A 115,074-nucleotide genomic window follows, 5' to 3' on the forward strand; every position below is an offset into this window, starting at 1 on the left:
ACCCGGGGCGGCCAGGCCCTCAAGGGCGTCGCCTCGTTCACCGTGAACGCCCCGGCCGGCGGCGCGTCCAAGAAGGCGCGGGCCAGGGTGACGATCAGCGCCCCGGCCAAGGCGGCCCAGGGCCGTCCGATCAAGATTCAGGGCAAGGTCTACCGCGGCTCCAAGGCGTACCCGGGCAAGCGGCTGGAGGTCTACTTCAAGGCCAAGGGCGCCAAGGCGTACAAGCTGCTCGGCTTCGCCAAGAGCAGCGCCTCGGGCAGGTACGTCAAGACGTACCCCGCCCGCAAGGACGGCTACTTCCGCGTCAAGGTGCCGGGCACGGCCACGACCCGCAGCGCCCTGTCGCCGCAGGAGTTCGTGGACGTCCGCCCCTGAGGGCGCGCCCGTCGCCGGCCCTCGCAAGCCCGAGGACCGGCGACGGGCCGTCTGGGGGCCGGTCGGGGCGGTCCGAGGGCTTCTCCTCCGGCGATCGGCACGCGCCCGTGACGGCACACGGTCCCCGCGGAGACGCGAAAGGGGCGACCGGGAGGTCCCGGTCGCCCCTTGTCGTCGCGTGCGTCAGTCGCGGTCGTTGCTCACCGTGGTCTTCTGAACCTGCAGAAGGAACTCGGCGTTGGACTTGGTCTCCTTCATCTTCTCCAGGAGAAGCTCCAGAGCCTGCTGCATGTCCAGCGCGTGCAGGACGCGGCGGAGCTTCCAGACGATCTGGAGCTCCTCCTTGCCCATGAGGATCTCTTCCTTACGGGTGCCGGACGCGTCGACGTCCACCGCGGGGAAGATGCGCTTGTCGGCCAGGGAACGGTTGAGCTTGAGCTCCGCGTTGCCCGTGCCCTTGAACTCCTCGAAGATGACTTCGTCCATCTTGGACCCGGTCTCGACCAGGGCCGTGGCGAGGATCGTCAGCGAGCCGCCGTTCTCGATGTTGCGGGCGGCGCCGAAGAAGCGCTTGGGCGGGTAGAGCGCCGTGGAGTCGACACCACCGGACAGGATGCGGCCCGAGGCCGGCGCCGCGAGGTTGTAGGCGCGGCCCAGACGGGTGATCGAGTCGAGCAGGACGACCACGTCGTGGCCCAGCTCCACCAGGCGCTTGGCCCGCTCGATGGCGAGCTCGGCGACCGTGGTGTGGTCCTCGGCGGGACGGTCGAAGGTCGAGTGGATGACCTCGCCCTTGACCGACCGCTGCATGTCGGTGACCTCTTCGGGCCGCTCGTCCACGAGCACGACCATGAGGTGGCACTCGGGGTTGTTGCGGGTGATCGCGTTGGCGATCGACTGCAGCACCATCGTCTTGCCGGCCTTGGGCGGCGAGACGATGAGGCCGCGCTGGCCCTTGCCGATCGGGGAGACGAGGTCGATGATCCTCGTGGTGAGGATGTTCGGCTCGGTCTCCAGGCGCAGGCGCTCCTGCGGGTAGAGCGGCGTCAGCTTGTTGAAGTCGGGCCGGTTGCGGGCCTGCTCCGGGTCCATGCCGTTGACGGTGTCGAGGCGGACCAGGGCGTTGAACTTCTCGCGGCGCTCGCCCTCGCGCGGCTGCCGGACGGCGCCGGTGATGACGTCGCCCTTGCGCAGGCCGTTGCGGCGGATCTGCGCGATCGAGACGTAGACGTCGTTGCTGCCGGGCAGGTAGCCGCTGGTGCGCACGAACGCGTAGTTGTCGAGGATGTCGAGGATGCCGGCGATCGGGATGAGGACGTCGTCCTCGCCGATCGTGGGCTCGCCGCCGCCCTCGAAGCGGTCGCGGCCACGGCCGCGGTTGCGCTCCCTGAACCGGCCGCGACGACCGCGCCCGCCGCGCTCGTCGTCGTCGCCGCCACGCAGGTCACGGTCGCGCTGGTCGCCACGGTCACGCTGGTCACCGCGGTCGCCACGGTCGCCGCGCTGGTCGCGGCCACCGGCGTCGGCGGCTCGCTGGTCACGGCCGTCGCGGCCGTCACGGCCGTCGCGGACGTTGTCGCGACCGCCGTCACGGCCACCGTCGCGACCGCCGTCGCGGCTGCCGTCACGGCCGCCCTCACCGCGGTCGCCGCGGTCGCCGGCCGAGCGGTCGTTGCCGATGCGCTCGCCACGCTCGCGGCGCTCGCCGCGGCTGCGCCGCTCGCGGCGGCTCTCGCCGCGGTCGCCACGCGGGTCGCCCTGCGCCGTGTCACCGGACTGCGCGGGCTGCTCGACGACGGGCTCGGCCACGGCGGGAGCGGCGGCGGCCACCGGCTCGGCCGGGGCGGCGGCGGGCTCGGCGGCCTGCGGCGCGGCGTCGTCGGCGGGCTTGACGCGGGAACGTTCCCTGCGGGCCCGGGTGGGGCGCTCAGCCGCGGGGGCCGAGTCCGTCACGGCGGGCGCCTCGGCCACGGGAGCGGGCGCGCCCGCGCCCTCGGCGGAGCCGCCCTGCTTCTCCTGGATGGCCGCGATGAGCTGGCTCTTCCGCATGCGCCCGGTGCCGCTGATGCCCAGCTCGGCGGCCATCTTCTGCAGCTCGGGCAGCACCTTCGCGGACAGGCCGGTGCCGGAGCGACGCGCGCGAGGCTTCGCGGCACGGGAGGGGGTGTCGCCGGACGCCGGCTGCGCAGGCGAGCCTGATGCGTCGGAGAGGAGTTCGGTGGTGTCGCTCAACTAAAAGGTCCTTCCCAGGGGTCGGGCGCCGGTTTTGTTCTGCCGGGCGTCCCGGAGGTGCTTGCGATCCGGAGCAACAGACCGGGTCGGGGTGCACGTTGCGATCTTCGGCCGCCGCTGGGGACGGTCGCCACTCATCGGGAGAGGCTCGTCCAGGCAGCCACAGGCCGATGGCGCGTGGAAGACACCCCCCAGATTGCTGTCGCCAGCCAGATGTCGAGGTGATTCGAACGCGCAGATCCCCGTCGTCGCCGCCTCGCGTCGGGCCAACCGGGTGTGGGCCAACCGGAGGCGACGGGTTCCGGGGAGACAGCCGCGCTGCCCACGCCTCGCGACGTGAAGCATGATGCAGCGATGTGTGGCTGACAAGCACGCACCCAACAGAGGGGCATCTGGTGCGGCTATCAGCCTAACATCACCAGCGCACACGGCTATTCCCTGGAGGTCTAAAGAGGCATCAGCGTGTCTCGGGAAACTGAACGTTCGCACCGACCTGGTCGACGTCCATTTGCTGGATGTGCCAGTCATTACCCACTTCGGGCGCGATCAAATCCTGCGAATCCGGTGTCGAAAACGCAAGGACCGTGGGACCCGCGCCGGAGACGACAGCGGGCACTCCCGCCGCACGCAGCCGTTGTACCAGATCCGCGCTCCGGGGCATGGCAGGCGCGCGGTAGTGCTGGTGGAGCCGGTCTTCCGTCGCCGCCATGAGCAGGTCCCGATCGGGCCGCTGGGTCAGCGCGGCGATCAGCAACGCGGCCCTGCCGGCGTTGAAGGAGGCGTCCTTGTGGGGCACGTCCTTCGGAAGCAGCCCCCGCGCCTTCTCCGTGGCCAGCCGTGTCGCCGGGACGAGCACGACGGGACGCACCCGCGCGTCGAGGGTCAGCTTCACCATACGTGGTGCGCCGGACTGCTCCATCCACGCCACGGTCAGGCCGCCCGCCAGGCACGGGGCCACGTTGTCGGGGTGCCCCTCCATCTCGGTGGCCAGCGCGAACACCTTGTCGTCGCCGAACGCGGCGGCCGCGTCCGGCGAGGTGAGCGCGCGGGCGGCGAGGATGCCGGCGCAGATGGCCGCCGACGACGAGCCGAGGCCCCGGGCGTGCGGGATGCGGTTGAGGCAGTCGACCCGGATGCCGGCCGGCTGCGCGACCCCCATGCGGTCGAACGTGCGGCGCATGGTGGCGACGATGAGATGGCCCTCGCCGAGGTCGACCTCGCCCGCGCCCTCGCCGCGCACCGTCACCTCGACGCCGGGCCCGGCGGTCAGCTCCGCCTCCACCTCGTCGTGCAGGCCGACGGCCAGGCCGAGCGCGTCGAAGCCGGGGCCCAGGTTGGCCGACGTGGCCGGCACGCGGATCAGCACGCTACCCATCCGATCAGGTCTTCCTCTCCACACGCCGCGATCGCGGGCCGGGGTTCCGGCTCGCCCGTGTTGTGACGCGGGTCAGGCCAGGCCGAGGGCCGCGGCCGCCGCGTGGACGTCGATGGGCACCGTGACCGGCGCCGGGGCGCCGGAGATGGCCCAGTCGGGGTCCTTCAGGCCGTTGCCCGTGACCGTGCAGACGATTTGCTGCCCCGGCTCGACGAGCCCCGCGGCGTGCGCCTGGAGCAGGCCGGCGACGCTGGCCGCCGAGGCCAGCTCGACGAACACGCCCTCCTCCTGAGCCAGCAGCTTGTACGCGGCGGCGATCTGCCGGTCGGTGACCGACTGGATGTCGCCGCCGGACTCGTCGCGGGCGGCGGTGGCGAGGTCCCACGAGGCGGGGTTGCCGATGCGGATGGCGGTGGCGATCGTGTGCGGGTGGGCGACGGGCGCGCCGGTCACGATCGGCGCCGCGCCGCTCGCCTGGAAGCCGAACATCCGCGGCGCCTTCGACGACACGCCGTCGGCGAGGTACTCCTGGTAGCCCATCCAGTACGCGGAGATGTTGCCGGCGTTGCCGACCGGGATGCAGTGGATGTCGGGCGCGTCGCCGAGCGTGTCGACGATCTCGAACGCGGCCGTCTTCTGGCCCTGGAGCCGGAACGGGTTGACCGAGTTGACCAGCGCGATGGGGTAGCTGGAGGACAGCTTGCGGGTCATCTCCAGGCAGTCGTCGAACGACCCCTCGACCTGGAGCAGGGTGGCGCCGTGGACGAGCGCCTGGGCCAGCTTGCCCATGGCGATCTTGCCCCGGGGCACGAGCACGGCGCAGGTGAGCCCGGCGCGCACGGCGTAGGCGGCGGCCGAGGCCGAGGTGTTGCCGGTGGAGGCGCAGATGACCGCCTTGGCGCCCTCCTCGACGGCCTTGCTGATGGCCATGGTCATGCCACGGTCCTTGAAGCTGCCGGTCGGGTTGGCGCCCTCGACCTTGAGATACACGTCACAGCCGGTGAGGGCCGAGACGCGGTGCGCGGGCACCAGGGGCGTGCCGCCCTCCAGAAGCGTGACGACCGGCGTCTTCGTGGTGACCGGAAGACGCTCTCGGTACTCCTCGATGAGGCCACGCCACGACCTGCTCATGATGACTCCCTGCCTGCGGTGTTGCGCCCGAGTGTACGGGGTGCCGGGGTGCGCCGCCGACCGCCGTCCACAGGGCGGACCGGTCCCGAGGAGGTTCCGATGGGTGTCCCGCATTACAGGAAATTCTCAGCATCTCCCGATAAAGTCTCGGCCAGGGGGGTCACCGACATGAACGCGCGTCCTGCCATGACGCAGAACGACTTTTCTCCTTTGCAGCAGCCGGAGCTCGGCGCCTGGACGCCTGCCCGGTCCGTGAGCGTGGTGATTCCCGCGCACGGCGGGCCGCACCTGGACCTGACGCTGGCGGCGCTCGCCGCGCAGACGTACCCGGGCCACCTCATGGAGGTGCTGGTCGTGGACGACGGCAGCGAGCCGCCGATCCGCCTGCCGGAGATCCGCCCGGACAACACCCGCCTGGTCCCCGTGGAGACCGGCTGGGGCATCGCCAACGCGGTCAACACCGGGGCCAACGCCGCCGACGGCGAGATCATCCAGCGGCTCGACGCCGACATGGTGCCCTGCCGCGAGCACATCGAGGCGATGGCCCGCTGGCACCACCTCACCGACTACCTGGTCACGATCGGGATGAAGCGGTTCGTCGAGGTTCCGCCGCTCACCCCGGAGGAGGTCTTCCGGGCGCGTGACCTGGGAGACCTGTTCGACCTGGACAAGGCGGTCGCCAGCTCCACGGAGGCGACGATCGCCAAGACCGACGGGCTGCGCAAGAGCCGCAACCCGTACCACGTGTGCACCGGGCCGACGGTGGCCATGCCGCGCGAGGTCTTCCACGCCGTGGGCGGGCTCGACCCGACCGTGCTGCGCGGCGAGGACACCGAGTTCGCCTACCGGCTGGCCATGCACGGCGTCGTGTTCGTCCCCGACATGGAGGCGCGGGCCGTCCACCTGGGGCTGCCCGCCCAGCACCGCGACCGCGAGCGCGCGGTGCGGGCCGTCGGACCGTACCTCGCGCACCGCGTCCCGCTCCGCCGCGACCTGCGCAAGGACCGCGGGCGGCGGTGGCTGGTGCCGTACGTCGAGATCGTGCTGGACGTGACGGACACCTCCGAGGCCGTCGTACGGCAGGCGGTGTCGGCCGCGCTGGACGGCAAGCTCCAGGACGTGGTGGTGACGCTGGTGGGCCCCTGGTCGCTGCTGCGCGAGGGGCGGCGCTCGGTGCTCAGCGACCCGTGCTTCGAGCTGCGGCTGATGCGCGACCTGTTCGCGCACGACGACCGGATCAGGCTGATCGACGAGGCCGCGCCCACGCCCGCCCCGGCGCCGTTCCGCTACCGGGGGCCGGTGGACGTGCCGCTGCACCGCGCGACGCTGGAGCGCATGGTCGAGGACGTGCAGAAGGACCTCACCGGCGTGCTCGTCGTGGACCTGCCCGACGGGCGGGCGGCGCGGCTCGAACGCACCTCCGCGCTCGCCCGTGCGCTGCTGTTGAGCGAGCCGGGCGGCGACCTGGACGAGGTCATCGCGACCACGCACGGCGTGCGGCACGTGGCGCCGGACCGGTACTGGCCGCCGGCCGCCGCCTCTGCCCCGGGGTCCTCCGTGCCGGCCGCCGGGGCGGGGTCAGGGGTCGTGGAGGAGGCGCGAGCCGCCAAGCCTGCTGCCCCGGCCAAGCCCGTGCCGGCCGCGGTCCACGCGCCGGCCTCACCGGAGGGCGAGCGATCCCTGCTCGGCCGCCTGAAGTCCGCCCTCCGCTCGGGCTGACGTCCTCTCAGAGGGCCCGGGGCGAGGTACCCGGCTCGGACGCTGACGTCCTCTCAAAGGACCCCGGATGGGGGTCCCGCCGCTCTTCCGGAGCGTGCCGGGCCCGAGGAGGAAGGCCGGCGCCGGACCCCCAGAGGGCAGGACCGAGGGAGTCGGGTGCGGGCGCCCGAAGAGTCGGGCGCGCGCACCGAGGGCGCCCTGCGCAGGGGCGAGGGGTTCAGGCGCGTGGGCGTTTGCCGAGGGCGCGTTTGACCGTGGTGGACAGCAGCGCCCGCATGCCCTGCTGGGCGCGGTTGGCCGCGGCGAGCTGCCGGCGCAGGCCGCTGACCTCGCGGCGCAGCTCGACGGTGTTCTTGCGCCACCGGCCGGCCTCGTCGCGCCACTTGCCCACCTGACCGCGCAGCCGCTCGACCTCCTTGGTCAGCCGCGCGATCTCCGCCTGCGCCTCGGCGCGGGCGCGCAGGGCGCCGCGCCGGCCGGTGACAGTCGGGGGCTCGGTGGTGAAGGCGTAAGTCTCGCCCTCGACCCACGTCACGCCCGCCACCTCGTCCACCACGTCGTCGAGGTCCTCGCCGGGCCGCGCGACGACGCGGGCGCGGGCGAAGGCCGACGTGCGTTCGAGCCGGGCCGCGACCACCCCCTGGGACGACTCCTCCAGGAGCACGCTGACCAGGCCCAGCCCTTCGTCGCGGCACAGGTCGAGCAGCCGCGCGAGGCTGTCCTCGCCCGGCCGCCAGCCCGGCGGCAGGCGCAGCGTGAACGGCACGGCCGGGTCCACCTCGGCGGACCCCGCCAGCCGTACGCGGCCCTCGTGCCGGTAGTGGCCGTGGACGAGCACCAGGTCCAGCTCCGGATCGGTGAGCGGGGCGCGGTGCTCGCGCTCCAGCGACTCCCACGGCCCGGTGACGACGACCGACAGGTCGGGCACCGTGCCGGCGAGCAGGGCGTCCACCGTGGCGCGCACGCTCTCGTACCCGGCCGTGCCGTCGACCACGGCGGTGACGTACGGCACCTTCCACTGGCGGCCCGGATGGGAGCGCAACCATCGGTAGGAGGGGATGCGGTCGGCCACGAACGCGTGGCTGACCCGGTCGATGCTCGCCTTGTCGCGCATGCGCATGGTGGGCCCGAGGTGGTAGGCGCGGGCGCGCGGCTCGGGCACGAACACGGCGCCGGCCTGGGCCAGCCGGTAGCCCATCTCGGTGTCCTGGCCGAGCACCAGGTCGCCGTCCATCGGCCCGGCCGCCTCGATCAGCCGGGCCGCGACCGAGGTGGCGCCGCCGACGTGCAGGCTGAAGGGCCGTTGCGGGTTGTTCGTCAGGCCGTCGGTGCGCTCGACCAGCTCGATGATCCAGCCGTGCGGCTCGGCCGGCTCGAACGCCTTCTCCAGGTCGTCGGGCAGCTCGGCGGGCACGGCGGCGGCGGTGAAACGGATGTAGCCGGTCACGACGAGGTAGGGCGCGGCGTGGTGCCAGCGCATGTGGGCCTCGACGGCGCCCGGCATGAGCAGCACGTCGGAGTCGAGCCAGTGCACGACGTCGCCGCTCGCCTCGGCCAGCCCGGCGTTGCGGGCCGCGGCCCGGCCCGGGGTGTCGCAGGTGATCAGGCGCGTGTGGGGCGGCCGGTCGGCCGGCAGCCGCAGCGGGGGCGTGCTTCCGTTGTCGACGACCACGACCTCGGTGAGCTCCGCCGGGTAGGTCTGCCGGGCCAGGGCGGCCAGCGCCAGGTCGAGCTTGTCCTGGTTGTCGTACGCGGGGACGATCACGCTGACGCGCAGGCTCGGCGTGAAGTCCTCGGCCGGTCGCAGGACGCTGTAGTCGTTGCCGCGGACCCTCACGCCGCCTCCCTCGCTCACGCCGTCTCCCTCCCCGCTCACGCCGCCTCCACCCGCGCGTCCGTGTCGTGCTCCATGAGCAGGCTCGGCCGGAAGCCGCGCCACTGGCTGGTGGCCACCTTGAGGAAGTGGGCGAGCGGGAGCTGCCAGGTGTGCGCGCCGCTGAGCCCGCGCCGCAGCACGTAGCCGAGGCCGTGGGTGCGGTAGACGCTCGCGCCGGCCTCGGTGGCGGCCTTCAGGAAGAGCCGGTCGACGGCCCGGGGCTGCGCGGCGAACCCGCCGATGTCGCGGAAGTCGTCCCGGGAGACCAGGATCGTGCCGCCGGCCACGTGGTCGGACCACACCTCGCTCCGGTACGCGGCGCCGCTGGCGAACGCGCTGCGCCGGATCGTGGCCCGCAGCGGCTCCAGGTAGAAGAACTCGCCGGAGGTGCCGGTCACGTCGGCGCCGGAGTAGGTCAGGGCCATGACCAGGTCGGCGAGGTGATCTGGACCGTACCAGTCGTCGTCGTCCCACTTGGCCAGGTAGTGGCCGCCGGCCAGCGCCGCCGCCTCGTTGAGCACCGTGCCGAACGGCACCTCGGCGGGCAGTTCCTTCCAGGCGACGGGCAGCGGGAGGTCCTCGACCGCCCGGCGCACGCTCTCGTACGGCACCCCGTGCAGCCCCAGGACCACCTCGACCTCGGCCCCGCGCTGGCGGGCGATCTGGGCGAGCGCGCCGGGCACCAGCTCGGGCCGCTTGGTGGCCATGACGACGCTGACCGACGGCGTACCGGCGGGGCGGTGGGCCAGGCGGCGCAGCCGCACGCTGTGCTCCTCGCGCCGCAGGTCGGCCAGGCAGCGTACGGTGCCGTCGGGCTCGTGGGCGAGCCAGGAGCGGTCGGTGAGCAGGGCCGCGAGGGCGGCGGGCACCCAGGCGGGGGCGTCGGCGGCGGTGAGCGGGACCCCGGCGGCGGCCAGGCGCAGGACGTCGTCGAGCGGGACCGGGCCGTCGGGCCAGTCGAGCTCCAGGCCGCGCAGCGGGCGCAGGGCGGCGATGTCGGGTGGCTGCGTGCGCGTCGAGGCCGGCGGCGGCGCCGAGGTCTCGGGGGGCCGCCCGTCGGTCGCCCAGCCGGTGCCGTTCCAGCGGAGGCGGGTGAGCCCCTGATCCGGCGTGCGCGTGAATCCGCAGGGGGTGACGGACATGCGTGCGGTGCTCCTCGGCCGGGGGGACTCAGATCGGCGCCTACCTTACGCCCGTTTGACTGACGTTAAGGCAAGCGCCTCATGGGCGGCCGAGTGATCTCCCAGCTTGGAAAGGATCTTTCTCAGATTGTCTCCAGGAACTTATGGCAACGTAGTGTCGAGTGTTGATTAAGGTGTCAATAAAACCTGACGCCTGATTTGTCCATGTCGACGAAAGGTTTGCGCGGATGCTCTCGCCTCGCCGAATGGCAGCGGCCGCCGCGGTTCTCGGAGTCCTGGCCGTCGCCGCCCTCGCGCTGCTCGTCCTCGGCGGGCTCGTGAGCGTGGGCGCCGCGGCGGCGACGGCGGCGTTCCTGGTCGCCCTGTCCGCCCTGGCCCTCCTCGTGGTCGTCGTCCGCCGCCTCGACGGCAAGGCGCAGCGCATCGACCTGCGGGTCAAGCGGCACGAGAGCGAGCTGGCCAAGACCCTCACCGCGCTCAGGCGCATCGAGACGCGGCTCGACCGGCTGAGCGCCGCGGTGGAGCAGGCGTCCGCCCGGCGCGAGGAGGACCTGTCCGCGATCCTCGCCTCGCTCGGCGAGGACCGCGTGAACGCCATGGTCCGCGCCCGAGAGGTGGAGGAGCTGCGCGAGGAGGTCCGCGCGCTGGCCAAGGGGCCGGTATGAGCGAGGCGGCCGGTATGAGCCGGGCGGCACGTGTTCCCCGCGTCAGGCACAACGACTACGGCGTCCTGGAGCCCCCGGCACTCGGGACGTGGCGGCCGGAGCTGACCGTCTCGGTGGTGATCCCGGCCCGCGGCCGCCAGGAGGACCTGGAGCGCACCATCGCGTCGCTGGCCGCGCAGACGTACCCGGCCGAGCTGGTCGAGGTGGTCGTCGCCGACGACGGCAGCGAGCCGCCGCTCGACGTGCCGGGCGCGCGCGTGGTGCGGGTGACGGAGGGCTGGGGCCGGGGCGCGGCGCGGGAGACCGGCCGGCTGGCCGCCACCGGCGACGTGGTCCACTGGCTCGACGCGGACATGATCCTCGCTCCCGCGCACATCGAGGCGCACATGCGCTGGCACCACCTCATCGACCACGCCGTGGTGATCGGCGACACCCGGTTCGTGGACGCGCCGGGCGAGGAGGGCGTCCCGTCGGAGTACGCGCGCACGACCCTGGAGTCGACGCGCATGCTGAAGGACGCCGGCGCCGGGGCGTACCTGCTGCACACGGGCGCCTCCAGCTCCGTGCGCGCCGACCTGCTGCGCGCCGCGGGCGGCGTGGACACCGGGCTCAACATGGCCGAGGACACCGAGCTCGGCTACCGGCTCGCCCAGGCGGGCGCCGTCTTCGTCCCCGATCCGGAGGCCCGCGCCGAGCACGTCGGCCCGTCCACGGTCATGCGGCGCGAGAAGGACGTGCACCGGCACAACTGGTCGTACCTCGGCGACCTGGTGCCCGAGCTGCGCTGGCTGCGGGCGCATCCGCGCCGCCACTGGCGCGTGCCGTACGTGCGGGTCGTCGTGCCGGCGACCACGTACGAGGAGACGCGCGGCGCGGTGGACGCGGTCCTGGCGGGCACGCCCGCCGACACGGCCGTCACGATCACCGGCCCGTGGGGCGAGCTCACGGACGGGCGGCGCGACTGCCTGGACGAACCGCTGCTCGACGCCCGCCTCCTCACCCACCTCTACCGGTACGAGCCGCGCGTCTCCTTCTCCGAGGAGGAGCCGTCGTCCGCGGCACCCACCCCGTTCCTGCTGCGGCTGCCGCCCGGCTGGGCACCCGGCGCCGACACGATGGCCCGGCTGGTACGGCTGGCGGACGCCGACCTGCTCGGCCTCGTCTGCGTGGCCCTGGCCGAGTCGCCGCGAGGCGTGGTCGCGGCCCGGCTGGAACGCACCGCGGCCTTCGCCCGGGCGGCCCGCCTCAACGGCGCGGACGACGACCTGGTGGACGAGATGTTCGGGTCGCTGTGGGTGAGCGGGGCCGAGTACGGGCTCGTCCCGGTCGCCGAGGCCGAGTCGCCGGCCGGTGACGCCGCCAGGTGGCGGGCCGTGGCCGCCGAGCGGCTGGCGGAGGTCAAGAGCCTCAAGGCCGAGGTGGAGCGGCTGTCGGCCGAGGTGGAGCGCCTGTCGGCCGAGGCCGGCGCCGAGTCCGACGAGCAGGGGCGGCTGACCTCGCTCATCAGGCACCTGAGGAGCGCGGGATGATCGCGGAGCTGCTGGCGGAGATGCCGGGCGCCCGGGTCTTCCTCGCGGGGATCACCGCCGCCGACCTGCCCCGCACCGCGTCCGGAGAGGATCCGTCCGGGGAGGACGCCCCGGCGCGGCCGGTCGACCTCGACCGGGACCTGCTGGAGCCCCTGTCCGCCGCCGAGCAGGCGGCGGAGGTGCTGGTGCTCGCCCGCACACCAGCCGACCTGCGGCGCGCCGCCACCCTGCACAAGCTGCTGCCCGAGACGCGCCGCGTGGTCGTGGCCGTCCTGGACACCCCGCCGGCGCATCCGGCGCCCGTGCCCACGCCGACGCCCGCGCACCGCTGGCGCTCGCTGTCGGACCTGCGGGTCCACCGGCCCAAGGACCGGGTGTGGGTGGTGGACGCGCACTTCTCCGCGCCCACGCCCGCCGGCCGTACCGTGGCCGCGACCTCCCGCGCCTTCGCCGGGCACCGGCTCGACGTGATCGGCGCGCCCGCCGCGGCCATCGCGGGCGTCGGCGCCGCCGACTGGCGGCCCGGTGACCCCAACGCCACCCCCGCCGAGATCACCGGCCCCGTGCCGGAGCGGGTCGGCGCCCCGGGCGGCGACGTCGTCCTCCGCACCTCCGAGACCGCGCCCGCCGCGCCGCCCGAGGACGGCTCGCGCGGCTGGGCCGGCGACGAGCGGCCCGTCGAGCGGCCCATGGCGCGGGCCGCCACCTGGGAACGGCTCGGCCGTCCCGGCGGCGCCGCGCTGCCCCTCGCCGACCCGGACGTGCTCGCCGAGCCGTCCATGGTCCCGCCCGTCGACGAACGCCTGGTCAACCCGCAGGGCTTCGTCACCACCCCGTCACGCGGCATGGCCTCGCTGGAGGAGCGCGACGGCCGTTGGGCGGTGGTGCTCGACGGCAGGGCGGTGACGACGTTCGCCGAGTCGGGCGGCGTCACGGACGCCGACGTGGCCAGGCTCCGGCAGATCCGTGGCGTCGAGGTGGACTGGCGGCGCGCCCACAGCGGGCCCCTCGCCGCCGTGCGGGTGCTGGCCGGGCTCGCCGCGGCCGGGGTCCCGCTGGTCGCCGAGTCGGTGCCGCGCTGGGCGGGCGGGCTCGGCGACGACCTCGTCGCCCTGCTGACGAGCCGTCCCGACCTCTCCGACGACCTGCGGCGCGAGGAGCACAGCGTCCGGCTGCGCCGCCGGGCCCTGCGCACCCATGGCGTCGCGGCCCGCTGGGAGCAGCTCGGCGCGCCGCCGCCCGCGCCGCCGCTCACGTCCGTCCTGCTCGCCACCCGCCGCGCCGACATGGTCGGCTTCGCCCTGCGGCAGGCCGCCCGGCAGCGCGGCGCGCAGCTCGAAGTGGTGCTGGCCCTGCACGGCGTGCCCCGTGGCCATCCCGACGTGGCGGCGGCGATCGCCGCCCACGACGGGCCGCTGACCGTGTACGAGGCAGACGGGCGGGAGATCTTCGGCGAGGTGCTCAACCACGCCGCCGCCCGCGCCTCCGGCTCGTTCCTGCTCAAGATGGACGACGACGACTGGTACGGCCCCGACTTCCTGTCGGACCTGCTGCTCGCCCACTCCTACTCGGGGGCGCAGGTGGTGGGGACCGTGCCGGAGTTCGTCCACCTGGCCTCGATCGACGTGACCGTGCACCGCAGCCAGGTCACCGAGCAGATCACCAGCTTCGTGGCGGGCGGCACGATCCTCGTGGAGCGGTCGGCGTTCCAGGCCGTGGGCGGGTTCCGGCCGCTGCGCCGGTCGGTGGACACGCAGTTCCAGGAGGCGCTGCAGGCCGCCGGCGGACAGATCTACCGCACCCACGGCCTCGGCTACATCCTGCGCCGCGGGCCCGCGGCCAACCACACGTGGCAGGAGCCGATCGGCACGTTCCTGCAGCGCAACAAGCGGCAGTGGCGCGGGTTCCGCCCCAGCGCCCTCATGGAGCTCGACCGGAGCACCGCATCATGACCCGGACCCCCTCATGACCCGGAGCACCGCATCGTGACCCTCATCCCCCGCATCCGGCGGCAGGACTTCGGCGTGCTCACCCCGCCGCCCCTCGGCGGCTGGACGCCGAGCCTGACCGTGACCGTCGTCATCCCCGCCCACGACCGCCAGAGCACCCTCGACCTCACGCTCGCGGCGCTGTCGGCGCAGACGTACCCGGCCGGGCTGATGGACGTCGTCGTCGTGGACGACGGCAGCCCCGAGCCGCTGCGCCTGCCCGAGACCGTGCCCGGCGGCACCAAACTCATCTCCGGCCCGCCGGGCGGATGGGGACGGGCCTGGGCGCTCCAGGCCGGCCTCGACGCCGCCTCGGGCGAGGTCGTGCTGGTGCTGGACGCCGACATGGTGCCCCACCGCGCCCACGTGGAGGCCCAGCTCCGCTGGCACCACCTGGCCCCGTACCTGGTGGTGCTGGGCTGGATCGACTTCACCTCCGCTGAGCGGCTGCCCCGGCCCGAGGAGGTCCGCGCGGCCCTGCTGGCGGGCGAGGAGGAGGGCCTGTTCCCGCTCGCGCGGGAGCGTCACGACTGGGCAGAGAAGATCATCCACGACCACGACGGCCTGCGGGCCGCGCCCAGTTCGCTGGCCACGCGGATCCACGTCGGGGCGACGGCCTCCTACCCCGCCGGGCTGCTGCGCTCCATCGGCGGGCTGGACACCTCGCTCGTGCTGGCCGAGGACACCGAGCTCGGCTACCGGCTCACGCAGGCGGGCGCGGTCTTCGTCCCGGACCCGCTCGCGCGGGCCTGGCACGTCGGGCTGCCCACGGCCATGCGCGACTTCGCCGCGCTCAAGCGCTACAACGACCCGTACGTCGCCGACCGCGTGCCGTACCGGCGCTACCTGCGTACGGACCCGGGCCGGCAGTGGCGCGTGCCGTACGTGGACGCGTACGTGCCGTCCGGGACCTACGAGGACGTGCGGGCGAGCGTGGACGGGCTGCTCGGAGCGAGCCTGCCCGACATCCGGGTCACCGTGGCGGGCCCGTGGACGTCCTTGGACGAGGGGCGCCGGTCCCCGCTCCGCGACCCGGACCTCGACCTGCGGCTGATCCGGGCGCAGTTCGCGCACGACCCGCGGGTGCGCCTCGCCCCTCCCCCGGCCTGGCCCGCTCGCCCCTTCGCCTCCGGGGCCTCGGAGGGGTCGCCCGGGGCCGCGGAGGGGTCGCCGCCGGTCGTCCCGCCGTTCCGGCTGCTCGTGCCGCCCGGGTGGGTGCCGTCCCAGGACGCCGTGGAGCGGCTGGTGCAGCGGCTGGAGGAGACCGACGGCGGCGTCCTGTGCCTGGCGCTGGACGAGACCGAGGACGGCGTGGTGGTCGCCCGCCTGGAGCGGACGGCGGCCCTGTCGCGCGCCGCCCTGGTCGCCGAGCCCGGGGAGCACCTGGACGACGTCCTGGACGAGGTGTTCGGCCTGGAGTGGCTGGACGGCCGCGCGTGGGGCTTCGCGCGCCGCCCGGCGGTCTACCCGCCCCGCCGGCGCCCGGCGCCCGAGCACGTCGTCCAGCTCGCCCAGCGCGACAAGGAGATCCTCCTGCTGCGCAAGCGCGCGACCGCGCTCCGGGCCGAGCTGGCCGAGCAGCGCAGGCTGGCCGGCAAGGCGACCAGGGACGCGGCGCGCTGGCGGCAGAAGGCGGAGGAGTGGCGGCGCAAGGCCGTGACCCTGTCCCGCTCGCGGGAGCGCACGGTCCTGCGCCGTGCCGTGCGCCGCGTCCGCGGCCTCACCTCACCGGCGGACACCTGAGGCGCTCAGCTCGCCAGGTACGGATGAGCGGCCGGGGCGCGCAGACGCTCCTCCTGGAGACGGGTGATCCGCCAGACGACGGCGGCCGCCAGTCCGGCCGTGACGATCCACAGGCCGATGCTGACGAGATCGAACCTCGCTCCGGCCCGCAGCGACTCCAGGTCGTCCTTGAACAGCAGCCGCGCCGCCACGTGGGAGATCCAGGAGCTGACGAGCCAGGCGGCCCACCATCCCCGGACCAGGCCCGAGCGGGAGGCCACGGTCAGCGGCTGTTCTGCTGCGCCGGGCTTGGAGGCGTTCCAGATGTCGTCCACGATCTGCTTGGGGAACCACCAGCCGACGATCGGGACGAACCACCCGAAGACCAGCCACGGCTTGGCCCGCCGGTGCGGCCACGGGGCCAGCGCCTCGGCGTTCGCGCGGGCGCGGAACAGCCACACCAGGAACACGATGCCGCAGGTCACCATGGTGGCGAACTCCGCCAGACCCGACAGGCTGTAGAGCAGGTCGCCCCGATCGATCTCGGCGTCCTCGACCGCCTGGGGGTCGGCTATGAGCCGGTCGAGGAGGTCGAGGTAACCCAGGCCGATGAGGCCGGCCACGACTTCGACGAGCGCGTCGGCGGCCAGCAGGACGAGGACCGCGGTGCCCAGGCCGCGGATCGGGCGCACGGGCACGGGCGGCGGCGGGAAGTACATCGGCGAGGGCCCGGAGGGGCTCGCTGGATACACGGGTACTCCTGGGGGGTGCGGGAAGCGCCAGTATCGCCGCGTTCCGCCCCGTCGCGGCCGGCAGGAGAACGACCTGAAACACAGTCGTGATCAACAACCGGAACCGTCGGTGGCCCATGACAGTCTGAGCCAATGCCCTCAACGATCTCAGGCTTCGACGCGCGCACGGTCCGGGTGAACGGTCTCGACCTTCATGTGGCCTCGGGTGGAGAGGGGCCGCCGCTGCTGTTGCTGCACGGCTTCCCCCAGACCCACCTGGCCTGGCGGCACGTCGCTCCGGAGCTGGCGGACCGCTTCCGCGTCATCTGCCCCGACCTGCCCGGCTACGGGGGCAGCGCCAAGCCGGGGGACGGCCCCGAGCACTACGCCAAGCGCGTCACCGCGGCGACCATGGTGGCACTGATGCGAGAGCTCGGCCACGACCGGTTCAGCCTGGTCGGCCATGACCGCGGAGCGCTGGTCGCCTTCCGCGCCGCGCTGGACCACCCCGACGCCGTCGACCACCTCGGCGTGATCGACGTCATCCCCACCGTCGACATGTGGGACTCGCTGGCCGGCGTGGGCGGCGTGTTCGGTTTCCACCTGTATTTCCTCGCGCAGCCGAACGACCTGCCCGAACGGATGATCGGCGCCGACCCCGACACGTTCTTCGGCCACTTCCTCGACGCCTGGGCCGAGGCCGGCACGTTCGACGCCGAGGTCCGCGAGGCGTACCTCGCCGCGACACGCGACCCGGAGACGATCCACGCCATCTGCGACGACTACCGGGCCAGCGCCTTCGTCGACGCGGCCCACGACGGCGAGGACCGGCAGGCCGGCCGGCGCGTCAAGGCCCCCACCCTGGCGATCTGGCAGGACCCCGGCGACCTGGTGCTGCCGTTCGACCCCTCGGCGATCTGGCACGGCTGGGCGAGCGACGTCCGCACCCTGACGCTTCCCGGCGGGCACTTCCTGCCGGAGACCCGGCCGGACGCCGTCACCGCGGCGATCAGGAGCCTGATCGGCTGATCCCCGCGAGCAGCCGGACGAAGACCCGGCCGGTCGGCGCCGGTCCTTCAGCAGCCGTCGACCGAGCAGGCGAGGCCGCTCCCGAGGAGGTCGGCCTCCTTCGCCTCGGCGCTGTCCAGGGCCTCGCGCAGGGCGTCGGCCTTCGGCATGCCCTCGATCCGCGCGTCGCCGACCAGCAGCGTGGGGACGACGCTGATCCGGTGGGCCGCGGCCTCGGCGAGCGCGGCGGCGTGCGCCTCCGCGTAGGTGCCCCGTTCCAGGGCGGCGCGGTAGTCGGCGGCGGGAAGCCCGAGCTCGTCCGCGAGCCGTTCCAGGACGTCGAGGTCGCCGATGTCGGCGCCGTCCTCGAAGAAGGCGCGCAGGAGCCGGTCGTTGTAGGCGTCGGCCAGGCCGTGCTCCTTTGCGAACTGGTAGCCCTCGAAGGCCAGGCGGGTGTACGGCTGCGGCGAGACGTCGGGGAGCCGGATGTCCACGCCCATCCTCCTGGCCATGGGGTAGACCACCCGCGACCAGATGCCGCGCAGGTAGTCGCCCTCGGGACGGAGGGTGGGCGTGGGCTCCGGCCGCAGCTCGAAGGGCATCCACTCCACGGTGACGTCACGTCCCGCGACCGCCTCGGCGATCGGCTGCTTGGCCAGCAGGCAGAAGGGGCAGACGTAGTCGGACCAGATCTTCACGTGGACGGTCATGAGGACTCCTGTCGGCGGTCGAGCCAGGCGCGGAACGGCTCCCGCGCGTTCTCGACGGGAACGTGCAGGGGAGACAGCCGCCACTGCTCGACGGGGACGGCGAATATGTCGTAGGAGGAGACGTAGTCGAATCCGGCGGCGGCGGCCGCGTGCCGGTCGGCGGCGAAGACGACCCGGCCGACGCCCGACCACAGCGCCGTGACGTAGCACAGCGGGCAGGGCTCGCCCGAGGCGATCAGCGTCGTCCCCGCGAGGGCGTGGGGCCCGTGCCTGCGGGCGGCGTCGCGCAGGGCGACGATCTCGGCGTGGGCGGTGGGGTCCTGGTGGGCCCGGACCCGGTTGACGCCGGATCCGAGGACGGTGCCCGTACCGTCCACGACGAGTCCGGAGAACGGGATCCCGCCGGAGCGGACCTCGGCGACGGCCAGGGCGACGGCATCGGCGAGGCGTTCGGGCAGCCAGGCGGGTGAGGCGGTGTCCGGCATGGCGGATCAGACTCCTGCGGCGATCTTGAGGGGCACCACGCCGCCGCTGATCGCGGCGGTGAGCAGGCAGGTCAACGCCATGTGATCACTTCCTTTATATGCATGTATCTGCAAGCACTTTGCCGACGGACAGAAGCTTGCATGTACATGTATGCTCTTGTCAACCGCTTCCCGCGACAGGAGGAGGCCCCCATGGGCTCGACGACGTCCACCCCTGCCTCGGCCGCGCCACCGTCGGCCGTCTCCAGCGCGTGGAACCACGTCCTGCTGCTGCACGCCCGCGTGGAGAACACTCTCGCCGTCACCCTCCAGCGGCGGCACGGCATCGGCCTGTCGGAGTACCGCGCGCTCGGCCACCTGGCCGCCTCCCCCGCCGGTGAGCTGCGCATGCAGGAACTGGCCGACAAGCTCGGGCTCAACCAGAGCTCGGTCACCCGCCTGGTGGCGCGGCTGAACGCGGCGGACTTCACCTACCGGGACCTGTGCCCCGACGACAGACGCGGCGTCTACACCGTCATCACCGAGGCGGGCCGAGCACGCCACGCCGAGGCGAGTCTCACCTACGAGGCGACGCTCACGAGCGCGCTGGAGGAGGCCGGCCAGGCCGACCCACGGCTCACCGCGGCGCTCTCGGCGCTGGGATGGCCCGGCAGGTGACCTGGGGCGGCGGGCGGGCGACGGGACCTAGGTCCATCGGCGCAGCGACTGCTGGGCTTTGTGCCGATGCCGACGCGGCCGAGGTTCCCTAGGCTCTGGGCGTGACTTTCACTCCTGTTGAAGAGACTTCCCCCATCTACGAGGAGGCCGGACGATGAAGGCGGGAACCGCGGTCGTCCTCGGACCCGGCGGACCCGTCGGCACGGCGTGGCTGGCCGGACTCGCCGCGGGACTCCGGCGTGAAGGCGTGGACCTGGGAGCGGCCGACCTGATCGTGGGAACGTCGGCCGGCGCCATCGTGGGGGCGATCCTGGCCGTTGGCGGAGACCTGGAACGGCTCGCCGCGCTGCCCGCGCCGGCCGATCCCGGCGACGGCGCACGCCCCGCGCCACCGAGACCCGACCCGCGGAGACTCGCGGAGGTGTTCGCGACGCTCGGCGACACCGGGCTCGACCGGACCGAGGCCCTACGCCGCGTCGGCCGGCTCGCGCTCGCCGCCTCGACCGGCGACGAGGGCGCCGCCGTGGCCCGCATGCGGTCCGTGATCGGCTCCGCGGAATGGCCGGACCGGGCGCTCCGGATCCCGGCGGTGGACGCCGAGACGGGCGAGGCGGTGGTCTGGGACCGGCACGGCTCCGCGTCGCTGCCCGAGGCCGTGGCGGCCAGCACGGCGTTCCCCGCGACCGCGCCGCCGATCACCGTCGACGGGCGGCGCTACATCGACGGGGCTCTCCGGAACGGCACCAACCTCGACCTGGCCGCCGACGCGAGCCTGCTGATCGTGGCCGAGCCGATGGCGCACATGCACGGCACGAACGACGTCGCGGCGGAGGGAGTCGTGCGGCTGGTTCCGGACGCCGAGGCGATCGAGGCGTTCGGCCCGGACCTGAGCGACCGCGCCGCCTGGGCACCGGCCTATCAGGCGGGCCTCAGGCAGGCCCCGGACGCCGTCAAGACGTTGAGAGCGCACTCGGCGATCACGTGACCGGACCCCGAAAACCGACGTCAGGTCCCGCACGTCCGGGAGAACGCAGGGACCTCATGGAGGGGCTGCGCCTGTACTGACCGCCGGGGCCTTCCCACAGTCACAGTCCGTCAGCGGGCCCGCAGGGGCGCGAGGCCGTCGAAGACGACGGCGAGCATCCGGTCTCGCACCTCCTCCCCGAGGTGGGTGCGCGCAGAGGCTTGCGACGTGGCCACGAGCAGGGCGTACACCTCGGGCAGTTCGACGTCGTCCCGGACGGCGCCGGCGCGCTGGGCCTGCTGGAGCAGGACGCCGACCGCTCGGCGCAGTCCGGCTGACGCCTGGGCCGCGTCGCCGCCGTCGTCGCCACCGGCTTCGAGCAGGGCCTCCCCTATGGCGATCTTGCCGGGCGCGTCGGTGACGAGGTTGCGGAAGAAGCCGAAGAACGCCGTGCCCGGGTCCGTGGCGTCGAACAGCGATTCGGCCCGCTCGCGCAGGCGGTGGAAGCGCTGCGCGAGAACGGCTTCCAGCAACACCGCCTTGGTGGGGAAGTGACGGAAGACCGTGGCGATGCCGACGCCGGCCAGGCGGGCCACCTCCTCGGTGGACGCGGACCGGCCGCCCTTGCCGAAGACCTCTTCGGCGACGGTCAGGATCCGCTCGCGGTTGGTTCGCGCGTCAGCGCGGCGCGGCCCTCTGCCGCCCGTCTCTCGGTCCGTGCTCATCGCACCTTCACTCGCATGCCGCTATCCGAAGTCGCGACTCCGTATAATCGGAGTCCGCACTTCGGATAGTACGTGGAGAGTGACATGTCCCAGGTCCTCAGCCCCCGAGAGGTCTTCCTCGCGCTCGTGAACGGCGTCGCGGAGGGCCGCTGGAACGAGCTGCCCGAGCTGTACGCGGAGCAGACCCATGTCGAGCACCCGTTCCACCCGCTTCGCGCCGCCGCGCTCCGCACCCGCGACGAGCTGCGAGAACACTTCAGGCCGACCGGCGCCGGCCCCACGCTGCGGCGCCGGGCGACCAACATCACGATCCACGAGACGACCGACCCCGAGGTCATCGTCGCCGAGTTCGAGTACCAGGGAACCGTCGAGGAGACCGGGGAGCCCTTCACCATGCCCGGGATCTTCGTGCTCCGGGTACGCGACGGCGAGATCGTCAGCTCCCGCGACTACTTCGACCACGTCACAGCCGCCCGGGTCCGCGGGCAGTTCGACGCGCTCGTCGCAGCCGTGCGGGCGGACGGCAGCACTCCGGCCTAGCCAGGCCGACCGAGCCGTCCGCCTCCCGCGGGCGCGCAGCCCAGGCGGCGGTATCTGCCGGGGGCCATGCCGTACTCGCGTTTGAAGGCATTGGCGAAGGCGAACTCCGAGCCGTAGCCCACCGCGGCGGCGATCTCGCTCAGCGCGGCGTCGGAGTCGCGCAGCATGCGCGCGGCCGTGCCCAGCCGCCACCAGGTCAGATAGGTCAACGGCGGCTGCCCGACGAACTGGGCGAACCGGCGGGAGAACGCCGCGCGCGACAACCCGGCGCGGCGGCCGAGCGACTCCACGGTCCACGGGTGGGCGGGATCGCCGTGGATGCCGTCGAGCGCGGCGGCGACGGCCGGGTCGGCCAGCGCGGCGGCCCAGCCGCCGACCGTGCAGTGCTCCGTCGAGACGTCGAACCAGGCACGCAGGATGTACAGCAGCAGCATGTCCAGCAGCGCCGACACCACCATGTCGGCTCCCGGCCGCGGGTTCTCGATCTCCTTGCCGAGCAGCTCGACGGCGGCACGCAGCTCGGGGTTGTGCCCCAGCCGTGCCGGCAGGTGGATCATCTCGGGCAGCCCTCTGAGCAGCGGATGCGCCCGGCTGGAGTCGAGCCGGTAGCCGCCGCAGAGCGTCACCGTGACAGGCCCCGTGCCCTCCATGGAGGCCGAGGCGAACAGCTCGGCGTCGACATGGGGATCGCATTCGGGCGGCGCGATGGGACTGGTGAGCGAGTCGGCCAGCGCGTAGCCGTGCCCGTGGGGGAAGAACAGCACGTCGCCCGGCCCGACCGGGATCGGCTCGCCCTCCGGCGGTATCGCCCAGCACGAGCCCTGCAGGACCACCTGGAAACCCGCCGAGCCGGGCGCCGACGGGAACCGCTGCCCCCAGGGCGCGGCCCACGCGACACGCGCCGAGCGCGGCACTCCCATGCGCATGGAGGCGACCACGTCGCTCAGCACGTCCACAACGCGAGTCTAACGCGGGAGACGATCGCGTATGAATCACGGACACAAACGCATTGGCCGCCTCTTCCGGGACTTCTAAGGTCAATGCCATGACAAGAGTCCTGGTCAGCGGGGCGACCGGCACGATCGGCCGTCCCCTGGTGAACCACCTCGACGACGCGGGCGCCGACGTCCGCACGGTGACGAGGCAACTGACCGACCCGGTCGCGCTGCGGGCGGCGCTCGACGGTGTCGACGCGGTGTTCCTGCTGTGGCCGTTCGCCTCGGCCGAGGGCGCCCGCGAGGTGCTGGAACTGATCGGGGCCAGGCGGGTGGTCTACCTGTCCTCGGCCGCCGCCCGGCCGCACGAGGTCGAGATCGAGCGCCTGGTCGCCGGGACCGCCCGGGAGTGGACGGTGCTGCGCCCGCACGCGTTCGCGGCCAACAGCCTGCGGTGGGCCGAGCAGATCCGGGCGGGCGTCGTCCGGCAGCCGTACGGCGACGCGGTGTTCTCCCCCGTCCACGAGCGGGACGTCGCGGCCGTCGCGGCGCGCGCGCTGCTCGACGAGGGGCACCACGGCGCGGTCTACACGCTGACCGGCCCCCGGCCGCTGACCCAGCGGGAGCAGGCGCGGGCGATCGGCGCCGCGATCGGCCGGGAGGTGCGGTGGGAGGAGGAACCCCCGGAGGAGGCCAGGCTGCGGCTGCTCGGGCTGGGATGGCCCGAGCCGGCCGTGGACGGCATGCTGCGCGCTCTCGCCGAGCCCGGCCCGGCCACCGCGACCGTCGAGGAGGTCACCGGAGCGCCCGCGAGCACGTTCGAGACGTGGGCGAGCGAGCACGCCGCGGACTTCCTCGGCACCATGCGGGCCGCCCGCGTCCACGAGTACGGCGACGCCTCGGTCATCTCGCTGGAGGAGGTGCCGGTGCCGAGGCCCGGCCCGGGCGAGGTGCTCATCAGGGTGGCCGCGACGTCGTTCAACCCCTCGGAGGTCGGCCTGCGGATGGGCCTGCTGCACGACGTGCTCGGCGTCACGCTGCCGCACACGCTCGGCTGGGACGTCGCGGGCACCGTGGTCACCGGGGCGGGCGACCTCGCCCCCGGCGACCGGGTGATCGGGCTCATCGACGGGGCGGCGGCCGAGTACGCGGTCGCCAAGGCGAGCGTGCTGACCAGGGCGCCGGAGCGGATCCCGCTGGCGGACGCGGCCGCCGTGCCGGTGGCCGGACTCACCGCGTGGCAGGCGGTCTTCGAGCACGCCCGCATCGGCCCCGGCAGCCGGGTGCTCATCAACGGGGCCGGCGGCGGCGTCGGGCTGTTCGCCGTGCAACTGGCCAAGCACGCGGGCGCGTACGTGGTGGCGACCGCGAGCCCGCGCAGCGCCGCCGCCGTACGGGCGCTGGGCGCCGACGAGGTCGTGGACTACACCACCGCTCCCCTGCCGGGCGGCAACGACGTGTTGATCAACCTGGTGGCCGGCGTGCCCGACTCGGTGACGGTGCTGGCCGAGGAGTTCGTCTCGATCACCCAGCCGATCGAGCACCCGCGCGCCGTCCGGTTCGTGGCCCGCCACGACCCCGGCCGGCTGGCCGAGCTCGTGGCGCTGATCGACAAGGGCGTGGTGGACGTCACGGCGGAGGCGCGACCGCTGGAGGCCCTGGCGGACCTGCACCGGGCCGCCGAGCGCGGCGCGATCCGCGGAAAAGTCATCGTGAAGGTGGAGAAATGATCAGGATTGGCATCATCCTCGGCAGCACACGGCCGGGACGCAACGGCGAGGCCGTCGCGCGCTGGGTCCACGAGCACGCGGTCAAACGCGGCGACGCGCACTACGAGCTGGTCGACCTGAAGGACTTCGACCTGCCCCACCTGGACGAACCGCTTGCCGCGGCCACTGGCGTGTACGAGCACCCGCACACCCGGACGTGGTCCGACACCGTCGCCGGCCTCGACGGCTTCGTCTTCGTGACACCCGAGTACAACCACTCGATCAGCGGCGCGCTCAAGACCGCCATCGACTTCCTGTTCGCCGAGTGGCACGACAAGGCCGCGGGCGTGGTCGGATACGGCGTCAGCGGCGGGGTGCGCGCGGCCGAGCACCTGCGGCAGGTGCTCGGCCAGGTCAAGGTGGCCGACGTGCAGGCGGGCGTGGAACTGCTGATGCACGCCGACTTCGAGGGCTTCACCGTCTTCAAGCCCGCCGCGCACCAGGAGGACATGCTGGGCAGGCTGCTCGACCAGGTCGTCTCCTGGAGCACGGCGCTGCGACCGCTCAGAACGTGACTTCGCCGCTCGGCCATGGGAGCCGCAACGGAGTGTCGCAGCCGGCCGGCTTCGACGACTGCAGTCCTACGCTGGATCGCCACGCGCGCAGTAAGGTCCGGGTGTGGAGACGACACCCCCAGCACCCCGCGTCCTCGTGATCGGCCTCGACCCGTATCGGATCCCCGGCTCCTGGGACCCGAAGCCGGTGGCCGACGCGATCGAGGTCGGCATGGCACGCTTCGCCGAGCACGGCGTCGGCGTCGAGACCTGTCTGTTCGGCCTCGACGGCAGCGACGACGTGGAAACGCTCGTCAGCGATGCCCTGCGCGCGCGAGCTTGGGAATGCGTCGTCATCGGCGGCGGCGTGCGGAAGGCCGAGGACCTGCTTGAGTTGTTCGAGCAGGTCGTCAACCTCGTCCGACGACACGCTCCCGACGCGGCGATCGCGTTCAACAGCAACCCGACCGACACCTTCGAGGCGGCCGCCCGCTGGATCGGCGCTCCCGGGCCGGGCGGTTCCGGCTGACCAGGCCGGCGCCTGATGAGACGCCCGGGTTCGAGCCGGCGATGTCAGACCTTGGGCGTCTCATACGAGGAGACAGCTCCAAGATGTTCGCGGGCCTCTCTCACCTCCGGCACGTTCCGCCATTGAGCCGTTCCGCGCATGATCTCCTGAACGCGCTGATTCACCCGCGCGGATGAGACGAACGGCACTGCCCGGGTGAGCAACGTCATGCGATCAGCAGCAAGGCCCGGGTCGGCAGCTCCGATCGCCGTCTGTACCTGCCGACCGATGTACTGGGCACGGAAGAGCGGGGAGTACTCGCCGATCTCATCCGCCGCCCGCCGGAGAAGGGCGCCCGCCTCCTCGTAACGGCCGAGCCGGTTCAGGCCGATCGCGACATCTCCCACCGTGGCCGCCTGGGCGAACCGCGACAAGCCATCGACCTGCAACGCCCTTTCGAGGGTTTCTCTCGCCGCGTCGCCGTGCTCGGGTACGCGGGCCAGCGAGCGCCCCAATCGCATGGTGAGAGAGGCGACGCGACTGGCGGGAAGCTCGGGAACGGCCAGTCCTCGGCGGGCGTACATGATCGCCCTGGCGGTGTCGCCACGATAGAGGGCGACACGACTCAGGCTCTCGATGGCCCGCGCCTCCGCCTTGGCGTCCGCGGCCTTGCGAGCGAGTTCCAGGGCGAGCATCCCGGTACGCTCAGCATGCACCAGCTTCGCCGCGTCGTAGAGCACCAGCGTCACTTGGTACAGCAGTTCTGATACGGCCCGCTGAAGCCGGCGGCGAGAGATGTCTGGCACCGCACCTACGTGTGTGACATGGTTCAGAGCACGGGCTGCAAGAGGTATGCCGCCACATTCGTAGCGGTTTCGGGCAAGGCTCTCGGCAAGCTTGTCCACATAGTGAGGGTTCTGATAAGGATTCTTACTGGCAGACGGCACGAATACCAATGCGGCGGCTGTCAGGAATTCCCGGCGTTCCACGGGCTCCTCCGTTGCTGGAGACATCCGTACTTCCCAGCCGACGCGACCGAGCAACTCTATTGCTCGTCCCATTCGGGTGTCCCTGACGCCACTGGACACCTGACTGACCCATGCCTGAGACACGCCTAACTGTTGAGCAAGATCGGCTTGCGTCCATCCTCGCTGCGCCATGATCGCTTTGAGAGCGTCGGGGAGCGTGCGAATGTCCATGACATGAGCGTATAGCTGAGAGCAATCTCACCTCTATGACTCTATTGCTCTGAGCAATGCCCTTACTGGCGCAAGAAGAAACCCGCCGCGAACATGGCCCCGGTCGTAAGGCACACCGCACTCGGCGTGCAAAAAGTCGATGGAGGGCGACAATGGCAGCATCGGAGCTGCACAAGGACATCGCGCAGGCTCGTCCACGTGCCTCTCACACCGATCTGGACTCAGTAATGCGCCAAAAGAAAGCTCTCGAACGGCTAGGAGACCGCCTCGCCGGCATGGGCGTGAAGACAAGGGTGGTGTCGCGCGTTCGGCTCGTCCTGAGGTCGGGAAGCGGCACCCTCCGGGATCACATGCCGGGGATCCCGGACTACGAGCAGCCGGTTCTGGAGGTTTACGCCCCGAACCGGCACATGATCGCAAGTGCGGTCATCGGTCAACGATCCGGCTCCTACCTGGTCAGCATCCCTGCCCTTGACGATCAGCCGCAAGCGGTCAGAAGCGACGAGGCCAGTCTCAAGGCCATCAGCATCGAGATCATGCATGCCTGCCAGGCACTTCCCGGTGGGGCTTCCTCCGTGCCGGCCGCTGAGCGCACCGGCTGAAGCCCCGATGACTCTGACGGAACTCCTGGAGAAGTACGGCGACAAGTGGGAGTTCATGCCGCTGTACGTCGGCGTCGCGGCTTAGCGGAGGCACCACCTGACCTCCGTCGAACACCAGGCGGGTGGACGTTACTCGGTCGTCGGCTTCGACTGCGCCGACCTGGACGAGAAGCTCGCCAGGCAGGTCCGCATCGAGGAGGTCCGTTCCGCTTGAGCTGCGGTCCCATCCTCCCGGACGTGCGTGGGCAACGCTCGGGGGTGCAGGGGGCCGGGAGGCCCCCTGCCAAGGGGGTGTGGGGGAGCTGGGCTCCCCCACTGTCACAGCCCGAGCCCCGCGCGCGAAGCGCGGCCCTTGCGAGGACCTTGCTGTTGAGCCCCAGACCTGGAGCCCTCGATCCGGGGCCGGGCCTAGTCGTCGCCCTCGACGCGCATCACGCTGGCCACCGCGCGGACGATGTCGAGGTCGCGCAGCGCCTTCATCGTCGCCGTCAGCGCCGCGTCCGTCGCCCGGTGGGTGACGATGACGAGCTGCGCGTCGTCGCCGTGGCCCTCCTGGCGCACGGTCTGGATGGAGACGTCGTGGGCCGCGAACAGCTCCGCGACGCGCGCGAGCACGCCCGGCTTGTCGGCCACGTCGAGGGCCACGTGGCAGCGCGTGACCGTCTCGCCCATCGGGTGGACGCGCAGCGAGGCGTACGTGGACTCCTCCGGCCCGCGCGTGCCGGCCAGGCGGTTGCGGGCCACGGCCACCAGGTCGCCGAGCACGGCGGAGGCGGTCGGCGCGCCACCGGCGCCCTTGCCGTAGAACATGAGCTGCCCGGCCGACTCGGCCTCCACGAACACCGCGTTGTACGCCTCGCGCACCCCCGCCAGCGGGTGGGTCCGCGGGATCATCGCCGGGTGGACGCGCACGCCGACGGAACGGCCGTCGTCGGAGCGGGCGCAGATGGCCAGCAGCTTGATGACGTAGCCCATGGCCTTGGCCGAGGCGACGTCGGTGGCGGTGATCTCGGTGATGCCCTCGCGGTGCACGTCGGCGGCCGTGACGCGGCTGTGGAAGGCGAGCCCGGCCAGGATGGCGGCCTTGGCGGCGGCATCGAAGCCCTCGACGTCGGCCGTGGGGTCGGCCTCGGCGTAGCCGAGCGTCTGGGCCTCCTCCAGGGCGTCGGTGAAGGACGCGCCGGTGGAGTCCATCTTGTCGAGGATGTAGTTGGTGGTGCCGTTGACGATGCCGAGCACGCGCTGCACCCGGTCGCCGGCCAGCGACTCGCGCAGCGGGCGCAGCAGCGGGATGGCCCCGGCGACGCTGGCCTCGAAGTACAGGTCGCCGTTGCCGGCGCGGGCCGCCTCGTGCAGGGTGGCGCCGTCCTCGGCCAGCAGCGCCTTGTTGGCGGTGACCACGGACTTGCCGCGGTTGAGCGCCGCCACGATGAGCGAGCGGGCCGGCTCGATGCCGCCGATCACCTCGACGACGATGTCGATGTCGTCGCGGGTGACCAGCGCCTCGGCGTCGGTGGTGAGCAGTTCGGGGGCGACGTCCACGTCGCGCTTGCGGCCCAGGCGCCGCACGGCGACCCCGGCCAGCTCCAGCGGGGCGCCGACGCGGGCGGCCAGGTCGCCGTCCTGCTCGTCAAGCAGGCGGATGACCTGGGAGCCGACGACGCCGCAGCCCAGCAACGCGACTTTCAGCGGTTTCACAGCTGCCCCTTCGGCTTTCACAGCTGCCCCCTCAACAGGTCGTCCTCGGTCTCGCCCCGCACGATCACGCGGGCCGCGCCGTCGGCGACGGCGACCACGGCGGGCTTGGGCAGGTAGTTGTAGTTGCTGGCCAGCGAGCGGCAGTAGGCGCCGGTCGCGGCGACGGCCAGCAGGTCGCCCGGCGCGAGGTCGGACGGCAGGAAGCAGTCGCGGACGACGATGTCGCCGCTCTCGCAGTGCTTGCCGACGACGCGGCTGAGCATGGGCTCGGCCGTGCTCGCGCGGCTGGCGAGGGTGACCGTGTAGTCGGCGCCGTACAGGGCGGTGCGCACGTTGTCGCTCATGCCGCCGTCGACGCTCACGTACGTGCGCAGCCCCTCGACGTCCTTGACGGTGCCGACCTCGTAGAGGGTGACGCCGCCGGGGCCGACGATCGCGCGGCCCGGCTCGACCGTGAGGCGGGGCACGGGCAGGCCGGCGTCCTCGCACACCTTGGTGACGATCTCGCGCAGGCCGTCGGCGATCTCCTTGACGTCGGGCGCCTCGTCGTCCTCGACGTACGCGATGCCGTAGCCGCCGCCGAGGTCGAGCTCGGGCAGGACCACGCCGTGCTCGTCCTTGATCTGCACGAGCAGGCCGGCCAGGCGGCGGGCGGCCACCTCGAAGCCGGCCGTGTCGACGATCTGCGAGCCGATGTGCGAGTGCAGGCCGACGAGCTCCAGGGACGGCAGCGCGAGGATGCGGCGCACGGCCTCGGCGGCGGCGCCGGCGCTCAGCGACAGGCCGAACTTCTGGTCGTCGTGGGCCGTGGCGATGAACTCGTGGGTGTGGGCCTCGACGCCCGTGGTGACGCGGATCATCACCTTGGGCCGCTTGCCGTGCCGCTCGGCCAGGTGCCCGAGCCGGGCGATCTCCTCGTAGGAGTCGACCACGATACGGCCGACGCCCACCTCCAGGGCGCGGGTCAGCTCGGCGACGGACTTGTTGTTGCCGTGCATGGTGATGCGCTCGGGCGGGAAGCCCACGCTGAGCGCCACGGCCAGCTCGCCGCCGCTGGCCACGTCGAGGCCGAGGCCCTCGTCGTGCAGCCAGCGGACGATCTCCCTGCACAGGAACGCCTTGCCCGCGTAGTGGACGTCGGAGCCGGCGAACGCGGTGACGTAGTCGCGCATGCGCGCGCGCACGTCGTGCTCGTCCAGGACGAACAGCGGCGTGCCGTGCTCGCGGGCGAGGTCGCGGACGTCGACGTGACCGATCGTGAGCGTGCCGTCGGTCCGCCCGGACGTTCGCGGCCAGATCGCGGGGTTGATCCGGTTGAGGTCGGCGGGCGGGAGCGGCGGGCGCTCGTGCGGCAGCATCTCGGCGTGCCGGTCCCCTGCGGGATGGGCGAATCGACTCACCCGATCGAGGCTATCGGAACAGTCCAGCCCCCAGGACCGGCTGACCACGTATCGAGACGCGATCACCCCGCAGAAGCTAAATTTTTACGATTCTTCTTCATTTCGCCGGATATTTTGTGATCGCTCCAGAGGGATCCGGTCAGAGGCGGTCCGGGCCCGGCAGAACGTCCGCCACCGCCCGCGCCAGCCGCACGCGCGCCGTGTGCAGCGGCGCCGGCTCCTCGTCCCCCACCGGCAGGACCGGCGCCAGCTCGTACGCGTCGTGGTAGGCCATCGCCAGCCGCACCGCGTACGCCGACCACGCGCCTCCCATCCGGTCCCCCTTGGCCAGCCGCCCGGGCAGCTCGGCGAGGACCCGCAGCACCGCCCGGTCGCGCGGATCGCCGAGCAGCTCCGCCCGGAACCCCTCCTCCGGCACCCCGAGGTCGCGCGCCCGGCGCCGCACCGCCACGGCCCGCGCGTGCCCGTAACGCACGGCGAAGCCGGGGTTGTCCCAGGTGCGCGGGAAATCGGGCCACGGGTCGGGCAGGGACAGCGGCCCGACCGTCTCGACCAGCCGCCCGGGCACCTCGACGACGATCCGCAGGAACCCGTTCGGCCGCTCCTCCACGGCCGCCACCCCCTCGACGGCGCGCGCCCGCGCGGCCAGCCCGGCGGCGGGCACGCCCAGCCGGCGCGCGGCGGCCGACAGGTAGGCGGCCTCGCGCTCCCAGGTGCCCTCGGGGGCCGGCGCCTCCCCGAGCACCTCGGCCAGCCGCTGCTCAGGCGTCACGCCGCCAAGCCTAGGACGCTCAGATGAGCGCGTGCGGCTCCGCCGAGCCGTACTCGACCAGGTGGGCGGCGCCCAGCAGCCAGCGGTCCTCGTCGCGCACCCGTACGTACCCGAAACGGTCGGCCGAGAAGACCTTGACCCCGTCGGCGCGGCAGCGGCGCATGAGCACGTCGTCCCAGCCGTCGGTGAGGTCGGCGAAGCCGAGCTGGCGCAGGGTGTTGCGGCGGGCCAGCAGCGTGGCGCCGGCCACCTCCGGCAGGTACGTGTACTCGGCCTCGGGCTGCTTGAGCAGCGTGGCCTGCGGCTTGCGCAGGTGGGTGTAGTAGGCGGCCTTGCCGACGATGTCGGCCGTGCTGAACAGGAACGCGCGGCGCAGGTCGGCGAGGTAGTGCATGCCGTAGACGTCGCGCGGGTCCATGACGCCCACGAGGTCGGCCTCGCACAGGTCGAGGCCGCGGCCGAGCATGGCCCCCGCCGACAGCGACGGGTCGAGGTGGCGGAAGACGACCTCGACGTCGGGCACGACGTCGGCGGCGCGCTGCTCGGCCTCGGGCGGCCCGAACACGATGAGCTGGGCCGGCCGCACCGACTGCCGGGCGACCTGGGCGAGCGCGTGCTCCAGCAGGAAGCGGTCGAGGATCGGCAGCAGCAGCGAGACCTCCAGGGTGGCCCGGGCGCTGGGCAGGCCGATCCGCTCCAGCAGGTCGTCGATCCGCTCGGTCATGGTGCCGCCCTCGTAGGCGCGGCGCAGGGCGACGTGGGCGCGGCGGGTGTCGGCCGTGTCGCCGATGGGGGTGCCGCAGGCGGCGATCTCCGCGAGCCGCCACGGTGGGGTGCCGGGCGGGCAGTCGACGGCGGCCGGCCAGCGGTAGGAGGTGAGCACGTCGGGGTAGGCCAGGTGGCCGGGCAGGAGCTGCTCCAGGGTGAGCACCCGGTCGATGCGCCCGCCGGACAGCGGGATGGGGTTGTGCACCCGCGGCTGGACGCCGAAGGACAGGCGCGGCCAGCCGGTGGCGGGGTCGGCGCTGAAGCGGTGCTCGAACAGCGCGGCGGCGGCCCGGTAGGGGGCCACGTCGCCGCCCGTGTGCCAGAACACCGTGCGGATGCCCCGCTCGGCGCACCAGGCGAGCAGCGCCCGCAGGCCCTCGCCGGGCTCGCCGGTGATCTCCTCGGCCCACGGGCCGCCCTTGACCGACTCGACGACGAGCAGGTGCGGCACCTCCTGCGGGAGGACCCGGGCGAAGTCGCGCGGGGTGAAGCCGGTCGTCTGCCGCCACTCGTAGCGCAGCAGCGCCTCGGCGTGCGGGTCGGCGATCACCGCGGCGGTGAGGTGGGGGCGGGTGTTGGGGCCGGTCGGTATCCGGTACGGCTTGAGCTTGAAGGAGTGGCCGCCGAGCGTGCGGGTGGAGCTGGTGGCCTGGTAGGCGGCGCCGGGACGCTCGTCCTTGGCCCGCTGGACGGCGACCGGCCGGCGCTTGGGCGCGGTGGGCCGCTTGACCGGCTTGGCCGCGCCCTTGAGGCCCTTGGCGAGCAGGACGGGGTTGCTCTTGCCGCTCCTGATGGCGTCGCCGAGGCGGTTCCAGCGGGCGACCTTGATGGAGGACAGCTTCCAGTTGGCGACCTCGGCCTGGTAGCGCTGCTCGGCGAGGTCCTTGCGCAGCTTCTCGGCGGCGGCGCGCTCGTCCGCCAGCAGCTCCTCGGCCTCGGCCAGCCGGTCGGCCAGCGCCTTGGCCTCCGCGGCGCTCCGCTCGGCCTCGGCCAGGCGCGCCTGGGCCGCGTCGAGCAGCCGGGCCAGCTCGGCCGCGTGCTCCGCCTGGGCGATCGCGTCACGCAGCGCGCGCCTCGTGCTCTCCAGCTCAGTGCTCACCAGACCTCCGTTTGCCAGCCGGGCAAAGGATACTCTTCTGCGGAAGCGTCTCGAAGGGATGAGATCCGGTGCAGTTCAACGTGCGGCCCTACGTCTGCGGCGCTCTCGGCCGGATCGACCCCGTCGTGCTGGGCAAGCTCACGGGGGCCGGGCCGCGGGTGCGGCCGGCCCTGCAGGCGAACGGGGCCGCGCTGCTCAGCTCGGCGCCGCTGCCGCCGTACCACCGCGGTGAGGGCTCGTTCGCGTTCGCCTGGGGCGAGCGCAGGCCGTCCGGCGCCCCGGAGGGCGGCTGGATGGCGGTGGCGGAGACGTACGAGACGCCGGGCCTGATCGGCGCGGGCGAGCGGGTCACGCTGCACGCCGGGGCGCTCGGCCTGGTCGACGTCTACTACGTGCGGCTGGGCGAGGCCGTCTACTTCTCGTCGCTGATCCAGCCGCTGCTGGCGCTGGTGCCGGTGGAGATCGACTGGGCGGCGTGGGCGTCGATCATCCAGGTGACGTTCCCGCTGGGCGAGGCCACGCCGTTCGCGGGGATCAGCCGGCTGCCCGGGTCGGGCGCGCTGGTCTTCGACCAGGGGCGGCTGGCCACGGAGCGGCGGCTGCCGCGCTGGCTGCGCGGCGAGCCGTACGAGACGTGGATCAGCGCCGGCGAGCTGCTGGAGATCCTGCACGAGGTCTACAAGGACTACGAGGGCCGCAGGCTGCTCGTGCCGGTCAGCGGCGGCTACGACTCGCGGCTGCTGTGCGCGGTGGCCGTGGCGCGCGGCGCCGACGTGGAGTCGTGGACGACGAGCCCGGACGACGGCACCGACACCGACATCGCGTTCGCGCGGGCGATCACGCGGGAGCTGCGCGTCCCGCACCGGGTGATCACGCAGGACCCGGCCGCCTACCCCGGCGACGCCCGCGAGGTGGCGCGCCGGCTTGAGTACCTGACGCCGCACCACGCCTGGTACGCGCCGTTCGCCAAGGAGGTCCACGGGGCCGGGCGGACGCTGATCGACGGGCTGGCGGGCGGCCCGCTGCTGAAGAACTTCATGGTCAGCGGCGCCGCGCTGGAGGCCACGTCGCAGGCGGAGCGCTCGGCCGCGGTGCTGCGCTCGCTGAGCCTGGGCGAGCCGTCGCGGCCGTTCCTGTCGCAGCGGGCGCACGAGTGGATCGAGGAGACGGTCCGGGAGCAGTTCGCCGCCGCGACCTCGATGCTCCACGGGCACCGGGCCGAGCTGCCGCTGTCGGTGCTGCACACGCGCACCGTGCGCGGCATCGCGCGCTCGGCGGTCAATCTGGTGGGGCCCGAGGCGTCGTTCGCGGCCCCGTTCATCCATCCCGACTTCTTCGACGCGGCGCTGTCGGTGGGCGTGGCCCGCAAGGACCAGGGCCGCTTCTACCGGGAGCTGCTGCACGCGGCCAACCCGCGCGTGGCGGCGCTGCCGTCCACCAACGTGGTCAAGCAGCCGCTGCAGCGGGTCCCGCTGCGCTCCACGGCCGCCCCCGCGCGGGCCTACGCGCACCAGATGCTGCAGACGGTCGCCGAGCGGGTGCCGGCGCTGCTGTCGGAGGAGCTGCACGAGGTGGTGTGGGGCGGCCCCGACGCGCTCACGCGCTTCGGCGGGTGGAACGACCGGTTCTGGGTGCGCGGCCTGGTGCTGCTGGGCCTCTGGCTGAACGACTTCGAGAGCGATCTCGGCGAGCTGGCGCCACCTTTCTAGGCATCACGCTTTCCAGATGAACGCCCGGTAACAGGACGATTACATCTCGATCTCCAGGGGTAGAACGAGATCACAGCACAACCGGGTTCCGGAAAGCCAAGGGGCTGGTAGTGTTCGGCCCGTAAGCGCCGCACAAGCGGGCAGCGGATCACAAATCCGGGCCCGTCGAGGGCATGGGGTTCGCAGGGATGACGTCCCCAGGCGGCGCGGTCACCTACTGACAACGCCGGGGAACCGGTGACTCCGTCCTGCCCACATCTCCTTCTGTGAGCGACACATGATCAACGCATCCCCATCGCCGGAGCCGATCGCCGAGAACTTCGTCTCGGAGGATCCTCTCTGGTACAAGCGGGCGGTGTTCTACGAGGTTCTCGTCCGGGGGTTCAAGGACTCCAACGGCGACGGCACAGGCGACCTGCGCGGTCTCGTCGAGAAGCTGGACTATCTCGAATGGCTCGGCGTGGACTGCCTGTGGCTGCTCCCGCTGTACGAGTCGCCGTTGCGCGACGGCGGCTACGACATCTCGGACTACATGAAGATCCTCCCCGACTTCGGTGACCTGGGCGACTTCGTGCAGCTCATCGAGTCGGCCCACGAGCGTGGCCTGCGCATCATCACCGACCTGGTGATGAACCACACGAGCGATCGGCACCCGTGGTTCCAGGCGTCCCGGCACGACCCCGAGGGTCCCTACGGCGACTTCTACGTCTGGGCCGACGAGCCGACCGGCTTCCCCGACGCGCCGATCATCTTCATCGGGGCCGAGGAGTCCAACTGGACCTACGACCCGGTGCGCAAGCAGTACTACTGGCACCGCTTCTTCCACCACCAGCCGGACCTCAACTACGACAACCCGGCGGTGCAGGAGGCCATGCTGGAGGTGCTGAGGTTCTGGCTGGACCTCGGCATCGACGGCTTCCGCCTGGACGCCGTGCCGTACCTGTTCGAGCGCGAGGGCACCGCCTGCTCCGGCCTGCCGGAGACGCACGCGTACCTGAAGAAGGTGCGCGCCGAGGTCGACCGCCTCTACCCGGACCGGGTGCTGCTGGCCGAGGCCAACGGCTGGCCCGAGGACGTCGTCGAGTACTTCGGCGACCCCACCACGGGCGGCGACGAGTGCCACATGGCCTTCCACTTCCCGCTGATGCCGCGCATCTACATGGCGGTCAAGAAGCAGACGCGTGAGCCGATCTCCGAGATCATGTCGCGCACGCCGAAGCTGCCCGACAAGGCCCAGTGGGGCATCTTCCTCCGCAACCACGACGAGCTGACGCTCGAGACGGTGACGGAGGAGGAGCGCGACTACATGCACGCGGAGTACGCCAAGGACCCGCGCATGCGGGCCTACCTCGGCATCCGCCGCCGCCTCGCGCCGCTGCTCGACAACGACCGCGACCGCATCGAGCTGTTCACGGCGCTGCTGCTGAGCCTGCCGGGCTCGCCGGTCATGTACTACGGCGACGAGATCGGCATGGGCGACAACATCTGGCTGGAGGACCGCGACGCGGTCCGCACCCCGATGCAGTGGAGCCCCGACCGCAACGCCGGGTTCTCCACGGCCGACCCCGGCCGCCTCTACCTGCCCGCCGTCATGGACCCGATCTACGGCTACCAGGCGGTCAACGTCGAGGCCCAGCAGCGCAACCCCAGCTCGCTGCTGCACTTCACGCGCACGATGCTGGAGATCCGCCGCGACCACCCGGTGTTCGGCACCGGCTCCTACACCGAGATGTGGTCGTCCAACACGTGCGTGCTCACGTTCGTCCGCGAGGAGGGCGAGGACGTGATGCTGTGCGTGAACAACCTGTCGAAGTTCCCCCAGCCGGTGGAGCTCGACCTGCGCCGCTTCGCCGGGCTGACCCCGGTGGAGGCGCGGGGCGGGGTGCCGTTCCCCGTGATCGGCGAGAGCCCGTACACGCTCACCCTGCCGGGCCACGGCTTCTACTGGTTCGCATTGAAGTAAACCGCGCGGCGTAGGAGGGGACAGGTGCCGGTCACCGTGTGGCGACCGGCACCTGCGCGCGTGCGGCCCGCCGGGCGGGGATGAGCGCCACCGCGAGCGAGGCCCCCACCGCCATGAGCACGGCCAGGATCATGGTCAGCGCCGACGGGGAACGGCCGATCCCGGCCCCCACTCCGCTCGTGTGCCCCTGCAGGTCGATCAGGCCCGTCACCATCGACACCCCGGCCGCCGCGCCCACGGCGACGCCCACGACGACGAGCAGGCCGGTGCCCGTGACGAGCGTGGCCATGACCTGCCGGGGCGTCAGCCCCATGGCCTTGAGCACGGCCAGGTCGAAGGCGTGGTCGCGCAGGCCCAGCGCGCTGGCCGTCAGCAGGTTGGCCAGGCCGATCAGCGCGAGCACGACGATCAGGGCCACGATCACCACCCGGATCACCGAGAGCCGGTCGGCCGGGTTGACCACCCGCTGCACGTCGAGGCTCTCCCCCGACGCGGCCAGCAGCCGGGCCCGCACCTCGCCCGGGTCGGCGCCGGGGCGCAGCGCCAGCGCGTAGTACTCCGGCGGCACCGCGTCCTTGGCGGCCAGGCTGTCGAGACCCACCGACAGCACCTCGCCGTCGAGGTCGGGCTCGACCGCGCGGCCGACGATGCGCACGATGAGCGGCGAGCCGCCCACGGTGAGCCGCACGCGGTCGCCGATCCGCGCGCCCAGCAGGTCGAGCAGACCCTGCCCGGCCAGGGCCTCGCCGGGCCTGGCGAACATGCGTCCCTCGACCACGGGGAACGGGTACGGCGCGGTGGTGCTGCCGAGCGCCCGCACCCGCACGGAGCGGGCCTCGCCGGGCGCCAGGGCGTTGACGTCGGTGCCCGGGTAGACGGCGCACACGCCGGGGTCACGGGCCGCGATGCGCTCGGCCTGCGACGACTCCAGCTTGCCGGGGCGTACGTACAGGGAGGCGTGCTGGCCGACCTGCTCCGGATGGCTGAGGAAGTTGTCGAGCGTGGACCACACGCCCAGCCCGATCGTGATCATCATCATCGGCACGGCCAGCCCGAACGCGGTCAGGAACGCCGGCAGCCGCCGGGTGAAGGCGTCGCGGGTGCCGAGGACCAGGGCGGGCGGCAGCCGTACGAGCAGGGCCAGGCGGGCCAGGCGCGACAGGTGGCCGCGCGGCGGGGCGGCCGGGACGTCGGGGATGGGCGGCGTGCGCCCGCCGCGCCAGGCAGGCAGCCCCACGGCGGCCAGCACGACGAGCGCGGTGCCGCCGACGATGGCCAGCACCGGGACGGGGGCGACGGACGTGGCGCCGAGCACGGCGACGGTGCCCGCCCACCCGGCCACGGCGCCGAGCGCGATGCCGAGCAGGGCGAGCGCCCCGTGCTCGGCGAGCAGCAGCAGCGTCACCTGGCCGCTGGTGAAGCCCATGGACTTGAGCGTCGCCAGGTCGCGGAGCTGGCCGAGCACCCGGCCGCCGGCCGCGTTGGCCAGGGCGAGCGCGGCGGCGACCATGCCGACCACGCCGAACAGCGCGAGCAGCGTGCCGAGCAGCCGGTTGTCGAGCTCCATGGCCGCCCGCACCTCGCGCCAGGTGTAGACGCGCTGGAGCTGGTCCTCCAGCGTGACGACGACGCGCTGCGAGACGATCTGCGCCGCCTCCGGGTCGGACAGGCGCAGCCCGGTCACCCACTCGCTGCGGCCGAGCATCGGCTCGATCCGGTCGAGCATGGACGGCAGCACCCAGGCCAGGCCGGGCGTCCACTGGGGGTAGAAGCCCTGGTCGGCTGAGTCGGCGATGCCGCGTACGTACAGGGTGTGGCGCTCGCCGCTGAGCGCGATGACCGTGAACGACGAGCCGGGCCGCAGGCGCAGCGCGGTCGCGAACGAGCGCTCGACCACGACGCCGTCGAGCTGGGACGCGTCGAGCCACCTGCCCTCGGTGACGACGGGCCGGGCGACCTGCGGGGCCTGCGAGGGCAGCGCGCGCAGCCCCGCGGGCTCCTTCTTGCCGCCGAGCGCGACGGTGACGGGCGCCGACCGGTAGGGCCCGGCGACGCTGGTGACGCCGTCGATGGCGCCGATCTCGTCCGGCGGGCGGTCCCTGGTGTAGAGCCACACGTGGGCGCCGTTGGTCTGGGCGAACAGGCTGCGCCACGGGTTGGTGCCGTCCTCCAGGAGGGTGACGGCGGCGATGAGGGCGGCCACGATGCCGGCCACGAGCAGCACGGTCAGGACCGCCTGGCCCTTCCTGGCCCGCAGGTCGGCCGCGATCCACCGCGTCCCGGCCCGGACCGTGCTCATACCGGTGCTCATACCGGGGCTCATGCCGGCGCTCATCGGGCGCGCCTCCGGCTGCTCGGCGCGGGCTTGCAGGTGCTCATCTCAGGTCGATGACCTCGCGCGCGGTGCCGGTGCGCCGGCGCGCGATGCGGCCGTCGTCCACGATCTGCCCGTCGAACAGCGACACCAGGCGGTCGGCCAGGCTCGCCACCCGGGCGTCGTGGGTCACCATGACGATGGTCTGGCCCTGCTTGTGGACCTCGCCGAGCAGGCGCAGCACGTCGCGGGTGTTGCGGCTGTCGAGGTTGCCCGTGGGCTCGTCGGCCAGCAGCACGCTGGGCTTGTTGGCCAGCGCGCGGGCGAGGGCGACCCGCTGCTGCTCGCCGCCGGAGAGCTGGGCGGGCGCGGCGTCGGCCCGGTCGCCCAGGTTGAGCGCGGCCAGCAGGCTCTCGCGCCGCTCGCGGGCCTCCTTGGGCGAGATCCCGGCCAGCAGCGCGGGCAGCTCGACGTTGTCGGCCACGGTCATGTTGGCCACGAGGTTGAAGAACTGGAAGACGAAGCCGACCTTCTCGCGGCGCAGCAGCGCCCAGGCGCTCTCCGACAGCGTGTCGACGCGCTTGCCGTCGAGCCAGATCTCGCCGCTGGTGCGGGTGTCGAGCCCGCCGAGCATGTGGACGAGCGTGGACTTGCCGGAGCCGGAGGGGCCCATGATGGCGACGAACTCGCCCTCCTCCACCTCCAGGTCGACGCCCCGGACGGCCGGCACCGGCAGGGCGCCGCCGGAGTAGATCTTCACCAGGTTGACCGCCTTGAGGACGGCGGCGCTCATGCGAGGTCCTCCTGGCAGCGCTCCAGCCAGTCGAGGTCGGCCTGCAGGTGCAGCATGGCGCCCTCGATGAGGAGCCCGGCCACCCGGTCGCGGGGGTCGGTGCGGGAGAGGAGGTCGTTCAGGTCGGCCATGAGGGAAAGATAGTGCCGCCGCTGGCGGCTGATGAGAGCCATGCGGTCGGCGATGCCGGTGAGGGGCGCGAGGACGAGCTTCATGAAGAACTCGTCGCGCACGCGCGGCCCCTCGGTGGGCTCCTCGACCCACGCCACCAGCGAGTCGCGGCCCTTGGCGGTCAGGTAGTAGACCTTCTTGTTCGGCCGGTTGGACTGCTCGACGTCGACGGCCCTGACCAGGCCGTCCTTCTCCAGCCTGCCGAGCGTGACGTATATCTGGCCGATGTTGGGGGAAGGGTAGGCGGACCCGAAGGTCTGCTCCAGTGCCTGCTTCAGCTCGTAGCCGTGCGCCGGCTCCTTCGCCAGCAGGGCCAGCAGGTGAGGCCGCACGCCTCACCCCCCTTCCCCGTTACGTGAGCGTTACGTGCCCATCCGTTGACCTCCACATTACTCATATGCATAACATGAATGCATCTACCTAACACGTATGTAATCCCGAGAAACGTGGAGGTAACAGGGTGCTTCGCCCCGTTCCGATCGTGCTGGCCCTCTTGTTGGCGGCCGGTTGCGCCGGGACGGGCGACGAGGGCGGTGGCGACACCGGGACCGGCGGCACGGGTCCCATCACGTTCGCCACCGGGCGCGACACCACGGCGTACCTGCAACCCCTGCTGGATCGCTGGAACCAGGCCCACCCGGCCGAGAAGGTGACGCTGCTCGAACTGCCCGAGGCCGCCGACGAGCAGCGCGCTCAGATGGTGGCCAACCTCCAGGCCCGCAGCAGCCGGTACGACGTGCTCGGACTGGATGTGGTGTGGACCGCGGAGTTCGCGGACAACGGCTGGATCATCCCCCTGGAGCGCGGGCTCTTCCCGCTCGACAGGTTCCTGCCGACGGCCGTCGAGACCGCGGTCTACAAAGACAAGCTCTGGGCGGTCCCGTACACGACCAACGCGGGGCTTCTCTACTACCGCACCGACCTCGTGAAGAAGCCGCCCAGAACCTGGGCGGAGCTCCGCGAGCAGGCGCAAGCAGTCACGAAAAAGCATGACATCGAGGGTTACGCCGGGCAGTTCCTCGCCTACGAGGGGCTGACCGTCAACTTCACCGAGGCCGTGCAGTCCGCGGGCGGGCAGGTCGTCAGCCCCGACGGCACGAAGGTGACGCTCGACCCGGCCAAGGCGAGCACCGCGCTGGAGTTCCTCCAGCGGGGGCTGCGCGAGGGCTGGATCCCCAAGGAGTCGCTCACCTACAAGGAGGAGGAGACCCGCCTGGCCTTCCAGGAGGGCAGGCTCGCCTTCGCCCGCAACTGGCCGCACGCCTACGGCCCGGCCATCGGGCGGCTCGGCGGCAAGGTCGGCGTCACGCGGCTGCCCGGGCTGGACGGTCCCGGCTCCAGCACGCTCGGCGGCGCCAACCTGGCCGTCAGCGCCTCCTCCAAGCACCAGCAGACAGCGCAGGAGTTCATCCGGTACTTCACGGGCCTGGACAACGAGCGCCGGGTCCTCACCGAGGGGTCCTTCCCGCCGGTGTGGACCGAGCTGTACGACGATCCCGAGCTGATCAGGCGCTTCCCGTACCTGCCCGTGCTCAAGGAGAGCATCCTCGCCGCCAAGCTCCGGCCGGCGAGTCCCACCTACAACCAGCTGAGCCTGGTGATCGCCAGTTCGGTCGCCAAGGCCATCAGCCCTCCCTTCACCGAGTCCGCCGACGACGTCGCGGCCTCGATGAGATCCGAACTCGAAGAGATCATCAGAACCCAGTGAGGAAGTCATGGCAAAAGCCAGCGCAGCAGTCATCCTGGCCGGGCTCGCGGTAGCCGTCGCCGCCTGCGGCAACGCGCCGACGACGAGCGAGCCCGCGGCCTCCAGCTCCGCGTCGGCTAGCACGGGTGGCGGCGGCAAGACCCTCGAAGGCGTCAAGCTCGAGGTGGCCGCCAAGTGGACCGGTGACGAGCAGAAGAACTTCGAGCAGGTGCTCAAGGCCTTCACCGAGAAGACCGGCGCCAAGGTCACCTACGCCTCCACCGGTGAGGACACCGGTGCCTACCTCGGCCCGCGCCTCCAGGGCGGCAGCCCGCCCGACGTGGCCATCCTCCCGCAGCCCGGCCTGGTCCAGCAGTACGCCAAGCAGGGCGCGCTCAAGCCGCTGACCGACGCGGTGACCAAGGAGATCGACACCAACTACACCCCGTACTGGAAGGAGCTCGGCTCCGCCGACGGCAAGGTGTACGGCGTGCTGATCAAGGCGGCGCACAAGTCGCTGGTCTGGTACCGCACGCAGGCGTTCCAGGACGCCGGCATCCAGGAGCCGGCCACCTGGGACGACCTGATGAAGGCCGCGCAGACCATCGCCGACTCCGGCACCGCGCCGTTCTCCCTCTGCGGCGCGTCGGCCTGGACCCTGACCGACCTGTTCGAGAACATCTACCTCTCGACGGCCGGCCCCGAGAAGTACGACCAGCTCTCCAAGCACGAGATCCCGTGGACCGACCCCAGCGTGGCCACCGCGCTGGAGAAGATCGCGCAGATCGCCGGCAAGCAGGAGTTCATGGTCGACGGCACGTCCGGCACCATGCAGACCGACTTCCCGACCTGCGCCAACAAGGTCTTCGCCAACAAGAAGTCCGCGATGGTGATCGAGGCCGACTTCGTGGCCACCTCCGTCGCCCAGGCCAAGGCCAAGGTCGGCGAGGACGCCAAGGCCATCCCGTTCCCGAAGGCCGGCGACACCGCCCCGGTCATCCTCGGCGGCGACGTCGCGGTCGCGATGAAGGACTCCCCCGGCGCCATGGCGCTGCTGGAGTTCCTGGCCTCCAAGGAGGGCGGCGAGATCTGGGCCAAGCTGCCCGGCTACCTGTCGCCCAACAAGAACGTCTCCCCCGACAACTACCCCGACGCGCTGACCAAGCAGCTCGGCCAGACGATCGTCTCGGCCGGTGACGCCGTCCGCTACGACATGTCCGACCTGGCGCCGAGCGCGTTCGGCGGCACCGACGGCAAGGGCGAGTGGAAGATCCTGCAGGACTTCCTGCGCAAGCCCACGGACATCAAGGGCGCGCAGGCCGCGCTGGAGGCAGAGGCCAAGAAGGCCTGGAAGTAAAGAGGTAAGGCCGTGACCGAACGGTTGGACGGCCCGGCCCCGGCGGTGCCGCGCGAGGAGGAGACCTCGCGCGGCGGCGCATCAGGACCGGCTGACACCCCCAGCACCAAGCTACGCCTCGGCCCCTCCCCGGCGGTCGCCATCGCCTTCCTCCTCCCGGCGGCCCTGCTGCTGGGCGTCTGGGTGGTCTACCCGATCGTCTACTCCCTGTTCCGCAGCCTCTTCGACGCCTCGGGCACGGGGTTCGTGGGGCTGGGGAACTACGCCACGATCTTCACCGACGGCAACATGCTCACCACGATCAGGAACAACCTGATCTGGGTGGTCGTGGCGCCGATCGTGGTCACCACGCTCGGGCTGATCTTCGCGGTGCTCACCGAGCGGATCCGGTGGGCGACGGCGTTCAAGCTCATCGTGTTCATGCCCATGGCGGTCTCGCTCATGGCCGCCGGCGTGATCTTCCGCCTGGTGTACGACGAGGCCCCGGACAAGGGCGTGGCCAACGCCATCCTCACCACCGTGCACGACACGTTCTCCTCCTCGCAGGGCTACCCGGAGGCGCGTCCCCGCGAGGGCGCCCAGTCGGCGGTGGCGGCGCAGAACGGCGGAGTCGTCACCAAGCAGGCCGTACAGGCCGGCCAGCCCGTGCTGGTCCCGATCGTGGGCGTCAAGCCCGCGGTCATGCCGAAGAACGCCCAGCCCGCCAAGGCGCCCACGGGCGGCGGCGGCCTGGCCGGCACGGTGTGGTTCGACTTCACCCCCGGCGGCGGAGGCGCGCCGAACCAGGTCGACTCGGGCGAGAAGGGCCTGCCCGGCATGACGGTCGAGGCGGTCAAGGACGGCCAGGTGGCCGGCACCGCCACGACGGCCGAGGACGGCTCGTTCCGCTTCGAGGGACTGCCCGCCGGCTCGTACGTGGTGCGGCTGCCGCAGTCGAACTTCAAGGCCGCCTACAACGGCCTGACCTGGCTCGGGCCGACGCTCATCACACCGGCGATCATCGGCGCGTTCGTGTGGGTGTGGGCCGGCTTCGCGATGGTGCTGATCGCGGCGGGCCTGGCGGCCATCCCGCGGGACGCGCTGGAGGCGGCCCGCATCGACGGAGCGACGGAGTGGCAGGTGTTCCGGCGGATCACGATTCCGCTGCTGTCGCCGGTGCTGCTGGTCGTCTTCGTCACCATGATCATCAATACCCTGAAGGTCTTCGACCTCGTCTTCATCATCGCGCCGTCCTCGGTCCAGCCGCAGGCGAACGTGGTCGCGCTGGAGATGTGGCGGGTGGCCTTCGGCGGCGGCAACAACCAGGGGCTCGGCAGCGCGCTGGCGATCTTCCTGCTCATTCTGGTCCTGCCTTTCATGATCATGAACATCCGCAGGTTCAGGAGGGAGAACGCATGACGACCGCGACAGCCACGGCCGCTCCCGCCGGCCTGCAGACGGGCGCGCCGCGCAGGGGCCTGGCCAGCAAGATCGTGGACCGTGTCGGCAGCGGCGTGGTCCAGGTCCTCATGGTGCTGCTCGGCGTGTTCTGGCTGGTGCCCACGATCGGCCTGTTCGTCGTCTCGCTGCGCACGGTGGACGTCAACAACGCCGAGGGCTGGTGGACGGTCTTCACCAAGCCGGCCGAGCTGACCATCAAGAACTACAGCGACCTGCTGGCCAGCGGCTTCACCTCGTCGTTCTGGAACACCGTGGCGATCACGGTGCCGACCACCATCCTGGTGATCGGCATCGCGGCCATGGCGGCCTACGCGTTCGCGTGGATGGAGTTCAAGGGCCGCGACTCGCTGTTCCTCGTCGTGGTCGGGCTGCTGATCGTGCCGATCCAGATCGCGCTGATCCCGATCGCCGCCATGTACGGCGGCATGGGGATCTTCGGCTCGATCCCCGGCGTGGTGCTGTTCCACACGGCGTTCGGCCTGCCGTTCGCGATCTTCCTGCTCCGCAACTTCTTCGTCGGCATCCCGGCCTCGCTGCTGGAGGCGGCCCGGATGGACGGCGCGCCGGAGTGGAAGATCTTCGTCTCGGTGGTGTTCCCGCTGGGCAAGCCGGCGATCGCGTCGCTGGGCATCTTCCAGTTCCTGTGGGTGTGGAACGACATGCTCATCGCGCTGGTCTTCGCCAACCCCGAGAACCAGCCGATGACCAAGGCCCTCCAGTCGCAGATGCGGCAGTTCGGATCGAACATCGACATCCTGTCCTCCGGGGCGTTCCTGTCGCTGATCATCCCGCTGATCCTGTTCTTCGCGTTCCAGCGGTACTTCGTCCAGGGCATGATGGCCGGCTCCGTCAAGTAGCCGGTCCTCCGTAAGCGGGCGCTCGCATCTCACAGGGGCTGCGGGCGCCCGCTCCGTCGTGCTCTGTGATCATTCCGGTACGGCCTGAGCGCCCGATTCGGGCACGGGCCGCACCAGACCTGGATAGGCTGATCGGCCATGGCAGGTCGTCCCCTGAACGAAGTCGTCGAAGCCGGATGGGCCCGAGCACTGGAGCCCGTCGCCGAGCGGATCGCCCACATGGGCGAGTTCCTGCGCAACGAGATCAACGAAGGCCGGCAGTACCTCCCCTCCGGAGCCAACGTCCTGCGTGCCTTCAGCCAGCCCTTCGACGAGGTCAAGGTGCTGATCGTCGGGCAGGACCCCTACCCCACCCCCGGGCACCCCATCGGGCTGTCCTTCTCCGTCGCCCCCGACGTGCGGCCCATCCCGGGCAGTCTGCTCAACATCTACAAGGAGATGGAGTCCGACCTGGGGCTCCCGCGTCCCGCGAACGGCGACCTGACCCCGTGGGCCGACCAGGGCGTCCTGCTGCTCAACAGGGTGCTCACCGTGATGCCCGGCAAGCCCGCCTCCCACCGTGGCAAGGGCTGGGAGGAGGTCACCGAGCAGGCCATCCGCGCCCTCGTGGCCCGCGACAAGCCGATGGTCGCGATCCTGTGGGGCCGCGACGCCCGCAACCTCGCGCCCATGCTCGGCCAGGTGCCGCGCATCGAGTCGGCCCACCCGTCGCCGCTGTCGGCGCGCAACGGTTTCTTCGGGTCGCGGCCGTTCAGCCGGGCCAACGAGCTGCTCATCCAGCAAGGCGCGACCCCGGTCGAGTGGAAGCTGCCCTAGCATCGTCGCCATGAGCGATAACGAGAAATTCCTGCGTCTCACGGTCGAGCTGACCGTCGAGGTGCTCGACGTCAACGCGTTGCAGGCCGCCGCGCTCGCCGAGATCCGGCACCCGGACGCCGACCTGTCCGACGAGGAACGGGCCGAGCAGGCCGAGCTGGTCTCCTCCGACGAGACCGGCGCCTCGGCGCTGCAGTGGCTCATCGAGCCCGACCACGTGCTCCAGCTCGTGGACCACATCGACGAGATCGAGCCCCGCGAGGCCATGCTGGGTGTCGAGCCGTCCGAAGCGCCCGAGGACGACGAGGACGACGAGGAGCATGCGCACGCCTGACGTCGGGAGCCGGTCACGGCGCTGAGGCGCGCCGTGACCGGCCGTCAGGCCGGCCAGAGGTCCGGCGGCCGTCAGGCCGGCGAAGAGTCCGGGCACGGGTCCGTCCGTGCCCGCCCGCACGAGAGGGCACGCTGTGATCGTCGCATTCTCCATCACCCCGCTGGGCGTCGGCGAAGGCGTCGCCGAGCCGGTGGCGCGCGCCGTCAAGGTGGTCAGGGAGAGCGGGCTGCCGAACCGCACGGACGCCATGTTCACCACGATCGAGGGCGAGTGGGACGAGGTGATGGCCGTCGTCAAGCGCGCCGTGGACGCCGTGGCGGAGGTCGCGCCCCGGGTCAGCCTCGTCCTGAAGGCCGACCTGCGCGAGGGCGTCACGGACGGGATGACGAGCAAGCTCGAATCCCTGGAACGCCACCTCTCCTAGCCCCTTCCCGGGGGTCCTCTCCCTGAGAGTCCGCGTGCCCGCACCGTGGGCACGCCCCCATCGTCTTGTCCGACGTACGGAACCCGGACCGCAAACGCGATATGTCTTGACCTCTCTCAAAACGCGACATATCGTGTCTCTCGCGACGCGAACGCGATATGACGCGTCCTTCGATCTTCCTCGCGTACCCCCTGAGAGGTGGACATGAAGCACGAGCGAGTGCCCGTCCTGATCGTCGGCGGCGGCTACGCCGGGCTGAGCGCGGCCATGCTGCTCGCGTGGCGGCAGATCCCCGTCATGCTCGTCGAACGGCATCCCGGCACCTCGATCCAGCCCAAGGCGTTCGGCGTCAGCCCGCGAGCCGTCGAGCTGCTGCGCCCCGTGCCCGGCGTCGAGCACGCCCTCGGCCAGATCTGGGAGGGCATCGGCGACGGCATGCGCATCGCCATCGCCCCCAGCCTCAGCGCCCCGAACCCCCACATGATCATGGAGGACCAGGGGCTGGACTTCCTCGCCGAGCTCACCCCCGCGATCCAGGTGGGCGCCCCGCAGGCCGAGATCGAGCGCGTGCTGCGCGGCAAGGCCGAGGAGCTGGGCGCCGACCTGCGCTTCTCCACCGAGCTGGTCACGCTCGACCAGGACGGCGAGGGCGTGACGGCGGTCATCCGCTCGGACGGTGTCGACAGCATGGTCCGGGCCGACTACGTGGTGGCCGCCGACGGCTACCGCAGCCCGCTGCGCCAGGCGCTCGGCATCCCCACCACGGGCAAGGGACCGCTCGGGCACATGTTCTCGATCATGTTCGACGCGGACCTGAGCGGGCTCGTCCGCGAGCGCGAGGTCACGCTGTGGTACCTGCAGAACGACGTGTTCACCGGCGTGATCGTCACCGGCACCGGCGTCGGCGCGCACGTCGTGGGCGTCAACTACGACCCGGACAAGGGCGAGAGCGCGGCCGACTTCACCCCCGAGCGGTGCGTGGAGCTGGTGCGCGTCGCCACCGGCGTGCCGGACCTCGACGTGCGGATCCTGGACACGGCCTCCTTCACGCTGGCGCACATCCTGGCCGAGCGGTACCGGCACGGCCGGGTGTTCCTGGCCGGCGACGCGGCCCACACCATGCCCCCCACGGGCGGGCAGGGCGGCAGCACCGCGCTGCAGGACGGCTGCGACATCGCCTGGCGGCTCTGGCTCGTCCTCACCGGCCAGGCCGGGCCCGGCTTCCTCGACACGTACGACGCGGAGCGCCGCCCCATCGGCACCCTGACCGCCGACGCGCAGCTCGCCAACCTCGGGGTGCGGATGCCGCCCGCCCAGCGCGTCGACTACCCGGAGCCGCTGGAGGACTACGTCCCCGCCCTGCTCGGCTACCGCTACCACTCCACGGCCGTCGTGGCGGAGCCTGGCGACGACGGCTCGCTGCTGGAGGACCCGCGCGTGCCCACCGGCCGGCCCGGCGGCCGGGCCCCGCACGTCGTCCTCGACTGGGACGGGCAGCGGATCTCCACGATCGACCTGTTCGCGTCGGGGTTCGTGCTGCTGGCCGGGCCGAAGGGGCTGGCCTGGACCGACGCCGGACGCCGGGTGCAGGAGCAGCTCGGGATCCAGCTCACGCGGATCAGGGTGGGCGACGAGCTGACGGACGTGGAGGGGGTCTTCGGCAAGAGGTACGGCGTGGGCGAGGGCGGCGCCGTACTGGTGCGGCCCGACGGATACGTGGCCTGGCGCTCCCCGGAGCCGGACCCCGCGCCGGCGGCCACGCTGGAGCGCGTCCTACGCCAGATCCTCAGCCGCTGACCAGCCTCCTCCAGCGACCACCACGCCGGAGCACGCCCTACACCAGATCCTCAGCCGCTGACGGGCCTTCCTCTGGTGGCTTCGCGCGCTCCGGCCATGCCGGGGGGACGTGTCGTGCCCGTGGGCCGCGCGTCCGCGCCGCGATGGGCCGGCGGCTCGCGCCCGCGCCACCGACCCATCGCGCGATCCCCCACGACCGATCGTCGTCGCTTGCCCGATCTGTGCGGGAATCCGGCCCAAGCAGATAGTTCGTGAGCCCGATTGCCGCGGCGAGGTGTCTCATCCCTGAGAACGTAGAGAACATCTGGCTCAGGGATATAGTCCAGATCCATGGAGGATGAGTGGTCCAGATGGGGACTGGATCTCCACGTCCATCTCCGGACCGGCACGGGCCACGGCCTACGGGCGGGGCTCGAACACGCCCTGCGTGACGCCGTGCGGAGCGGCCGGCTCCGCTCGGGCACCCGGCTGCCGTCGTCGCGGGCGCTCGCCCGCGACCTCGGGGTCGCCCGCGGCACCGTCACCCAGGCCCTCGACCAGCTCGTCGCCGAGGGATACCTGGAGTCGAGGCCGCGCTCGGGCATCCGCGTCGCTCCCCAGCCCGCCGCGCCGCCCGCGGAGACCGCGCCCCCGTCGCACGCCACCCTGCGGCCCGTACGGGGGATCGACCTGCGCTCCGGCTTCCCCGACCTGGCCGCGTTCCCGCGACGGGAGTGGCTCGCCGCCACCCGGCACGTCATGCAGACCGTGCCCAACAGCGCGTTCGGCTACCGGGAGCGAGCGGGCGCCGTCGAGCTGCGGCAGGCGCTGGCCGAGTACCTCGGCCGGGCCCGTGGCGTCAGCACCACGCCCGACCACATCGTGGTGTGCGCGGGCTACGCCCATGCGCTGCGCCTGGTGTGTCAGGTCCTCCGCCATCACGGCGGCTCCACTGGGGCGCTCGCCTTCGAGGACCCCACCGAACCCGACCACCCGGCGCTCGTCGAACAACTGGGGCACCGGACGCGGCGCATCCCCGTCGACCGGGACGGGCTGATCGTCGAGCGGCTCACGGACGAGAGCGCCGTCGTCGTCACCCCCGCCCACCAGTACCCGCTCGGGGTCACGCTGAGCCCGGCCCGGCGCGTCGAGCTGGTGTCCTGGGCCAGGCGGACCGGCGCGTTCATCGTGGAGGACGACTACGACGGCGAGTTCCGTTACGATCGCCAGCCCGTCGGCGCGCTCCAGGGCATGGCGCCCGACCGGGTCATCTACGCCGGGACCGCCAGCAAGACCATCGCACCCGGCCTGCGCCTGGCCTGGCTCGTCCTGCCCAGCGGCCTGCTCGCCGCGCTGCGGGAGGCGACGCGCTGGGACGAGTCCTCGGTCAACGTCATCGACCAGCTCGTGCTCGCGCGCCTCGTCCGGACGGGCGAACTCGACCGGCACGTGCGCCGCTGCCGAGCCCGCTACCGCCGGCGACGCGACCTGCTCGGCGAGGCCGTCACCCGCGATCTGCCGCACGGACGTCTGTCCGGCGTCGCCGCCGGCCTGCACGCCGTCCTCCGCCTCCCCGCCGGGTCGGACCACGAGGTCCGGCTGCTCGGCCACCTGGCCGCACGTGGCATCCACGTCGAAGGCATCTCGCCCTTCTACCACCGGCCGGAGCAGGCGCCGCTCGCCATCGTCATCGGCTACGCGACCCCAGCCGAACACGCCTACGGCAGCGCCCTCGACGCGCTCGTCGCCGCCCTGCGGGACCGCATGCCGACGACCGGTCTTCAGCCGAGCTCGGGATGAGGGACATTGCGGCCGGGACGAACCAGCAAGAGAACGCGGTCAGCCAAGGTGGGGATGAGGGACATGGCAGTCAGGACGAATCAGCAAGGGGAAGGCCCCACATGCCGGCGACCGCACTTCAACCCAGGTCGGGATGAGGGACGTAGCAGTCGGGACGGATCAGCGAGAGAGCTGCGTCGTCGGCCATGAACGTGTCCAGGTCGCCGATCCTCCACCCGGCCTCGACCAGTGGCGTCACGAGCGGGTGCACTCCCGGCACGGCGATCCTGGCCACCTGCGGCGTGCTCCCGGCGGCGCTCGCCCGGACCGTCGCGGCGAGCGCCCCGAGCACCGCCTCCACGCAGTCTCGTGGCGTCACGCCACCGGCCGGGCCGATCACGACGTCGCGCCCACTCACGACGTCACCGCCACCCACGACGTCACCCCCATTCACGATGTCGCCGCGACCTACGACGTCGCCGTCGCTCATGACGCCATCGCCACCACTCACGCCATCGCCTCCCCCCACCCGGACGAAGGCATATCCCTGACCAGTCGTGTACAGGGTGACGCCCGGCGTGGCCGCGTACCAGGCGAGCGTGCCCCTCCGCGCCCCTCCCCCGGCGTGCGCGTCGAGCTCCGCCACATCCTCCGGGCCCGCCTCCCGCACCGGCGGGCCGGGCAGTGCTGAGGCGGGGCCGGTCAGGTAGAGCAGCGGGCACCAGGGACGCAGCCCGTACCGGATGTACAGGCTCATGGCGCGGGGGTCCGAGGACGCGAACGTGACCTTCGGCCCGCCCCCTCCCATCAGCTCCGCGAGGAGACCGCGCCCCACCCCGGACGACTGGTGCTCGGGCAGCACGAACAGGTCGCCCAGGTGCGTGACGGCGCCACGGCGCAGCGTGCCGCCGAAACCCCGCGCCTGCCCGTTCGCCGTGGGGGCGAGGACGAGCCTGCCGAAGGCCCGCTCGGCGTCGAGGAAATCACGGGCCGAGGACCAGCCCCGCAGCAGCCCGAACCGCTCGGCCACCGCCCGCACAGCGGGCATGTCGCCCTCTTCCGCGCCCCGCACCACACCCTCTGCCATGTCCTCCCCATACCTTCTCGGCGACTCACACCATCATCGGGCAGGTACGCGGCGGCGCGGCCCCGCCGGAAGCCGCGGAAAGCTCCGGCAGGAAGCAGAACGGGATCAGAAGAGGCGGAGTTGACCGGTGCGCTGTGCGCGCGCCTCGCCCACCTTCAGCATCCCGGCCGCCGCGACCAGCAACAACGCGGACAGCCCCGCGAGCCACACCAGAGGCAGGGCCAGGTCGGCGATCCCCTGCCCGTCGAGGAGCGCGCCGCGCACCACCACGAGGCTTCCGGTCAGCGGCAGCACCGAGCCCGCCGCCCGCAGCCACCCCGGCAGCGCGAACGTCGGCAGCCGCACCCCGCTCGCGAACCACATCGGGTCGTCCAGCAACGTGTACAGGAACGCGGCGTCCCTGGAGAAGATCAGCAGGCTGTTGAGGAAGGCGCCCCACGCGACGGCGGGCACCAGCATGGCCAGGAAGACGACCGCGTACATCCCCGGATGCGCCACGTTCACCACGTCGAGCATGGTGAACATGGCCGCCGAGAAGCAGGCGAACAGCCAGGCGTTCTGCACCAGCGCGCCGAACCCGTTGGCGACGACGACCGCCAACCGGCTGGCCGGCGCCAGGAACAGCAGCTCCAGCGTGCCGTTCTGGCGTTCCATCGAGAAATGCCAGGCGGACTGGACGAGCGAGAAGAAGAACGTGAAGCCGAGCGTCCCGGTGGCGAGGAACGCGAGCAGGGGCTCGGGGTCGGCCGCGAGCGGCCACCGGGTGGCGATGCCCGGCGTCGCCGCCAGCGGGTGCAGCGTGTAGTAGGTCTGGATCAGGGTCAGCAGCGGCCAGACCAGCATGGAGAACACCACCAGCTTGCTGCCGAAGATCTGGCGGTGCTGCTTGAGCGCCTCCGCCCGGAAGACCTTCGCCGCATGCCGCACCGCATCCCGGACGGTACGTCCCGCTGCGTCCCCCTTCACGCCTCTTCCGGCATATCCGGCCATTGGCCCCACCATGTCCTCCGTGCCGCCCTTCCAGCCACGAGCCACCGCCCCTCCGGCGCCCTTCCGGTCACGAGCCACCGCCTCGCCGGCGCCCTTCCCACCACCGATCACCGCCCCCTCCCCGCCGCCGTCATGCACGCCACCCTCCTCCACGCCGCTCTCCTCCATGCAGTCGTCTCCCTGCCGTCCTCCTCCGCGCGGTCGTCTCCATGCCGCCCTGCTCCACGCCGCCCCTGACTGGTCCCGCCGCCTCCGCACGGCGGGCACCGTGCCGAGACGCCGCAGGCGCGGCGGAGGCGTACGCCTGCGGGCGTGGGTGCACAGCGTGGACCACCGGAGCGCCCAACACACGCCGCAGCCGAATCCGGGCACTGTCAGCCCCTCCCCCGGACCGACGTCCGGCCGGGTGGGGATTCATCGGGCCACCTGCCACGGCACGATCAGGCATGGCGAGAGCGCCCAGAACACGGCGTCGCCGTGCCCGGGCAGGCCGCCCGGTCCGTGCCCGGAGATTTCGTACGGCAGGCGATCCATCGGGTGCCGCCGCCCGGACCATCGCCGTCCGGCCGCACCGTCGCCCCGCTGCGGCAGCCGCCTCACGCGACCACCGCCATGGACCGGTCGCTCAACGCGAGGATCGCGTCCTCCAGTGACGGCTCGGCGATCTCCAGGCCGGAGGGTTCGCCGCCCGCGGCGATGACCGCTTTCGTCAGGGCCCCCGCGACGTCCCCCGGATGGCTCAGCTCGATCACCGCGCCGGTCCGGATCACGTCGCCCGCGCCTCCGTCGGTCAGGACCCGACCGGCAATACCTCCGCCCAACCCGGCCCCCTCAACCGCAGCAGGACCGGACCCGGCTCCCCGCCTCTCAACCGAGCTGGGTACGGACCCGGCTGTCTGCCTCTCAACCGAGTCAGGTACAGACCCGGCTCTCTGCCTCTCGACCACACCCGGGCCGGACCTGGCTCCCCGCCTCTCGACCGCACCGCCACCGGACTCGGCCAACGGGATGATCCGTACCCGGTCGTCGAACGCGAGGGCGGCGGCCTCCACCTCGGGCGTCAGCTCGGACACCGTGATCCGCACCCGGCGGTGGCAGCCGGTCTGGGCCATCAGCTCGCCGGGCGAGCCCTCGGCCAGGTGACGGCCGTCGCCGATCACGTACACGTGCTCGCAGAGCTGCTCCACCTCGGCCAGGTAGTGGCTCGTGAGCAGCACCCCCTTGCCGCGCTCGGCCAGCTCGGCCACCACCTTGCGCAGGTCGCGGGCGATCGGCGCGTCCAGGCCGAGGGTGGGCTCGTCGAGGAGGAGGTAGTCGGGGTCGTTGATGAGACCGCGGGCGATCGACAGGCGCTGCGTCATGCCGCGCGAGTACTGCTCCACCCGGGTGCCCGCGGCGGCGGTCAGCCCCACGAGCTCCAGCAGCTCACCGATGCGGGACTTGAGCACCTTGCCGGGGATGTCGTAGAGCTGGCCGAAGTACCACAGGTTCTCGCGGCCGGTCATCCGCGCGTAGACCATGCGCTCGCCGCCCGCGATCAGGTTGATCCTCCGGCGTACGGTGTGCGGGGTGTTCCCCGGGTCGAGCCCGCCCACGGTGACGGTGCCGGAGGTCGGCCGCAGGAGGGTGGCCAGGATCTTGATGGTGGTGGTCTTGCCGGCGCCGTTCAGGCCGAGCAGCCCGGTGACGCGTCCGCGGGGGATGGTGAGGCTCAGGTCCTCGACGGCCACCTTGCCGCCGAACTCCTTGCGCAGGTGCTTGGTCTCGATCATCTAGTAGCTCCTTTCCATGGCCCTGCGCTCCGCCCAGGGCATCGCGAGCAGTCCGGCGGCGGTGTAGGCGAGGCTGACGAGCACGGTCACGCCGAGGCGGTCGAGCGGCAGGCCCGCGCCGCCGGTGAAGACGCCGCGGATCACGTCCATGGCCGGGGTCACCGGCACCAGTTCGCCGAGCCACCGGAACGCCTCGGGCAGGTAGTCCCTGGGGAACGTGAAGCCGGACAGGATGGCGATGGCGGAGAACACGGTGTTCTGGGTGATGTGCGCCTCGCCGGCGACGATCATCACGTCGCTCAGCACCACGGACATCCCGAACACGGCCAGGGTCAGCCCCGCCAGGGCCAGCACGGCGTCCAGCACGCCCGTCGCCGCCGGCCGTACCCCGAGCAGCATGGCGAACCCCAGCAGGACGGCCACCTCGACGGCTACGGCCGTGAAGGCGAACATCGCGAAGCCGAGCAGGTACGGCAGGCGGCGCGCGGGAGCCACGACCAGGGCTCCCAGAGTGCCCTCGCGCTGCTCCTGGATCATCGCCTTGCCGGTCCAGAGGATGCCGTGGACCACGAACATGTACGCCGCGGCGCCCACGGCGACGTAGCCGAGGTAGTCGGCGGTGCCCGCCTTACCGGCGAACTCGGCGGACACCTGGTCGCCGCCGATGGCCCGTAAGCCGAGGTAGGCCAGGCCCATCGTGAATGCGCCGACCAAGAGCGTGCCGACGAAGTACGACCACGGGTAGGCCCGCCTGGTCACCAGCCACGACCGCCTCAAGGTCGCCCATGCCACCGTCATCTTGTAAGTCTCCTTTGGGAACTGACTTGGTTTCTATCAGAGACTCACTCGGGGGTAAAGTCGGGGAATGGTCAGGGAACTGCGCACGCAGGACACCCACTGCTCCATCGCCCAGGCGGCGGCGGTCGTCGGCGACTGGTGGAGCCTGCTCATCGTCCGCGAGGTGGCCCGCGGTCATCGCCGCTTCGACGAGCTGCTCGGAGAGCTCGGCATCTCCCGAAAGGTGCTGACCGAACGGCTCAGACACCTGGTGGACCACGGCGTCCTCACCCGGGAGCCGTACCAGACGGGGCCGGTGCGGCACGAGTACGTGCTGACCGACGCGGGCTGGGCGCTGACGCCGGTGCTGATCACGATGCAGGACTGGGCGGATCGCTGGCTGCAGGGGGACGGGTCGCTGACGGGTTCGGCCGACCCGGAGGGGGTGGAGGCGTCCCGCGTCCACGCCCTGCTGTCCACCCGCCTGCCGTGGCCGCTGACCCTGCCGGTCACACTTGCCGCAGGAGGAGGCACCCCGACGCACACCTCTCCCGGGGCAGCCCTGACGGCTGAGGAGTCTCCCCGTGGAGCCACGGTGACTCAGAAGTCTCTCTCCGGCGTCGCGACGGCTCAGGAGTCCCTCCCCGGCGCCGTGGCGGCTCAGGAGTCCCTCCCCGGCGCTGTGGCGGCTCAGGAGTCCCTCCCCGGCGCCGTGGCGGCTCAGGAGGCCCTCCCCGGCGTCGCGGCGACTCGGGAGGCCCCTCGTGGAATCTCGACGGCTCAGGAACCTCCCTACGCAACCACGGCGGCTCAGCAAGCGATCCTCGGAGAGGCGGGGCGGCTCGACGTCGTGGCGGACGCGCCGGCCACCGTCATCTTCGTCTACCCGGCGACCGGCATGCCGGCTCCCCTGCCGCCCGGCTGGGGGCAGGTGCCGGGCGCGGCGGGGTGCACGCTGGAGAACCGGCTCTTCAGGGACCGCATGCCGGAGTTCGCCGCGCACGGCGTCGCCGTTCACGGGGTGAGCACGCAGCGCCCCGACGAGCAGGCCGCCTTCGCCACCGCCGAGGGCATTCCGTTTCCGCTGTTCTCGGACATGGATCTGCGGTTCGCGGCGGCGCTCCGGCTGCCCACCTTCCGGGCCGGCCATGCCCTTCGGCTCAAGCGGGCGATCCTCGTGGTGGACCGTCACCGGGTGGTGCGCCATACGATCTTCCCGGTGCTGGACATCCCCAAGGCCGTGGAGGAGTCCTTGGTGATCGCCACGTCCATCGCGGCGGATCGCTGAGGCGGCTGGTGCATGGGGTGCTGGGCCCTCCTGCCGGAACCTGGTCTGTGTTGGGCCCTCAGGGCGGGCGACTGCGTTCGGCGAGCCGGTGAACGGGCGTCGCGGGCGGGTCAGGCCGCGAGTGGGTACGGTGCGGGACCGGGGCGGGGTGGGCTCGCCTCCTGAGTGGCGCAGAGCCAGTCGTTCAGCGAGCCGGTGAAGCCCGAAGGCGGGCCCACCTTGAGGCAGGTCGCCTGTCCTGTGCCCGAGACCGGGGCGACCTTGAGGCGGCGGACGCTTCCCGGTCTGCCCATGACGGGAGGCTCCGTCTCGCAGGGGGTCAGGCGCACGTCGAACGACGGCCCGGCGAGGGCGGACGAGGTCGCGGACCGCGAGGCGGTGACGACGGAGGCGCCTCCTGCGGTCCACGGGGCTTCGCGGTGTGCCGGGGTCGCCGCCGGGTCGATCGGCTCGGGCGGTTCGGGCGGTTCGCCCCACGGCGTGGGGTCGCCTGGCGGGCGGATGTGCAGGTGGTCGTCGATCAGGCGGACGTCGGCCCTCGGGTGTGTCGCGAGGAACGCCAGGTGGTCGGCCAGCAGATGACGGGCCACCGTACGGAGGAGGTTCGTCGCGCACAGCGTGTGGGCGCAGGCGGCACCGTCGATGGTGATCTCCGGCAGCGCGAAGCGGCGCAGCCCTCGCGAGGTGACCCGCAGGCAGTCGCACGCCGCCGTGTCGGCCGGGTCCCACGGCGGGCAGGTGGCGTCGTCGTGGACCTGGACGTCCCAGCCCAGCCAGTCGTCGGCGAGCCGGAAGACGACGGGCTCGTCTGGGCACCGGTCACAGCTCGGCACCGTCGCCCCCGTCAGCGGGTCGATGACCAGGCCGCCGCACTGCCGGGCCAGGGCGCGGGCCGTCGCGCGGGCGACCTGGGCGCTGCCCGGGAGCTGATGCGGGGGCGCGGTCGAGGAGACGACGAGGTGTTGTCTTGCACGGCGCAGGAGGCGGCGTTCGTCGTGGTGCAGGAATCGGCATCCGTCGCCGTCGTGGTGGGAGATCCAGCGTTCGGTGTGGTCCTGGATCCGGCGCTCGTCAGGGTATGGGCTCCGCCGCTCGTCAGGATATGGGGTCCGCCGCTCGTCAGGGTATGGGGTCCGCCGCTCGTCGTGGCGAGGGGTCCAGCGATCGTCAGCATGTGGGGTTCGGTGCTCGGCGGGGTGCGGCGTCCCGTGCTCGTGCTGGGGGAGGGTGGTCCCGCGCTCGTGCTGAGGGAGGGGGTGAGGGGTGCGGTGGTGCGGGGCGGGAGGTTCGGCGTCGCCGGGGATGCGTCGTCCGGCGTAGGCAGCACTCCGGGGATGGGGCGTGGCTGGTGACCATGCCGGGGCTCTGTGCGGCGGAGGGGTCGGGCGCCGGGGCGCTCTGCTCCCCGATGGTGTGGTGACGCCTCGCCATGGGGTCGGGTAGTGGGTGACCTCCAGGCCGGGCGTGCCGTAGGCGGTCATGGCGGCCTTGCGGTACGGCTTGGCGACCCGCCACGGCACCAGGTCGGGGACCGGGCGCGGCAGGCGCTCGACGGCGACGACGAAACGGCTCGTCAGAGTCGCGGGCAGCGGCAGGGGGATCTTCATGAGGGCCTCCGGGGTGGGTGAGGCCCTCAGCTTGGCGAAGGGGCGAGAGGAGCGAGGTCGCCGAGCGTGGTTCTGTGGATGGTGGAGGCTTCTCTGCCCGGGGCCTGTGGAAATCAGGCCCCGGGCAGGGAGAATCCAGGAGCCCCGGTCAGACGTCCGGGCCCTGGGTGGCGCGGCAGATGGCGAGGCTCTGGGGTGGCAGCCGCAGCCCGTCCGGGCCCGCCGCCACGTTGTCGTCCGCCGCCAGCAGGACCGTGCCCACCCGCACCGGCAGCGTCACCGGCTCCCCGCTGAAGTTCACGGCCACGCACACCGCCTCCCCCCGGGACAGCTCCACCGACTCGCCGCGCCACATGACGAGCCAGTCGCCGCCCTCCCGGTCGTACGTCACCCGCACCCGGTCGAAGCGCGGGTCCGACAGCTCGGGCAGCGCCTTGCGCAGCGCGATCAGGTCGCGGTACCAGCACAGCAGCGACCAGTGCGCCTCCTCCTTCAGCTCCCCCCAGTCGAGCTTGGCGTTCAGGAACGTCTGCTCGTCCGACGGGTTGGGCGCCTCCCACGCGTACCCGAACCCGTCGAACTCCTTCTCCCTGCGCCCGCCCTCCGTGTCGCGCAGTTCCGGCTCCACGTGGTCGGAGAAGAACGGGAACGGCGTGCGCGCCCCCCACTCCTCCCCCATGAACAGCATGGGCGTGAACGGCGAGGTCAGCAGCAGGCCCGCCCCCAGCTTGAGCGCGGCCATGGGCAGCCGGTCGCCCGCCGGGCGGTTGCCGACCTGGTCGTGGTTCTGGACGCAGGCCACGAGCCGGTGGCCGGGCACCCCCGTGTACGGGCTGCCGTGCGCGCGTTCCCGGAACGTCGACCAGCCCCCGTCGTGGAAGACCCCCCGCGTCAGGACCTTGGCCAGGGCCTCCAGGCCGGCGAAGTCCTCGTAGTAGCCGTGGGTCTCGCCGCTGACCGCCGTGTGCAGGGCGTGGTGGACGTCGTCGTTCCACTGCGCGGTCATGCCGAGGCCGCCGGCGTCGAGCGAGCGGACCATGCGCGGGTCGTTGAGGTCGGACTCGGCGATGAGCGACAGCGGCCGGCCGACGGCGCAGGCCAGCGCGTCCACCTCGGCCGACAGCTCGGCCAGCAGGTGCGTGGCCCGCTTGTCGTGCAGGGCGTGGACGGCGTCGAGGCGCAGGCCGTCGATGTGGTAGTCGCGCAGCCACTGCAACGCGTTCTCGATGAAGTAGCGGCGCACCTCGTCGGAGCCGGGCCCGTCGAGGTTGACCGCCTCGCCCCAGTAGCTCCCGGCGAAGCCGCCGAAGTACGGGCCGAACGGGTGCAGGAAGTTCCCGGACGGTCCCAGGTGGTTGTAGACGACGTCGAGGATGACCCCGATGCCCTCCCGGTGGCAGGCGTCGACGAACGACTTGAGCCCGTCGGGCCCGCCGTACGTCTCGTTGACCGCGTACAGGTCGACCCCGTCGTACCCCCAGTTGCGCCCGCCCGGCACCGGCGCGACCGGCATGATCTCCACGAAGTCGACGCACAGCTCCGACAGGTGGCCGAGCCGCTCGATGGCCGCCTCGAACGTCCCCTCCTGCGTGAACGTGCCGACGTGCAGCTCGTAGATGACCGATCCGCGCAGGTCGCGGCCGGTCCACCGCTCGTCGGACCAGGTGAAGTGGCCGTGGTCGTAGACGGCGCTCGGGCCGAAGATGCCGTCGGGCTGCCGGCGCGAGCGCGGGTCGGGGTACGGCCCGCCGCCGTCCACCACGTACGCGTACCGTGTCCCGTGGCCGGCGTCCGGCACGTCGGCGCTCCACCAGCCGCCCGGCCGCTGCTCCATGGGACGCCGGCCGCCGAGGACGTCGACCTCGACAGCCGTGGCCTTCGGTGCCCAGACCTCAAAGATCATGTCTCTCCAGAAGTGCGACGGGATACCGGTTGAGCAGGTGCGCGAGGGGGACGCGGCCCGTGTGGACCGAGCCGGTGAGCAGGTCGCGCCAGGATCCGGCGGGCAGCGTCAGCGAGGTGGCGCCCCAGCCGCCGCGCCGTTCCAGGCCCACCGGGAGGCGGGTGGCGACCGCGACGGCCCGCGCCCGGCCCTCGTCGCCCGGGACGCCGGGGCCGCCCTCCGCCGCGGGGCCGCCCGTCGTGACCGCGCCGCCGGTGACCGGGCCGGCGAACGCGCCGCCGCCCCGCGCGAAGGCGATCACGTGCTCGGCGGCCTCGCCGTCGGCCGCGAGCGGCGTGTACGCGGCCTCGGCGCCGAGCCGGCGGCGCAGCCGGAGCGCCTGCGTGGTGACCAGCAGTTTCGCCGCGTCCCACTCGGAGGCGGGGGTGCGCGGGTAGCTCACGGGCCGCCGGTTGTCCGGGTCCACCAGCGAGAAGTCGGTCGTCTCGTTGCCCTGGTAGACGTCGGGGACGCCGGGCATCATGAGCTGCACCAGCTTGGCGCCCAGCGAGTTGGACATCGCGTGGCGGTCGATCCGCTCGGTGAACTCCCCGACCGGCAGCTTCACGGCCGCCTCGGCGAAGTCGCGCAGCCGCTGCTCGTAGGCCGGGTCGGGGTTGACCCACGAGATCGCGGTCTTGGCCTCGCGGGCGGCCTTGAGCAGGTAGCCGGCGAAGCGCTCGGCGGAGATGGGCCAGGAGGCCATGAGGTTCTGCCAGGCCAGGTAGTCGAGGTGCGGGTCGTGGGAGACCGCCGACGACCAGGCGGTGACGGCCTCCTTCCACTCGGCGGGCAGCTCGGACAGCACCGACAGGCGGGCGCGCACGTCCTCCGACCGCTTGGTGTCGTGCGTGGACAGCGTCGTCATCGCGTGGGGCCGCATGTCGGCGCAGTACGCGTGGAACTCCTCGACCGGGGTCCCGAACACGTCCGGCTCGCCGCCCACCTCGTTCAGGCACGACAGCGGGAACCACCGGTACAGCGCCGTGTCCTCGACGCCCTTGGCCATGACCGGGCCGCACGCCTGCTGGAAGCGGGTGACGACCTCGGGCGGGCCGTACAGGACCTCGTGGGCGAGCCGCCGCGCGGCGGGAGAGCAGGCCGCGGCGGCCGTCTCGACGATCTCGGCCGACTCGGGCGGCACCGGCTCCCCCGGCACGACGTAGGCCCGGTAGACCGGCATCGCGGCCAGCAGCTCGGCCACGGTCTCCGGCTCGGCGCCGGTCGCCGCGGCCAGGCGCCTGACCTCGGCGCCGAAGAACAGGTCCAGCACCTCGCCCTTGGAGCGCGCCACCACCTCCGCGTAGTCGGCGGGCTGCCCGGTCAGGCGCGTGAACAGCTCCAGCAGCGGCTGCCTGCCCGCCGGGTCCACGAACAGGCCGTTGACGCGGTTGAGCACCTCGTAGCCGGTGGTGCCGTCGCACGGCCAGTCGTCCGGCAGCCGCTCGTGCCCGATGAGGATCTTCTCCACGACGGTCCACGTGTCGCCGGTCCTGGCGCGCAGCCGTTCGAGATAGCCGCGGGGATCGGCGAGCCCGTCGGGGTGGTCGATGCGCAGCCCGTCGACCAGCCCCTCGTCGAGCAGCCAGAAGATCACCTCGTGGGTGGCGAAGAACACCTCCGGGTCCTCGACGCGCAGCCCGATCAGGGTGGAGACGTCGAAGAAGCGCCGGTAGCCGGGCCCCTCGCGCCAGTCGACCAGCCGGTAGTGGCCGGGGTGGGGGAACTCGTGCTCGTGGTAGCGCAGCACGTCGCCGTCCACGACGGGCTCGACGTCGTCGCCCAGGACCGGGAGCGCCACCTTCCCGTCGTCGTCCCACTCGATGTCGAACCAGCGCGCGTACGGCGAGGCGGTGCCGTCGCGCAGCACCGACCAGAACGCGGCGTTGGTGGTGTTCATGTGGTTGGGCACGATGTCCACGACGATGCCCAGGTCGTGGGCGGCGAGCCGCTCGGCCATCTCCCGGAAGCCCTTGGCGCCGCCGAACTCCTCGCGGATGCGCGAGTGGTCGGTGACGTCGTAACCGTGCAGCGAGCCGGGCGTCGCCTGCAGGATCGGCGACAGGTAGACGTGGGTGACCCCCAGGTCGCGCAGGTAGCCGGCGATCTCCGCCACCTGGGCGAACCCGAAGTCGGGGGTGAGCTGGACGCGGTAGGTCGACAGGGGCCTAGACACGGCGCAGCACCCTCACGCTGCGGCCGGGGACGTCCACGCTCTCACCGGCCCGGCAGACCCGGATGTCCAGGCTGATCGGCATCGCCGTGTCGATCTCGGTCTGCCACATCTCTCCGTAGTCCTTGGGGATCGTGAACCTGATGGGTTCGTGGTGGGCGTTGAACAGCAGCAGGAACGAGTCGTCGCGGATGGGCCGGCCGCGCCGGTCGGGCTCGGTGATGGCGTCGCCGTTGAGGAACACGGCCAGCGACTTGGCGTATCCGACGTTCCAGTCGGCGTCGGTCATCTCCTCCCCGGCCGGGGTGAGCCAGGCGATGTCGCTCAGACCGCGCACCGGACGGCCGTAGAAGAACCTCCTGCGCCGGAACACCGGGTGCTTCTTGCGCAGCGCGGCCAGGCTCTGCGTGAACTCCAGCAGCAGCCAGTTCTCCCGCACGTCGGACCAGTCGACCCAGGTCAGCTCGTTGTCCTGGCAGTAGCCGTTGTTGTTGCCCCGCTGGGTGCGGCCCAGCTCGTCGCCGTGCGAGAGCATCGGCACGCCCTGCGACAGGAACAGCGTGGTCAGGAAGTTGCGCTTCTGCTGCTCGCGCAGCGACTCGACGGACAGGTCGGCCGGGCCTTCGGCGCCGCAGTTCCAGGACCGGTTGTCGTCGCTGCCGTCGCGGTTGCCCTCCTTGTTGGCCTCGTTGTGCTTGTGGTTGTACGAGACGAGGTCCTGGAGGGTGAAGCCGTCGTGGCAGGTGACGAAGTTGATGGAGGCGGCGGGGCGGCGGCTGTCGTCCTGGTAGAGGTCGCTGGAGCCGGTGAGCCGGGAGCCGAACTCGGGCAGCGTCGCCGGCTGCCCGCGCCACAGGTCGCGGATGGTGTCGCGGTAGCGGCCGTTCCACTCGGTCCAGCGCGAGGGGAAGTTGCCCACCTGGTAGCCGCCGGGTCCGACGTCCCAGGGCTCGGCGATGAGCTTGACCTGCGAGAGCACCGGGTCCTGCTGCACCAGGTCGAAGAAGGCGCTCAGCCGGTCCACCTCGTGCAGCTCGCGCGCCAGCGTGGAGGCGAGGTCGAAGCGGAAGCCGTCGACGTGCATCTCCGTCACCCAGTAGCGGAGCGAGTCCATGATCATCTGGAGGACGTGCGGCGAGCGCATGAGCAGGCTGTTGCCGGTGCCCGTGGTGTCCATGTAGTAGCGGGGGTCGCCGTCCACGAGCCGGTAGTAGTTCGGGTTGTCGATGCCCTTGAACCCCAGCGTGGGCCCCAGGTGGTTGCCCTCGGCCGTGTGGTTGTAGACGACGTCCAGGATGACCTCGATGCCCGCCTCGTGCAGGGCGCGCACCATGGCCTTGAACTCCAGGACCTGCCCGCCGCGCTGCCCCTGGCTGGAGTAGCGGTTGTGCGGGGCGAAGAAGCCGATCGAGTTGTAGCCCCAGTAGTTCGCCAGCCCGCGCTCCTCCAGGACGTGGTCGGTGACGAACTGGTGCACCGGCATCAGCTCGATGGCCGTCACGCCGAGCTTGGTCAGGTGGTCCAGGATCTCGGGGTGTCCCAGGGCCGCGTACGTGCCGCGCAGGTGCTCGGGGATCTTCGGGTGCCGGACGGTGAGCCCGCGCACGTGCGCCTCGTAGATCACGGTGTCGTGGTACGGCGTGGCGGGCGGCCGGTCGTGGCCCCACCCGAAGAACGGGTTGATCACGATGGAGCGCGGCATGTACGGGGCGGAGTCCATGTCGTTGCGCGAGTCGGGCTGGCCGAACCGGTAGCCGTACACCGCCTCGTTCCACTTCACGTCGCCCTCGATGGCCATCGCGTACGGGTCGAGCAGCAGCTTGTTCGGGTTGCACCGCAGCCCCTTGGCCGGGTCGTACGGGCCGTGCACGCGGTAGCCGTAACGCTGGCCCGGGTTCACCCCGGGCAGGTAGCCGTGCCAGATGAAACCGTCCACCTCCGGCAGCGCCACGCGGGTCTCCTGCCCCTGCTCGTCGAACAGGCACAGCTCCACCTTGTCGGCGGCCTCGGTGTAGAGCGAGAAGTTGGTGCCCGCGCCGTCGTAGGTGGCCCCGAGCGGATAGGGGTCTCCCGGCCAGACTTCGATCATCAAGGCTCCCTTACGACTCTTCCCCATGTTGCGTTCCCCCGCCCTGCCGAACAAGCACCGCCGGACAAGCACCGCCGGACCGGCGTCACCTGTCAGGCGTGGTCCTCCCCCACGGACGGATCAGGTCCTTCCCCCAGATCGCGGCCTTAGCCCGCCGCCGGGCACCGGTTTGGCCCCGCTCTCACCAGCCGATTCGCGCGAGGTATGCGCGCCGCGTTTGACCTCGTGCTCCCGGGTCACGTAGGCGTTCCATGGGTGGATTCAAGAAGTTCCTCTTACGGGGCAACATCGTGGAGCTGGCCGTCGCGGTGATCGTGGGCGCCACGTTCAGCGGGCTCGTGCAGGCGCTGGTCGCCGATCTCATCACCCCGCTGATCGGCGCCGTGACCGGCGGCCGGCAGCCCGACTTCGCCGACCTCTCCTTCACGGTCAACGGCAGCCAGTTCAAGTACGGCGACTTCCTCAATCACCTCATCAGCTTCCTCATCATCGCGGCCGTCGTGTACTGGCTGGTGGTCCTGCCCATGACCCGGCTGGTCACCCTGTTGGAGGGACACAAGGAGGCGACGACCAAGCAGTGCCCGGAGTGCCTGAGCGACATCCCGGCCGAGGCGCGCCGCTGCGCGCACTGCACGGTCACGCTGGTGCCCGACTCCGAGAAGCCCTCGATCGCCGACCCGCGGTAGCCGCCGGAGTCTGGGAAGAACATCCCCGGCATTGGGCGAGGCTTGGGGCGAACAGGGCACAGATCGGGGCACAGGGGGGCGGAAGTCACCGAGGTGCCCCGTACGCATGGGCTGTGGGGTTTTGGCAGGTTGTGGGCTTCAAGGGTGCCGCCGGTTGGGCAAGATGGGCGGGTGAGCGTTGAGTTGATGGTCTGGGACGAGCCCGTGCCGATCTCCAGGGATGAGGCGCGGGCCGCGTACCTGGCCGCGAAGAAGGGCAGGCCGGTCCAGGGCGAGCTGCCGCAGGTGGCCAAGGAGCTGCCGGGGCTCGTCACGGTGTTCCCCGGGCACGTGCTGGTGACGATGGAACTGGAGTCGATGGACGAGCTGTCCGGCCAGGTGTTCGCCATCGCCCGGGCCCACGGGCTGGTCTGCTACGACCCGCAGCGCGACCTCGTCCACAACGTGGGGCCGCTGGGCGTGTACCAGGGCATGCAGCTCCACACCGGAGACGGCATGATCGTCCACGATCCCGACCTGGGGCTGGTGCACGACGTGCTGGCCACCCTGTCGGCGCAGAACCCGTTCGCGGCGCTCGTGACGTTCGGGCACCACTTCATCCAGGTCTCACCGGCCGAGCCGGCCGCGGAGTCCTCCGCCTACGAGGTGGAGTACAAGGAGGGCCACATGGTGCGGACGCTGATGCCGCGCCTGGACGACGTGCGCCAGGCCTTCCACGAGTACGCCACCGGCGACCGGTCCTTCCTCGCCCGGCACGACTGGTCGTGAGGGTGGCAGGATCGGCGGGATGAGGACCCATTACCCGCCCATCGAGCCCTACGACTCCGGCCACCTCGACGTGGGCGACGGCAACGAGATCTACTGGGAGGTCGTCGGCAACCCGGACGGCAAGCCCGCGGTCATGCTGCACGGCGGCCCCGGCGGCGGTTGCAGCGCCAAGCACCGCCGGCAGTGGAACCCCGACCTGTACAAGGTGGTGCTGTTCGACCAGCGCAACTGCGGGCGCAGCCGTCCCCACGCGAGCGATCCCGCCACGTCGCTGGAGCACAACACCACGTGGCACCTCGTCGCCGACATGGAACGCCTGCGCGAGCACCTCGGCATCGAGGCGTGGCAGGTGTTCGGCGGGTCGTGGGGCAGCGCGCTCGCCCTGGCGTACGCCCAGACCCACCCGGAACGGACGACCGAGCTGGTGCTGCGCGGCATCTTCACGCTGCGGCCCCAGGAGCTGCGCTGGTTCTACCAGGAGGGCGCCTCCTACCTGTTCCCCGACCGGTGGGAGACGTACCTGGCGCCGATCCCCGAGGAGGAGCGGGGCGACCTCATGGCCGCCTTCCGCCGCCGCCTGGAGGGCGACGACCCGGAGCAGCGGCTGGCGGCGGCGCAGGCATGGGCGCAGTGGGAGGGGTCCACGATCACGCTGCTGCCGGACGAGCAGCTCGTCGCGGAGTTCGGCGAGGAGCGCATGGCGGTGGCCTTCTCCCGGATCGAGAACCACTACTTCCACCATCTGGGCTGGTTCGAGCCCGAGCAGCTCATCCGCGACGTCGGCAAGATCCGCCACATCCCGGCGGTCATCGTGCAGGGCCGCTACGACGCCTGCACGCCCATGGCCACGGCCTGGGACCTGCACCGGGCCTGGCCCGAGGCGGAGTTCCACGTGGTGGCGGACGCGGGGCACGCCGCCACCGAGCCGGGCATCGTGGACCGGCTCATCGCGGCGACAGACGGCTTCGCGCGAGGCGTACCATCGGCGTGACCGCGCCGACCAGCAGCAGCGTGCACAGCGGCGCCAGCGTCACCCCGATGAGGTAGCCCGCCGCCACGTCGTGCGGGTAGTGGACGCCGACGAACACGCGTGAGAACGCCATGACCGCCGCCAGCGGCAGCACCACCCAGGCGAGGGCGCGCCAGGCCAGCACGAGCGCGCCCGCGGCCCCGGCGGCGATCACGGAGTGGTTGCTGGGGAACGACCAGTCGTCCGGCGGCGGGCACGCGGCGATCGTCGCGATCCCGCCCCGGCACGGCCGGTCCTCCCTGACGACGGTCTTGAGCACCTCGCTGAAGACGTACGCGCACACCACGCCGGCCGGTCCGGCGATCGCGATCGCGAGGTCGCGCGCGGGCCCGTTGCGGGCCCGCCACCAGCACAGGACGAACAGCACCGCGAACAGGAACAGGCCGGCGTCGGTGCCGACCTCGGCGAGGCCGTGCAGCCATCCGGGGGTGCTGAGAGCGAAGTCGACGATGTCGCGGTACACACGTGTCCAATCGGTGAACGAGCAGTGACACGACCTTACGGAAGATCACCGGTGTTCGCGTCGGACTCCCGGCCGATTCCCGGGTGCCGCCCTCGGCCGATCGGCCGACCCACCCGCTGAAGATGAGCGGCAGGGCGGCGGAGCTTTAGGAGGCGGCGCGCCGAACGGGCGGCGTAGGGCGAGTTCGGGCCGGGTAGGGGGGCATGCGTGATCGGAGAGCACGTGATCGTCGGCTACACCGCCGACGCCGGAGGACGTGACGCTCTCGCCCTCGGGGCCGCGATCAGGCGGGTCACCGGCGGCGAGCTGACCGTGGCGACGGTCTACCCGCCCGGCAGTCCCGGCGAGGCCGTGGAGGCGCAGGCGAACCTGGCGCACGCCGCCGAGGAGCTGGACGGCCAGCCCGCCGAGTACATCACCTACGAGAGCAGGGGCGTGGGCCGCGGGCTGTCGGTCCTGGCCAGCCGCATCCGGGCCGACCTCATCGTGGCCGGTTCGGCGGACGGGGGGCAGCGGGGGCGCATCGGGATCGGCTCCACCTCGGACCACCTGCTGCACCTGTCGCCGGAGGCGGTGATGCTGGCGCCCGCCGGCTACCGCCCGCCGGAGGAGGCGGGCCGGCTGACGCTGGCCTACGTCCACCGGCCGCAGTGCGACGCCGCCGTCGAGCGGGTGGCGCAGACGGCGCTGCGGCTGGGCGTGCCGCTGCGGCTCATCACGCTCGACCTGCGCACGGACGATCCCGGCCGGCTCCGCGACGACCTGGCCCTCGCCGTACGGCTGGCGTGGGAGGCCACCGGCATCGAGGCCGAGGCGGAGGTCGCGGAGGGGCACGACGTGGCCGAGGCGCTGGCGACGCTGGAGTGGGCGCCGGGCGAGCTGCTGGTGTGCGCGGCGAGCGAGGACGCGCAGCCGCACCGGGTCTTCCTCGGGGAGCTGGCCATGAAGGTGCTGCGGGCGGCGCCGTGCCCGGTCACCGTGCTGCCCCGCGGCTTCGACTGACCGTCCGTCACCGGACGCGGCCCGCGGCTTCGACTGACCGTCCGTCACTGGACGCGGCCCGCGGCTTCGACTGAACGGATCACCGCAGGACGCGGCCCGCGCCCGCCGTGAACGCGGGCCGCGTCCGGGTGAGGCCGGGGTCAGGCGTTCGCGCGCCGCCTCCTCATCGCCGCCTCGTACAGCTCCAGATAGCGCTCGGCCATGACCGCGGGCGTGAAGCGGCGGGCCGCCTCCGCGCGGCACTCCTCCGGGTCGATCTCGTCCACCCGCAGCACGTACTCGGCCAGTTCCTCCTCGGTGTCGGCGAGCCATCCGGTGCGGCCGTGGTCGATGAGCTCGGCCAGGCAGCCCCGCCGCAGCCCCACGACGGGCACGCCGAGCGCCAGCGCCTCGACCACGGCGGTGCCGCCCGGCTCGTCCCACTGGACGGGGAACAGCGCGGCCCGCGCCGAGCCGTACAGCTCGTCGCGCCGCCGCCCCTCGACGGTCCCCACCCAGCGGACCAGGTCGCCGTCGAGGTAGGGGGCGACCGCCTCCAGGTGGTAGCGCACGTCCGGGTGGCCGTGCAGCGGGTGGTACGGGTCCTGGGCGACGGCGTCCAGCTCGGCCGCCGTGCCTAGGCCGCTGACCGGACCGGCGAGCACGAGCGGCAGGCCGAGCTTCTGGCAGACGCGGGCCGCGAGGTGCTGTCCCTTGAGCCGGCAGATCCGCCCCAGGACCACCAGGTGCTCGCCGCGTTCGGCCCGGGGGGCGGCCCCGGCGAGCGGGGTGGCCAGGTGGATCGCGCCGAGCGCCGCCGAGCGCAGGGCGGCCGGCGCGAGGCGGAGCTGCGACTCCGACACGCCGTTGACCGCGATCGAGCCCGGGAAGGCGCCGTAGAACGCGGCGTGCTTGCGCAGGTCCCAGTGCAGGGTGTGCAGCACGGGCGGCCCGCCGAGCGCGGAGAGCACGGCCGGGCCGACCACCTCCAGGTGGTCGTGGACGAGGTCCACGTCGTCGCGGCGCCGCACCTCGCGCGCCACCATCGCCTGGTGGGCGTGCGCGATGCCCATGACCTGGTTGTACGGCTTCTGCAGCTCCGCGAACTGGCCGGCGTCGTAGACGCTGACCAGCTCGTCCACCTCCAGCGTGCTCGACCCGACGGAGGCGAGGACGACCCGCACCCCGCGCTCGCGCAGCGCGGGCACGAGCGTGGCCACGACGTTCTCGATGCCGCCGTAGCCGGGGGGCGGCACCGGTAACCACGGGCCGGTGTTCATCAGCACGTTCATGCGACGTCCTCCTCGGCGAGCAGCGAGGCGAGCGGGGGCCGCTCGGCCACGACGACGTTCATGAGCGATGCCTGCCCGTCCAGCCCGAACTGCAGGAGCGTGCGGGCCGGGGGCTGGGCGGCCATGACCCGCCCCTGGCGTTCGAGCCGGGTCCAGGCGGTGTGCAGGATCTGCCCGGCCATGCGGCCGAGCGCGGCGGTGGACTGGTGCGAGTGGACGCGCACGCCCAGGTCGACCTGGGCCATGGCGTCGAGGCCGGCCAGTTCCAGCAGGTCCACGAGGAGCCCCAGCTCGACGCCGTACTCGGTGACGAACGGGACCTGCTCCAGGACCTCGCGCCGGCCGGCGTACTCGCCGCCGAGCGGCTGGTGGAACCCGGCCAGCTCGGGCCAGAACATGTTGAGGATCGGCCGCGCCACCAGCTCGGTGACCCGTCCGCCGCCTCCCCGCAGCCTCACCCCGTCGGCTCCGATGAACGGCCGCTCGTAGGCGCCCTTGACGAACTGGATGCCGGGGTCGGTCAGCAGCGGCCCGAGGAGGCCGGTGACGAAGTGCGCGCCGAAGTCGCGCAGGTCGGCGTCGACGAAGACCACGATGTCCCCGCTGGAGGCCGCCAGTCCCTTCCAGAGGGCCTCGCCCTTTCCGGACAGGGGCGGCAGGTGGGAGAGCACCGCGTTCTGCGCCACGACGCGGGCTCCCGCCGCGGCGGCCCGCTCGGCCGTCGCGTCGGTGGAGTTGGAGTCGACCACGAGGATCTCGTCCACGAGCGGGGTTCGCTCGACGAGTTCGCGGCGGATCACGGTGACGATGTCGCCGACTGTCGGCTCCTCGTCGCGCGCCGGCAGGACGACGCTGACCGTGGTCGTTCCCTTGGCGAGGAGCAGGGCGTCGGGGGCCCACTCGGCCGCGGTGCTCGAGTGGGGACCGTACCATTCCCGAGCCCTGGCCAAGGCCCGCAGATCTGTCTCCATGCACTCAGCCCCGTTCTGTTTAGGGGGTCACGGTCGCGCATATGTTCCCTATTGCCGGGAGTTTGAACGTGTTGTTTGATTTTGCGTAAAAGTGGGATATGCGAGATGTGTCCTCAATCACCCGTGTAGGCATCATAGGTGCCGGAAATGTCGCCGCGCGTCACGCGGACGTGCTGTCAGGTTTTCCCGACGTGGTGATCACCGGAATCGCCGACGTCGATCCTCAGAAGGCCGAGGCGCTCGCGGCGCGTCATGGAGTCCCGGCTTTTGACGGCCACGCCGGGCTGCTGGAGGCGGGCGGGCTCGACGCCGTATACGTCTGTGTGCCCCCATTCGCGCACGGTAAGCCGGAGCAAGATGTCCTGTCGTGCAATCTCCCGATTTTTGTCGAAAAACCCCTCGCACTCGACCTGGAGACCGCGGAAAACATCGCGTCCGAAATTCGACGGCGCGGCCTGCCCTCGGCGGTCGGCCATCACTGGCGCTACCTGGACGTTCTCGACCGAGCCCGGGACGTGCTTGCCGACCGGCCGGTACGGCTGGCGCTCGGCCACTGGCTCGACAAGGTGCCCCCGGTCGGCTGGTGGCTGGACCCGGCCCGCTCGGGCGGCCAGGTCGTCGAGCAGGCGGTCCACGTCCTCGACCTGGCCCGAGTCCTGGTCGGCGAGGTCGCCATGGTCCACTCCGTGCCCGCCGCCGGTGACGGCCCCGCCGACGGCGAGGTGGACCGGGCCGTGGCCGCCGTGCTGCGCTTCGCCGGCGGCGCCACGGGCACGCTGGCCACGACGAGCCTGCTGCGCCACAAACACCGGGCCGGCCTGGAGGTGTACGCCGACGGCGTCGCCCTGGAGCTGACCGAGACCTCGCTGACCGTCGACGGAACCGAGGTGGTCGAGGACGCGGGCCGGGCGAAGACGCTGGTCGACCGGGCCTTCATCGACGCCGTGCGCGGCGGGGACGGGGACGTGCGGGTGCCGTACGACGAGGCGCTGCGCACCCACCGGCTGGCGCTCGCGCTGGCCCGGTCGGCGACGCTGGGACGGCCGGTGACGCTCGATGGCTGACCTCCGAAAGGACGCGACGGCGCGCTCGACGGCCGACCCGCGAAAGGACGCGACGGCGTGCAGCCGCGTGCTCTGCGTGGCGGCGCCCGGCGAGGTCACCCTGGTCGAGGAGGAGCTGCCCGCGGTGCCCGAGGGCGGCTTCCGGGTCGAGACCGTCTACAGCGGGATCTCCGCCGGCACCGAGCTGACCTACGTCAAGGGCACCAACCCCTACCTGACCGCCTCGTGGGACCGGACGCTCGGCCTGTTCCGGCCGGGCGCCCCGGCGCTCGCCTATCCCGTGCGCGGCATCGGGTACATGCAGGTCGGCCGGGTGGCCGAGACCCGCACCGGGGCCGTGCGCGAGGGCGCGCTGGTGGCCATGGCCTACGGCCACCGCACCGGCTACGTGGCCGACCCGCTGGCGGACCGCTTCGTGGAGCTGCCGGCCGGCCTCGACCCGGTGCTCGGCGTCTACGTCGCCCACATGGGGCCGATCTGCGCCAACGGGCTGCTGCACGCCGCCGCCGACCTGCACGGACCGGCCGTGCGCGACCTGGGGGACGGCGTGCGCGGGCGGCGGGTGGCCGTCGTCGGGGCGGGGGTGGTGGGGCTGCTGACGGCCGCGTTCGCGCTGGAGCACGGCGCGGCGGAGGTGGTGGTGGCCGACGAGACGCCCGAGCGGCTGCGGATCGCCGAGGCGCTGGGCGCCCGCCCGCTGGAGGTGGACGCGGGCGACGGCGACGGCGACCCTGCGGTGGAGTTGAAGCGCCGCTGGCGGCACGGCCCCGACGACCGGGGCGCCGACGTGGTGTTCCAGTGCCGCGGGCAGGCCAGGGCGCTCGCGCTGGCCCTGCGGATGCTGCGCCCGCAGGGCACGGTCGTGGACCTCGCCTTCTACACCCGGGGGGCGGACGAGGTGCGGCTCGGCGAGGAGTTCCACCACAACGGGCTGTCGCTGCGGTGCGCGCAGATCGGCCGGGTGCCGCGCGGGCTCGCCCACGCCTGGGACCGGGAACGGCTGTCGTACGAGACGGTCGCCCTGCTCGGTCGGCGTGGCGCGGCGTTACGCGAGCACCTCGTCACCGAGGTCGCCGCCTTCGCCGAGGCGCCGCGCCTCCTCGCGGATCTGGCCGCCCGCCGGCGCCATGCCGTCCAGGCCGTCCTCCGCGGCGACGTCGAGGATGAGGGCGGCTGACCAGCTGAAGTCGTGGCAGCCGTGCCCCTCCAGCGTGAACGGGTCGAAGTACTCGCGGAACCCGGCCGCGGTGACGGCCCTGACCATGCCCTCGGCCAGCGGCGCGGCCAGGTCGGGCCGGCGCCGCCGCAGGCCCCGCCAGATCAGCCAGGTGAGGTTGATCCAGGCGGGGCCGCGCCAGTAGCGCACCGGGTCGAACTCGGGCGCGGCCGGGGCGAAGCTGGGCACGATGCCGTCCTTGACCCCGAACCGGTCGAGGCCGGTGCCGATCAGCTCGTTGACCAGCTCGCGCGGCAGGCCGGGCAGCATGAGCGGGGTCAGCCCGGCGGCGCTGTTGGAGCGCACGAGGCAGCCGGTGAGCACGTCGCGGGCGTGGAAGAGGCCGTCGTCGTAGAGGTGCTCGGCCATCGCGGAGGTGACGGCCGCGGCCTCCCTGGCGTGCGGCTCGGGGTCGAGCCCGATGACCCGCGCGATCCGTCCCAGCGCCACCTCGGCCACGCCGTACGCGGTGTTGAACAGCGGATCCTCCACCCGGAAGGCGTCGGAGCGGCGGTAACCGGTGTCGCGGTAGGCGCGGGCGAGCGAGGTGTAGCGCGCGTAGTCGCGGTCGGTGGGCCGCTCCTCCACGCTGACGTGGGTGGTGTCGCGGCGCACGAACGCGGACGGCTCGGGCTCGACGACGGCCAGCGGCACGTCCCAGGCCGGGCTGTTGTCCATGCCCGACTCCCAGGGGTGCACGATCGAGATCAGCCCCTCGGGCGAGCGCCGGGCCGCGCGCAGGAACTCCTGCTGGGCGACCAGGCGCGGGTAGATCCGCCGCAGGAAGGCCGGGTCGGGCTCGGCCAGGTGGACGCGCCAGGCGGCCAGCGCGTGGACCGGCGGCTGCACGATGCCCGAGGTCCTGACCCCGGACGGGGCGCTGACCTGCCAGAACTCCGGCCCGGGGAAGTAGGCCCCCTCGGGCACCGCCGGGTTGAACACGATGTGCGGCACCCGGCCGTCGCGCCACTGCGCGCCGAACAGCGTCAGCAGCTCCGACCGGGCCCGGCGCGGCGACCACCGGGCGTTGCCGATCGCGATGAACGCGGAGTCCCAGCTCCACTGGTGCGGGTAGAGGGTGCGGGAGGGGACCGTGTAGCTGCCGTCCCAGTTGGCGACGAGCACGCGGACGGCGTCGCGGAGGATCATAGGAATTTCCTGATGAAGGAGGCGGTCTGGGGAAGGACGATCTCCGGCTCGCCCCGGAGGCGGCATTCCAGCGCGAGGTAGCCGTCGTAACCGGCGGCGTCGAGGGCCGCGAGCTGCGCCGCCCAGTCCAGGTGGCCGGTGCCGGGCTGGTTGCGGTTGGACTCGCTGACCTGCATGTGCGCGAGGTAGGGGGCTGCCTCCAGGATCGAGCGGCAGGGATCGTCCTCCTCGATGTTCATGTGGTACGTGTCGCCTGCCACCCGGATCGTGTCCATGGAACAGTACGACACCGCCTCGGCCAGCGTGTTCACCATGTGGTTCTCGTAGCGGTTGAGCGGCTCCAGCATGATGAGCACGCCGTTGCGCTGGGCGTGCTCGCCGAGCGTGGTCAGCGCCTCGGCCAGCACCTCGCGGTCCTCGTCGGGGCCGCGGGGCGGCTCGAACGGCGGCAGCCGCCGCGAGAACTGCCCCCAGGAGGCGGGGGTCATCACGCCGATGCCGCCCAGCTCGGCGATCACGGTGAGCTGCGACCTGAGCTGCTGGATGGCGTCCTTGCGCAGAACCGGGTCGAAGTCGCCGATGAAGTGCGGCATGTCCACGCACACGGTCGGCATCACGACGCCGTCGGCGAGGGCCCGCTTGAGCTCGGTGAGACGGGTGGCGAAGTGGAAGTCGCCCTTGCCGCGCAGCTCGATGGCGTCGAAGCCGGCGTCGAGGGCGAAGGCGAACTTCTCCTGCAGGGTGCGGCCGGGCAGAAGCTGCTCCTGGACGGAAAGCTGCACTGTCTCACTCCTCGAATCGGAAGACGAGCTGGAGGACGTCCGCCGGCCGGTGGTCGAGCAGCTCGTAGGCCGCGGCGGCGTCGCCGGCCGGGACCACGTGGCTGACCAGGCCGAGCACGCCCACCTCGGCCCGGTGGACGAGCTCCATGAACGTGCGCTGGAGCCGCTCGACGTCCCAGCGGTGCGACAGCCAGGAGGCGACGCCGCCGATCTGCGAGGAGACGAGCTGCACCTGGTTGTGGTGGAACTCCTCGCCGAGCCGCAGGCCGGTCGCGTCGCCCTGGTAGAAGCCGGCGGCGACGACCCGGCCGCCCCGGCGCACGGTCCGGATGGCCTCGTGCAGGCCCAGGTGGCTGCCGCTCAGCTCGATGGCGGCGTCGGCGCCCTCGATGCGCTTGCGGACCAGCTCGGCGACCGAGCCGGCGCGCACGTCGAAGGTCTCGGCGGCGCCGAAGGCGCGGGCCAGCTCCAGCCGGGCGGGGATGGCGTCGGCCGCGACGACCCGGGCGCCGCTGAGCACGGCCAGCCGGGTGGCGAGCAGGCCGATGACGCCCTGCCCGAAGACGGCGAGCTGGTCGCCGAGGTGGACGTCGGCGGCGTGGACGGCGTTGAGCGCGATGGCGCCGACGCGGGCGAACACGCCGGTCAAGGGGTCGGCGGTGGGGGGCAGCACGTGACCGGCCAGCCGCTCGGCGGGCACGACGGCCTCGGCCCGGTGGCCCCAGATGCCCCACACGAGGCTGCCGACGGGCGGGTCGGTGACGTCGGGCGCGGCCTCGACCACCTCGCCGACCTCCTGGTAGCCCCAGCCCGTGAGCGGATAGGCGTGGGTGCGGCCGTCGACGAAGAGCCGCCGCCCGACGTCCCAGCGGCGGGTGAGGTACGGGTTGGTACCGCGGTAGGCGGTGAGTTCGGTACCGGCCGAAACCCCGGAGTAGAGCGTGCGGACCCGGACCGAGCCCGGGTCGAGAGCGGCGGGCGGCTCGGAGCCGACAAGGACACGGCCCGGCCCTTCAAACGTGATGACGCGCATTCCCCCACGCTTACGATTATTGATCAAACGAAAGTCAAGGATTTAGTGCGAACATGCAGACCATAGTTGAGCGGATAGCACTCTTAAGTCTAGGACTTCGTTCGGAGGTAAGAATGAAATTGGGTTTCCTGACCGCCTGTCTTGCCGAGCTCGATCTCGTGGATGTCGCCCGGTGGGCCGTCGAGCACGGTTACGAGGCGCTCGAAGTCGCCGGATGGCCGTCGACGGATACCCGAAATCACATCAGAGTGGACCGTTTCGACGAAGCCGAATGCGAGCGGGTCGGGCGAATCTTCGCAGAGACCGGACTCATCCTTTCCTCGATCGCCTATTACGAGAACAATCTGCACCCTCGCGCAGGGGCGGAGGTGAACGCCCACGTGCGCCGGTGCGTGGACGCCGCCGCGGCGCTCGGCTGCCCCACGGTGGGCACGTTCGTCGGCCGCGACCCCGGCCTGTCGGTCCGCGACAACCTCGAACGCGCCGAGGGCGTCTTCCGCCCGCTCGTCGCCTACGCCCGCGACCACGGCGTGGACCTGGTCATCGAGAACTGCCTGATGAAGAGCTGGCATCCCGACGGCTACCCGGGCAACCTGGCCTACTCCCCCGAGCTGTGGGAGTGGATGTTCACGCTCGGGCTGCGACTCAACTACGACCCCTCGCACCTGGTGGCGCTCGGCATCGACCCGGTCGCGGCGGCCATGCCGTACGTGTCGCAGATCGCGCACGTGCAGGCCAAGGACGTCGAGCTGCTGCCGGGCACCATCAACCGCTTCGGCTACTACGGCCCGATCAGCGGCGAGAAGGGCTGGTACCGCTTCCGGGTGCCGGGGCTCGGGCAGATCCAGTGGGGCGAGGTGGTCGGCGCGCTGCGCCGGGGCGGCTACGACGGGGCGGTCTCGGTCGAGCACGAGGACCCCGAATGGACCGGCAGCACGGAGAGGGTACAGAGCGGTCTCGGTATCGCCTACCGAACGTTGCGTCACCTCGTGCGGGGGTAAGGGCGGCATATCCCCGTGGACGAGGAGCGCGCCATGCCGAAGAGCACCACCGCCGTCCTCTGTGTCACCCTGATGGCCGCGGCCACGCTGACCGCGTGCGGCGGCGGGAACGAGAGGGCGGCCAACGAGATCACCGTCTGGACCGAGGAGAACCTCCCCGACCGGATGGCCGTGCAGCAGCGGATCGCCGCCGACTTCACCAAGAAGACCGGGATCAAGGTGAAGCTGGTCGGAGTGGCCGAGGACCAGTTCAGCCAGATCGTCACCTCGGCGGCGGCGGCCGGCAAGCTGCCCGACGTCATCGGGGCCCTCCCGCTGGCGTCGGTACGCGAGCTGGAGGCCGACGACCTGCTCGACACCGAGACCCCGGCCAAGGTCGTCGACCAGCTCGGCCGCGGCTCGTTCTCGCCGCGCGCGCTCGACCTCGACAGCTCCGGCGGGAAGCTGCTGGCCGTGCCCAGCGACGGCTGGGCCCAGCTCGTCCTCTACCGGAAAGACCTGTTCGACAAGGCGGGCCTGGCGCCGCCCGACACGTACGAGGCGCTGGAGGCGGCGGCGCGCAAGCTCAACACCGGCGGCGTCGCCGGCATCACGCTGGCCATCGCGCCCAAGGACTCCTTCACCGCGCAGAGCTTCGAGCACGTGGCCCTGGCCAACGGCTGCCAGCTCGTGGACGCCTCCGGCAACGTCACGCTGGACTCGCCGCAGTGCGTGAAGGCGTTCGGCTTCTACGCCGGGCTGGTCAAGAACTACTCGGTCAAGGGCAAGCAGGACGTCGACTCGACCCGCGCCACCTACTTCGCCGGCAAGGCGGCCATGGTCATCTGGTCGTCGTTCATCCTCGACGAGCTGGCCGGGCTGCGCAAGGACGCGCTGCCGAGCTGCCCGCGGTGCAAGGACGACCCGGGGTGGCTGGCGAAGAACACGGGCGTCGTCACGGCCCTGAAGGGCCCGGACGGCAGCGCGCCCGCGCAGTACGGCGAGATCGTCTCGTGGGTCGTCACCCGCGACGCGGCCAAGGACGCCGCCGCCAAGTTCGTCGCGTACGCCATGAACGAGGGCTACGAGCGGTGGATCGGGATGGCGCCGGAGGGCAAGTTCCCCACGCGCAAGAGCTACGCCGCCGCCTGGAACAAGCTGCCCGCCGGCGTCGACACCAAGAAGCCGCTGGCCGAGGTCTACCCGCCCGCGGTGCTGGACGCGCTGCGCTCCGGCCCCGACAGCTTCGCCCGCTGGGGCGTCACGCAGGGCCAGGGCAAGCTGGTGGGCGCCACGATGGGCGAGCTGCCGGTGCCTAAGGCGCTCAGCCAGGTCGTGGACGGCTCGCTGACGCCCGAGCAGGCCGCCGCCCAGGCCAAGAAGGACGTCGAGACCATCAAGCGCGGGATCCGCCAGTGAGCCTCACCCTGCAAAAACAGGAGGGGCGGGCCGGGCTGGCGTTGATCTCGCCCACCCTCGTCATCACCCTGGTCGTGGTCGTGCTGCCGCTCCTGTGGGCCGTCATGCTGGCCTTCCAGAACGTGCGGCTCATCAACATCCGCAGCAAGGGCCTGTTCGGCGGCTACACGCTGGAGAACTTCCGGTACGTGCTCTCCGAGCCGGGCTTCTGGCCGGCGCTGGTCAACACGCTCATCTACACGGTGGCCGGCACGGCGCTGTCCATCGCGGTCGGGCTGGTCGCCGCGCTGGCGCTGCGCGAGCGCTTCAAGGGGCGCACGCTGGTGCGGGCCTCCATCCTCATCCCGTACGTGGCGCCGGTCGTGGCCGTCGCCTTCCTGTGGGAGACGATGCTGAACCCCCAGTACGGCATCGTGAACACCTGGCTCAGCCAGCCGATCGCCTTCCTCAGCCAGGCCAAGGGCACCTTCCTCGGGATGGAGGTGCCGGTGGCGTTGCTGACGGTCATCGCGTTCGAGGCGTGGCGGTACTTCCCGTTCGCGTTCCTGTTCATCCTGGCCCGGCTCCAGGCCCTGCCCGCCGACCTGGAGGAGGCGGCCGTGGTGGACGGGGCGACGCCCACCCAGCGCTTCCGGTACGTGATCATGCCGCAGCTCTGGCGGATCGTCGCGCTGCTGGCCGTGCTGCGCTTCGTGTTCACCTTCACCAAGTTCGACGACGTCTACCTGCTGACCGGCGGCGGGGCCGGGACCGAGGTGGTCAGCGTGCGCGTCTACAACTTCCTGACCTCGCGCGACGACATCGGCGCCGCCGCGGCGCAGGCGATCGTCCTCGCCGTCGTGCTGGTCGTCTTCCTGGCCCTCTACCTCAGGTTCTTCGCGGGAGGCGAACGTGAGCAGAACCGCTGAGCCGGCGCTGGCCGCCGGCGGGGGCGAGCGGCCCGCGAGCGCGCGCCGCGGGCGGCCGATGAGCAGGGACCGGGTGGAGCGGGCCGCGCTGCGCGTGCTCAAGCCGCTGGTGATCGCCGTGTTCGTGGCCGTCACCGCGTTCCCGTTCCTCTACATGGTCATGCTGTCGGTGCGCGACATCCAGGAGCTCATCCTCGACCCCGGCTCCCTGTGGCCGCGCCGGCTGACCCTCGACACCTACGCCGACGTGCTGGACCGGCAGGGATTCCTGACGTTCATGCGCAACAGCGCGATCGTGGCCGTGGCGTCCGTGGTGGTGACGCTGCTGATCTCGATCCCCGGCGCGTACGCGGTGGCCCGGCTGCGCTTCTTCGGGCACCGGCAGGTCCACTTCCTGTTCCTGTCCGTCTACCTCTTCCCGGCGATCGTGCTGGCCATCCCGCTCTTCGTGCTGTTCACGATGATGGGGCTGCGCGGGTCGCTGCTCGGGCTCATCCTCGTTTACATCGCGCAGACCGTGCCGGTCACGGTATACATGCTCCGCAACTACTTCGAGACCGTGCCGCGTAGCGTGGAGGAGGCGGCCGCCATCGACGGCTGCACGCGCCTGTCGACCATCTGGCGGGTCGTGCTGCCGCTGTCGAAGCCCGCGCTCATGGCGACCGGCCTCTACGTGTTCATGATCGCCTGGAACGAGTTCCTGTTCGCCCTGCTCTTCCTCGTCGAGAGGCGGGAGAGCTGGACGGTCTCCCTGGGGCTCTCCCAGCTCGCGGGCAGCATCGAGATCCCGACCACGGTGCTCATGGCCGGGTCGGTGGTCCTGACGCTGCCCATCGTGATCGTGTTCTTCGCCAGCGAGCGCCTGCTCACCGAGGGCCTCACGGCGGGAGCGGAGAAGGGGTAGACGATGCTGACGGCAGGGCACATCCTCCAGCTCATCCGTGATGGGTCCTGCCGCACCCGCAAGGAGCTCATCGAGTACACCGGCCTGTCCCGCTCCACGATCACCGACCGGGTCGACCGGCTGATCGAGGCCGGCTACATCCACGAGTCCGGCGTGGCCAGCTCCGGGGGCGGCCGGCCGCCCTCGGTGCTCGATCTCGACGCGGGCAAGCGCCTGGTGCTCGTGGCCGACCTAGGCGCCGGCCACGCGCACGTCGCGCTGACCGACCTCGCCGCCCGGCCGCTGGCCGAGGAGCACACCGAGATGCGCATCGACCGCGGGCCCGACGCCGTCCTGACCTGGGTGCGGCAGGCGTTCCAGCGGCTGCTCGACCGCACGGGCATGCCGCGCGAGCGGGTGTGCGGCATCGGCGTGGACCTGCCCGGCTCGGTGGACCACGACACCGGGCGGCTGGCGCGCTCGTTCGTCATGCCCGGCTGGGACGACCATCCCATCGGCGCGAGCCTCAGCTCGGCGTTCGGCGTGCCGGTGCTCGTGGAGAACGACGCCAACGCGATGGCGCTCGGCGAGTGGTGGTCGTCGTGGCGGCACACCCGGGCGCTGCTGCTCGTCAAGGTCTCCACCGGCATCGGCACCGGCGTGGTGCTGGACGGCGGCGTCTACCGGGGCGCCGAGGACGCCGCCGGCAACCTGGGCCACGTACGGCTGCGCGAGAGCGACGGCCGGGTCTGCACGTGCGGCTCGCGCGGCTGCGTCGCCTCGCTGGCCAGCGGCCACGCGCTGGCCACCGACTTAGGGGTGGAGACCAGCCGCGACGTGGTGCGCCTCGTCCAGGCCGGCGACCCGGCGGCCATCGCCCACGCCCAGGAGGCGGGCCGCACGCTCGGCGTCCTGCTGGCGACCGCGGTGAGCCTGCTCAACCCGGGCGTCCTGGTGCTGGCCGGCGACATGGCCGAGACCGGGGAGCACTACCTGACCGGCATCCGGGAGAGCGTCTACCGGCGCAGCCTGCCGTACACGACGCGCAACCTGCGGATCGTGACCAGCACGCTGGGGCGGCGGGCCGGGATCGTGGGCACGGCGGTGATCGTCATGGAGCACGTGCTCAGCCCGGAGGCGGTGGACGCGGCGCTCGCCGCACCGGCCGGCCGCTCCCGCACCGGCACGTGATCTTTCAGCCCGCCAGGGCGCGGGCGAGGCGGGCGCGGGCGGTCACGAGGGAGGGGCCGTACCAGGTCAGGTCGCGCCCGCTGACCAGCGCGCAGCGCAGGCCGGGGAAGCACTCGGGGCCGTCGCCGGCGTGGAAGGCGTACGGCTCGTCGGGCAGCACCACCAGGTCGGGCGCGCGGGCGGTCAGCTCTGCGAGCGGCACCTTGGGGTAGCGCTCGGCGTGGCCCGCGTACAGGTTGTCCACGCCGAGCCGGCGCAGCACGTCGCCGGTGAACGTGTCGCGTCCGACCACCATCCACGGCCGCCGCCAGATGGGGACGACCGCCGTGCGCCGCGGCCCCTCCTCCGGCTTCCGCCAGACCTCGCGCGCCTCGTCCAGCCACGCGGGCGGCTCGGCGCGGCACGCCTCGGTGAACATCCGCTCCAGGGAGGCGAACGCCTGGTCCAGGGTCTCGATCCGGGTGACCCAGACGGCCAGGCCGGCCGCGCGCAGGGCGGCGAGGTCGGGCTCGCGGTTCTCCTCGGCGTTGGCCAGCACCACGTCGGGGCGCAGACTCCTGATGACGTCGAGGTCGGGGTTCTTGGTGCCGCGCACGCGCGTGACGTCCAGGCCGGCGGGATGCGAGCACCAGTCGGTGGCGCCGACCAGCGCGCCGGGCACGGTGGCCGCCACGGACTCGGTGAGCGACGGCACGAGGGACACGATCCGGGTCACGCTCTCGGGCACCCGCACGGCCGCCCCGGTGTCGTCGCGCACGCCCGCCTCCGTCATCGCCGTCTCCCTGCCACCACCCCATCCTGCCCTGTCCGGGTGACCTGAGCCCTGACCGAAAATGAGTGAAATACCGTGAATTCTGGGCCGAATGTGCGCGGGTCCTCCACAAGCCCCATAACGAATCCGTAGAATCCCCCATAAAGATCATTACTTCTTGATCGGGGGACCTCCGGTTGGAGCGAGAACCGCTGGGCTTCGACCCGAACACGCCCAACGTCGCCCGGCTGTACGACTACTACCTCGGGGGCAAGGACCACTTCCCGGCCGACCGTGAGGCCGCCGAGAAGATCCTCGCCGTCGCGCCCGAGGTGCGTCTCGCCGCGCGGGCCAACCGGGCGTTCCTGGGCCGGGCCGTCCGCTTCCTGGCGCGGGCCGGGGTGACGCAGTTCCTCGACATCGGCACGGGATTACCCACCCAGGGCAACGTGCACGAGGTCGCCCGCGAGGCCGCGCCGGGGGCGCGCGTGGTCTACGTGGACCGTGATCCCGTCGTGCTCGTCCACGCCCGCGCGCTGCTGGCCGACGACGCCAACACCGTCGTCGTCGAGGGCGACGTGCGCGACCCCGTCGGCATCCTGAAGAACCCCGACGTGACCGGGCTGCTCGACTTCAGCAAGCCCGTCGCCGTCCTGCTCGTCGCGGTGATGCACTTCGTGTCCGAGGACGAGGGCCCGGAGGAGATCATCGGGACGCTGCGCGAGGTGATGGCACCCGGCAGCCACCTCGTCATGTCGCACGGCACCAGCGACGCCCGGCCCGACGCCGTGAGCAAGGGCGTCGAGGTCTACCGGAGCGCGACCTCGCCGCTGACCCTGCGCAGCCGTGAGCGCGTCAGGGAGCTGTTCGCCGGGTTCGACCTGGTCGAGCCGGGCATGGTGTGGCTGCCGCAGTGGCGGCCCGACCAGACCGACCTGATCGACTTCGCCGCCGAGGACCCGCAGTCGTCGCTCATCGTGTGCGGGGTCGGCCGCAAGAGCTAGCGGGCCGCCGCCGGGGGCGCCGGGCACAGCCGGGCGCCCCGACAGGTCCGCGCCGACAGGTCCGGCCCGACAGGTCCGCGCCGGCGCGACGCCCCGGCGCGGACCCCGCGAGCGGTTACTTCAGGGCCGCGAGGGCGGCCTCGTAGTCGGGCTCCTGGGTGATCTCCGGGACCAGCTCGGAGTGGATCACCTTGTTGTCGCCGTCGAGCACGACCACCGCGCGGGCGGCGAGCCCGGCCAGCGGCCCCGACTCCTGCGCGACGCCGTACTCGGTGAGGAACTCACGGCCCCGCATGAGCGACAGCATGACCACGTTGTCGATGCCCTCGGCGCCGCAGAAGCGCTGCTGCGCGAAGGGCAGGTCGGCCGACACGCACAGCACCACGGCCTGCGGGTGCTCGGCGGCGACCTGGTTGAAGCGGCGTACCGAGGCGGCGCACACGCCGGTGTCGACGCTCGGGAAGATGTTGAGCACCTTGACCGAGGAGCCGAACGACTCCAGCGTGACGTCGCTCAGGTCCTTGCCCACCAGGCTGAACTTCGGCGCCTCGGCGCCCGGCTGCGGGAACGTGCCGCCCACCGTGACCGGGTTGCCCTTGAACGAGATCTCGGACATGAGAAAACCTCCTGTTAGCTGTGGTCCCCGGTGGCGATCCTATCGGCGGGCCGAGCGGTCGCCCCGGGGCAGCCCAGGGTGTCGTCACACGTTGCGCCGGTACTGACCGCCCGCCTCGAACAGGGCCTCGGTGATCTGGCCCAGCGAGCACACGCGCGCGGCGTCCATCAGCACCTCGAAGGCGTTCGAGCGGGACATGGCCGCCTCGCGCAGGCGGGCCAGCGCGGCGGGCGCCTCGGTCCGGTGCCGCTCGTGGAAGGAGTCGAGCCGGTCGAGCTGCGAGCGCTTCTCCTCCTCGGTGCCCCGGGCCAGCTCCAGCTTCCGCTCGTGCGGCTCGTCGCCGCGCGGGTTGCGGAAGGTGTTGACGCCGATGATCGGCAGCGAGCCGTCGTGCTTGCGCATCTCGTACAGCATCGACTCGTCCTGGATGCGCCCGCGCTGGTAGCCCGTCTCCATGGCGCCCAGCACGCCGCCCCGGTCCGACAACCGCTCGAACTCGCCGAGCACGGCCTCCTCGACCAGGTCCGTCAGCTCCTCGATGATGAACGAGCCCTGCAGCGGGTTCTCGTTGCGGGCCAGGCCCCACTCGCGGTTGATGATGAGCTGGATGGCCATGGCCCGGCGCACCGAGTCGGCCGAGGGGGTGGTGACCGCCTCGTCGAAGGCGTTGGTGTGCAGGCTGTTGCAGTTGTCGTAGATCGCGATCAGCGCCTGCAGCGTGGTGCGGATGTCGTTGAAGTCCATCTCCTGGGCGTGCAGCGACCGGCCCGAGGTCTGGATGTGGTACTTGAGCTTCTGTGAGCGCTCGGCGGCGCCGTACCGCTCGCGCATCGCGACCGCCCAGACGCGCCGGGCCACCCGCCCGAGCACGCTGTACTCGGGGTCCATGCCGTTGGAGAAGAAGAACGACAGGTTGGGGGCGAAGTCGTCGATGTCCATGCCGCGCGCGAGGTACGCCTCGACGTAGGTGAAGCCGTTGGCGAGCGTGAAGGCGAGCTGGCTGATCGGATTGGCCCCGGCCTCGGCGATGTGGTAGCCGGAGATCGACACCGAGTAGAAGTTGCGCACGCCGTTGGCGATGAACCACTCCTGGATGTCGGCCATCATCCGCAGCGAGAACTCGGTGGAGAAGATACAGGTGTTCTGCCCCTGGTCCTCCTTGAGGATGTCGGCCTGGACCGTGCCCCTGACCGTGGCCAGCGTGCGGGCGCGCAGGTCGCGGGCCTCCGCCTCGGACGGCTCGCGGCCCTGCTCGGCCCGGAACCGGTCGAGGGCCTGGTCGACGGCCGCGTTGAGGTAGAAGGCCAGGATGGTGGGCGCGGGCCCGTTGATGGTCATCGACACGGACGTGTTGGGCGCCGCCAGGTCGAAGCCGTCGTAGAGGGCCTTCATGTCGTCGAGCGTCGCGATCGACACCCCTGAGGTGCCGACCTTTCCGTAGATGTCGGGGCGCAGGTCGGGGTCGTGGCCGTACAGCGTGACCGAGTCGAACGCGGTGGACAGCCGCGTCGCGGGCTGGCCCTCCGAGAGCAGCTTGAAGCGGCGGTTGGTGCGGAACGGGTCGCCCTCCCCCGCGAACATCCGGGTGGGGTCCTCGTCGTCGCGCTTGAACGCGAACACGCCGGCCGTGAACGGGAAGCGGCCCGGCAGGTTCTCCGAGCGCAGGAACCGCAGCAGGTCGCCGTGGTCGCTGTAGCGGGGCAGCGCCACCCTGGGGATGCGGTTGCCGGACAGCGTCTCGCGCCACAGCGGCGTGTGGATCTCCCGGTCGCGCACGCGGACCACCAGCTCGTCGGCGGTGTACTGCTCGCGCGTGGCGGGCCAGGAGTCGAGCAGCGCCCGGCTCTCCTCCGACAGCTCCCGCTCGGCCCGCTCCTCCAGGCCGGCCAGCCGCTCCTCGCCCCCCTCGCCCGCCCCGTCGCGCGCGAGGAGCGCGCGCACGGCGGCGACCTGCTGGCGGCGGCGGGCCGCCTCCGCCTGGGCGAGCGTCTCGGCGTGGTAGGCGCGGACGGTCTCGGCGATCTCCGCCAGGTAGCGCACCCGCGCGGGCGGGACGATGGCCTCGGACGTCTCGGAGGTGCGGCCGCGCACCGGCGCCAGCAGCCCCGGCCCGGCGGGCAGGCCCTTGTCCACGAGCAGTCCCTTGAGATGCTGGTAGAGGGCCGTCACCCCGGCGTCGTTGTAGCGGGCGGCGATCGTGCCGAACACCGGCATGTCGTCGGGCGCGACGCCGAACGCCTCCCGGTTGCGCACGAGCTGCCGGCGCACGTCGCGCAGGGCGTCCTCGGCCCCGCGCCGCTCGTACTTGTTGATCACCACGGCCTCGGCGAAGTCGAGCATGTCGATCTTCTCCAGCTGGGAGGCCGCGCCGAACTCCGGGGTCATGACGTAGATCGGCACGTCCACGTGCGGCACGATCCCGGCGTCGCCCTGGCCGATGCCGGGCGTCTCCACGATCACCAGGTCGTAGCCGGCGGCGCGGCAGGCGGCGACCACGTCGTCGAGGCAGGCGGGCACCTCGTTGGGCGCGCCGCGGGTGGCCAGCGAGCGGAAGTAGGTCTGGGGGCCGAGGCTGTTCATGCGGATGCGGTCGCCGAGCAGCGCGCCGCCCCCGCGCCGGCGGGTGGGGTCGATGGCGATGACGGCGATGCGCAGCTTGTCGTCGTTGTCCACGCGCAGGCGCCGGACCAGCTCGTCGGTGAGCGAGGACTTGCCGGAGCCGCCGGTGCCGGTGATGCCGAGCACGGGGGCGCGCAGGCCGCCGAGCACCTCGGCGTCACCGGGCGCGGGCGACTCGCCCGGGACGGGCGCGGACGACCCGCCCAGGACAGGCACGGGCGACCCGCCCGGCGCCGAATCGCCGCCCGCGCGGGACCCGCCGACGGCGCGCAGCCGGTCGAGCAGCTCGGCCGGGGCGCGGCCGGACTCGATCAGGGTGATCGCGCGGGCCAGCGCGGCCTGGTCGCCCGAGACCACGGCCTCCGCCGACGGCGGGTCGCCCAGCTCGACGTCGCACTCCTCGACGAGCTTGTTGATCATCCCGGGCAGGCCGAGGCGCTGGCCGTCCTCGGGCGAGAAGATCCGGCTGACGCCCCGGGAGTGCAGCAGCTCGATCTCCTCCGGCACGATGACGCCGCCGCCACCGCCGTACACCTTGACGTGCCCCGCGCCGCGCTCGCGCAGCAGCTCCACCAGGTAGGTGAAGAACTCGACGTGGCCGCCCTGGTAGGAGCTGACCGCGACGCCCTGGACGTCCTCCTGGATGGCGGCGGTGACGATCTCGTCGACCGACCGGTTGTGCCCCAGGTGGACGACCTCGGCGCCCTGCGACTGGAGGATGCGGCGCATGATGTTGATCGCGGCGTCATGGCCGTCGAACAGCGCGGCTGCCGTCACGAAGCGGACGGGATGGACCGGTACGTGCACGCCTGATCACTCCTCTTTGAGCGGCCTACCCTCAAGATACTAGGACGTCCTACTATTTCCTGTCGCCTGCCGGGTAGAGGTCGGTCATGCGCGCACTCACCTTGCGGCCGGACACCCGTGGGTCGCTCCGCGTCGAGGACGTCCCCGATCCCGAGCCGGGGCCCGGCGAGCTGCTCGTCCAGGGCCTGGCCCTGGGCATCTGCGGCACGGACCGGGAGCTGGCCTCCGGTGAGTACGGCTTCTGGCGGGGCGAGCAGGACTGCATGGTCCTCGGCCACGAGTCGCTCGGCCGCGTGCTCCGCGCGCCCGAGGGGTCCTCCTTCTCCCCCGGCGACCTGGTCGTCGGCGTGGTGCGCCGGCCCGACCCGGTGCCGTGCCCGGCCTGCGCCCGCGGCGAGTTCGACATGTGCCGCAACGGCCGCTACACCGAGCGCGGCATCAAGGCGCTCGACGGCTACGGCAGCGAGCTGTGGACCGTGGAGGAGGACTACGCCGTGCGCATCGACCCGCGGCTGGAGCGGGTCGGGATGCTGATGGAGCCGACCTCGGTCGTGGCCAAGGCGTGGGAGCACATCGAGCGGATCGGGGCGCGGTCCTGGTTCGAGCCGCGTACGGCGCTCGTCGTCGGCGCCGGGCCGATCGGCCTGCTGGCCGCCCTGCTCGCCAGGCAGCGCGGGCTGGAGGTGCACGTCATCGACCGCGCCACCGAAGGGCTCAAGAGGGACCTCGTGCGCTCGCTCGGCGCGGTCTTCCACTCCGGCAGCTCCCTGGAGCCGGTGCGCGACCTGCGCCCGGACATCATCGTCGAGGCCACGGGGGCGGACACGATGGTCCGCGACGCGATGCTGGCGAGCGGCTCGGCCGGCATCGTGTGCCTGACCGGCGTGTCACCCGCCGGCAAGGTGCTGGACGCGGACGTGGGGCGCATCAACCGGGACATGGTGCTGGAGAACGACGTGGTGTTCGGCTCCGTCAACGCCAACCTGCGCCACTTCCGCGCCGCGGGCGAGGCGCTGGCCGCGGCCGACTGCGCCTGGCTGGAACGGCTGATCACCAGGCGGCTGCCGCTGGAGCGGGCGCTGGAGGCGTTCGACAAGCCGGGCGACGACGTCAAGCTGGTCATCGACCTGACCGGCTGACCGGCGCGCCCGCCCGCGTCAGCGTCCCCGCTCGTACGGGCGGCGGCGGGAGGCCGGGGGCTGCTCGCCGGGAGGTCCGCCGATGACCACGGGGACCCGGTCGCCGCCGGTGTCGCGCTCATGGCCGTCCCAGGCGGGATCGTCGCGGTCTGATGCGGGTTCGGGGTCGTCCCAGGCGGGTTCGGGGTCGGACCAGGCGGGGTCGTCCTCGGTCCACGACACGCCGTGGTCGCGGCGCGCCGGCGCGTTCCAGGGCCAGGCGAGGCGGCGATGGATGCCGCGGCGGCGTCCGGCGAAGCGTAAGGAGAGCGCGATCGTCGTCAGCACCATGACGGCGAGCAGGGCGTGGGGTGTGCCCAGCACGTCGAACACCGACCCCTGGGGCTCACCCGCCCGGGGCGCCGGCGCGAACGGGTGGTCGGTGGAGCGGATCTCGCTCAGCGTGGCGTTGGCCTTGACCAGGCGCGGCAGGCCGTACCCGACGACCTTGTCGGTATCGCGGACCTTGCGCTTGAGCCACACGCGGTCGACGTTCGCCTCGATCGTGTGGATCCTGCCGCCGGAGACGCTCTCGACGATGCCGACGTGGTCGATGCCCTGGTAGCTCTTGCCGCCCTTCCAGTCGAAGAAGACCAGCGCTCCCGGCTCGGGCTTGGACGACCACGCGCCCTGCTTGATGAACCACGCGGCGTGGGACGGCGTCCAGGCGAAGCTGCCGACGTAGTCCGTGATGCCGGCCCGGTCCGCCGCCCAGGCGATGAACATGTCGCACCAGGGCGCGTCCCGGTACTGGGTGTCCTGGACGCGCTCGGCGTACCAGTGGCCGAACTTGGTCTGCTGGCCGCCCTTCTCCCGGTAGCCGATCTCCTTACGGACCTGTTTCAGCAGAGCTTCCGCGATGGGGTCCAGCGCGACTCCTCCCAGAAAATCCGGACGATCACGATGTACGGTAATCGCCGCGCGCCGAGCGCGGGCCGCGCACCGGGAAAGTGACGAGCTCTGGGAAGAAAAAGGACTCCTGTGGCGGAAGTGACGCGGCTCCTGGAAGTGAGCCCGCTACGCCCCCGCGCCCACGCGCCACACCTGCTCGTCGCCCGTGCCCGGAGCCACCACGTCGGCGACGATCACGGTCACGTTGTCCGGCGAGCCGCCCTCGTTGGCCAGGTCGATGAGGCGCTGCATGGCCATCGCCGGGTCGGGATGCGTGGTGAGCACCTCGTGCAGCATCTCGGGACCGAGCACGGCCGTGAGGCCGTCGGAGCACAGCAGGTAGCGGTCGTCGGGCTCGGCCTCGCGCAGCGCCATGTCGGGCTCGGCCCGGCCCTCGCTGCCGAGCACCCGCAGCACCATGGAACGCCGGGGGTGCACGGCGGCCTGATCCTCCGTTATCCGCCCTTCGTCCACCATCGACTGCACAAGTGTGTGATCCTTGGTCATCTGGTAAAGAGCACCATCGCGAAGCAGGTATCCGCGGGAGTCACCGAGATGAGCCAGGGCGAACCGGTAACCGTCCCAGAGCATGGCGGTCACCGTGGTCCCCATGCCCCTGCGCGCCGGGTCGATCTCCGCCAGCTCGACCAGCCGGCGCGCCGCCTCGTGCACGGCGCCCTCAAGGGCGGCCTCCAGGTCGGAGCCGGTCTCCGGAAGCGTGGCATCCAGCTCGCGCATGACGGCGATCGCCGCCGAGCTCGCGAGCTCGCCGGCCGCGTGGCCGCCCATCCCGTCAGCCACCACGAGCAGCCGACCGCTCGCGTAGCCGGAATCCTCGTTCTGCTCCCTGCGGCGCCCCACATCTGATCCGGCGGCATAGCGGATGTTGTGCTTCATACCTAGCAGTAAATCATTGGTTGAAAGACTTCACAAGCAGATGCGCTGAAGACTCTTGTGAACTACTGTGGTCGCATGAGCCACGACCCGACCGTGAACGCCGGGGACATCGCCCGGCTCGCGGGGGTCGGGCGTGCCGCGGTGAGCAACTGGCGACGCCGCCACGACGACTTCCCCCATCCCGTGGGTGGAACCGCCAACCAGCCGCTTTTCTCACTGCGGCAGGTCGAGGCGTGGCTGCGGCGCTATGGGAAGTCCTACCAGGTATCCCTGGGAGATCGTGTGTGGCAGCGCCTGAAAGCCGCCGGAGATCTACGCCTGGGTGACCTTGTGGCCGAGGCGGGTGAGTTTCTTTCCACCGGGAGCGCCGAGCTGGACCCCGAACTGGCCGGGCTGGTGTACGAACTGGCGGAGCGGCACGGGGCGCTCGCGGCGTACGAGTTCCTGTGCGAGCGCTACCTGGAGGCCCACTCGCGCCGGCTCTCCGTGACCCGCGAGGACGTCGCCGAGCTGATGGTCCGCCTGGTCGGCGCCGCCCCGGCCGCCGGCGACCACCTCGCAGGCGGGCGTCCCGCGGTCGTTCCGACCGCGGCGTCGGACGGCCACCGCGGCCCCCAGGCTCCGCACGGGGCGCCGCCCGGCCACCGCGCCGCGGACGGCGGCCAGGCGGACGGACAAGCAGCGGACGCGGGATCGGCGGATCGCGGGCCCGCGGCGAGCGGGCCCGCGGGCCGTGGCCCTGCCGGGAGCGGCGCTCTTACCGGGGGTGGCGCCCTGACGGGGAGCGGTGCCCTGACCGACAGCGGCGACCGGAGCGGGAGCGATGCCCTGACCGGGAGTGGCGATCTGACCCGGAGCGGCAACCGGAGCGGGAGCGGCGACCGGAGCGGGAGCGGCGACCGGAGCGGGAGCAGTTCTCCGGCCGGGAGCATGGTGCTGGCCGGGGACGGGGAGCGGGGCGTTTCCGGCATCGAGCGGCCCGCCACGATCATGGACCCCGCGTGCGGCGTCGGCACGCTGCTGCTCGCCCCGAAGGCCGCCCGCCTGCTCGGGCAGGACCTCAGCGGCGCCTCCGCCCGCATCGCCGCGGCCCGGCTCAGGCTGCGCGGCGCCGACGCGCGGATCGTCCCCGGCGACGCCATCCGCCACGACGCCTTCGCCGGGGAGAAGGCCGACGCCGTCCTGTGCGACCCGCCGTTCAACGAGCGCGCCTGGGGCTACGAGGAGCTGACCGGCGACCCGCGCTGGGAGTACGGCCTGCCGCCGCGCGGCGAGCCGGAGCTGGCCTGGGTGCAGCACTGCCTGACCCACGTCCGGCCGGGCGGCCTGGTCGCCATCCTCATGCCGCCCGCCGCCGCGAGCCGCAAGGCGGGCCGCCGCATCCGGGCCAACCTGCTGCGGGCCGGCGCCCTGCGCGGCGTCGTGGCGCTGCCCGGCTCCGACCTGTGGCTGCTGCGCCGGCCGCGCGCGGGCGAGCGCCCGCCGTCCGACGTGCTCATCCTCGACGCGACGGCCGACCTGTCCGCCGTCGAGCCGGCCTGGCGCGCCTACCTCGACGACCGCTCCGACCGCACGGTGCGCATCATCGACCTGCTGGCCGACGAGGTGGACATGACGCCGGCCCGCCACCAGCGCCGCGACGACGTCGGGCGCGCCTTCACCGAGGCGCGCGACCGCTTCCTGGCCGCCGCCGCGGCGCCGCCCGACCTGAAGGTGCTGGACCAGCCGCTCGACCAGCCCGCCACCACCGTCGGCGACCTCATCAAGGAGGGCCTGGTCACCGTGCTCCAGGCGCCGCCCAAGATGGCCGCCGACGGCGGCGACCTGCCGGTGCTGACCGCCGACGACGTGGCCGGCGGCACGCCGCCCTCCGGCCGGGCGAGCGCCCAGCAGGGGCTCGTGCAGGTGCGCCCCGGCGACGTGGTGGCCTCCTACTCCAGCGTCCGGGTCATGGCCGAGGGCGGCTGCGTGCTGGGGCCCCACCTGACGCTCTACCGGGTGGACCAGCGCCGGCTCGACCCCGACTTCCTGGCCGGCTTCCTGCGGGCGGCCGGGGGCCGCGCGACGACCGGCTCCAGCCGCTTCGACGTGCGGCGCACCCGCCTGCCGCGCCTGACGCTCAAGGAGCAGAGCGCGTACGGCGAGGCGTTCCGGCAGCTCGCGGTGCTGGAGGACGCCCTGCGTGAGACCTCCGCCCTGGGGCAGACACTGATCCGTCTGGGCCTCGACGGGCTGGCCGACGGCCACCTGCACCCGCCCGCTCATGGCCTCACCCCGTGAAGCGGGCGCGCCCTGCTCGTGACCTCACCCCGTGAAGCGGCTCGGGCGCTCACACCCGCGCCCTCGTGGACGGTGTAGTTTTTCCGAAAGGCGGGATGGAGGGGCGAATGGTCATCGGCGACCGCTATGTGCTCGAGCACTTCCCCCTCGGGCAGGGCGGCATGGGAGCCGTCTACGCGGGCCACGACCGCCACCTCGACCGCCGTGTCGCGGTCAAGCTGCTGCGCCTGCCGAGCGGCGGGCCGGACGGCGAGCTGGAGCGCCGCTTCATCCGGGAGGCCCGCATCCTGGCCCGGCTGGAGCACCCGGGCGCGCCGGTGCTCTACGACTTCGGCACCCACGAGCAGCGGCTGTACCAGGTGATGCAGTTCATCGAAGGCGTCACCGTGGCCGACGTGCTCAGCGAGCACGGGCCGCTGCCGGTCCCGTGGGCCGCCGCCATCGCCGCGCAGGCGTGCGCGGTCCTGTCGGCCGCGCACGCGCTGGCCATCTGCCACCGCGACCTCAAGCCCACCAACCTCATGCTGTGCCCCGACGGCAGCGTGAAGGTGCTCGACTTCGGCCTGGCCATGCTGCGCGAGTCCGACGTCACGACGTTCACCCGGATCGGCCAGATCCTCGGCACGCCCGCCTACATGGCGCCCGAGCAGATCCAGCGGGGCGTCGCCGAGCCGCGCAGCGACCTGTACGCGCTGGGCTGCGTGCTGCACGAGATGCTGACCGGCCGGCAACTGTTCACCGGGCCGACGGACTACGTGGTGTTCGAGAAGCAGGTCAAGGAGCGGCCACCGGACATCCCGGGCCTGCCGGCCGGGCTCGGCGCGCTGCTGTCCGAGCTGCTGGAGAAGCGGCCCGACGACCGGCCCTCCGGTGCGGAGGAGCTGTACGAGCGGCTGGAGCCGTACGCGGTGGGGCTGCCCATGCTGCCCGGTTTCCTGGCCCGGTCCCCGAGCCCGGGCCGCATGTACGCGCGGATGGTCGGCCGCGTCCTCACCGGCTGAAACGCTTCAAGGGGTGCCGGGGAGGACGGCCTCGATGGCGGTCACGGCGTGGGCGCGGTGCGCGGCCAGGACCCGCACGGCCCCCTCGGCGTCGCGGCGGCGCAGCAGGTCGAGCGCGGCCCGGTGCTCCTCGATGACCCGTTCCCTGTTGGCCGGCTCCCCGTAGTAGACGGAGCGGTAGGCGTCGGTGGAGTCCCACAGCGTTCTGATCATCCGGACCATGCGCGGCAGCCCGGACGCCTCGAAGATCGTCATGTGGAAGCGGCGGTTGGCCGCGGCCATCGCCAGCACGTCGCCCGCGGCGGCGGCCTCCTCGACCTCCGCCTGCGCCCGCTCGGCCGCGCGCAGCGCCTCGTCGCCGATCCGCCCGGCCGCCCGGCGCACCGCCTCGGCCTCCAGGAGCTCCCGGATGAGGTAGACCTCGCGCAGGTCGTCGAGCGAGAGCCGCTCGACGAAGTAGCCCCGGTGGGCCTCGTAGGTGACCAGGCCCTCGCCCTGGAGCGTCTTGAGCGCCTCACGGAGGGGGACGCGGCTCACGTCGAGCTCCTCGGCCAGCGCCTCCTGCCGGATGGGGTCGCCGGGACGCAGCCGGCCGGTGGTGATGGCGCGCCGCAGCTCCCCCAGGACGAACTGCTGCGCCGTGGGCGGCCTGCGCCGCCCACCGGCCTCGCCCGCGACACCCCTTGCCGGCCCTTCTGGCGTGGTCATCCGCCCAATATCTCACGAACCCACTGGTCGTCCTGCCCGAGCGACGGAGGCGCGAGGCGGTACTCCGGGGGCGTGCCGCCGAGGCCGATGGGGTTGGCCACCTGGGCGGCCGGTCCCTCGCCGACCAGCGGGTTCAGACCCAGTTCCGAAGCCAGGGCGAAGGCGTCGGCCATGGTGTTGATCGGCCCGCAGGGCACCCCGGCCGCGGTCAGGGCGGCGAACCACTCGTCGGCCGTGCGGGCGGCGAGGGCCCGGTCGAGCTCGGCGCACAGCTCGTCCCGGTGGGCGACCCGGCCGGAGTTGGCGGCGTACCTCGGGTCGGCCGCGAGGTCGCCGCGCCCGAGGGCGTCGCACAGGGCGCGGAACTGGCGGTCGTTGCCGGCCGCGATGACGATCGGCCGGTCGGCGGCCTGGAACACCTCGTACGGGACGATGCTGGGATGCCGGTTGCCCATGGCGGAGGGCACCACGCCGGCGGCGGCGTACCCGGAGGCCAGGTTCGTCATGGCCGACAGCAGCGACGACAGCAGCGAGACCGTCACCCGCTGCCCCTGGCCGGTGGCGTCGCGGTGGCGGAGCGCGGCCAGCACGCCGAGCGAGGCGTGCAGCCCGGTGATCACGTCCACGAGGGCGACGCCCGCCTTCGTGCCGGGCCCGCCGGGCTCGCCGGTGACGCTCATCAGCCCGCCGACGGCCTGCGCGATGAGGTCGTAGCCGGGCAGCCGCGCCCCCTCGCCCTCGCCGAACCCGGTGATGGAGCAGTAGACGAGCCCCGGGTTGGCCGCGCGCAGCCTGTCGTAGCCGAGCCCGAGGCGGTCCATGGTGCCGGGCCTGAAGTTCTCGACGAGCACGTCGGCGCGGGCGGCGAGGGCGCGGGCCACCTCGGCGTCCGCCGGGTCGCGCAGGTCGAGGGCGATGGAGCGCTTGTTGCGGTTGACGGCGAGGAAGTAGGTGGCCTCTCCCCCGGCGTGCGGCGGGCCCCACGAGCGGGTGTCGTCGCCGCCGTCCGGCCGTTCGACCTTGACGACGTCGGCGCCGAGGTCGGCGAGGAGCATGGTGGCGTACGGGCCCGCGAGCACCCGGCTGAAGTCGGCCACGAGCAGGCCGGACAGCGCCCCGCTCACGCCGGCGCCCCGAGGTAGACGGTGACGGTCTGGGTGAAGAACTCGCGGGCGGCCCGTCCCTGCTCCCTCGGCCCGAAGCCGCTGAGCTTGCTGCCGCCGAACGGCACCCAGGGGAAGGTGCCCGCGGACTCCGAGTTGACGTGGAGCACGCCGACGTCGAGGTCGTCCACGGCCCGCAGCGCGGCGCCCAGGTCGCGGGTGAAGATCGCCGCCGACAGCCCGTGCTCGCTCCGGTTGGCCAGCCGCAGTGCCTCCTCCGGGCCAGCGGCGCGCACCGCGCCGACGACCGGGCCGAACAGCTCGGTGCTCCACACGTCCAGGTGCGTGCCGGGCAGGGCGAGCACGGTGGGCGGGGTGAACCAGCCCTCGGCGAGCCGCCCGTCCCGGTACGGCCGGGCGCCCGCCAGCGGCTCGGCGCCGTCCTCGACGGCCCGCCGCACGCCCGCCGCCACGCGCTGGCGGGCGGCGGCGCTGACGAGCGGTCCCATCTCCACGCCATCCTTGAGCGGGTCGCCGACGACGAGTTCCTCGGCTTTGGCGGCCACCTTGCGCAGCAGGTCGGCGGCGACGGCCTCCTCGACCACGAGGCGGGAGGTGGCCGTGCACTTCTGCCCGGTGGAGCGGAACGCGCCGAGGCACACCTGCTCGGCGGCGTGGTCGAGGTCGGCGTCGGCGAGCACGACGGCGGCGTTCTTGCCGCCCATCTCGGTCTGCACCGGCTTGGCCAGTTCGCCGCAGCGGGCGATGACGGCCCGGCCGACCTCGGTGGAGCCGGTGAAGGAGACGGCGTTCACGCCGGGGTGGTCGATGATCGCGGCTCCGGCGTCGGCCTCGCCGTACACGAGGTTGAGCACGCCGTCGGGCAGGCCCGCCTCGGTGAGGGCGCCCGCGAGGCGCATGGCGAGGAGCGGCACGAGCGAGGAGGGCTTCCACACGACCGTGTTGCCGTAGGTCAGCGCGGGGCCGATCTTCCAGGCGGGGATGGCGATCGGGAAGTTGAACGGCGTGATGAGGCCGGCGACGCCCACGGGGCGGCGCATGACGAGGAGGTTCTCGCCGGGGCGCGGGGAGGCGTAGATCTCGCCGCTGTCGCGGTCGGCCTCGGCGGCGTAGTAGCGCAGGATGCGGGCCGCGCCGCGGACCTCGGCCACGGCCTCGGGGAGCGTCTTGCCCTCCTCGCGGCTCAGCTCGCGCCCCCACTCCTCGGCGGCCGCGTCGACGAGGGCGGCGGCCCTGGACAGGACGGCGGCGCGCTCGTGGTGGGGGGTGGCGCGCCAGGCGGGCGCGGCGTCGCGGGCGGCGCGGACGGCCAGCCCCACCTCCTCGGGCGAGGCGGCGCGCCCGCGGGCGACGATCTCGCCGGGGTTCGCGGGGTTGGCGTCGGCGAACGCGGCGCCGGATCCCTCGATCCAGCGGCCGTTCACGAGGTTCAGCAGCTCCATGGTCAAACCACCCTAGCCATGCCATATTGGATATTCAATATTGGATCCAAAATACAATGGAGCGCTCATGCACCCCTCTGCCCTGTTCGCCCTCGACGGCCTCCTCACCGACGAGGAGCGCGACATCCGCGAGGCCGTCCGCCAGGTCTGCGACCGCGAGATCCGGCCGCACGTCGCCGGCTGGTTCGAGGCGGGCGAGCTGCCCGCGCGCGAGCTGGCCCGCACGCTCGGCTCGGTCGGCGTCCTCGGCATGCACCTCGACGGGTACGGCTGCGCCGGCCTCGGCGCCGTCGCGTACGGCCTGGCCTGCCTGGAGCTGGAGGCCGCCGACTCCGGGCTGCGCAGCCTGGTCTCGGTGCAGGGCTCGCTGGCCATGTACGCGATCTGGAAGTACGGCAGCGAGGAGCAGAAGCAGGAATGGCTGCCGGCCATGGCGGCCGGGGAGCGCATCGGTTGCTTCGGCCTCACCGAGCCCGACTTCGGCTCCGACCCGGGCGGCATGCGCACGACGGCCAGGCGCGACGGCTCCGACTGGGTGCTGAGCGGCACCAAGATGTGGATCACCAACGGCTCGATCGCCGACGTCGCGGTCGTCTGGGCGCGCACCGAGGACGGCGTGCGCGGCTTCCTCGTCCCGGCGGGCACGCCCGGCTTCGCCGCGCACGACGTCAAGCACAAGGTGTCGCTGCGCGCCAGCGTGACGAGCGAGCTGGTGCTGGACGGCGTGCGGCTGCCGGCCGAGGCGATGCTGCCCGGCGCGCGGGGCCTGTCCGGCCCGCTGGGCTGCCTGAACGAGGCCCGGTTCGGCATCGTCTTCGGCGCGATGGGCGCCGCGCTCGACTGCCTGGAGACGGCGCTGGAGTACGCCGCCTCCCGGGAGGTGTTCGCCCGGCCGCTCGCCTCCTACCAGCTCACCCAGGCCAAGCTCGCCGACATGACGCTGGAGCTGGGCAAGGGCCTGCTGCTGGCCGTGCACCTCGGGCGGCTGAAGGAGCGCGGCGAGATCACCCCGGAGCAGGTGAGCGCCGGCAAGCTCAACAACGTGCGCGAGGCCCTCGACATCGCGCGGACCTGCCGCACGCTGCTCGGCGCGAGCGGCGTCACGCTGGAGTACCCGGTGATCCGTCACGCGGTGAACCTGGAGTCCGTGCTGACCTACGAGGGCACCTCGGAGATCCACGCGCTGGTCGTCGGCAAGGCGCTCACCGGCCTGCCCGCCTTCCACTAGAACGGCCGCGCCGTCGACGGCGGGGCTCAGAACGTCTGCCAGGTCGTCGCGGCGACCTGGCAGAGCCGTCCCCGGTGGACGCGCATGGCGCCCGCGGCCACGTCCAGGCTGATCACCGCGAGCGTCTCCCAGCGCTGGTCGAAGGGCAGCGCCGGGTCCGGGTGGGCGCACACCGGCGCCACCGGGGCGTGACAGGTCATCGCCCCGGCCCGCGCCGTGAGGTCGGGGTCGGCCAGGCCGTCCGCCCGTTCCTCCAGGTGGCGCAGCCGCGCGTACGTGCCGGGCCGCTCGGTGCCGAGGTCCTCGCCGCGCGCCAGCTCCGGGTCCAGGAAGTGGTTGGTGTGCAGGAGCACGCCGTCGATCCCGTTCACCCCGGCCTCGACCACGCCGACGCCCGCCGGGCAGATCTCCAGCGACCTGGCCCCCTCCTCGGTCACCACGGTGACGACCGTGGACGCCGACGTCCGCGCCGAGCGGGCGATCCGCGTGGCCTCCTCCAGTGTGGCCGCCTCGTCGAGGATGCGGCGCGCGACCAGGTGGACGGGCACGCCGACGTCGGCGTGGTCGGCGCGGTGGCGCAGGATGTTGAAGTGGACGCCGAGGCCCGCGTCGTTGACGCCGATCTTGGCCAGCACCCCGGCCTCGGTGAACGTGCGCACCCGGCGCCCGCCGGCCGTCTCGAAGGCCCACAGCAGCGGCGCGTCGCGCAGGTGGTCGTGCCAGTCCCAGGTCTGGACGGTACGCGGCGGCCGGCCCGGGTCGAGCACGACGGCGGTCGAGCACTCGCCCTCGCCGCCGGCCCGCATCGCCGCGAGGATCTCGGTGCGGGCGTTGACGGCGGCCACCTGCCAGGGCTCCAGGCCGCAGCCTTCCGCGATGCCGCCGATCTCCTCGGCCAGCTCCGGCGCCCAGGCGGCCGTCGCGGCCAGTGCCCGCTCCGACAGCTCGCGGACCCGTTCCGGCCCGGCCCCGCACGCCTCGAACAGCCGCAGGTAGCCGTCGTGGTTGGCGCGCACGGCCGCGCCCCAGTGGGTCCCGAACTCCCTGCCGCGCCCGCCCGGGTCCGGGCGCGACGAGGTGAACGCGGGGAACCTGGTCACGAAGCCACCTCCGGGCCTGCTGTCCGCCCGGCGTCGGCCGGGCGCGCGTCCACCTGGTCCATGAGCGCGGCGAGCGCCGGCGCCGCGTCGCGACGGACCCGCGCGCGCCGCTCGTCGTCGAGGTCCTGGCTCAGCTTGAACATGCCGCGCTCCCCCGTCACCCGTACCCGGAAGGCCACCACACCGGACACGATCCGGGCGAACACCTCGCGCGAGGCCGCGCCGGGCCGCCACGACGGCGTCCGGGACGACTCCATCGCCTCCACGGTCCGCTCCACCACCTCCAGCGGGTCCGGATGGACCTCGATCCGGCCCGTCAGGTGGACGGCCGCGTAGTTCCAGGTCGGCACCGCCGGGTCCGCCTCGTAGCTGGTCGGCGAGACGTACCCGTGCGGCCCCGAGAAGACGACCAGCGTCTGCGGCGCGGACTCCCAGGCCCGCCACTGCGGGTTGACGCGGGCCAGGTGGCCGACGAGCGTGGCGCCCTCGAAGCCGGGGCCGCCGGGGTCCTCGACGAGCACCGGGGCGTGGGTGGCCACGGGCACGCCGTCCGCGGCGTTGACCACGAGCGCGAACGGGTTCTCCCGCACCAGGCGGGCGGCGTGCGCGGGATCGGCCGGCGCGTAACGGGGGAAGACGTGCATCGGCCTACTCCACGCCGCTCAGGACGGCGTCCCAGGCCACCTCCGAGGCCAGCGCGCCGAAGCCCGCCGGCTTGAGCCCCTCCAGCTCCACCTCGTCGGTGGTGAGGGCGAACAGCACGTCGCCGTCCGTCGAGGTGTGGAACGGCTGGATGCCGCGGTGCATCGAGCTGTGCACCTGGCGCGCGACCTGGGCGAGGTCGCGGTCGGCCAGGCTCACGTTCGTCACCATCACGGTCAGGGTGGTGTTGCCCATCACGGCCGGCGCGTCCGCGAGCTGCGCGTAGTCCACGCTCGGGTGCCGCCTGACCCCCTCGCCGGAGTGGTAGTTGCCGCGCAGGATCTCCCCGTCACGGCCGACGACCACGCCCACGGAGTTGATCACGGTCGCCACCAGCACCTTGGCGCTGCCGAAGACGCCGAACGCGGCGCCCTGCCCGGTGTGCTCGGCCCGGCCGAAGTCGATCTTCCCGGCGGTGGCGCCGATGCCGGCCCCGCACCGGCCCACGGGGAACTCGCCCTCGCGGGCGGCGCGCAGCGCGGCGCGGCCGAGCGCGGTGTCGGGATGGACGGCGTTGTCCCGCGCGGAGAAGTCGTAGATCACCGCGCCGGAGACGAGCTGGAGCTCGTCCCATCTGACCTGGTTGCCGCGCCGGGCGAGCAGCTCCTCGCTCACGCCGGCGGCGGCGGCCAGGCCGTACACCGAGCCGCCCGCCAAGCAGATCGCGTGGTTGAAGTCGTAGCCGCCGCTCATGCCGACCGCGCCGCCGCGGGCGTCGACGGCGGTGCGCGCGCCCGCCGGGACGTGCACGACGGTGCAGCCGGTGGGGCCTTCGGCGTACTCGGCGGTGCCGACGTGCACGCCGGGCAGGTCGAACGGCACGCTGCCGCGGCCGGGGCTGGGCTGGGGGGTGAGCGGGAGGTCGGCGTTGCCCGGCGCACCGGTGGCGAAGGACGAGACGGGGGCGAGGGTCACAGGGACTCCAGGAGCTGGCGCGAGTACGGGTGTTCGGGAGCGGTGTGGAAGGCGGCGGCGGCCGCGGTCTCGACGATCTCGCCGTCGCGCATGACGGCGATCCGGTCGGCCACGTACCGGACGGCGCCGAGGTCGTGGGAGATGAACAGGGCGCTGAAGCGGAACTCCGCCTGGAGGTCCTTCAGCAGGTTGAGGATCTGGGCCTGGACGGAGACGTCGAGGGCGCTGACCGCCTCGTCGAGGACGACGAAGCTCGGCCGGGTGATCAGCGCGCGGGCGATCGACACCCGCTGCCGCTGGCCGCCGGACAGCTCGTGAGGATAGCGCTCGGCGAAGCCGGCGCCCAGGCCGACCTGCTCCAGCGCCTCGGCCACCAGCGACCCGGCGGGCCGGCCGAGCACGGCCAGCGGCTCGGCGACGCTCTGCCCGACGCGCATGCGGGGGTTGAGCGACCAGTGGGGGTGCTGGAGCACCGCCTGGATGCGCCCGGCCAGGTCGCGGCGCCTGCGCGGGAACGGCCTGCCGTCGAAGAGCACCGTGCCGGAGGTGGGCCGTCGCAGGCCGAGCGCCACCCGGCTGGTGGTGGTCTTGCCCGAGCCCGACTCCCCCACCACGCCCAGCGTCTCGCCCTCGGCCACGGCCAGCGAGACGCCGCGCACGGCGTCGAGTCGGCGGCGCCGCAGGGGCGGGCCGGTGGTGAAGGACACCGTGACGTCGTCCAGTTCCAGGATCACGCGACCACCTCCGGCACCGCGGCCCGTCCGTATTCCCCGGTCACGCGACCACCTCCAACTCTCCGGCCGGTCCGGCTTCCCCGGTCACGCGACCACCTCCAGCTCTCCGACGAGGTCGGCGGCCCGGTGGCAGAGCGCGTCCTGCTCGCCCACCCTCACCGGCGCGGGCCGTTCGACGGCGCAGCGCTCCTCGGCGAACGGGCAGCGCGGCTCGAACGCGCACCCCGGTGACGGCCCCGTCAGCACCGGCGGCCGGCCGGGCACGGGCCGCAGCCGCACGCCGGGCGCCGCCGCCGCGGGCGCCGACCCGGCCAGGGCCGCGGTGTAGGGGTGGGCGGGGGCGCCGAGCACCGCCGCCGCGGGGCCCGACTCCACGACCCGGCCGCCGTACATCACGGCCACCCGGTCGCACCGGCGGGCCACGGCCGGCAGGTCGTGGCTGAGCCAGACGATGCTCGTCCCGGCCTCGGCCGCGAGCGCGAACACCACGTCCAGCACCTTCTCCCGCACCTGCGCGTCCAGCGAGGCCGTCGGCTCGTCGGCGACCAGCAGCTCGGGCGAGGCGGCCATGGCCAGCGCGATCGCGACCCGCTGCGCCATGCCGCCGGAGAGCTGGTGCGGGTACGCGGAGGCGACCCGGGCCGCGTCGAGCCCGACCCGGGCCAGATGGGCGGCCACGTCGCCCCGGCGGCCCAGCACGAGGCGCAACTGCCGCCCCACGCGCATGGTCGGGTCGAGCGAGGCGATCGGGTCCTGGAAGACGAAGCCCAGCCGGCCGCGGCGCAGCCGCCGCAGCTCGGCCGGGCGCAGGTCCAGCATCCTCTCCCCGCCCACACGCACCTCGCCCGCCTCGACCCGGGCCTGGCGGGGCAGCAGGCGGCCGATCGCCGCGCCGAGCGTGGACTTGCCCGAGCCGCTCTCGCCGACCACGCCGACCGTCCGCCCGGCCGCCACCCGCAGGTCGGCGCCGTCGAGGGCGCGGGCCCGGCCGTAGTCCACGACCAGGCCGTCCACTTCCAGCAGCTCGTTCACACCAGTGACCTCGTCTCCCTCGGTTCGAAGCGGTCGCGCAGGCCGTCGCCGAACACGTTGATGGACAGGATGGCCAGCACCAGCACGGCACCCGGCCCGATGATCAGCCAGGGGGCGGCCATCATGTACGTCCCGCCCTGCCGGATGAGCACGCCGAGCGACGCCTGCGGCGGCTGCACGCCGAAGCCGAGGAAGCTCAGGCCGCCCTCGACGGAGATGCCGACCGACAGCGCGTACGTGCCCTGCACGGCGATGGTCCCGGCCACGTTCGGCAGGACGTGCCGGCCGAGCACGCGCGGCAGCCGGGCGCCGCTGATGACGGCGGCCGTCACGTAGTCGCGCCCGGCCACGGCCACGGCGGCGGCCCGGACGAGCCTGGTCATGAGCGGGATGGTGACGAGCACGATGCTGGCCAGCGCGGCGAGCTGCCCCGGCCCGGCGACGGCGGCCACGAGGACGGCCAGCACGATCGCCGGGAACGAGTAGAGCACCTCCACCACCCGCATGATCAGCTCGTTGAGGTAGCCGCCCCGGTATCCGGCGAGGACGCCGAAGCCGGCGCTCAGCGCGGCGGTCACGAGCACGGCCGCCGACGACAGCAGCAGCGTGGTGCCCACTCCCTCCATGACGCGCGGCAGCACGGAGCGGCCCAGGTTGTCGGTGCCCAGCCACCAGCCGGGTCCGGGCGGCCGGAGCCGCGGCCCGACGATGGCGTCGGGGTCGCCGGCGGCGTCCACGAGCGAGCCGAGGGCCAGCAGCACGAGCAGCAGCAGGCAGGCCAGGCCGGCCAGCGACAGCGGGTCGAGCCGGAGCTTCTTCACGCGCGCCTCCCGAGCCGCGGGTCCACCAGGCCGACCAGCAGGTCGACCAGGACGTTCATGACGATGAACACGGCCGCCGCCAGCAGCACGCCGGCCTGCACGACCGCGTAGTCCCTGCGGCCGACCGCCTGCACGACGTAGGAGCCGACGCCGGGCAGGTTGAACAGGTACTCGACGATCAGCGCGCCGCCCAGCAGGTACGCGGTGATCGTCGCCGTGAGCGTGAGCACCGGTCCGGCGGCGTTGCGCAGGATGTGGTGCCTGACGATGAACCACGGCGTCTCGCCCCGGGCGACGGCGGCCGTGATGTGCTGCTCCACCAGCACGCCGAGCACCGCGTCGCGGGTCGTCCGGGCCGTGGCCGAGATGGCGAAGATCGACAGGACCGCGGCGGGCAGCAGGTAGCCGGTGGTCTGCAGGCCGTACCGGGAGACCACGAAGACGACGAGGCTGCCCAGCGCGAACTCCGGGACGCTCACGCCGAGGCCGCTCAGCAGCCGGCCCGCCCCGCCGCCACCGCCCGGCCGGGCGCGCACGGCGGTGACGACGCCCAGGGGCACCCCGGCCAGGACCGCGGCGGCCACGGCGAGCAGCGTGAGCCGCGCGGTCACCGGCAGCCGCGCCGCCAGCTCCGCCGCGACCGGCTGGCGGCTGATCATCGAGGTGCCGAAGTCGCCGGTGCCGACCGCGGCCAGCCAGTGCCCGTACTGGGCGAGCACCGACTGGTCGAGCCCGTAGCGGGCGGCCAGCTCGGCCTTCTGCTCCGGCGTGGCGAACGGGCCGAGGATGGTCTCGGCGAACCCGCCGGGCATCAGGCGCAGGGCCGCGAAGATGAGCACCGAGATGCCGAGGAGCGTGACGGCCGAGCTGAGCGCCCGGCCGGCCCACCACAGCAGCAGCCGCATCGCGCTCAGCCCCGCTTGACGCGGGCGTCGGCGACCAGCCGCAGCAGGTTGCCGTAGCCCTCGGTGGCGTACAGGCTGGGGCTGACCGCGTCGGCCCGGTAGGCGATCGTGGCCGGGCGGGTCACCAGGGGCACCATCTGGGAGTCGGTGTCCACCTTCGCGCACACCTCGGCCAGCGCCTTGTCCCGTTCGGGGCCCGCCGGGGTCTCGCCGGCTCTGGCGATGAGCGCGTTGAGGTCCTTGTCGGCCCGCATGAAGCCCTGGTTGAAGCCCGCGACGTCCGGGTTCCACCAGGTGGTGACCATGCCGGGGTCGGCGTAGCCGGCGAACCACGACAGGGCGGAGTCGAACGGGGCCGGCGCCTTGCCGTACACCTTGCCCGCCCAGCTCGCCTCGTCCATCTGCTCGATCCTGACGGTGACGCCGGCCTGCTGGAGGTTCTGCTGGATCACCTGGGCGACGGCCGGGGCGGGCTCGGTGGCGTAGATGGTGAGCGTGAAGGACAGGCCGGCGGCGCCGGCCTGGGCGAGCAGCTCCTTGGCCTTGGCCGCGCCGCCGCCGGTGGCCGACGGGAGCGCGGCCGGGTCGCAGGCGCCGGGCAGTCCCGCGGGGGTGACGCCGGTGGGCCTGCCCTGGCCGCCGAGCGCCACCTCGGCGATCTGCTTGCGGTCGAGCGCCATGTTCACCGCCTGCCGGACCCGGGGGTCGGCGAACTTGGGGTTCCTGGAGTTGAGCATCAGGTAGTAGAAGTCGGTGGTCGCCTGGGTGGCGACCTTGACGTCCGCCGCGCCGGCCAGCATCGCGGCGGAGTCGACGTTGCCGAGCGAGGCGAGGGCGGCGCTGCCGTTCTGCACGGCCGCCACGCGCGCGGCCTCCTCCGGGGCGATGGTGACGGACAGGCTGTCGGCGGCCGGTTTGCCCTTGTCCCAGTAGTGCTCGTTGCGGACGAACGACCACGAGACGTCCTGGCGGTGGTCCTGCACCTTGAACGGGCCGGTGCCGAGCATCTCCTTGGCCGGGTCGAGCGAGCCCGCCGCGATCTCCTTCATCGGCAGGACCGCGGCCGGCACGTTGGCCAGCGCGGCGAGGAACGGCGTGTACGGCCTGGCCAGCGTGACCTTGACGGTGCCGGCGTCCACCTTGGCGACCTTCTCGACCGGCCCGAGCTGGCCGCGCCACACCGACTTGGCGGCGAGCAGCCGCTTCAGGCTGCCGACCACGTCGTCGGCGGTCATCTCCCGGCCGTTGGAGAAGGCCACGCCCTTGCGCAGGTGGAAGACGTAGGTCTTGGGATCGGGGGTCTCCCAGCTCTCGGCGAGCGCGGGTTTCGGGGCGAAGTCGGGGCCGACGGTGACGAGCGTCTCGTACACCAGCGACATGAGCTGCCAGGAGGTGGCCACGTCGGCGAGCTGGGGGTCGAGCCCGGTCGCGGCCCCGCTGTCGATGTGCACGGCGAAGGTGAGCGCGCCGCCCGCGGGCAGCTTGCCGTCGGCGAGCGCGAGGTATCCGGGCGGGCCCGTCGCGTCCGCGCCTCCGGGCGTGCCGGGCGCGGCGGCGGTCCCGCCGCCGCAGGCCGAGGTGACGGTGGCGGTGAGCACGGCGGCGACCCCGCAGGCCAGTCTGTTTCGCATGACGCCTCATCTCTGGTGGCAGGAGCCCTCGGCGGGGGCGCCGGGCGGGGCGCCGTTCGCGGGGGTGTGGCAGGAGCTCCCTGACGTGGCGCTCGGCGTGGCGCTGGTGTGGCAGGAGCTCGGGGAGGTGGCGCTCGGCGGGACGTCGAGCGTGGGGTTGCGGTCGAAGAACCCGACCGGCTTGAGGGTGAAGCCGCACGTGTCGGCCGGCATGATCGGCCAGTCCTCGGTGCGGGGGAAGTGGGTCAGCCCGAACGTGTGCCACAGCACGATGTCCTGGCCGTCGATGTCGCGGTCGGCCGCGGTGTACGCGGGGAGGCCGGCTCCGCCGGGGTGCTGGTTGACCAGGTCGCCCGCCGGGTAGCGCTCGGCCGGGTGGTAGCGCGTCACCCACAGGTGGCTGGTGGCGAACTCGGCGCGGGAGCGGATCGACGAGTCCTCGTGGGCGAGCAGGGTGGGCAGGCCCTCGGGGTGCAGGGCGTAGCCGACGGGCTCGCCCAGCCGGTTGGCGACGCCGGGGTTGACCACGTGCCAGGTGCGGCCGGTGGCCAGGTCCGCCTCGCGCCGCCCCTGCGACTCGGTGCGCAGCCGGGTGGCGCGCCGGCCGAAGGCGTTGCCGTACGGGTTGGCCTCGTCCATGGGCAGGCGGACGACCTCGACCTCGTCCACGGCGTTGGCCAGGCCGTCGACCATCATGTCGAGCCGGGCCGAGAACAGGTGCTGGTGGTAGGGCGCGGCCAGCCCCGGCGCCACCTGCGAGGAGTACGGCCGGGCCCGCTCGTCGTAGGCGCCGGTGAACACGATGCCGGTGGCCTTGACCTCCAGCTCGATGGTGCCGTCGAGGTAGAGGTACCAGTAGAAGCCGTAGTCGTAGTTGCCGACCGTGACGAAGAAGGAGATCACCAGCCGGCGCTGCCGCCTGGTCTCGCGGGAGCCGTTGGCCGGGTCGGTGTGCTTCCACAGCACGCCGAAGTCCTCCTCGTGCATGCAGATCGCGTTGGTCAGCGCCTTGGGCGAGCCGTCGCCGCCGGTCACGGTGACGTCGAAGTAGGTGATCTCGCCCAGGCAGTCGCAGCCCAGCTCCAGGGAGTTGGCCAGCTTGCCGAGCTGGTACTCGCCGGTGTCGAAGTAGTTCTGCCAGAACCGGATCCGGCTCGGGTCGCCGTAGGGCACCAGCATCTCGGCCACCGACGCCCGGTAGACGACGGGCCGGCCGTCGAAGGCGATCTGGTGCAGCACCAGGCCCTCGCGCATGTCGTAGCCGAGCCGGACGCTCCACTTCTCCCAGGTGACGAGGTTGCCGTCGATCGCGAAGCTGGGCCCTTCGGGCTGCGTGATGTGGATCGGTCGCTGGGTCGTGCGCGGCTCGCCGAAGGCGCCGGGCAGGTGGTAGTCGCCGTGCTCGGCGGGGATCGGCTGGGCGCCCGTGTCGACGATCTCGATCACGGTGCCCTTGAGCAGGTCCACGTACGCGACGAGGCCGTCGATCGGGTGCGCCCACGGCAGGCTGTCGGGGGTGGGCCGCAGGTGGGCGAGGACCCGCGCGACCCGCCGGCCCTCCTCGCCGGGCAGCCCGTAGTGGCCGGCCGACAGGGCGGCGAGCCAGATCTCGGCTCCGGCGTCCAGGCCGCGCCGGGCCAGGGCGGCGGCCCAGCCCTCGTCGGCCTTGAGCACCCGGCGGACGAGCTCGTGCTCCTCGTCCAGCATGGGGACCTGGCCGGCGGTCGCCGGGTCGATCGGCCGGCTCGACTCGACCCGGCCGTCGGTGAGCGAGACCACGACGTCGTGAGCCTGCTCGGTGGCCAGGTCGATGACCAGGGCGCGGGCCCGCCGGGCGGCCGGGCCCGTGCCGAGCACCTCCTCCTTGGGCGGCTCCTCGACCCCGAGGTAGGAGATCCGGCCGGAGCCGGCGGCCAGCACGCCGCCCTCGGTCATGATCCGCGTGGCGTCCTCGATCTCCCGCGCGCCGAGCGGGTCGAGCGGGTGCGGCCGCTCGCCGACGCCGAGAACTCGCCGTCCTGATGACATCCGGCTGTCGCCCCTTCGCTGCCGTGCCGACAGTGTCGTACTGTGATGCCGGAACGTTCCGGCATGCCGGTCAACATACTTCCGCCACCAGAGGAGGACAAGACCCCAACGTGGTAAGAAACCAGTCCGAAACCCGTCCCGCCGGGCCGCGACCGGCCCGGCCGAAGGACGTTCGGCAGGGCGCTAGCATCGGGGGCGTGGGCCCAGACGAGCCGGCCACCCTCCTCACCGTCGCCAGGACGGCCGGGGTGTCCAAGACGACCGCATCCGACGCGCTCAGGGGCTCGGGCCGGGTCTCCGCCGAGACCAAGGCCCGCGTGCTGGCGGCCGCCGCCGCCCTCGGCTACGTGCCCAACGGCTCGGCCCGGCACCTGCGCCGCGCCAGCACCGGCACGATCGGCCTGCACGTGCCGGAGGTGCTCACCCGGTCGGTCTACTACATGGCGTTCGTGTTCGGCGTGGTGCAGGGCGCGGCCGACAACGACTACGACGTCACGCTGATCACCTCGGGCCGCCGCACGCCGCGCGTCGACGGCCTGGTGCTCGGCGACCCGATGGCCGACGACCCGCTCGTGGCCAGGCTCATGGGCGCCGGGCTGCCCACCGTCACCTGCGAGCGCTTCCCCGGCGCGGGCCAGGCCGACGGCGTGGTGCTGTCCCAGCACGCCGAGACGGTCGGCGCGCTCATGGACCACCTGAGCGCCTCGGGCGCGAGCCGCCCCGCGCTCATCGTGGCCGGCGACGCGAGCGACTGGGCCGCCGCTGTCCACGGCGGGTTCCGCGACTGGTGCGCGCGGCACGACCTGGAGCCGCTGGTGCGCACGGTGCCCTTCGACGCGCCGGCCGACGAGGTCCGCCGCGCGGCCCGGGAGCTGCTGGCGCTGCGGCCGGAGATCGACGCGCTCGTCTGCGGCCCCGCCGGGGCGGCCGCCGGGATCGGGCCGCTGCTGCGCGAGGAGGGCCGGGTGCCCGGCCGCGACCTGCTCCTGGCCTCGTGCGTCGACAGCCAGGCGATGCAGCTCGCCGACCCGCCCATCACCTCCATCGACCTGCGGCCCCGCGAGGCGGGGGTGCGGTGCGCGGAGCTGCTGTTCGACCTGCTCGCCGGGCGCGCGCGGCCGGGCGCCGAGCGCGTCCACCCCATAGAGCTCATCGTCCGCGACTCCACGCGCCGGGCCTGACCGCGCAAGCGCTTTCCCAGGTCGGCGGCTCGCACGGCGGCTGTGAACGCGCTCTCTCACACCCTTCGATCGTTATCTCACAGCAATTGACAGCCATGGGTGGCCTTGGCGACCCTTTCGAGAGAGCGCTCTCTCAGCCGACTACTCCCCCCGCCCCGACCCCGGAGGGTCCCCATGCCTCCTCGCCTCCACCGCGTGGCCGTGCCCCTGCTCACCGCCTGCCTCCTCACCCTCGCCACGGCCTGCGGCGGCGGAGGCGGTGACACCGCCGGGACCGCCGCCAAGCCGGGAGAGAAGATCAAGCTCACCGTCGGCCTGTTCGGCGACTTCGGCTTCAAGCCGCTGTACGAGGAGTACCGGAAGACCCACCCGAACATCGAGATCACCGAGAACGTCACCCAGTTCAACGACCACCACAACAACCTGGTCAAGCGCCTGGCCACCAACGCCGGCGCCGACGACATCGAGGCCGTCGAGGTGGGCTACATCAGCACCTTCACCGCCCAGCCCGCCAAGTTCTACGACCTCAAGCAGTACGGGCTGGACAAGCGGCAGGGCGAGTACCTCGACTGGAAGTGGCAGCAGGGCCTGAGCAAGCAGGGCGGCCAGCTCCTCGGCCTCGGCACCGACGTGGGCGGCCTGGCCATGTGCTACCGCAAGGACCTGTTCGCCAAGGCCGGCCTGCCCACCGACCGGACCGAGGTGGCCGCGCTCTGGCCGACCTGGGAGAAGTACATCGAGACCGGCCGGAAGTTCGCGGCCGCCGGCGTCGCGGGCGCCAAGTTCGTCGACAGCCCCGGCGAGATCTTCCGCGCCATGGTCAACCAGGCCCCGACCGGCCTGTACGACGACCAGGACCAGATCATCGTGGGCTCCAACCCGGCCGTGAAGCAGGCGTGGGACCTGTCCAACCAGCTCACCTCCGAGAAGCTGACCGCCAAGCTCGCCGCCTTCACCCCGCCGTGGAACACCGGCTTCGCCAAGGGCTCGTTCGCCACGATCATCTGCCCGGCCTGGATGACCGGCTTCATCCAGGAGCAGGCCAAGGACGCGGCCGGCAAGTGGGACATCGCGACCGTGCCCGGCGGCTCCGGCAACAGCGGCGGCTCCCACCTGATGATCCCCCGGCAGAGCAAGCACCCCAAGGAGGCGGCCGAGCTGATCGACTTCCTCACCTCCAAGGAGAACCAGGCCAAGGTCTTCAAGGAGGAGGGCACATTCCCGTCGATCCCGGCCCTGTACGACGACCCGTCGATCCAGAGCTTCACCAAGCCGTTCTTCGGCGACGCGCCCATCGGCAAGATCTACTCAGCGGCCGCCAAGGCGCTCAAGCCGCAGCACCTCGGCCCCAAGGAGGCCGAGGTCCGCGTGGCCATCGGCAACGGCCTGGGCCGGGTCGAGCAGGGCAAGCAGACCCCCGACCAGGCCTGGGCGCAGGTCCTCGAGGACGTCAAGAAGATCAAATGAGCTCACTGCCTCTCGCCGTGGCCCGGCGGCGGCACCGGCGGGGCGTGCGGCACACCCTCGACGTGAGGGTGTCGCCGTACGCCTACGTCGCGCCGTTCCTGCTGCTCTTCTGCGCCTTCGGGCTGTTCCCGCTGGCCTACACCGCCTGGGTGAGCCTGCACGACTGGACGCTGCTGTCGGACGAGCACGCGTTCGTCGGCGCCGCCAACTACGCCACGCTGCTGGCCGACGGCTACTTCTGGAACGCCGTGTTCAACACGCTGTCCATCGGCGTGCTGTCCACCGCGCCGCAGCTCGTCCTCGCGATCTGGCTGGCGCACCTGCTCAACCGGCCACTGCGGTTCCAGACGCTGTTCCGGGTGTCGCTGCTGCTGCCCAACGTCACCAGCGTGGTCGCGGTCGTGGTGATCTTCAGCCAGCTCTTCGGCCGGGACTTCGGGCTGATCAACTGGGTGCTGTCCTGGTTCGGGGCCGGCGCGGTGGACTGGGCGGCGGGCACGGCCACCTCCCACGTCGCCCTGTCCACGATGATCATGTGGCGCTGGACCGGCTACAACGCGCTGATCTTCCTGGCGGCCATGCAGGCCGTCCCCCGCGAGCTGTACGAGGCGGCCACCCTCGACGGCGCGAGCGGGTTCACCCAGCTCCGCAGGATCACGCTGCCGATGATCCGGCCCACGATCGTCTTCGTGGTCGTGGTCTCCACGATCGGCGCCATGCAGATCATCGCCGAGCCGCTGCTGTTCAGCGCGAGCACCGGCGCCGGCGGCGTCGGCGCCAGCGGCGGGCCCGACCGGCAGTACCAGACGCTCGCGCTGTTCGTCTACGAGCAGGGCTTCACCAAGTTCGACTTCGGCTACGCCGCGGCGGCCTCGTGGCTCATGTTCGTCGCCGTGGTGCTGGTCGCGGGGATCAACTACCTGATCACCCGCCGGATGAGGGGCGGGCTGGCATGAGGCTGCGCTACCTCACCCTCGTCGCGGTGGTCTTCTTCTCCGCCTTCCCGCTCTACTACAGCGTGGTCGTGGCCTCCCGGCACAACTCGGCGCTGGCCCAGGTGCCGCCGCCGCTGCTGCCGGGCGGCAACTTCTTCGCCAACGTCTCCCGCGTCTTCGACACCGTGCCGTTCGCCCTGGCCCTGCTCAACTCGGTGCTGGTCGCGGGATCGATCTCGGTCGCGGTGATGTTCCTGTCCACGCTGGCCGGGTTCGCGTTCGCCAAGCTGCGCTTCCGGGGGCGCAATGCCCTGCTGCTGGTGACGGTCGCGACCATGACCGTGCCGGCGCAGCTCGGCATCATCCCGCTCTACCTGCTCATGGTGAAGCTGGAGTGGACCGGCACCATGTACGCGCTGGTCGTGCCCGCCCTGGTCAACGCCTTCGGGGTGTTCTTCATGACCCAGTTCCTCTCGCGCGCCCTGCCGGGCGAGCTGCTGGAGGCGGGCCGGGTGGACGGGTGCACGACGTGGGGGCTGTTCTGGCACGTCGTGCTGCCGGTCGCGCGGCCCGCGGCGGCGGTGCTCGGCATGCTGACCTTCATGTCGGCCTGGAACGACTACTTCTGGCCGCTGGTCGTCCTCACCCCCGACAACCCGACCGTGCAGGTGGCCCTGTCCACGCTGGCCAGCGGCTACGTCAACGACTACGTGCTGGGCCTGGCCGGCACGGCGGTCGGCACCCTTCCCCTCGTCCTCGTCTTCGCCCTGTTCGGCAGGCAGATCATCGGCGGAATCATGCAAGGAGCAGTCAAAGGATGAAATTCCCGGAAAGCTTCGTCTGGGGTGCCGCCACGGCCTCGTACCAGATCGAGGGGGCGGCCAAGGAGGACGGGCGCGGCCAGTCGATCTGGGACGTCTTCTCCCACACCCCCGGGAGCGTGGCGAACGGCGACACCGGCGACGTCGCCTGCGACCACTACCACCGCCACACCGGCGACGTCGCGCTCATGCGCGAGCTCGGGCTGGCCGCCTACCGGTTCTCCGTGGCCTGGCCGCGCGTCCAGCCCGACGGCACGGGCCCCGCCAACCCGCGCGGCCTCGCCTTCTACGACCGGCTCGTGGACGAGCTGCTCGCCGCCGGCATCACCCCGTACGCCACGCTCTACCACTGGGACCTGCCCCAGGCGCTGGAGGACCGCGGCGGCTGGACCGCCCGCGACACCGCCCACCGGCTGGCCGACTACGCCGAGGCCGTGCACGCCCGGCTGGGCGACCGGGTGCGCCACTGGACGACGCTGAACGAGCCGTGGGTCGCGGCCTACCTCGGCTACGGCAACGGCGTCCACGCGCCCGGCCGCCGCGACCCGGCGGCGGCCATGCGCGCCGCGCACCACCTGCTGCTCGGCCACGGCCTCGCGGCGGCCCGGCTGCGCGAGCTGGGCGCGCGGCACCTCATGCTCGTCGTCAACTCCGCCCCCGTGCTCACCCCGGCCCAGGTCGGCGACCCGTCCGCGGCGCCGGGCGAGGCGGACGCGGCGGCCGTGGAGCGCGTCCACGCCCTGCTGACCCGGCAGTTCCTCGACCCGGTCGTCCACGGCCGCTACCCGGAGGCGGTGCTGGAGGCGGCCGGGCGCAACGGCGGCGCCGGCCACGTCCAGGACGGAGACCTGGAGCTGATCGCCGCGCCGATCGACCAGATCGGCGTGAACTACTACAACCCGTGCGTGGTCGAGGCGGCCCCCGGCGAGCCGGCCGACGCCGCCTGGCCGGGCTCGGAGGACATCGGCTTCCGCGCCGCCGCCGACGTCCCGTCCACGGCCATGGGCTGGCCGATCGTGCCCGACGGCCTGTCGCGGCTGCTGGTCCGGCTGACGCGCGACTACCCGGGCGTCCCGCTCATGATCACCGAGAACGGCGCGGCCTTCGAGGACGTGGTGGTGGACGGCCGGGTCCACGACGCCGACCGGGTCTCCTTCCTGGAGGGGCACCTGCGCGAGGCGCACCGCGCCATCGAGGCGGGCGCCGACCTGCGCGGCTACCTCGTGTGGTCGCTGCTGGACAACTTCGAGTGGGCCGAGGGCTACCGGCGCCGGTTCGGCATCGTCCACGTCGACTACGCCACCCAGGCCCGTACCCCGAAGGACAGCGCGCTGTGGTTCAGGGACGTGATCGCCAGGAACGGGCTGTAGATTCCTTGCGTGTTCACCCTCTCCCTGGCGCAGACATGAGGCGGCCGACCCTGGAGGCGGTCGCCGCCCGCGCCGGGGTCTCCCGTGCCACGGCCTCGCGGGTCGTCAACGGGCAGACGACCGTGGCGCCGCAGATCCGCGACGCCGTGCTGCGCGCGATCGACGAGCTCGGTTACGTGCCAAACCCGGCCGCGCGCAGCCTGGTCACCCAGCGCACCGACTCGGTCGCGCTCGTCGTGTCGGAGCCGCCGACCCGGGTGTTCTCCGAGGATCCCCTGTTCTCCACGGTGATCCGCTCGGCGAGCGTCGAGCTGGAGACCGTCAACAAGCAGGTGGTGCTCATGCTGGCCTCCTCGGCCAGCAGTCACGCGCGGGTGGAGCGCTACATCGCGGGCGGCCACGTGGACGGCGTCATGCTCATCTCCATGCACGGGGCCGACCCGCTCCCGGCCGCGCTGTCCCGGCTGCGCGTCCCGGTCGTCTCGTACGGCCGGCCCGCCGTCCCCGTGGACATCCCGTACGTGGACAACGACAACGTGGGCGGGGCCGAGCTGGCGGTGCGCCACCTGGTGGCGGCGGGACGGCGGCGGATCGCCACGATCGCCGGCCCCCAGGACATGATCGGCGGCCAGGACCGGCTGACCGGCTACCGCACCGTGCTGCGCGACTCCGACCGCCGCTCGATCGTCGCGGTCGGCGACTTCACCCGCGAGTCGGGCGCGGTGGCGATGCGCCAGCTCCTCGGCGACGACCCGGACCTCGACGCGGTGTTCGTGGCCAACGACCTGATGGCCGTCGGCGCGCTCCAGTCGCTGCGGCAGGCCGGCCGCCGGGTGCCCGACGACGTGGCGGTGGTGGGGTTCGACGACATCGAGGCCGCCCAGTACACCGAGCCGCCGCTGACGACGGTCCGCCATCCGGTGGTGGAGCAGGCGACGGCGATGGTGCGGCTGCTGCTCGGGCTGTTCGAGGGCGGCCCGGCCGATCCGGTGATCCTGCCGACCGAGCTGGTGGTGCGCGAGTCGGCCTGACCTCAGCGGGTCGGCTCGCGTGGCGGCGCGGCGCGCCGCCACGGCAGCCGGCCCTCCAGCTCCACCTGGAGCGAGAAGCTGAGGAACGTGCGCACCGCCACGATCACGGCCAGCACGCCCACGCTCTGGAAGGTGGGCGAGACGGCCACGGTCCTGATGATGTCGGCCGCCACCAGCAGCTCCAGCCCGAGCAGGATCGCCTGGCCGACCCCCTGACGGAACATCGTGTAGAGGCCGGCCACCTCGCGCGTGCGGACGTACCGCACGCCGAAGACCACCAGCGCGGCCAGGACGCCGACGGCGATGACCAGCACGCCGGCGAAGTCCATGACCTCGCCGATGATCTCGATGACGTCCTTCACGCCGCTCCTCCCTCGGCGTCTTCATGCCCACCCCGCTCCCCCCGCGATCTCAATCCGCCTGTGATCAACGGCTGGAATGCTGGAGCTCCGTTCCGACCGCGGCCGATGGGAGCGTCATGCCGGTGCTTGCGTCCAGGGCTCGGGGTCGCCTCGCCGCCTCGGCGGCGGCGCTGGCGCTGGCGGCCTTCGCGCCGCTCGGGGCGTCGTCCGCGGCGCGGGCGAGCACGGACGTGGTCGAGTACACCTGCACCGGCGGCTCGGTGCCGGCCGTGACCGTGCGCCTGCGGGTGACGCTCACGATGCCGACCTCGGCCGTGGTGGGAGAGCAGTTCTCCATCAGGTGGAGCGGCGCGTACGAGACGGGCTCGGAGCTGAAGGCGCCATCGGTGGGGCTGCCCGCGGGGCTGAACCTCTACCCGCACGCCGGGATCTCGGGGCTGACGGGGCTGACCTCCGCCACCGGCGTGGGCGCCCTCGGCGCCGTCACCCCCGGGCAGGCCATCACCCTGCCCACCGTGGAGATGAAGGCCACGGCGAGGAACCCGGGCACCGGCTCCGTCCGGCCCGGCGCGGTCGACATCGGGACGACCGAGAACGAGCCCCTGATCAGGTGCCAGGCGGCCAGTACCGGGCAGCTCTCGGCGTACACCCTGACGGTCGCCGCCGGGAGCACCGACCCCGACCCGGACACCTCGACCTCCAGTACGCCGACCT

The 115,074-nt window shown here is 72.5% G+C and carries 98 protein-coding genes and 2 pseudogenes (2 of these 100 cut by a window edge); 50 read left to right on the forward strand and 50 right to left on the reverse strand.

Translation table 11 applies throughout. The annotated features are described in order from the left end of the window. A protein-coding gene (locus HD595_RS07545) for a COG1361 family protein (RefSeq protein WP_253766929.1) crosses the window boundary here: on the forward strand, positions 1–375 show its end. 654 nt of this gene lie to the left of the window's left edge; only the last 375 of its 1,029 coding nucleotides appear in the window; the start codon falls outside the window, past its left edge; its stop codon occupies positions 373–375. A 183-nt stretch (positions 376–558) separates the two neighbouring features. On the opposite strand, the gene rho is transcribed toward HD595_RS07545, so the two are convergent. From rho to thrC, 3 genes are all read right to left on the reverse strand, one after another. Beyond that, complete coding sequence (gene rho / locus HD595_RS07550; RefSeq protein ID WP_253766931.1) at positions 559–2,607, reverse strand: transcription termination factor Rho; 2,049 nt, start codon at positions 2,605–2,607, stop codon at positions 559–561. 457 nt (positions 2,608–3,064) lie between these two features. Beyond that, positions 3,065–3,982, reverse strand: a complete 918-nt coding sequence (thrB, locus tag HD595_RS07555) for a homoserine kinase (protein WP_253766933.1) — start codon at positions 3,980–3,982, stop codon at positions 3,065–3,067. A 72-nt stretch (positions 3,983–4,054) separates the two neighbouring features. Next, entirely contained in the window at positions 4,055–5,113 is a 1,059-nt protein-coding gene (gene thrC, locus HD595_RS07560) for a threonine synthase (protein ID WP_253766935.1), read from the reverse strand. 168 nt (positions 5,114–5,281) lie between these two features. On the opposite strand from thrC, the gene HD595_RS07565 reads away from it, so the two are divergent. Beyond that, positions 5,282–6,832, forward strand: a complete 1,551-nt coding sequence (locus tag HD595_RS07565; protein WP_253766938.1) for a glycosyltransferase family 2 protein — start codon at positions 5,282–5,284, stop codon at positions 6,830–6,832. 217 nt (positions 6,833–7,049) lie between these two features. Here HD595_RS07565 and HD595_RS07570 read toward each other — a convergent pair whose 3' ends face one another. Further along, a complete protein-coding gene (locus HD595_RS07570) occupies positions 7,050–8,687 on the reverse strand; it encodes a glycosyltransferase (RefSeq protein WP_253766940.1) in 1,638 nt (545 codons plus the stop codon). A 17-nt stretch (positions 8,688–8,704) separates the two neighbouring features. Further along, entirely contained in the window at positions 8,705–9,850 is a 1,146-nt protein-coding gene (locus HD595_RS07575) for a glycosyltransferase family 2 protein (protein WP_253766942.1), read from the reverse strand. A 245-nt stretch (positions 9,851–10,095) separates the two neighbouring features. On the opposite strand from HD595_RS07575, the gene HD595_RS07580 reads away from it, so the two are divergent. Genes HD595_RS07580 through HD595_RS07595 form a run of 4 tightly spaced genes read left to right on the forward strand, consistent with a single transcriptional unit; the run spans position 10,096 to position 15,775 of the window. Continuing rightward, complete coding sequence (locus HD595_RS07580; protein WP_253766944.1) at positions 10,096–10,515, forward strand: hypothetical protein; 420 nt, start codon at positions 10,096–10,098, stop codon at positions 10,513–10,515. Beyond that, positions 10,512–12,044, forward strand: a complete 1,533-nt coding sequence (locus tag HD595_RS07585; RefSeq protein ID WP_253766946.1) for a glycosyltransferase family 2 protein — start codon at positions 10,512–10,514, stop codon at positions 12,042–12,044. Before HD595_RS07580 ends, HD595_RS07585 begins: the two co-directional genes overlap by 4 nt. Beyond that, positions 12,041–13,996 (forward strand): glycosyltransferase, encoded by a 1,956-nt coding sequence (locus HD595_RS07590; RefSeq protein ID WP_253766948.1) that lies wholly within the window; start codon positions 12,041–12,043, stop codon positions 13,994–13,996. The genes HD595_RS07585 and HD595_RS07590 overlap by 4 nt, the downstream gene beginning before the upstream one ends. Positions 13,997–14,029: 33 nt before the next feature. Next, the gene (locus HD595_RS07595) at positions 14,030–15,775 is read left to right on the forward strand and encodes a glycosyltransferase family 2 protein (protein ID WP_253766950.1); all 1,746 of its coding nucleotides are present in this window, start codon (positions 14,030–14,032) and stop codon (positions 15,773–15,775) included. 5 nt (positions 15,776–15,780) lie between these two features. Here the strand turns inward: HD595_RS07595 and HD595_RS07600 are convergent, their stop codons facing one another. Next, complete coding sequence (locus HD595_RS07600; protein ID WP_253766952.1) at positions 15,781–16,506, reverse strand: DUF4328 domain-containing protein; 726 nt, start codon at positions 16,504–16,506, stop codon at positions 15,781–15,783. Positions 16,507–16,638: 132 nt separating this feature from the next. Between HD595_RS07600 and HD595_RS07605 the strand changes: the two genes are divergently transcribed. After that, positions 16,639–17,514: an alpha/beta fold hydrolase gene (locus HD595_RS07605; protein WP_253766954.1), complete on the forward strand. Its 876-nt coding sequence runs from the start codon at positions 16,639–16,641 to the stop codon at positions 17,512–17,514. Positions 17,515–17,561: 47 nt separating this feature from the next. Here HD595_RS07605 and HD595_RS07610 read toward each other — a convergent pair whose 3' ends face one another. Both HD595_RS07610 and HD595_RS07615 read right to left on the reverse strand, forming a co-directional pair. After that, positions 17,562–18,203, reverse strand: coding sequence for a DsbA family oxidoreductase (locus HD595_RS07610; protein ID WP_253766956.1), 642 nt, complete (start codon positions 18,201–18,203; stop codon positions 17,562–17,564). Further along, positions 18,200–18,688 (reverse strand): nucleoside deaminase, encoded by a 489-nt coding sequence (locus HD595_RS07615; RefSeq protein ID WP_253766958.1) that lies wholly within the window; start codon positions 18,686–18,688, stop codon positions 18,200–18,202. Before HD595_RS07615 ends, HD595_RS07610 begins: the two co-directional genes overlap by 4 nt. A gap of 192 nt (positions 18,689–18,880) precedes the next feature. On the opposite strand from HD595_RS07615, the gene HD595_RS07620 reads away from it, so the two are divergent. Together HD595_RS07620 and HD595_RS07625 are read left to right on the forward strand one after the other, a co-directional pair. Further along, entirely contained in the window at positions 18,881–19,345 is a 465-nt protein-coding gene (locus tag HD595_RS07620) for a MarR family winged helix-turn-helix transcriptional regulator (protein ID WP_253766959.1), read from the forward strand. Between the two features lie 154 nt (positions 19,346–19,499). Next, the gene (locus HD595_RS07625) at positions 19,500–20,330 is read left to right on the forward strand and encodes a patatin-like phospholipase family protein (protein ID WP_253766962.1); all 831 of its coding nucleotides are present in this window, start codon (positions 19,500–19,502) and stop codon (positions 20,328–20,330) included. A gap of 110 nt (positions 20,331–20,440) precedes the next feature. Here the strand turns inward: HD595_RS07625 and HD595_RS07630 are convergent, their stop codons facing one another. After that, the gene (locus HD595_RS07630) at positions 20,441–21,034 is read right to left on the reverse strand and encodes a TetR/AcrR family transcriptional regulator (protein WP_253766964.1); all 594 of its coding nucleotides are present in this window, start codon (positions 21,032–21,034) and stop codon (positions 20,441–20,443) included. Positions 21,035–21,118: 84 nt separating this feature from the next. Here HD595_RS07630 and HD595_RS07635 point away from each other — a divergent pair, with 84 nt between their 5' ends. Then, positions 21,119–21,574, forward strand: coding sequence for a nuclear transport factor 2 family protein (locus HD595_RS07635; protein WP_253766966.1), 456 nt, complete (start codon positions 21,119–21,121; stop codon positions 21,572–21,574). Here the strand turns inward: HD595_RS07635 and HD595_RS07640 are convergent. Further along, positions 21,571–22,530: an AraC family transcriptional regulator gene (locus HD595_RS07640; protein WP_253766968.1), complete on the reverse strand. Its 960-nt coding sequence runs from the start codon at positions 22,528–22,530 to the stop codon at positions 21,571–21,573. The two genes, HD595_RS07635 and HD595_RS07640, sit on opposite strands and share 4 nt — an antisense overlap. 89 nt (positions 22,531–22,619) lie before the next feature. Between HD595_RS07640 and HD595_RS07645 the strand changes: the two genes are divergently transcribed. From HD595_RS07645 to HD595_RS07655, 3 genes are all read left to right on the forward strand, one after another. Beyond that, the gene (locus HD595_RS07645; RefSeq protein WP_253766970.1) at positions 22,620–24,239 is read left to right on the forward strand and encodes an alcohol dehydrogenase catalytic domain-containing protein; all 1,620 of its coding nucleotides are present in this window, start codon (positions 22,620–22,622) and stop codon (positions 24,237–24,239) included. Further along, positions 24,236–24,793 (forward strand): NADPH-dependent FMN reductase, encoded by a 558-nt coding sequence (locus HD595_RS07650; RefSeq protein WP_253766971.1) that lies wholly within the window; start codon positions 24,236–24,238, stop codon positions 24,791–24,793. Before HD595_RS07645 ends, HD595_RS07650 begins: the two co-directional genes overlap by 4 nt. Positions 24,794–24,896: 103 nt before the next feature. After that, entirely contained in the window at positions 24,897–25,301 is a 405-nt protein-coding gene (locus HD595_RS07655; protein WP_253766973.1) for a 2-hydroxyacyl-CoA dehydratase family protein, read from the forward strand. Positions 25,302–25,345: 44 nt separating this feature from the next. Here HD595_RS07655 and HD595_RS07660 read toward each other — a convergent pair whose 3' ends face one another. Then, positions 25,346–26,479 carry a helix-turn-helix domain-containing protein gene (locus HD595_RS07660; protein WP_253766975.1) on the reverse strand — a complete coding sequence of 378 codons (1,134 nt, stop codon included), beginning with the start codon at positions 26,477–26,479 and terminating at the stop codon, positions 25,346–25,348. Between the two features lie 152 nt (positions 26,480–26,631). On the opposite strand from HD595_RS07660, the gene HD595_RS07665 reads away from it, so the two are divergent. Continuing rightward, complete coding sequence (locus HD595_RS07665) at positions 26,632–27,081, forward strand: hypothetical protein (protein WP_253766977.1); 450 nt, start codon at positions 26,632–26,634, stop codon at positions 27,079–27,081. Positions 27,082–27,489: 408 nt separating this feature from the next. Here the strand turns inward: HD595_RS07665 and HD595_RS07670 are convergent, their stop codons facing one another. From HD595_RS07670 to HD595_RS07685, 4 genes are all read right to left on the reverse strand, one after another. Further along, positions 27,490–28,779, reverse strand: a complete 1,290-nt coding sequence (locus tag HD595_RS07670) for a homoserine dehydrogenase (protein ID WP_253766979.1) — start codon at positions 28,777–28,779, stop codon at positions 27,490–27,492. Positions 28,780–28,796: 17 nt separating this feature from the next. Next, on the reverse strand, positions 28,797–30,179 hold the full coding sequence (gene lysA / locus HD595_RS07675) for a diaminopimelate decarboxylase (protein WP_253766981.1): 1,383 nt from the start codon (positions 30,177–30,179) through the stop codon (positions 28,797–28,799). A gap of 139 nt (positions 30,180–30,318) precedes the next feature. Then, a complete protein-coding gene (locus HD595_RS07680) occupies positions 30,319–30,951 on the reverse strand; it encodes a DALR anticodon-binding domain-containing protein (protein WP_253766983.1) in 633 nt (210 codons plus the stop codon). A gap of 19 nt (positions 30,952–30,970) precedes the next feature. Further along, positions 30,971–32,818 carry a hypothetical protein gene (locus HD595_RS07685; protein ID WP_253766985.1) on the reverse strand — a complete coding sequence of 616 codons (1,848 nt, stop codon included), beginning with the start codon at positions 32,816–32,818 and terminating at the stop codon, positions 30,971–30,973. Between the two features lie 68 nt (positions 32,819–32,886). Between HD595_RS07685 and HD595_RS07690 the strand changes: the two genes are divergently transcribed. Together HD595_RS07690 and treS are read left to right on the forward strand one after the other, a co-directional pair. After that, the gene (locus tag HD595_RS07690; protein ID WP_253766987.1) at positions 32,887–34,527 is read left to right on the forward strand and encodes an asparagine synthetase B family protein; all 1,641 of its coding nucleotides are present in this window, start codon (positions 32,887–32,889) and stop codon (positions 34,525–34,527) included. Between the two features lie 277 nt (positions 34,528–34,804). Further along, positions 34,805–36,490: a maltose alpha-D-glucosyltransferase gene (gene treS, locus HD595_RS07695; protein WP_253766989.1), complete on the forward strand. Its 1,686-nt coding sequence runs from the start codon at positions 34,805–34,807 to the stop codon at positions 36,488–36,490. Positions 36,491–36,521: 31 nt separating this feature from the next. On the opposite strand, the gene HD595_RS45665 is transcribed toward treS, so the two are convergent. The 3 genes from HD595_RS45665 to HD595_RS07710 form a co-directional block, all read right to left on the reverse strand. Further along, positions 36,522–38,801 (reverse strand): ABC transporter permease, encoded by a 2,280-nt coding sequence (locus tag HD595_RS45665; protein ID WP_301309465.1) that lies wholly within the window; start codon positions 38,799–38,801, stop codon positions 36,522–36,524. Between the two features lie 64 nt (positions 38,802–38,865). Beyond that, the gene (locus HD595_RS07705) at positions 38,866–39,597 is read right to left on the reverse strand and encodes an ABC transporter ATP-binding protein (protein WP_253766991.1); all 732 of its coding nucleotides are present in this window, start codon (positions 39,595–39,597) and stop codon (positions 38,866–38,868) included. Then, positions 39,594–40,100 (reverse strand): PadR family transcriptional regulator, encoded by a 507-nt coding sequence (locus HD595_RS07710; protein ID WP_253766993.1) that lies wholly within the window; start codon positions 40,098–40,100, stop codon positions 39,594–39,596. Before HD595_RS07710 ends, HD595_RS07705 begins: the two co-directional genes overlap by 4 nt. 128 nt (positions 40,101–40,228) lie before the next feature. Here HD595_RS07710 and HD595_RS07715 point away from each other — a divergent pair, with 128 nt between their 5' ends. The 9 genes from HD595_RS07715 (at position 40,229) to pdxR (ending at position 50,259) form a co-directional block, all read left to right on the forward strand. Beyond that, complete coding sequence (locus HD595_RS07715; RefSeq protein WP_253766994.1) at positions 40,229–41,476, forward strand: ABC transporter substrate-binding protein; 1,248 nt, start codon at positions 40,229–40,231, stop codon at positions 41,474–41,476. A 7-nt stretch (positions 41,477–41,483) separates the two neighbouring features. After that, positions 41,484–42,812: an ABC transporter substrate-binding protein gene (locus HD595_RS07720; RefSeq protein ID WP_253766996.1), complete on the forward strand. Its 1,329-nt coding sequence runs from the start codon at positions 41,484–41,486 to the stop codon at positions 42,810–42,812. Between the two features lie 12 nt (positions 42,813–42,824). Beyond that, entirely contained in the window at positions 42,825–44,210 is a 1,386-nt protein-coding gene (locus HD595_RS07725) for an ABC transporter permease (protein ID WP_253766998.1), read from the forward strand. Next, positions 44,207–45,109: a carbohydrate ABC transporter permease gene (locus tag HD595_RS07730; RefSeq protein WP_253767000.1), complete on the forward strand. Its 903-nt coding sequence runs from the start codon at positions 44,207–44,209 to the stop codon at positions 45,107–45,109. Before HD595_RS07725 ends, HD595_RS07730 begins: the two co-directional genes overlap by 4 nt. A 138-nt stretch (positions 45,110–45,247) precedes the next feature. Further along, the gene (locus tag HD595_RS07735) at positions 45,248–45,925 is read left to right on the forward strand and encodes a uracil-DNA glycosylase (RefSeq protein WP_253767002.1); all 678 of its coding nucleotides are present in this window, start codon (positions 45,248–45,250) and stop codon (positions 45,923–45,925) included. A gap of 10 nt (positions 45,926–45,935) precedes the next feature. After that, positions 45,936–46,259, forward strand: a complete 324-nt coding sequence (locus HD595_RS07740) for a hypothetical protein (protein WP_175594104.1) — start codon at positions 45,936–45,938, stop codon at positions 46,257–46,259. A gap of 133 nt (positions 46,260–46,392) precedes the next feature. Next, entirely contained in the window at positions 46,393–46,683 is a 291-nt protein-coding gene (locus tag HD595_RS07745; RefSeq protein WP_175594105.1) for an MTH1187 family thiamine-binding protein, read from the forward strand. Between the two features lie 204 nt (positions 46,684–46,887). Continuing rightward, the gene (locus HD595_RS07750) at positions 46,888–48,480 is read left to right on the forward strand and encodes an FAD-dependent monooxygenase (protein WP_253767004.1); all 1,593 of its coding nucleotides are present in this window, start codon (positions 46,888–46,890) and stop codon (positions 48,478–48,480) included. Positions 48,481–48,810: 330 nt separating this feature from the next. Further along, the gene (gene pdxR, locus HD595_RS07755; protein ID WP_253767005.1) at positions 48,811–50,259 is read left to right on the forward strand and encodes a MocR-like pyridoxine biosynthesis transcription factor PdxR; all 1,449 of its coding nucleotides are present in this window, start codon (positions 48,811–48,813) and stop codon (positions 50,257–50,259) included. Between the two features lie 118 nt (positions 50,260–50,377). On the opposite strand, the gene HD595_RS07760 is transcribed toward pdxR, so the two are convergent. From HD595_RS07760 to HD595_RS07775, 4 genes are all read right to left on the reverse strand, one after another. Then, the gene (locus HD595_RS07760; protein ID WP_253767007.1) at positions 50,378–51,325 is read right to left on the reverse strand and encodes a GNAT family N-acetyltransferase; all 948 of its coding nucleotides are present in this window, start codon (positions 51,323–51,325) and stop codon (positions 50,378–50,380) included. A gap of 105 nt (positions 51,326–51,430) precedes the next feature. Further along, positions 51,431–52,252 carry an ABC transporter permease gene (locus HD595_RS07765; protein ID WP_253767009.1) on the reverse strand — a complete coding sequence of 274 codons (822 nt, stop codon included), beginning with the start codon at positions 52,250–52,252 and terminating at the stop codon, positions 51,431–51,433. Between the two features lie 659 nt (positions 52,253–52,911). Next, entirely contained in the window at positions 52,912–54,087 is a 1,176-nt protein-coding gene (locus HD595_RS07770; RefSeq protein ID WP_253767011.1) for an ABC transporter ATP-binding protein, read from the reverse strand. Beyond that, positions 54,088–54,885 carry an ABC transporter permease gene (locus HD595_RS07775; protein WP_253767013.1) on the reverse strand — a complete coding sequence of 266 codons (798 nt, stop codon included), beginning with the start codon at positions 54,883–54,885 and terminating at the stop codon, positions 54,088–54,090. Between the two features lie 67 nt (positions 54,886–54,952). Between HD595_RS07775 and HD595_RS07780 the strand changes: the two genes are divergently transcribed. After that, positions 54,953–56,152 carry a winged helix-turn-helix transcriptional regulator gene (locus HD595_RS07780; RefSeq protein ID WP_253767015.1) on the forward strand — a complete coding sequence of 400 codons (1,200 nt, stop codon included), beginning with the start codon at positions 54,953–54,955 and terminating at the stop codon, positions 56,150–56,152. 110 nt (positions 56,153–56,262) lie between these two features. Here HD595_RS07780 and HD595_RS07785 read toward each other — a convergent pair whose 3' ends face one another. The 4 genes from HD595_RS07785 to glgX all read right to left on the reverse strand — a co-directional run bounded on the left by HD595_RS07785 (position 56,263) and on the right by glgX (position 63,963). Beyond that, the gene (locus HD595_RS07785) at positions 56,263–57,759 is read right to left on the reverse strand and encodes a hypothetical protein (RefSeq protein ID WP_253767017.1); all 1,497 of its coding nucleotides are present in this window, start codon (positions 57,757–57,759) and stop codon (positions 56,263–56,265) included. Between the two features lie 148 nt (positions 57,760–57,907). Next, a complete protein-coding gene (treZ, locus tag HD595_RS07790; RefSeq protein WP_253767019.1) occupies positions 57,908–59,662 on the reverse strand; it encodes a malto-oligosyltrehalose trehalohydrolase in 1,755 nt (584 codons plus the stop codon). Then, a complete protein-coding gene (treY, locus tag HD595_RS07795) occupies positions 59,652–61,877 on the reverse strand; it encodes a malto-oligosyltrehalose synthase (protein WP_253767021.1) in 2,226 nt (741 codons plus the stop codon). The genes treZ and treY overlap by 11 nt, the downstream gene beginning before the upstream one ends. Beyond that, the gene (gene glgX / locus HD595_RS07800; RefSeq protein WP_253767022.1) at positions 61,870–63,963 is read right to left on the reverse strand and encodes a glycogen debranching protein GlgX; all 2,094 of its coding nucleotides are present in this window, start codon (positions 63,961–63,963) and stop codon (positions 61,870–61,872) included. Before glgX ends, treY begins: the two co-directional genes overlap by 8 nt. 251 nt (positions 63,964–64,214) lie before the next feature. Here glgX and mscL point away from each other — a divergent pair, with 251 nt between their 5' ends. The 3 genes from mscL to pip all read left to right on the forward strand — a co-directional run bounded on the left by mscL (position 64,215) and on the right by pip (position 66,408). Continuing rightward, positions 64,215–64,649 carry a large conductance mechanosensitive channel protein MscL gene (mscL, locus tag HD595_RS07805; RefSeq protein WP_253767023.1) on the forward strand — a complete coding sequence of 145 codons (435 nt, stop codon included), beginning with the start codon at positions 64,215–64,217 and terminating at the stop codon, positions 64,647–64,649. A gap of 171 nt (positions 64,650–64,820) precedes the next feature. Beyond that, positions 64,821–65,417 (forward strand): hypothetical protein, encoded by a 597-nt coding sequence (locus tag HD595_RS07810; protein WP_253767024.1) that lies wholly within the window; start codon positions 64,821–64,823, stop codon positions 65,415–65,417. Between the two features lie 19 nt (positions 65,418–65,436). Then, positions 65,437–66,408, forward strand: coding sequence for a prolyl aminopeptidase (pip, locus tag HD595_RS07815; RefSeq protein ID WP_253767025.1), 972 nt, complete (start codon positions 65,437–65,439; stop codon positions 66,406–66,408). Here pip and HD595_RS07820 read toward each other — a convergent pair. After that, on the reverse strand, positions 66,362–66,910 hold the full coding sequence (locus tag HD595_RS07820; RefSeq protein WP_253767026.1) for a phosphatase PAP2 family protein: 549 nt from the start codon (positions 66,908–66,910) through the stop codon (positions 66,362–66,364). The genes pip and HD595_RS07820 overlap by 47 nt on opposite strands. A 207-nt stretch (positions 66,911–67,117) precedes the next feature. Here HD595_RS07820 and HD595_RS46660 point away from each other — a divergent pair, with 207 nt between their 5' ends. After that, complete coding sequence (locus tag HD595_RS46660) at positions 67,118–67,912, forward strand: universal stress protein (RefSeq protein ID WP_253767027.1); 795 nt, start codon at positions 67,118–67,120, stop codon at positions 67,910–67,912. A 140-nt stretch (positions 67,913–68,052) separates the two neighbouring features. Here the strand turns inward: HD595_RS46660 and HD595_RS07830 are convergent, their stop codons facing one another. Both HD595_RS07830 and HD595_RS07835 read right to left on the reverse strand, forming a co-directional pair. Further along, positions 68,053–69,183: a glycosyltransferase gene (locus HD595_RS07830; RefSeq protein ID WP_253767028.1), complete on the reverse strand. Its 1,131-nt coding sequence runs from the start codon at positions 69,181–69,183 to the stop codon at positions 68,053–68,055. Then, positions 69,180–70,154 carry a glucosyl-3-phosphoglycerate synthase gene (locus HD595_RS07835; RefSeq protein ID WP_253767029.1) on the reverse strand — a complete coding sequence of 325 codons (975 nt, stop codon included), beginning with the start codon at positions 70,152–70,154 and terminating at the stop codon, positions 69,180–69,182. The genes HD595_RS07830 and HD595_RS07835 overlap by 4 nt, the downstream gene beginning before the upstream one ends. Before the next feature lie 98 nt (positions 70,155–70,252). Between HD595_RS07835 and HD595_RS47180 the strand changes: the two are divergent. From HD595_RS47180 to HD595_RS07850, 3 genes and pseudogenes are all read left to right on the forward strand, one after another. Then, a pseudogene (locus HD595_RS47180) lies at positions 70,253–70,570 on the forward strand (Gfo/Idh/MocA family protein); the annotation flags it as partial. Positions 70,571–70,669: 99 nt separating this feature from the next. Further along, positions 70,670–71,218 (forward strand): Gfo/Idh/MocA family protein, encoded by a 549-nt coding sequence (locus HD595_RS07845; protein ID WP_253767031.1) that lies wholly within the window; start codon positions 70,670–70,672, stop codon positions 71,216–71,218. Beyond that, entirely contained in the window at positions 71,211–72,395 is a 1,185-nt protein-coding gene (locus HD595_RS07850) for a zinc-binding dehydrogenase (RefSeq protein WP_253767033.1), read from the forward strand. Before HD595_RS07845 ends, HD595_RS07850 begins: the two co-directional genes overlap by 8 nt. A 9-nt stretch (positions 72,396–72,404) precedes the next feature. Here HD595_RS07850 and HD595_RS47185 read toward each other — a convergent pair. The 3 genes and pseudogenes from HD595_RS47185 to HD595_RS07860 all read right to left on the reverse strand — a co-directional run. Then, positions 72,405–73,649, reverse strand: a pseudogene (locus HD595_RS47185) (MGH1-like glycoside hydrolase domain-containing protein); the annotation flags it as partial. Beyond that, positions 73,580–74,365 (reverse strand): sugar phosphate isomerase/epimerase family protein, encoded by a 786-nt coding sequence (locus HD595_RS07855; protein WP_253767035.1) that lies wholly within the window; start codon positions 74,363–74,365, stop codon positions 73,580–73,582. The gene HD595_RS07855 and the pseudogene HD595_RS47185, both read right to left, overlap by 70 nt. A 4-nt stretch (positions 74,366–74,369) precedes the next feature. Then, a complete protein-coding gene (locus tag HD595_RS07860) occupies positions 74,370–75,398 on the reverse strand; it encodes a zinc-binding dehydrogenase (protein ID WP_253767037.1) in 1,029 nt (342 codons plus the stop codon). A gap of 113 nt (positions 75,399–75,511) precedes the next feature. Between HD595_RS07860 and HD595_RS07865 the strand changes: the two genes are divergently transcribed. The 5 genes from HD595_RS07865 to HD595_RS07885 are packed head-to-tail and all read left to right on the forward strand — an operon-like array spanning position 75,512 to position 80,779. Further along, positions 75,512–76,399 (forward strand): sugar phosphate isomerase/epimerase family protein, encoded by an 888-nt coding sequence (locus HD595_RS07865; RefSeq protein WP_253767039.1) that lies wholly within the window; start codon positions 75,512–75,514, stop codon positions 76,397–76,399. 33 nt (positions 76,400–76,432) lie between these two features. Beyond that, the gene (locus HD595_RS07870) at positions 76,433–77,797 is read left to right on the forward strand and encodes an ABC transporter substrate-binding protein (protein WP_253767041.1); all 1,365 of its coding nucleotides are present in this window, start codon (positions 76,433–76,435) and stop codon (positions 77,795–77,797) included. After that, positions 77,794–78,705, forward strand: a complete 912-nt coding sequence (locus HD595_RS07875; RefSeq protein WP_253767043.1) for a carbohydrate ABC transporter permease — start codon at positions 77,794–77,796, stop codon at positions 78,703–78,705. The genes HD595_RS07870 and HD595_RS07875 overlap by 4 nt, the downstream gene beginning before the upstream one ends. Beyond that, positions 78,689–79,609, forward strand: coding sequence for a carbohydrate ABC transporter permease (locus HD595_RS07880; RefSeq protein WP_253767046.1), 921 nt, complete (start codon positions 78,689–78,691; stop codon positions 79,607–79,609). Before HD595_RS07875 ends, HD595_RS07880 begins: the two co-directional genes overlap by 17 nt. 3 nt (positions 79,610–79,612) lie before the next feature. Continuing rightward, positions 79,613–80,779 carry an ROK family transcriptional regulator gene (locus HD595_RS07885; RefSeq protein ID WP_253767048.1) on the forward strand — a complete coding sequence of 389 codons (1,167 nt, stop codon included), beginning with the start codon at positions 79,613–79,615 and terminating at the stop codon, positions 80,777–80,779. Positions 80,780–80,783: 4 nt separating this feature from the next. Here HD595_RS07885 and HD595_RS07890 read toward each other — a convergent pair whose 3' ends face one another. After that, positions 80,784–81,551, reverse strand: a complete 768-nt coding sequence (locus tag HD595_RS07890) for a helical backbone metal receptor (protein WP_253767050.1) — start codon at positions 81,549–81,551, stop codon at positions 80,784–80,786. 176 nt (positions 81,552–81,727) lie between these two features. Here HD595_RS07890 and HD595_RS07895 point away from each other — a divergent pair, with 176 nt between their 5' ends. Further along, on the forward strand, positions 81,728–82,534 hold the full coding sequence (locus HD595_RS07895; protein ID WP_253767053.1) for an SAM-dependent methyltransferase: 807 nt from the start codon (positions 81,728–81,730) through the stop codon (positions 82,532–82,534). A 115-nt stretch (positions 82,535–82,649) separates the two neighbouring features. On the opposite strand, the gene tpx is transcribed toward HD595_RS07895, so the two are convergent. Both tpx and icmF read right to left on the reverse strand, forming a co-directional pair. Further along, a complete protein-coding gene (gene tpx, locus HD595_RS07900; RefSeq protein ID WP_253767055.1) occupies positions 82,650–83,150 on the reverse strand; it encodes a thiol peroxidase in 501 nt (166 codons plus the stop codon). A gap of 84 nt (positions 83,151–83,234) precedes the next feature. Further along, entirely contained in the window at positions 83,235–86,576 is a 3,342-nt protein-coding gene (icmF, locus tag HD595_RS07905) for a fused isobutyryl-CoA mutase/GTPase IcmF (protein ID WP_253767057.1), read from the reverse strand. An 86-nt stretch (positions 86,577–86,662) separates the two neighbouring features. Here icmF and HD595_RS07910 point away from each other — a divergent pair, with 86 nt between their 5' ends. Then, positions 86,663–87,715: a glucose 1-dehydrogenase gene (locus tag HD595_RS07910; RefSeq protein WP_253767059.1), complete on the forward strand. Its 1,053-nt coding sequence runs from the start codon at positions 86,663–86,665 to the stop codon at positions 87,713–87,715. 18 nt (positions 87,716–87,733) lie between these two features. Here the strand turns inward: HD595_RS07910 and HD595_RS07915 are convergent, their stop codons facing one another. Both HD595_RS07915 and HD595_RS07920 read right to left on the reverse strand, forming a co-directional pair. Then, a complete protein-coding gene (locus tag HD595_RS07915) occupies positions 87,734–88,669 on the reverse strand; it encodes a CHAP domain-containing protein (protein ID WP_308211361.1) in 936 nt (311 codons plus the stop codon). A gap of 102 nt (positions 88,670–88,771) precedes the next feature. Then, a complete protein-coding gene (locus HD595_RS07920) occupies positions 88,772–89,542 on the reverse strand; it encodes a PP2C family protein-serine/threonine phosphatase (protein ID WP_253767063.1) in 771 nt (256 codons plus the stop codon). 75 nt (positions 89,543–89,617) lie between these two features. On the opposite strand from HD595_RS07920, the gene HD595_RS07925 reads away from it, so the two are divergent. Both HD595_RS07925 and HD595_RS07930 read left to right on the forward strand, forming a co-directional pair. Beyond that, entirely contained in the window at positions 89,618–91,822 is a 2,205-nt protein-coding gene (locus HD595_RS07925; protein WP_253767065.1) for an N-6 DNA methylase, read from the forward strand. A 107-nt stretch (positions 91,823–91,929) separates the two neighbouring features. Next, the gene (locus HD595_RS07930) at positions 91,930–92,823 is read left to right on the forward strand and encodes a serine/threonine-protein kinase (RefSeq protein WP_253767067.1); all 894 of its coding nucleotides are present in this window, start codon (positions 91,930–91,932) and stop codon (positions 92,821–92,823) included. Between the two features lie 6 nt (positions 92,824–92,829). On the opposite strand, the gene HD595_RS07935 is transcribed toward HD595_RS07930, so the two are convergent. Genes HD595_RS07935 through HD595_RS07945 form a run of 3 tightly spaced genes read right to left on the reverse strand, consistent with a single transcriptional unit; the run spans position 92,830 to position 96,097 of the window. Then, positions 92,830–93,531, reverse strand: coding sequence for a GntR family transcriptional regulator (locus tag HD595_RS07935; protein ID WP_253767069.1), 702 nt, complete (start codon positions 93,529–93,531; stop codon positions 92,830–92,832). Continuing rightward, positions 93,528–94,655 carry a CaiB/BaiF CoA transferase family protein gene (locus HD595_RS07940; RefSeq protein ID WP_253767071.1) on the reverse strand — a complete coding sequence of 376 codons (1,128 nt, stop codon included), beginning with the start codon at positions 94,653–94,655 and terminating at the stop codon, positions 93,528–93,530. The genes HD595_RS07935 and HD595_RS07940 overlap by 4 nt, the downstream gene beginning before the upstream one ends. Next, positions 94,652–96,097, reverse strand: a complete 1,446-nt coding sequence (locus HD595_RS07945) for an aldehyde dehydrogenase family protein (protein ID WP_253767073.1) — start codon at positions 96,095–96,097, stop codon at positions 94,652–94,654. Before HD595_RS07945 ends, HD595_RS07940 begins: the two co-directional genes overlap by 4 nt. A gap of 67 nt (positions 96,098–96,164) precedes the next feature. On the opposite strand from HD595_RS07945, the gene HD595_RS07950 reads away from it, so the two are divergent. After that, the gene (locus HD595_RS07950; protein WP_253767075.1) at positions 96,165–97,325 is read left to right on the forward strand and encodes an acyl-CoA dehydrogenase family protein; all 1,161 of its coding nucleotides are present in this window, start codon (positions 96,165–96,167) and stop codon (positions 97,323–97,325) included. 26 nt (positions 97,326–97,351) lie between these two features. Here HD595_RS07950 and HD595_RS07955 read toward each other — a convergent pair whose 3' ends face one another. The 9 genes from HD595_RS07955 to HD595_RS07995 all read right to left on the reverse strand — a co-directional run bounded on the left by HD595_RS07955 (position 97,352) and on the right by HD595_RS07995 (position 107,193). Further along, complete coding sequence (locus HD595_RS07955) at positions 97,352–98,425, reverse strand: C45 family autoproteolytic acyltransferase/hydrolase (protein ID WP_253767076.1); 1,074 nt, start codon at positions 98,423–98,425, stop codon at positions 97,352–97,354. Next, positions 98,422–99,069, reverse strand: a complete 648-nt coding sequence (locus HD595_RS07960) for an FMN-binding negative transcriptional regulator (protein ID WP_253767078.1) — start codon at positions 99,067–99,069, stop codon at positions 98,422–98,424. The genes HD595_RS07955 and HD595_RS07960 overlap by 4 nt, the downstream gene beginning before the upstream one ends. Before the next feature lie 4 nt (positions 99,070–99,073). After that, positions 99,074–100,042, reverse strand: a complete 969-nt coding sequence (locus HD595_RS07965; RefSeq protein WP_253767080.1) for a P1 family peptidase — start codon at positions 100,040–100,042, stop codon at positions 99,074–99,076. Continuing rightward, positions 100,039–100,776, reverse strand: coding sequence for an ABC transporter ATP-binding protein (locus HD595_RS07970; RefSeq protein WP_253767082.1), 738 nt, complete (start codon positions 100,774–100,776; stop codon positions 100,039–100,041). The genes HD595_RS07965 and HD595_RS07970 overlap by 4 nt, the downstream gene beginning before the upstream one ends. An 84-nt stretch (positions 100,777–100,860) precedes the next feature. Next, positions 100,861–101,808 carry an ABC transporter ATP-binding protein gene (locus HD595_RS07975; RefSeq protein WP_253767084.1) on the reverse strand — a complete coding sequence of 316 codons (948 nt, stop codon included), beginning with the start codon at positions 101,806–101,808 and terminating at the stop codon, positions 100,861–100,863. Continuing rightward, the gene (locus tag HD595_RS07980) at positions 101,805–102,629 is read right to left on the reverse strand and encodes an ABC transporter permease (RefSeq protein ID WP_253767086.1); all 825 of its coding nucleotides are present in this window, start codon (positions 102,627–102,629) and stop codon (positions 101,805–101,807) included. Before HD595_RS07980 ends, HD595_RS07975 begins: the two co-directional genes overlap by 4 nt. Further along, positions 102,626–103,534: an ABC transporter permease gene (locus HD595_RS07985; RefSeq protein ID WP_253767088.1), complete on the reverse strand. Its 909-nt coding sequence runs from the start codon at positions 103,532–103,534 to the stop codon at positions 102,626–102,628. Before HD595_RS07985 ends, HD595_RS07980 begins: the two co-directional genes overlap by 4 nt. Before the next feature lie 5 nt (positions 103,535–103,539). Further along, positions 103,540–105,165: an ABC transporter substrate-binding protein gene (locus HD595_RS07990; protein ID WP_253767090.1), complete on the reverse strand. Its 1,626-nt coding sequence runs from the start codon at positions 105,163–105,165 to the stop codon at positions 103,540–103,542. 6 nt (positions 105,166–105,171) lie between these two features. Further along, on the reverse strand, positions 105,172–107,193 hold the full coding sequence (locus tag HD595_RS07995; RefSeq protein ID WP_253767092.1) for a primary-amine oxidase: 2,022 nt from the start codon (positions 107,191–107,193) through the stop codon (positions 105,172–105,174). Positions 107,194–107,390: 197 nt separating this feature from the next. Here HD595_RS07995 and HD595_RS08000 point away from each other — a divergent pair, with 197 nt between their 5' ends. The 6 genes from HD595_RS08000 (at position 107,391) to HD595_RS08025 (ending at position 113,998) form a co-directional block, all read left to right on the forward strand. Next, complete coding sequence (locus tag HD595_RS08000) at positions 107,391–108,374, forward strand: LacI family DNA-binding transcriptional regulator (RefSeq protein ID WP_253767094.1); 984 nt, start codon at positions 107,391–107,393, stop codon at positions 108,372–108,374. A gap of 174 nt (positions 108,375–108,548) precedes the next feature. Then, positions 108,549–109,841: an ABC transporter substrate-binding protein gene (locus HD595_RS08005; protein ID WP_253767096.1), complete on the forward strand. Its 1,293-nt coding sequence runs from the start codon at positions 108,549–108,551 to the stop codon at positions 109,839–109,841. Continuing rightward, positions 109,838–110,797 (forward strand): carbohydrate ABC transporter permease, encoded by a 960-nt coding sequence (locus HD595_RS08010; RefSeq protein ID WP_253767098.1) that lies wholly within the window; start codon positions 109,838–109,840, stop codon positions 110,795–110,797. Before HD595_RS08005 ends, HD595_RS08010 begins: the two co-directional genes overlap by 4 nt. Next, positions 110,794–111,597 (forward strand): carbohydrate ABC transporter permease, encoded by an 804-nt coding sequence (locus HD595_RS08015; RefSeq protein WP_253767100.1) that lies wholly within the window; start codon positions 110,794–110,796, stop codon positions 111,595–111,597. Before HD595_RS08010 ends, HD595_RS08015 begins: the two co-directional genes overlap by 4 nt. Then, on the forward strand, positions 111,594–112,967 hold the full coding sequence (locus HD595_RS08020) for a GH1 family beta-glucosidase (protein ID WP_253767102.1): 1,374 nt from the start codon (positions 111,594–111,596) through the stop codon (positions 112,965–112,967). Before HD595_RS08015 ends, HD595_RS08020 begins: the two co-directional genes overlap by 4 nt. 35 nt (positions 112,968–113,002) lie before the next feature. After that, positions 113,003–113,998 (forward strand): LacI family DNA-binding transcriptional regulator, encoded by a 996-nt coding sequence (locus HD595_RS08025; protein WP_253767104.1) that lies wholly within the window; start codon positions 113,003–113,005, stop codon positions 113,996–113,998. Positions 113,999–114,000: 2 nt separating this feature from the next. Here HD595_RS08025 and HD595_RS08030 read toward each other — a convergent pair whose 3' ends face one another. Then, positions 114,001–114,360, reverse strand: a complete 360-nt coding sequence (locus tag HD595_RS08030) for a DUF1622 domain-containing protein (protein WP_308211108.1) — start codon at positions 114,358–114,360, stop codon at positions 114,001–114,003. A 116-nt stretch (positions 114,361–114,476) separates the two neighbouring features. Between HD595_RS08030 and HD595_RS08035 the strand changes: the two genes are divergently transcribed. Continuing rightward, a protein-coding gene (locus HD595_RS08035) for a hypothetical protein (RefSeq protein WP_253767106.1) crosses the window boundary here: on the forward strand, positions 114,477–115,074 show its 5' portion. Its footprint extends 245 nt past the window's final position; only the first 598 of its 843 coding nucleotides appear in the window; the start codon lies at positions 114,477–114,479; its stop codon lies beyond the right edge, outside the window.

Origin of the sequence: Nonomuraea roseoviolacea subsp. carminata, from assembly GCF_024172185.1 — a bacterium.
Classification (GTDB): Bacteria; Actinomycetota; Actinomycetes; order Streptosporangiales; family Streptosporangiaceae; genus Nonomuraea; species Nonomuraea roseoviolacea.

Excerpts from the sequence above, each read along its gene's own strand:
- HD595_RS07620 (WP_253766959.1), top strand. The coding sequence starts at position 18,881 with ATGGGCTCGACGACGTCCACCCCTGCCTCGGCCGCGCCACCGTCGGCC.
- HD595_RS07850 (WP_253767033.1), top strand. The coding sequence starts at position 71,211 with ATGGCTGACCTCCGAAAGGACGCGACGGCGCGCTCGACGGCCGACCCG.
- HD595_RS07785 (WP_253767017.1), bottom strand. The coding sequence starts at position 57,759 with ATGAAGATCCCCCTGCCGCTGCCCGCGACTCTGACGAGCCGTTTCGTC.
- HD595_RS07885 (WP_253767048.1), top strand. The coding sequence starts at position 79,613 with ATGCTGACGGCAGGGCACATCCTCCAGCTCATCCGTGATGGGTCCTGC.
- HD595_RS45665 (WP_301309465.1), bottom strand. The coding sequence starts at position 38,801 with ATGAGCACCGGTATGAGCACGGTCCGGGCCGGGACGCGGTGGATCGCG.
- HD595_RS07920 (WP_253767063.1), bottom strand. The coding sequence starts at position 89,542 with ATGAAGCACAACATCCGCTATGCCGCCGGATCAGATGTGGGGCGCCGC.
- HD595_RS07890 (WP_253767050.1), bottom strand. The coding sequence starts at position 81,551 with ATGACGGAGGCGGGCGTGCGCGACGACACCGGGGCGGCCGTGCGGGTG.
- HD595_RS07945 (WP_253767073.1), bottom strand. The coding sequence starts at position 96,097 with ATGGAGCTGCTGAACCTCGTGAACGGCCGCTGGATCGAGGGATCCGGC.
- HD595_RS07630 (WP_253766964.1), bottom strand. The coding sequence starts at position 21,034 with ATGAGCACGGACCGAGAGACGGGCGGCAGAGGGCCGCGCCGCGCTGAC.
- glgX (WP_253767022.1), bottom strand. The coding sequence starts at position 63,963 with ATGATCGAAGTCTGGCCGGGAGACCCCTATCCGCTCGGGGCCACCTAC.
- HD595_RS07960 (WP_253767078.1), bottom strand. The coding sequence starts at position 99,069 with ATGCACGTCTTCCCCCGTTACGCGCCGGCCGATCCCGCGCACGCCGCC.
- HD595_RS07910 (WP_253767059.1), top strand. The coding sequence starts at position 86,663 with ATGCGCGCACTCACCTTGCGGCCGGACACCCGTGGGTCGCTCCGCGTC.
- HD595_RS07720 (WP_253766996.1), top strand. The coding sequence starts at position 41,484 with ATGGCAAAAGCCAGCGCAGCAGTCATCCTGGCCGGGCTCGCGGTAGCC.
- HD595_RS07990 (WP_253767090.1), bottom strand. The coding sequence starts at position 105,165 with ATGCGAAACAGACTGGCCTGCGGGGTCGCCGCCGTGCTCACCGCCACC.
- treZ (WP_253767019.1), bottom strand. The coding sequence starts at position 59,662 with ATGATCTTTGAGGTCTGGGCACCGAAGGCCACGGCTGTCGAGGTCGAC.
- HD595_RS07870 (WP_253767041.1), top strand. The coding sequence starts at position 76,433 with ATGCCGAAGAGCACCACCGCCGTCCTCTGTGTCACCCTGATGGCCGCG.
- HD595_RS07935 (WP_253767069.1), bottom strand. The coding sequence starts at position 93,531 with ATGACCACGCCAGAAGGGCCGGCAAGGGGTGTCGCGGGCGAGGCCGGT.
- HD595_RS07665 (WP_253766977.1), top strand. The coding sequence starts at position 26,632 with ATGGCAGCATCGGAGCTGCACAAGGACATCGCGCAGGCTCGTCCACGT.
- HD595_RS07705 (WP_253766991.1), bottom strand. The coding sequence starts at position 39,597 with ATGAGCGCCGCCGTCCTCAAGGCGGTCAACCTGGTGAAGATCTACTCC.
- thrC (WP_253766935.1), bottom strand. The coding sequence starts at position 5,113 with ATGAGCAGGTCGTGGCGTGGCCTCATCGAGGAGTACCGAGAGCGTCTT.
- HD595_RS07625 (WP_253766962.1), top strand. The coding sequence starts at position 19,500 with ATGAAGGCGGGAACCGCGGTCGTCCTCGGACCCGGCGGACCCGTCGGC.
- HD595_RS07650 (WP_253766971.1), top strand. The coding sequence starts at position 24,236 with ATGATCAGGATTGGCATCATCCTCGGCAGCACACGGCCGGGACGCAAC.
- HD595_RS07585 (WP_253766946.1), top strand. The coding sequence starts at position 10,512 with ATGAGCGAGGCGGCCGGTATGAGCCGGGCGGCACGTGTTCCCCGCGTC.
- HD595_RS07575 (WP_253766942.1), bottom strand. The coding sequence starts at position 9,850 with ATGTCCGTCACCCCCTGCGGATTCACGCGCACGCCGGATCAGGGGCTC.
- pip (WP_253767025.1), top strand. The coding sequence starts at position 65,437 with ATGAGGACCCATTACCCGCCCATCGAGCCCTACGACTCCGGCCACCTC.
- HD595_RS07635 (WP_253766966.1), top strand. The coding sequence starts at position 21,119 with ATGTCCCAGGTCCTCAGCCCCCGAGAGGTCTTCCTCGCGCTCGTGAAC.
- HD595_RS08005 (WP_253767096.1), top strand. The coding sequence starts at position 108,549 with ATGCCTCCTCGCCTCCACCGCGTGGCCGTGCCCCTGCTCACCGCCTGC.
- HD595_RS07750 (WP_253767004.1), top strand. The coding sequence starts at position 46,888 with ATGAAGCACGAGCGAGTGCCCGTCCTGATCGTCGGCGGCGGCTACGCC.
- HD595_RS07580 (WP_253766944.1), top strand. The coding sequence starts at position 10,096 with ATGGCAGCGGCCGCCGCGGTTCTCGGAGTCCTGGCCGTCGCCGCCCTC.
- mscL (WP_253767023.1), top strand. The coding sequence starts at position 64,215 with ATGGGTGGATTCAAGAAGTTCCTCTTACGGGGCAACATCGTGGAGCTG.
- HD595_RS07590 (WP_253766948.1), top strand. The coding sequence starts at position 12,041 with ATGATCGCGGAGCTGCTGGCGGAGATGCCGGGCGCCCGGGTCTTCCTC.
- HD595_RS08015 (WP_253767100.1), top strand. The coding sequence starts at position 110,794 with ATGAGGCTGCGCTACCTCACCCTCGTCGCGGTGGTCTTCTTCTCCGCC.
- HD595_RS07865 (WP_253767039.1), top strand. The coding sequence starts at position 75,512 with ATGAAATTGGGTTTCCTGACCGCCTGTCTTGCCGAGCTCGATCTCGTG.
- HD595_RS07930 (WP_253767067.1), top strand. The coding sequence starts at position 91,930 with ATGGTCATCGGCGACCGCTATGTGCTCGAGCACTTCCCCCTCGGGCAG.
- HD595_RS08020 (WP_253767102.1), top strand. The coding sequence starts at position 111,594 with ATGAAATTCCCGGAAAGCTTCGTCTGGGGTGCCGCCACGGCCTCGTAC.
- thrB (WP_253766933.1), bottom strand. The coding sequence starts at position 3,982 with ATGGGTAGCGTGCTGATCCGCGTGCCGGCCACGTCGGCCAACCTGGGC.
- HD595_RS08025 (WP_253767104.1), top strand. The coding sequence starts at position 113,003 with ATGAGGCGGCCGACCCTGGAGGCGGTCGCCGCCCGCGCCGGGGTCTCC.
- HD595_RS07830 (WP_253767028.1), bottom strand. The coding sequence starts at position 69,183 with ATGAACGTGCTGATGAACACCGGCCCGTGGTTACCGGTGCCGCCCCCC.
- HD595_RS07775 (WP_253767013.1), bottom strand. The coding sequence starts at position 54,885 with ATGACGGTGGCATGGGCGACCTTGAGGCGGTCGTGGCTGGTGACCAGG.
- HD595_RS07985 (WP_253767088.1), bottom strand. The coding sequence starts at position 103,534 with ATGCGGCTGCTGCTGTGGTGGGCCGGCCGGGCGCTCAGCTCGGCCGTC.
- HD595_RS07565 (WP_253766938.1), top strand. The coding sequence starts at position 5,282 with ATGAACGCGCGTCCTGCCATGACGCAGAACGACTTTTCTCCTTTGCAG.
- HD595_RS07760 (WP_253767007.1), bottom strand. The coding sequence starts at position 51,325 with ATGGCAGAGGGTGTGGTGCGGGGCGCGGAAGAGGGCGACATGCCCGCT.
- HD595_RS07610 (WP_253766956.1), bottom strand. The coding sequence starts at position 18,203 with ATGACCGTCCACGTGAAGATCTGGTCCGACTACGTCTGCCCCTTCTGC.
- HD595_RS07730 (WP_253767000.1), top strand. The coding sequence starts at position 44,207 with ATGACGACCGCGACAGCCACGGCCGCTCCCGCCGGCCTGCAGACGGGC.
- HD595_RS07735 (WP_253767002.1), top strand. The coding sequence starts at position 45,248 with ATGGCAGGTCGTCCCCTGAACGAAGTCGTCGAAGCCGGATGGGCCCGA.
- HD595_RS07860 (WP_253767037.1), bottom strand. The coding sequence starts at position 75,398 with ATGCGCGTCATCACGTTTGAAGGGCCGGGCCGTGTCCTTGTCGGCTCC.
- HD595_RS07835 (WP_253767029.1), bottom strand. The coding sequence starts at position 70,154 with ATGGAGACAGATCTGCGGGCCTTGGCCAGGGCTCGGGAATGGTACGGT.
- HD595_RS07925 (WP_253767065.1), top strand. The coding sequence starts at position 89,618 with ATGAGCCACGACCCGACCGTGAACGCCGGGGACATCGCCCGGCTCGCG.
- treS (WP_253766989.1), top strand. The coding sequence starts at position 34,805 with ATGATCAACGCATCCCCATCGCCGGAGCCGATCGCCGAGAACTTCGTC.
- HD595_RS07950 (WP_253767075.1), top strand. The coding sequence starts at position 96,165 with ATGCACCCCTCTGCCCTGTTCGCCCTCGACGGCCTCCTCACCGACGAG.
- HD595_RS07660 (WP_253766975.1), bottom strand. The coding sequence starts at position 26,479 with ATGGACATTCGCACGCTCCCCGACGCTCTCAAAGCGATCATGGCGCAG.
- HD595_RS07605 (WP_253766954.1), top strand. The coding sequence starts at position 16,639 with ATGCCCTCAACGATCTCAGGCTTCGACGCGCGCACGGTCCGGGTGAAC.
- HD595_RS07645 (WP_253766970.1), top strand. The coding sequence starts at position 22,620 with ATGACAAGAGTCCTGGTCAGCGGGGCGACCGGCACGATCGGCCGTCCC.
- HD595_RS07740 (WP_175594104.1), top strand. The coding sequence starts at position 45,936 with ATGAGCGATAACGAGAAATTCCTGCGTCTCACGGTCGAGCTGACCGTC.
- HD595_RS08010 (WP_253767098.1), top strand. The coding sequence starts at position 109,838 with ATGAGCTCACTGCCTCTCGCCGTGGCCCGGCGGCGGCACCGGCGGGGC.
- HD595_RS07615 (WP_253766958.1), bottom strand. The coding sequence starts at position 18,688 with ATGCCGGACACCGCCTCACCCGCCTGGCTGCCCGAACGCCTCGCCGAT.
- HD595_RS07780 (WP_253767015.1), top strand. The coding sequence starts at position 54,953 with ATGGTCAGGGAACTGCGCACGCAGGACACCCACTGCTCCATCGCCCAG.
- HD595_RS07770 (WP_253767011.1), bottom strand. The coding sequence starts at position 54,087 with ATGATCGAGACCAAGCACCTGCGCAAGGAGTTCGGCGGCAAGGTGGCC.
- HD595_RS07995 (WP_253767092.1), bottom strand. The coding sequence starts at position 107,193 with ATGTCATCAGGACGGCGAGTTCTCGGCGTCGGCGAGCGGCCGCACCCG.
- pdxR (WP_253767005.1), top strand. The coding sequence starts at position 48,811 with ATGGAGGATGAGTGGTCCAGATGGGGACTGGATCTCCACGTCCATCTC.
- tpx (WP_253767055.1), bottom strand. The coding sequence starts at position 83,150 with ATGTCCGAGATCTCGTTCAAGGGCAACCCGGTCACGGTGGGCGGCACG.